Raw genomic sequence first — 113,437 nt, 5'->3', positions numbered from 1 at the left:
CGGGCGCGGCTGCCGCTTCTGCGTTCTGTCCGTGCGTGTTCTGTTCGTGCGTGTTCTGCGTGCTCTGTTCGTGCGTCTTCATAGGCACCCCTCGTCTCACAACGCCTGTCATCACGCATTTCGTTCCGGAGCGAGCGCCGTACGTCAGCCGGACCCCAGGGCCGGCGCGGGCTTGCCCGGGTAGTCCGCCGGCGGGCTCAGCCGCTGACCGGGCTGACCGCCCATCTCGTACTTCAGCAGCTTCCTGGCCTTCTCCGGGTCCGTCTCGCCCTCCCCGTACGCCGGGCACAGCGGGGCGATCGGACAGGCGCCGCAGGCAGGCTTACGGGCATGGCAGATGCGGCGGCCGTGGAAGACGACGCGGTGCGAGAGCATCGTCCACTCGCTCTTGGGGAAGATCGCGGCGATCTCGGCCTCGACCTTCTCCGGGTCCTCCTGCTCCGTCCACTTCCAGCGGCGGACCAGGCGCCCGAAATGGGTGTCGACCGTGATGCCCGGTACACCGAACGCATTCCCGAGCACGACGTTGGCGGTCTTGCGGCCGACCCCCGGAAGCGTGACGAGATCGGCGAGGCGGCCCGGCACCTCGCCGCCGAATCTGTCCCTGAGCGCCACGGAGAGGCCTATCAGCGACTTGGTCTTGGCACGGAAGAAGCCGGTCGGCCGAATGAGCTCTTCCATTTCCTCCGGGACGGCCGCGGCCATGTCCTCGGGGGTGGGATAGGCGGCGAAGAGCGCGGGAGTGGTCTGGTTGACCCTCAGATCGGTGGTCTGGGCGGAGAGGACCGTGGCGACGAGAAGCTCGAAGGGGTTCCTGAAGTCCAGCTCGGGGTGGGCGTAGGGGTAGAGCTCGGCGAGCTCACGGTTGATCCTGCGGGCACGGCGGACCATCGACAGATGCGATTCCGGCTTCGCACCGGGTTTTGCACCCGTCTTCGCTGCGGATTTCGCGGGTTTCACGGTGCCCTTCGCGGTGGACGTCGTGGTGGACTTCGGCGCGGGCTTCGCGGTGGACTTGCCTGCGGCCCGTGCGGCGGACTTCGGCGTGGGTTTCGCAGTGGACCCCGCGGACCCCGCGGACCGCTCGGTCGAGGGCTTCGTCGCGGACTTCGATGCGGGCCTCGCGGTGGTCTTCACTCCGACCCTCGGGACCTGCTCACCCACAGGGCGTTTTGTCGCTTTTTTCGGGCGACTCGCAGTCTGTTCGCCCACAGCGGAATCACGGCCTTCCGACACTCCATCAGCCCCCTTGGCCTGTGCTCTCACCGGCGATTTGGACACCCGGCCAGCCTAGGGCCACGCACTGACATCCGCCCCGGTCACCGCGTATCGACCCCCAATCGGCCCCCTGCCTCACGGTTCGGCACGACCGTGCGTCAAACTGGTTTGTGATTGATCGCACTGTTTTACCGTCCGGCATGATGGGGACCACGGTTCCCTGAACAGGCCGACAAGGAGAGAACTCGTGGACGACGTTCTGCGGCGCGCCCCGCTTTTCGCGGCGCTCGATGATGAGCAGGCCGCGGAGCTCCGCGCCTCGATGAGTGAGGTGACCCTCGCACGCGGCGACGCGCTCTTCCACGAGGGCGACCAGGGCGACCGCCTCTATGTGGTCACCGAGGGCAAGGTGAAGCTCCACCGCACCTCCCCCGACGGGCGCGAGAACATGCTCGCGGTCCTCGGCCCCGGTGAGCTGATCGGTGAGCTGTCGCTCTTCGACCCGGGCCCGCGCACCGCCACCGCGACCGCGCTGACCGAGGTCAAGCTCCTCGGCCTCGGCCACGGCGACCTCCAGCCCTGGCTGAACGCCCGCCCCGAGGTGGCCACGGCCCTGCTGCGCGCCGTCGCCCGCCGACTGCGCAAGACCAACGACCAGATGTCCGACCTGGTCTTCTCGGACGTACCGGGCCGTGTCGCCCGCGCCCTCCTCGACCTGTCGCGCCGCTTCGGCGTCCAGTCCGAGGAAGGCATCCATGTCGTCCACGACCTGACCCAGGAAGAGCTGGCCCAGCTGGTCGGCGCCTCCCGCGAGACGGTCAACAAGGCACTCGCCGACTTCGCCGGGCGCGGCTGGCTGCGCCTGGAGGCACGCGCCGTGATCCTGCTGGACGTGGAGCGCCTGGCGAAGCGGTCCCGCTAGCCGGCCATCCGGTCGGCCGGCAACCGGACGCCGCCTCTGTACGCAAGGCCCTGCCGCACGGCGGGGCCTTGCGCGTATCCGTTCTGTCCTAGATCAGCCCGTGCTCGCTCAGGTACTCCAGCTGCGCCAGCACCGAGAGTTCCGCCGCGGGCCACAGGGACCGGTCCACGTCCGCGTACACCTGCGCCACCACCTCCGACGCCGTCCGGTGCCCGGCCTCGACCGCCGTCTCCACCTGGGCCAGCCGGTGCGCGCGGTGCGCGAGGTAGAACTCGACCGCGCCCTGCGCGTCCTCCAGCACCGGTCCGTGCCCCGGCAGCACCGTGTGCACGCCGTCGTCGACGGTCAGCGAGCGCAGCCTCCGCAGCGAGTCGAGGTAGTCGCCGAGCCGCCCGTCCGGATGCGCGACGACCGTGGTGCCGCGTCCGAGGATCGTGTCCCCCGTCAGCACCGCCCGGTCGGCGGGCAGATGGAAGGAGAGCGAGTCCGCGGTGTGCCCGGGGGTCGGCACGACGTGCAGCTCCAGGCCCCCGACGGTGATCACATCGCCCGTGGTCAGGCCCTCGTCGCCGAGGCGCAGCGCCGGGTCCAGGGCGCGCACGTTCGTACGGGTCAGCTCGGCGAAGCGCGCCGCGCCCTCCGCGTGGTCCGGGTGCCCGTGGGTGAGCAGGGTGAGCGCGATCCGGCGGCCCGCCCGCTCGGCGGTGTCGATGACGGCCCGCAGATGTGTGTCGTCCAGCGGGCCCGGGTCGATGACGACCGCGAGGTCGGAGTCGGGCTCGGCGACGATCCAGGTGTTGGTGCCGTCCAGCGTCATCGGCGAGGCGTTGGGGGCGAGGACGTTGACGGTACGGGCGGTGGCGGGGCCGGACAGCACCCCGCCGCGTGGCTGCCCGGGCAGCGCGGCCGCGTCGCTCATGCGGCTTCACCCCCCGAACCACCAGCACCCTCCGCACCACTGGCACCGCCCGGCCCGCTCGGGATGTGCTTGGTGAACTCGTCGTGTCCAGGCCAGCTCAGCACCAACTCGTCACCCTCCAGCCGTGCCTGTGCCAGTACGGGGGTGAGGTCCTGGGAATCCGCCGCCTTCAGGGCCTCGGCGGCTGTCCCGTACGGCCTCAGCGCCCGCAGCGTCGACACGGTCGGCGGCATCATCAGCAGCTCGCCCCTGTCGTATCCGTCGGCGGCCTCGCCGGGCCCGATCCACACCGTGCGGTCGGCCTCCGTGGAGGCGTTGCGGGTGCGCTGGCCCTCGGGGAGCGCGGCGACGAAGAACCAGGTGTCGTAGCGGCGCGGTTCGAACGCGGGGGTGATCCAGCGCGCCCAGGCGCCCAGCAGGTCGGAGCGGAGCACCAGACCGCGCCGGTCCAGGAACTCCGCGAAGGACAGCTCCCGGGCGACCAGTGCCTCGCGGTCGGCCTCCCAGTCGGCGCCGGTGGTGTCGCTGACGACCGCGTCGGCGGTCGGACCGGCGAGGAGAACGCCCGCCTCCTCGTACGTCTCACGGACCGCCGCGCAGACGATGGCCTGCGCCTCGGCCGGTGTATCGACGCCGAGCCGCTCGGCCCAGCTCTCCAGCGCGGGTCCGGCCCAGCCGACGGGCCGGTCGTCGTCGCGCGGGTCGACTCCGCCACCCGGATAGGCGTACGCCCCGCCGGCAAAGGCCATGGAAGCGCGACGGCGCAGCATGTGGACGGCGGGGCCGCCCTCGGTGTCAGCGGCAGGATCCCGGAGCAGCATCACGGTGGCGGCCCGCTTCGGGGTCGCGGCCGTCAGCTCGCCTGCGGCGAGTGCCCGGATCCGGTCGGGCCATTCCGGTGGGTACCACTGACCATTGGACATGGCCGGAGGCTATCCGGAACCGCGACGATGTTCGAGAGGCACGTTGATCCGTACATGCCCCGTACACACATGATCCCGCCCGGTCATCACGACCGGACGGGATCAGAGATCAGGCAGCGGACTGCGGGTGGACGGCAGCGGCCGTCGAAGGCCACGGCGGACGTACGGCTCAGGTCCTGACGGACCGCAGCGGCCCCGCGGCAGCGACCGCCGACGAACGGCAGCGGACGCACGGCTCGGGCCCGGCAGACCGCCCGCAGCAGACCTACGGCTCAGGCTCAGGCCCCGACCAGCTCGACCTGGACCTCGACCTCCACCGGCGCGTCCAGCGGCAGCACCGCGACGCCCACCGCGCTGCGCGCGTGCACGCCCTTGTCACCGAGGACCGCGCCCAGCAGCTCGCTGGCGCCGTTGATCACGGCGGGCTGCCCGGTGAAGTCGGATGCCGAGGCGACGAAGCCCACGACCTTCACGACACGCGCGATCCGGTCCAGGTCGCCCGCGACGGACTTCACGGCGGCCAGCGCGTTGAGCGCGCAGGTCTTCGCCAGTTCCTTGGCCTCGTCGGGCGTGACCTCCCCACCGACCTTGCCGGTGACCGCGAGCTTGCCGTCCACCATCGGCAGCTGGCCGGAGGTGTAGACGTACACCCCCGACTGCACGGCCGGCTGGTACGAGGCCAGCGGCGGCACGACGCCCGGCAGCGTCAGCCCGAGCTCGGCGAGCTTCGCCTCGACGGCGCCCGCCATTACGCCTTCTCCCGCTTCAGGTAGGCCACGAGCTGCTCGGGGTTGTTCGGGCCGGGAACGACCTGGACCAGCTCCCAGCCGTCCTCGCCCCAGGTGTCCAGAATCTGCTTGGTCGCGTGCACGAGAAGGGGCACGGTCGCGTATTCCCACTTGGTCATGGCCCGACTGTAATGCCTGGCACGCGCAGCCTCGTGCGTAGCCCGTGGCCCGACTGGTTAGGCTCGAATACGTGAGCAGGTTCCAGGTCGTCAGCGGCAAGGGTGGTACCGGTAAGACCACGGTCGCCGCCGCCCTCGCGCTCGCCCTCGCGACCGAGGGCAGGCGCACCCTCCTCGTGGAGGTCGAGGGCAGGCAGGGCATCGCCCAGCTCTTCGAGACGGAGTCCCTTCCCTACGAGGAGCGCAAGATCGCCGTCGCGCCGGGCGGCGGCGAGGTGTACGCCCTCGCGATCGACGCCGAACGCGCCCTTCTCGACTACCTCCAGATGTTCTACAAGCTCGGCGGCGCGGGCCGGGCGCTCAAGAAGCTCGGCGCGATCGACTTCGCCACCACGATCGCGCCCGGTGTACGGGACGTGCTGCTGACCGGCAAGGCCTGCGAAGCCGTACGCCGCAAGGACAAGCAGAACCGGTACGTCTACGACTACGTGATCATGGACGCCCCGCCCACCGGGCGCATCACCCGATTCCTCAATGTGAACGACGAGGTGGCGGGGCTGGCCAGGATCGGCCCGATACACAATCAGGCGCAGGCCGTGATGCGGGTGCTGAAGTCCCCGGAAACAGCTGTCCATCTGGTGACTCTGCTTGAGGAGATGCCGGTCCAGGAGACCGCGGACGGCATCGCGGAGCTGCGGGCCGCCGAACTGCCGGTCGGCCGGGTCATCGTGAACATGGTGCGACCGCATCTGGTGGACGAGGACGCGCTGCGCACCGCGGCGGGCGGCCGCCGCAAGGAGATCGCCAAGGCGCTGACCCGGGCGGGCGTGACCGGCTCCGCGGGGCTCGTACGCCCCCTGGTCGAGCAGGCCGCCGAGCACGCCCAGCGGGTCGAGCTGGAGCGCGAGCAGCGTGCGGTGCTCGCGGGCCTGGAACTGCCGGGGTACGAACTCCCGCTGATCGGCGAGGGTATGGACCCGGCCGGGCTCTACGACCTGGCGACCGAGCTCCGCAAGCAGGGCGTGGGTGACGGGGTGGGCGAAGGGGCGGGACAAGGGGTGGGTACATGACACAGGGCACGGACGCGGACGCGGCGACAGACACGGCCACGGACTCGGCCGCGGGCAGGGCCACCGCCACGGCCACCGCACCCGCCCCCGCCCCCGCCCCCGCGCTGGACACCGACGCGCTGCTCGACGACCCCGGCATCCGGATCGTCGTGTGCTGCGGTTCGGGCGGGGTCGGCAAGACCACGACCGCCGCGGCGCTGGGCGTACGGGCGGCCGAGCGCGGCCGTAAGGTCGTCGTCCTCACCATCGACCCGGCGCGCAGGCTCGCCCAGTCCATGGGCATCGACTCGCTGGACAACATCCCCCGCCGGGTATCGGGCATCGACGGCGAGAGTGCCGGGGAACTGCACGCCATGATGCTCGACATGAAGCGGACCTTCGACGAGATCGTCGAGGCGCACGCGGACGGCGAGCGGGCCCGCGCGATCCTGGAGAACCCCTTCTACCAGTCCCTGTCGGCCGGTTTCGCGGGCACGCAGGAGTACATGGCGATGGAGAAGCTCGGGCAGCTGCGGGCGCGCAACGAGTGGGACCTGATCATCGTCGACACCCCGCCGTCGCGCTCCGCGCTGGACTTCCTGGACGCACCGAAGCGGCTCGGTTCGTTCCTGGACGGAAAGTTCATCAAGCTGCTGATGGCCCCGGCGAAGATGGGCGGCCGGGCCGGGATGAAGTTCCTCAATGTGGGCATGTCGATGATGACCGGCACCCTCGGCAAGCTGCTCGGCGGTCAGTTCCTGCGCGACGTACAGACCTTTGTGGCGGCGATGGACACCATGTTCGGCGGCTTCCGCACCCGGGCCGACGCCACGTACAAACTGCTGCAGGCGCCCGGTACGGCGTTCCTCGTCGTCGCGACACCGGAGCGGGACGCACTGCGCGAGGCGGCGTACTTCGTGGAACGGCTGGCCGCGGAGGAGATGCCGCTGGCCGGCCTGGTGCTCAACCGTGTCCACGGCAGCGACGCCGCCCGGCTCTCCGCCGAGCGCGCACTGGCGGCCGCAGAAAATCTTGACGGGGTCGGCATTGTGGATCAGACGGCCGGGAAGGCTGGACTTCGTGACCCGGACGATTGGTCGGTCGCCTCTCCCGAAGCCGAAGCCGTAACCGCAGCCGTAACCGATCCCGATCTTTCCGAGCGCGAGGACATCGAAGACCGCGAACCGGATCCCGAAGCCGCAACCGGAACGAGGACCGTGACCGAGGCCGCTTCCGTCGAGCAGCTGACCGCAGGTCTGTTGCGACTGCACGCGGAACGGATGCAGGTGGTCGCGCGCGAACAGCGCACACGCGACCGCTTCACCGCGCTGCACCCCGAGGTCGCCGTGACCCAAGTGGCCGCACTGCCCGGTGACGTACATGACCTCGCAGGGCTTCGGGCCATCGGGGACCGGCTCGCGACCGGTTCCGCCCCGGCCGGAGCTGCGTAGCCGTCCGTCCGGTCTACCCCACCGCGGCGTACCTCTCGTGCAGTTCGTCGTCGTCCAGCCCGATCGCCACGGGCAGGATGCCCGTGGACTGCTCGTACTCGCTGCGCGCGGTCTCCAGCAGCCGGCGCCAGGACGTGACGGTCGGGCGCCTGCGCAGCAGTGCGCGGCGCTCCCGCTCCGTCATTCCGCCCCACACGCCGAATTCGACGCGATTGTCCAGCGCATCGGCCAGGCACTCGGTCCGCACCGGGCATCCGGTGCACACCGCCTTGGCCCTGTTCTGCGCTGCCCCTTGTACGAACAGTTCATCCGGATCGGTAGTGCGGCAGGCTGCCTGCGCACTCCAGTCGGTTACCCAGCCCATCACGGCGCCGTCCTCTCCCGAATCGAGGCTCCCCCACGGCGGTAGCGGCATATTCACCGCTGCCAGTTGAGGACGTTACGGAAGGCAGCGACAGCACAACACCCCCTTCGGGCCCAATCTTGAATGGCCCGAACGGACTATGCGTATGCGGCAGATCACCCAGGGGAGTGAGGTGAGGACATAACTGACCATCCCGGCAGAATCGGGGCATTTCACCTGGATCACAACGGACGTTCGATGACACAGGAGGCGAATTCGGGAGTGCCTGAACTCGTGGCCGGATCGTGCACGGGGGTTGATACGCAACGGGACTGCTGTGACAGTTGAGTGCAGCTTAGGCCAAGGCATATACGTGTGTCCGGCGAATGAGAACGTAGGCTGCCCCCATGCCAAAGAAGCGCTCGGGCGGGGGTCTCTCGACGACCCAGCAGGCCGCCAAGTTCCTCGGTGTCGCCGCACTTTCCGGAGTTGTGCTCGCGGGCATCGCGCTGCCGGCCGCCGGAGCACTGGGTCTTGCCACCAAGGGGACGGTCGAGGGATTCGACGAGATCCCGGCCAATCTCCGGACTCCGCCGCTGAGCCAGCGCACCACGATCCTGGACAACAAAGGCGGAATGATCGCCTCGGTGTATTCGCGCGACCGCAAGGTGGTCGAGCTGAAGGACATCTCGCCGTACATGCAGAAGGCGATCGTGGCGATCGAGGACGCCCGCTTCTACGAGCACGGGGCGATCGACCTCAAGGGCATCCTGCGCGCGCTGAACCGCAATGTGCAGACGGGCGGGACCGCGCAGGGAGCTTCGACGCTCACGCAGCAGTATGTGAAGAACGTCTTCGTGGAGGAGGCCGGCGACGACCCGGACAAGGTCGCGGAGGCCACTCAGCAGACCATGGGCCGCAAGATCCAGGAGCTGAAGTACGCGATCCAGGTCGAGGAGAAGCTCGGCAAGAAGCGGATCCTGACGAACTACCTGAACATCACCTTCTTCGGGCAGCAGGCGTACGGCGTCGAGGCCGCCTCCCAGCGCTACTTCTCCAAGTCGGCAAAGGACCTGACGCTGGAGGAGGCCGCGCTGCTGGCCGGCATCGTGCAGTCGCCGAGCCGCTACGACCCGGTCAACGACACAGCAGAGGCGACCAAGCGCCGCAACACCGTGCTCCAGCGCATGGCCGACGTCGGTGACGTCTCGCAGGCCGAGGCCGACAAGGCGAAGGCGAACCCGATCAAGCTGAAGGTCAAGGAGCCGAAGAACGGCTGCATCACGGCCGTCAGCGGTGCCGGCTTCTTCTGTGACTACGTACGTCACGTCTTCCTCTCCGACCCGGTCTTCGGCAAGACCAAGGAGGACCGGGCCAAGATCTGGAACCAGGGCGGTCTGACGATCCGGACGACGCTCGACCCGCAGTCCCAGCAGTCGGTGCAGAGCTCGATCAAGAACCACGTCTACAAGTCGGACAAGGTCGCGACGGCCGTGACGCTGGTCCAGCCGGGCACCGGCAAGATCATGGGAATGGGCCAGTCCAAGCCGTACGGCTTCGGGTCCAACGAGACTCAGTACAACTACTCGGTCAACAAGAGCATGGGCGGCTCGAACTACGGCTTCCCGACCGGTTCGACGTTCAAGCCGTTCCTCGCCGCTGCGGCCATAGAGGGCGGCAAGCCGGCCACGCAGACCTACCCGGCCCCGTACGAGATGGACTACCCGGACACGGTGCGGTCCTGCGGGAAGCCCTGGGTCAACGACGGCGTGCCGAAGTATCACCTGGAGAACGAGAACGAGTCCGAGAAGGGGCCGTACCCGCTGAAGGTGGCGATGGAGAAGTCCGTCAACACCTACTTCGTGCAGATGCTCCAGGACATCGGCATGTGTCCGGTATCGAAGATGACCGACAAACTGGGTGTGGTGCAGGGCGACGGCACCAAGCTGCCGCAGAACCCGTCGACGCTGACCCTCGGTTCCAACGGCCTGTCGCCGCTGACGATGGCCAGTGCTTACGCCGCCTTCGCCAACCGCGGTACGTACTGCACGCCGATCGCCATCGAGTCGGTCAACACGGCGGACGGCACCTCGCTCCCCGTGCCGAAGACCACCTGCTCGCAGGCGATGTCACAGACGACGGCGGACACCGTCAACACCCTGCTGCGCGGCGTGGTCGACTCCGGTACCGGTCAGGAGGCCGGCCTCCAGAGCCGCGACAACGCGGGCAAGACCGGTACGACCGACGCCCGTAAGAACGCCTGGTTCGTCGGCTACACGCCGAACATGTCCGGCGCGGTCTGGGTCGGCAGCCCGTCCCAGAGCGTCGAGATGGAGCGCATCACCATCGGTGGCGTGTACCAGGACAAGGTGTACGGCGGGCAGGTCCCCGGACCGATATGGCGTGACGCGATGACGGGCGCCCTCAACGGCGTGCCCGCCCCCGCCTTCAACACCGTCAACATCCCGGACCCGCCGGAGCACGGCGACGAGGACGAGGACAACGCCAGGCCGGGCCCCGGAGGCAAGAAGCCCGGCAAGAAGCCCGGCAAGAAGAATCCGTTCCCCGGCATCAGCATCCCGCCGGACCTGATCGGCGGGAACACCGGCGGCCGCGGCGGCCAGACCAACGGCGGTACGCAGGGGCCCTGACCCGTACGGTTCACGCACGGTTCACGCACATGAAGGTGGGGCGCCCCGGATCGATCCCGATCCGGGGCGCCCCACTTCGTACATTCCTGTCCGTACGTCGCGCGGCCTCAGCCCGCCAGGAGCTTCTTCACCGCGGCGGCCACCCGGCCGCCGTCCGCGAGCCCCGCGACCTTCGGGTTCACGATCTTCATGACGGCGCCCATCGCCCGCGGCCCCTCGGCCCCGGCGGCCTTCGCCTCCTCGACGGCGGACGCCACGATCGCGCCCAGCTCGTCATCGCTCAGCTGCTTCGGCAGGTACGCGTCGAGCAGTTCGCCCTCGGCCTTCTCGCGCTCGGCCTGCTCGGTCCGGCCGCCCTGGGCGAAGGCCTCGGCCGCCTCGCGGCGCTTCTTCGCCTCCTTGGCGATCACCTTCTGCACCTCGTCGTCGGAGAGTTCGCGCGCCGTCTTGCCGCTGACCTCCTCCTTCGTGATGGCGGTGAGGGTCAGCCGGAGCGTGGACGAGGTCAGCTCGTCACGCGCCTTCATGGCCGTGGTGAGGTCTTCCTTGAGCTTGGACTTGAGCGTGGTCATGTGCCGATTGTGGCAGGTACGGGGCGCCCACCGCCCGCCGGTTTTCTTGACCCCGCACCGTGTCTGCGACGATGGGCACATGCGCGCACGCTACGGAGTACCCCTGAAAGTCACGGCAGTCGGCGCAGCGGTCGGCGCTGTCGGCCTCGCCTACGCCGCCGGGTTCGAGGCCCGCTCGTTCCGCCTGCGACGGGTCACCATCCCCGTACTCCCGCACGGGGCACGTCCGTTGCGCGTACTCCAGGTCTCCGACATCCACATGGTGAGCGGCCAGCGCAAGAAGCGCACCTGGCTGCAGTCGCTGGCCGGCCTGCGCCCGGACTTCGTCGTGAACACCGGCGACAACCTCTCGGACCCCGAGGCCGTGCCCGAGCTGCTGGACGCGCTCGGTCCGCTGATGCAGTTCCCGGGTGTGTACGTCTTCGGCTCCAACGACTACTACGGCCCCAAGCTCCGCAACCCTGCCCGCTACCTCTTCGAGAAGGCCCAGGGCAGGCACGGCCTCAACGGGAACACCCCCGCGGTCGGCGTCGTCCACAACCCGTGGGAGCCGATGCGCGACGCCTTCGACGAGGCGGGCTGGCTGGGCCTGTCCAACACCCGCGGCCGCCTCAAGACCGACGGCCTGGAGATCGCCTTCACCGGCCTGGACGACCCGCACATCAAGCGCGACCGCTACGCGGAGGTGGCGGGCGGCCCCGAGACGGGCGCCGACCTCTCGATCGGCGTGGTCCACGCCCCCTATCTGCGCTCCCTGGACGCCTTCACCGCGGAGGGTTACCCCCTGATCCTGGCCGGTCACACCCACGGCGGCCAGCTCTGCATCCCCTTCTACGGGGCCCTGGTCACCAACTGCGACCTGGACACGGACCGGGTCAAGGGCCTCTCCACCCACTCCGTCGAGAACCACCGCGCCTACCTCCACGTCTCCGCAGGCTGCGGCACCAACCGCTACACCCCGGTCCGCTTCGCCTGCCCGCCCGAGGCGACCCTGCTGACCCTGACGCCCCGGGACTGAGCACCCACGGCCCCCTCGCCCTCAGCGGCACATAAACCGGATTTCGTCTGCGGGCGCGGGTGGGCTAAAGTAATCGATGTCGCCGGGACATCGGTGGCGATCGGGGTGTAGCGCAGCTTGGCAGCGCGCTTCGTTCGGGACGAAGAGGTCGTGGGTTCAAATCCCGCCACCCCGACAGCTGAAATACCAGGTCAGGGGCCTGATCCACTTAGTGGATCAGGCCCCTGAGTGGTTTCCAGGGCTCTTTTGGGAGCCGTTTGGGAGCCGACTTCCTGAGCGGCTCCCCGCAGGGGGCCGCTCAGGAAGTGGCGGCCGTACGCCTGCTCCGGTCGTCGAGGACGATGACGGCGGGGCCGTTCTCCTTCTCCGCCTCGTGCGTCACCTGGTCCACCGCGAGGGCAGTCCTGCGGTAGACGGCCGCGGCCAGGGCCCAGGTCGCCGGGTCCTGGTCCTTCCCGGACGCGGCGCTCGTCTCGTGGTCACGAATCACCTGCCACATGGTGGTGAGCAGGGCGAGCAGGGACCTGCCCGATAGTGATGTCTGGATGCGCCCGTCGTCCACGTCATCGACCTGCTCCGGAAGGCGGAAGTGGGGGCGGCCGCTGGTCTGCTCGGCAATGAAGTCCCACGTCTCGCGATGGCAGACCAGCTGTGCGGAGGCGATGGACGCCGCGGACAGCAGTCGCCCCAGGTGAGCCCTGTCGTCCTCTTGGCCTGCCGCAGAAGTATCTTCGCGAGGACTCTTGGCGGGAGACTCGGGTGGCGCGGCGATCTCCCCTGCGGCGCGGGCTTGGCCGTGAGCGGTGCGGACTTCTTCAAGCGGATCCACCCGGGCTTCGTTCCTCTCGACAGGTTCGATGGCTTTGGACGGTGCCGCCGACGCTTCCGCCCCGTGCGGGTCTTCGATGGCAGCCGGCTGCTCCACCGGATCGGCGACGACGACTGGCGCCGGGAGATCCGGCGCCCGCGCCTCAGGGGGCGCCTTGGTGTTCTGCTCCATGCGCTGGCTCAGGGCCTCCAGGCTGCTTCGGGTGTCGGCCAAATCGGTGATCATCCGCTCCTGGCGCCGACGAAGCTCGCGGTTCTCCTCACGCAGCCCGAGCGTGCCCTGTGCCACAGACTCCAGGACCTTCTGGCGACTCTGGTCCAGGGTCACGTACAGCGCACTCAATCCCGTGGCCGGATCCTCAAGTGCTGTGCGTATCACTTCGAGTTGACCACGCCATGCAACTCTCCCTCTACCGACAGTGACGACCGCAGATGTCTCCCCGACTCAGGGTCGGACAATGCGATGATTTCCAGCCGAATCACTATTCCGCTTGTGCACGGATCGGCAGACCGGTACGACCATGACCATGCACCGTTGGTCGCGTCTCAACGATCGCCAGCTGACCCTGCTCACCCGCATCGGAGACGGGTCCGACCCCGTCACGGCGGACAGCCCCGAGCTCGCCGTCACCGCCCGCGCTCTCAGAGGCCGTGGTCTGATCACCATGCCGAGGCACGGTGGGAAGTGGCGGGCGGAGATCACTGATGCGGGGCGCTTCTATCTGAAGCACGGTCATCACCCGGACCGGCCGGAGCGGGCTCCGCAGAAGCAGCGGTCGGCGCCAGCTCAGGCGAAGTCACTGACTCCCCTTCCCCCTCGGCAACAGGCCGCGCCGCCAGACGAGAAGAAGCCAGCCCCGCAGCCGCCCGTGAAGCCGCCACGGCAGTCACCGGCGAAAGTCGGCACGACCTTGATCGCAGAGGTGCAGAAGGCTGGGCGCTTCCTCCGCGTCCCGGACCCGAGCGACGAGGAGCGGGCCCGCTACCGGAGAGCATTCGACGCGGCGCGGCAGTGTGCTCCTGAGGGATACCACCTGAAGTACAGCGGGCGGGCGAAGGGTGACTTCTTCCTCGGCCTGCTCAGGGTGACCGGCGAGGACGACACCGAGTGGAACCGGATCCGCCTGGCGCGCAGCCGTGTGATCACCGACGTTGACGACGTGATCGCCGCGGTGACCGCGGACCACAGCGCCTTTGAGGTCTCGGAGGAGGTCCTTCCCCGGGTGCTCTCACTGCTCCGGCTCCTCGCCGAGCAGGCCCTCGTCCTCCATGGCGAGATCGCGGTGTCCAAGAAGCGCAGGCAGCCGAGACCCCTGCTCACCATCCACGGCAGGGCGTACGAGATCAGCTTCCGCGAGCGGGAGAAGCAGGTGCGGTACGTGCCCAAGCAGCCGGGCCGGCGTACCTACGACTGGCAGCGGGTCACTCCGCCGCACCGGTTCGAGCCGTCCGGCGAGCTGGAGCTGCATTTCAGCCAGCACTCGGGCTACAGCTACGCCTCCGGCTGGAAGAAGGACTGGGCCGACACCGCCAAGAAGCCGCTGGAGGACCAGATCGGTTCGGTTTTCCGAGCGCTCAAGGCACGTGCTGAAGAGCAGGAGCGGGCTCGGCTGGAGCGGGAGGCTGAGCAGCGACGGCTGCGGGAAGAGCGGGAAGCGGAACAGCAGCGACTGCGCAAGGAGCGGGAGCGGCAGGAGGAAGAGCGCCGTCGTCGGGAAGCGGAGGAGAAGGAGCGTAGGCAGCGGGAGTGGAAGGCGGCTGTCAGCGTCGCGTCCATCAAGGCAGTGGACGCGGTGCGTGCCGAGCGCACGATCTTTCCGTTCTCGGTCTCCTCGACCGACCAGGCACTGGCGAGGCTGTCCACGATGAACAGGCCGCGCCCGCTTGCAGCCACCGTCCCTTCGTCAACAGATGAGTTCGAAGGTCGGACAGGGACGGCAGTGATGTCGGCCCCGCGGTCAACGACGCCCAACGCCGCACCGAACTCGTAGACCTCAACCCTTATGAGGACCGCACCGCTGCTGTGCTGGATGGCGTTGGCGATGAGCTCGCTGGCCACCAGCATGGCGTCGAAGAGGTGATCCTCCGCCTTGCCGTCCAGGACGTCGGCCAGGACGGTACGGGCGGCGCGCTGCGGGGCATCGAGTCCGTCGAGCACCACATCACGGTGGATCAGCAGGTCTCCGAGGCTCCGGTCATGTACCAGTTCAGCGGTTGTCGGGGGCACCCTCGTCTCCTCGCATCGGGAGGGGAGTTACGCGGTGACTGCGTCCGTGGCCTCGGTGTCGTCGTCGAAGGTCATCTCCGGTGCGGGTCGGCGGAAGCCCTTGGTCAGGACGGCCAGGTAGACGACGCCGATCGCCAGCCAGACGCCGCCGATCTGGAGTGCGACGTCATCGAGCTTCGTGAGCAGGTAGAGGGAAACGCCGGCGCCGATGACCGGCATCACCAGGTACGAGAAGAGGTTGGGAGTGCGGCCGTGTCTGCGCTCTCGGACCAGGTGGGCGATCACGCAGATGTTCACCAGGGTGAAGCCGAGGAAGGCGCCGAAGTTGATGAATGAGGTGGCTGTGGTCAGGTCGAGTTTCATGGCGATGACACCGGCGGCCGCGGTCAGCAGCAGGTTCAGGACGGGCGTGCCGGTCTTCTTCGACAGGTTGCCGAAGACGGCCTTGGGCAGTGCGCCGTCGCGTCCCATGACGTACATGAGGCGGGCGGCGGAGGCTTGCAGGGCGATACAGGAGGCGATGGATCCGGCGATGGTGACGAAGTTGATGATCTCGGCGTACGTCTCGCCACCGACCTGGACCTTCAGGTGGTAGGCGGCCGCGTCGACGTCGGCGAACTTCGCGCCGGGGTGGACCAGTTGCATCACGAAGGACAGCACGATGAAGATCGCTCCGGCGGCGATGACGCAGCCGATGATGCCGCGGCCGATCGTCCTCGCCCCGCCCCTGGCCTCTTCGCCCAGCGTGGAGACGGCGTCGAAGCCGAGGAAGGAGTACGCGGCGATGGCGGCGGCCGCCGTGACCGCGCCGATCGAAGTGCCGGAGTTCCACAGGGCGTCCGTGGCGGGGGCGGAGGAGCCGTGCTTGCCGAGGAAGACGACACATAGGGTGGCGAAGAGGACCAGCGACCCCAGAGCGATGAACATCAGGACCTTGTTGACGCGGTCCGCGAGCTTCATGCCGAAGACGTTGATGGCGGTGGTGATGCCCACCGAGACAATCAGCCAGACCCACTTGGGTATCTCGGGGAACTGGGCGTTGAAGTAGATCGCCGTGATCAGCCAGCCGACCATCGGGATGAAGAAGTAGTCGAGCAGCATCGCCCAGCCGGACAGGAAACCGATGCGGCTGTCGAGCATCTTGCGGGCGTAGGTGTAGACCGACCCCGCGCCGGGCACGGCGCGCGCCATCTTCGCGTAACTCAGCCCGGTGAGCAGCATCGCGAGGGTGGCGATGGCGAACGCGGTCGGGGCCGCGCCGCCGCTGGTGGCGGCGACCACGCCGAACATCGTGACGACGATGCCAGGGGAGATGTAGGCCAGGCCGAACAGGACGACGGAGAAGAGGCTCAGGTCGCCCTTCAGTCTCATGGTGTTCCCAGTGGTCTCGCTGGTCATCGTGGTGGCTCCTCGGTGGTGTGGGCGGGGTTCCAGGTGGCGGGGTCGATGCGGCCCCCGTACAGCGGGAGTTCGAGGGCTGGGTCGCCGGGGCGGAACTGGTCCCAGATCCGGTTGAGACCGGCGGTGCCGTAGCGGCGGACGTTGCTGACCTCGTCGAGGTCGATCACGTCGGTGAGGGTGGAGTCGCCGGCGTCGACGGTTTCGGCGCGCACCGTGCCCTGTGGATCGATGACGAGGCTGCGGCCGGTCCCTGATGGGGCAGCGGAATTGACGCTGGCGACGAAGACCTGATTGGTGATGGCGTTGGCGCGGTTGAGGACTACTTCCTGCGCGCGGTCGCTCGTCGACGTGCGGACCACGTTGACGATCAGCTCTGCGCCCATCCAGGCCAGATGGCGGGAGATCTCCGGGAACCAGGTGTCGTAGCAGATGGACAGTCCGATGCGGCCGACCCCGGCGAGGTCGACGACCTCGAACCGGTTGCCGGGTGTGGTCGTCTCGTACGGGCGCCACGGGCAGATCTTGCGGTACGCGGCGAGGCGCTCACCCTGTGGTGAATAGACCGGTGTCGTGTTGTGGACACGGTCGCCGGTGCCTCGCTCGTAGACGCTGCCGGGCACCAGCCAGATACCCAGATCCCCCGCCAGCTCGGCGAAGGCCGCATCACGTTTGCCGTCGAGCGGCTCGGCCTCCTCCTCCGGGGCGGCCGGGACGCCGGGGGCGCTCTCGCCGAGGTGCAGTTCGGGGTAGACGACGAGGGCGCCGGGTGCGCGCAGTTTCACGCGCCGCTCCACGTCGGCGGCAAAGCCTGTGAGGTCGTCGGCCGGGCGGCCGGGCGCCTGGGCGAGGATCAGGGGCAGGGGGCGGGCCATGCGGGAACCAGCCAATCGAAGGATTGTTGTACGAGGAGAAGTCGACGGAGATTCGGGCGCCGACGGCCAGAGATTCCGGACGGCGGGGCCGAGGGTGGGACAAGAATGCAGCCAGTCGGCCATAGCTTCAAATACTTGTAAGGGTTTGTTAACATGCCTTTGAGGCATGACGGTGTCATGCCTCCTCCGTCTCCCGAAGGACCACCGCCATGGAACTCCGAGTGCTGCGCTACTTCCTGACCATCGTGGAGACCGGTTCCGTCACCAAGGCTGCCGAAGCGGTCCGCGTCGCCCAGCCCTCGCTGTCGCGCCAACTGCGCGGCCTGGAAGGGACCGTGGGGATGACACTCTTCGACCGCGGCGGTAAGCAGATGGTCCTGACGGCGGCCGGCCAGCGCTTCCTTCCCCTGGCCCGCGACCTGGTCGCCCGCGCGGACACCGCCGAGGCCGCAGTCGGTGCGCTGGCTGCCGGTTGTGCCATGCGGATCACCGTGGCGGCGCCGCCCACCACCATCACCGACGTGATCGCGCCGTTCCTGGCCACCTGGGGGCCGGAGGATCCGCTCGTCACCGTGCAGGCGGAGAGTCCGGCACATGCGTACCAGGCCCTTGCGAGGGGCGCCGATGTAGCCATCTCCTCGGCACCTTCGAGGCGCCGTTTCGCCGGGCTCCCGGTGGCCCACCTGCCGCTGTGGGCCTACGTCCGTGCCGACCATGCCTGGGCGGACCGGGACCGCGTCACCATCAGGGAACTTGCCGCGGAGCCCCTCATCGTCCTCACCCCGGCGCACGGCACCCGCCGCATCCTGGACCATGCCGTGCAGGATGCGGACGCCTCGTACGACATCGTGCTCGAATGCGACACCCCGCACGTCGCACAGGCCATGGCGGCCTCGGGCCATGGTGTCGCGGTGGTCTCCGACGATCCCCGCTTCGACCTGCACCCGCTGCTGATCCTCGACAACACGGGCGAACCGCTGCAGATCCACCTGCACGCGGCGTGGGACGCCGGGCACTATGCGCTGCGCAGCATCGAGGCATTCGCGGCCGGGTTGTCACGTTTTTGTGTCGAGCGGTACGGGCCACAGGTCGCCGCCCGCCTATGAACTGCAGCGACGACTACGGACCACGGCCCTCACCACGACGCGAGGCGTGAGCGCACGCCGACCCGACGGCCGACAGGCCAAGGAGAGCTGGAGGTATGCCTGCCAGGCAGCCTGACCAGACCGGACAGGCATTGGACGGCGGCCCCGGTGCGACCCACCATGCGGCGGTATCCCGCATCAGCTGCCAACCCGAGAGGACATCGGACCATGCCGAGACCGTTCCCCACCCGACGGCTACGCCGTGCCGCTACCGTCGCCGCCGTGCTCGCGGGGCTGTTCGCCGTCCCGCCACCGACGATGGCGGCACCCGCCGCAACCGCCGCAACCGCACCCGTACCGGGTGATCCGCTCACCGGAAGCGGCGCGGTGAACCGGACCGAACTCACCGCCGGCCAACTCACCGGAGGCAGCGCCGAGGACACCGTCTCCGACAGCGCTTTCGCCCTGCCGGCGCAAGCGGCGCCTCCCACCCACAGCTTCGAAGGCACCCTCACCCTCAACGGCCTTTCCACCGCCGGCGGATTCCGCGCACTGAAAGACCCGAACGGATACGCAGACACAGCGGCGACCCGGCACCTGCCACCGGTCGACATCGCGCTCGTGCAGAACGGCAGCCACCTCGTCCCGGCGAAGCGCGGGTTGCAGTACACGGGGAACCAGGCGTGGAACCTGGCGGTGGGACCCGGCCGCGCGTGGAACGAGGACGGTGACGGCCAACGCACCCGCGCCTCCCTGCCGTTCGCGCTCGTCGAGCGCAACGCCAACTGCGTGCACAACGGCACCCTGACATTCCTCTTCGACGACACATCGGTCTCCGAAGTCCGCTACCAGATCACCGCGGAGACCTGCGAGTACTTCCAGTTCGACATGTGGGGCCAGGTACCGGCCGACTACCGGCCCGGCCCCGTCGACGGCGCCGAGAACCTGCGCGACGCATATGCCTCCGAGGTCAAGGACCGGCTCCCGACCAAGCCCATCTCGGCGCTGGCCACCGACTACCCGGACAGTGGCGTGGACGTGACGAAGTTCGGCTCCGGCATCACGCCGTCCGCGCTGAGCACCTTCGGCGTCAACTTCCACGGAGTCCACTACGTGGGCAACTGTCGCACCAGGCAAGGGGAGTACCCGTTCTGCGGCCAGATGCTTCTGCCTTCGTACTCGACCGCGAAGTCGGCGTTCGCGGGAACAGCCATGCTGCGTCTGGCGCAGCGCTACGGTCCGGCCGTGGCCCAGGAGAAGCTCTCCGACCGAATCCCTGAGACCGCCGGCAACGCTGCCTGGAGCGGCGTCACCCTCGACCACACCCTCGACATGGCCACCGGGAACTACACCTCGCCCGGCTACGAGAGGGACGAATCGGGGAGAACCATGGCGAACTTCTTCGCAGCCGAGCCCTACGCCGACAAGATGCGACCCGCTCTGTCCTTCCCGCGTCGGGCCAGCCCCGGCAGCAAGTGGGTCTACCACACCTCCGACACTTTCCTCGCCGCCCAAGCGATGAACAACTACCTGCAGGAGAAGACCGGTTCGGACGCCGACATCTTCGACATGCTCCGCGACGACGTGCTCCAACCCATCGGCATCGGGCCCGACTCCCTCGTCTCCTCCCGCACCGACAACAGCCCCGGCGGAGCCCCCTTCGGCGGCTACGGCATGTTCTGGACGCAGGACTCCATCGCCAAGTTCGCGAAATTCCTCAACAACGACCACGGCACCGTCAACGGCGAGCAGATACTCGACCCGGCACTGCTCGCGGCCACCATGCAACACACACCGGAGAACCGGGGCATGACCACCACCGGCACCAAGCCCATGAAGTACCAGAACGGCTTCTGGGGCCGAGAGTTCACCTCCGCCGATAACCCCGCCTACACCAGCCCCTTCTACGTACCCTTCATGTCGGGATACGGCGGCATCACCGTCGCGATGATGCCGAACGGCGCCACCTACTACTACTTCAGCGACAACAACGAGTTCAGCTGGAACGCCGCCGTCGCCGAAGCCAACAAGCTGGCGCCCATGCCCAGCGCGGCAGCTACTACGAGATAGACCCCATCGAACGCACCCTAGGGGCGGACAGTTCAGCCTCCTGCGTGTATTCACGCTCCTGCCCGTCGGGTACTACAACCGATGGGCAGGAGCGTGCCCGGGTGCGTCATTCGAACCCGTGCCGAGGACGGTACCGAGCCAGCAGGCATCCGCCCGAGAGGCGGCGCCGCGACCGCGGGATCGCCGAGATCGGCGCCAAGAACGAGCTGTAGCCCGACTCACTGCAGCCCTACGGGCCCAGCACGAACACACCAGGAGCACCCGGACGGGGAGCCATCTGGGAGCCGACTCGCTCCCCCAGGCCATCCGGGACAGCGCGAGACCCACCCAGCCCAACGCACCGATCTGGGCAAACAGCGAACCGGCAGGTGTCGATCTTGACCGAACCTCATTCGGGACGAAGAGGTCGTGGGTTCAAATCCCGCCACCCCGACAGCTGAAATACCAGGTCAGGGGCCTGATCCACTTAGTGGATCAGGCCCCTGAGTGGTTTCCGGAGATCATTTGGGAGAGATCCGGGAGAAGACCTTGGTCGGGGTCTCCCCGAGGACAGCCTGCGGTCGACTGCGAAGTGGGGCGTTTGGAGGCAGCGCTACGCATGCCGTCGCGAAGCCGGTTGCCGCGTTCGCCAACGGCCGAGTGTCAAGCAGGCCGGTGCGCCGTTTCGGCCTCGGTCATGGCGCGGCCACGGCAGGCCAGGTGTTGCCGTGGGTCGAGCAGGGCGTTGCCGCCCAGACCCAGGTTGATCAGCTCCACGCCGCCCCGGGCGGTGGCCAGTGCCGGCCAGATGGCAGTCGGGCTCTCCGCATTGGAGCCGTGGCTGATCGAGCTGCCGTGGTGCAGCCACACCCTGCGGCCACGGTCCGGCGCGGCCTCGACCGGGGCGTCGGTGCGCAGGGCGATCAGCTCGGTGATCTCGTTGTACGGCAGCCAGATCTCGATGTCCTTCACCCCGGCAGGCAGTTCGGTGAACCGGACGGTGCCGGTCGGGCCGGGACTGGTGACCGCGGACGGGGTGGCCATGTCGATGGTGAGGACGTTGCCGCCGGACGCGGTGGACCGGCCGGTGAGACGGCCGTCGACGAGCAGGTCGTACACGCCGCCGGGAAGGGGCGGGGCGCCCTTGTAGACCGTCTTCGTGGGGAGCACGTCCAGCTCGACGGCGGTGGCCCGGGTACGGAAGCCGGCCGCACACCGGAGGGCTTGGCCTCGGTCATGGCCAGGTTTTCATCGGGGAACTGCTTGTGCGCCCAGGCGGGCAGCCGGTGCGGCAGTACGCGGTGTGCGGTGCGTTCCGCATCGAGGGCGCCGCGCAGGATGCCCGGTTCGACAGGCGTGGTGATCCAGTCGGTCACGTCGGCTTACTTACGGGGTGACGGGCTGTGCCCTTCAGGGCTCACGCCGCGGTGACCTTGGCCGCGAAGGCATCCAGATTGCCCGACATGCGCGCGAGCCGCTCGTCCAGCGTCAAGGACTCCTCGTACTGCCCGGTACGCAGCTTCGGCTGCCGCCTGCCACGCAGATACAGGGAGCAGGCGAGGTCCGCGCAGATGTAGATACCGACCGTGTTGCCCTCGCGGCCCCGGGCGCCCGCCAGAGGGGCAGCGAGCAGGGTGACCCCGGAGGAGGCGTGACCTGTCAGGCAGATCTGGCACATGCTGGACTTCACGGCGCTGGTACGCCTCACGGAGGGTATACGCAGAGATACCCCCAGTGGGCCCTGCGCCCGGGGCACCACGAGGTGCGCCCGCAGCGGCGCTCCCGGATCCACCCAACCCAAGAAGTCCAGGTCCTCCCAGGGCAGTTCGCCGAAGTCGAGCGGCAGCCGAAGCCGCGCCGCTTCGCCCTTGGTGCAGTTCACGAAGGATGAGCGGATCTTTTTCTCGCTGAGCGGTTCCACGGGCATCGACACTATGTCCGCCCCGGCCGGCCCGCATCTCAATATTCGCGTGATTCGCCGGGCAGGCCCTGGAGCCCCACCACGCTCGGCGCGCGGCGGGCCCGCTCGGTCCGGACCGCCGCGGCATCACGCACGTACGGCCGGTAGAAGAGCGAGATGAGCAGGCCGTTGCCCAGGGTCAGGAGCACCAGCAGCCACAGGAACGCGGTCCGCAGGCCGACCACGTCGCCGAGGTAGCCGACGCCCAGCGTGGTGAGCGCCCAGCCGACCGATTCGGCGGAGAGCATCAACGCAAAGCCGGCGCCGCGCAGTTCGGGCGGTGTCACGGCGCTGAGGAGAGGACGGTTGATGCCGGGGTTGAAGCCCTGGATGAACGCCATCAGGGCGAAGAACCAGGCAAAGACGACGATGGATCCCCAGTCGAACTGGGTGCCGAAGAAGGCGATCACCGCATAGCTGATCATGCCGGTCTGGAACACGGCGATCCGGCCCGCGTTCGGGTGCCGCCGGTGAATGCGGTCGGTGAGCATCCCGCCGACGACCGTACCGACGAAGAACGCGAGCGCGGTGGGCAGGACGGTGAGGGACGCCTGCGCGTTGCTGAAGCCGTAGACGTCGGTCAGGAACACCACACCGAAGCTGAGCAGCACGAACTGCCCCGTCGTCAGTCGCTGGAGCAGGATCAGGACGAAGGTCCGGATGGCGAGCAGCTCCCGGATCCGGCCCCAGGTCAGCGGAGTCTGCTGTCGCTCGCTCGCCGCTGCCCGGTCGAGCTCTGGTTCGGACGCCCCCACGCCGGGGTCGCGGAGAAACAGCAGGATCAGGATCCCGAAGAGGATCTGCAGGGCGCCGCCTGCGAAGAAGCCGTAGCGCCACCCGTCCTCGAAGCGGGAGAGCTGGCCGAGCAGCGGGCCCAGGACCGCGGTGAACAGGGCGATGCAGCCGTAGAGGTAGCCTGCCGCGCGGCCGCGGGAGGCGTCGTCGTAGAGGTCGGAGAGAATCACGTTGACCAGCGGCCCGCCACCGGCCACCCCCGCGGCGGCGATGGTGCACATGATGACGAGCTGCGTGTAGTCCTGGACGAAGCCCGTCCCGATGGTCCACACCCCCCACAGGCCGGCACAGCCCGCGAGCACCTTCTTGCGGCCGTGGCGCTGGGCCACGACCACCCACAGCGGACCGCAGACCACGCCGACCAGCTTGGCGAGCGCCACCAGCCAGCCGAGTGCGGCGAGCGGGAGCCCGAGGGCACTGCGCAGTGCCGGGAACATCACCGAGGTCACGCTCATCTCGGTGTTGTCCATGCTGGTGATCCCGACGAGCAGCCCGAGCTGCCGCGCACGGCCGGAATCCTTCCTGTCGGCCGGGGCTCTCTTCACGACCGCTCCCCCTTCTTCTGGTGGAGCGCACCCCAGCGACGCATCAGTTCGGCGGTACGGGGTGGGTGCGGGGCGTGCCAGGGCACCGGCACGTTGAGGGTGGCAAGCCGTTCTTCCAGGTCCGCCGCGAGACGGTCCCGGCCGGTGTCCCGCAGGTGCTGTGCGTAGCGGATGGGATCGCTGTAGTAGACGGGCCCGGTCTGGAGGTTGCTCTGCATCGGGTCCGGCAGACAGCCAGGCCGTCCCGCGTACTCGTGCCACCACTCGGCGAGGTGCGCGCGCATGCGCGCCGTCAGCTCGGGTTCCTCGTCGAGGAGATCGTGGGTGAGGTGGGGATCCTCGGTCACATGGAAGAGATGCTCCCACTCGGCGCGGAAGCTGCCCGGGTGGTACGTCCGCATGTAGAGGTGGTCGCGGGTGCGGACGGCCCGTTGGTAGGTGTGGGCGCCGTGGCCGAGGACCAGATATTCGCGCGAGGTGACCGGTTCGCCGCGCAGTGCCGCCGCGAAGGATTCGCCCTGCCAGCCGACGGGCTTGTCCAGGCCGATCAGCTCGCAGAGGGTGGGCGCGAGGTCGATGTTGTAGAGGAGGGCGTCGTTGCGGCGGGCCTCGTCCGGGAGGTCGTCGGTGAGGCCGGGCCAGTGGACGACGAGCGGGAGCCGGTGGACGGGTTCGCTCGCCATGCCGTGCTCGGCGTACATGCCCAGCTCGCCGAAGGACTCGCCGTGGTCGGCGCTGACGATCACGGCCGTTTCGCCGGCGATCCCCAACTCCTCCAGCGTCGCCATGAGTTGGCCGAAGTAGTGGTCCCAGTAGCTGATGGCACCGTCGAAACCGTTGATCAGGTGCTCGAAGTCGGCGCGGGAGGTGATCGCGTCGGGCATGTTGTGCGGGACGGGCGATGCGCCTGTGCCGCCCATGGGTGAGGGGTGCAGGTCGAGGGCGCTGCGGGGCCCGTATATCTCGGCGTGCGCGGTGATGGTCTCCTCGTCGGGCCATTCCTGGACGGGGCCCGAGGCCGCCATGCGCTCGGTCCACTCGGCGGGCTGGGTGTAGTTCGTGTGCGGTTCCCAGTACGTCAGGTGGAGATACCAGTCCTCTTCGTCCGCGTGCCGGTGCAGCCAGTCGATCGCCGCCTTGTTGATGTCCTGGGCCTCTTCGTCGCCCCAGTTGCCGGTGGCGCGGATCGACTCGCGGAAGTTGCCGTGGAAGAAGTACGCGCGGTGCCGCTCGGCGAAGACGGATATCGCCGCCGTGTAGTGGCCGCCCCAGCCCAGCCACTGGCCGAGCAGCGGCCGGTCGGGCTCGGGCGCGTGCCCGGATTCCAGCCGGAACTGGGCGTCGGCGCCGTAGTGGCCGATCACCCCGTTGGTGATGCCGAACTGCCCGCTCGTCAGGGCGGTACGGGAGGGAAGACACGGGGAGTCGGAGCAGTAGTAGCGGTCGAAGACCACCGACTTGTCGGCCAGCTTCTGGAGGTTCGGTGTGGTGGGGCGGTGATAGCCGTACGGGGTGGTGTGGTCGGCGCGGAGGGTGTCCACGTCGACGTAGATGATGCGCAAGAGGAACTCCTCGCGGAGGGGCACGTGCCGGGCGGGTGGCGGGTGTCGGGGTGCGGGGTGCGGGTGGGGCGGGAGATTTCATCGGCCGGACTCCAGGCGCTGGAGGGTGAGCTGGAGCCAGACGATGTACGAACGCGAGGAGGCGTAGCCGTCCTCATGGGCCAGGAGGTGGACCTCGCGGGCCCAGGCCGGGTCGATTTCGGGGATCTGCGCCTCGTAGTCGGGCAGCTCCAGCGCGCCGTTCTTGCCGGCTGTCTGCCTCAGCCGGTAGTCCAACTCGGTCCTGACCAGATCGATGGCGATCTCGCGGTCGAGCTGTCCGGCGAAGATGAAGCGGATCTTGAAGTCGGGGTCGTGCGGGCGTGTAGACGGCTCGTAGGGGGAGCGGGCCCAGTCGAGCAGGGCCGCTCGGCCGTCCTCGGTGAGCCGGTAGACCTTGGCGTCGGGGGCTCCGTCGCGCGGGTCGATGTCGTACTCGGCCCAGCCGCGCTCCACCAGTTTGGCCAGGCGACGGTAGATCTGCGGCAGCTGGACGCCGTATCCGAGGTACTGCCCCTTGCCGTCCATCCACCGGCGCAGGTCATACCCGGAGAAGCGTCGCAGGGCCAGAAGCCCCAGGATCACGAAATCGAGCTGCATGGGGCTTCCTATGTTCATTGGTATCTAGGCGGTGGTGTCAGGCTGAGGTCACGCGGAGCCGATGTCAAGGTCTCGCGCGCAGCGGAATCCCGCGTTGCCCCCGGAGCCGTCGGCCGTGTTCGCCGTGCGGGCGGCGACACGGTACCGGTTGCAGTACGAGACATGGCACAGGTACGAACCACCCCGGATCACCCGCGACGGGTCGCCCGGGGAGTCCGTCCACCGGTCGGCGCACCACTCCCAGACGTTGCCGGACATGTTGTGCAAGCCGAAACCGTTGGGCGGGAAGGCGTCGACCGGGCAGGTGGCCCGGTATCCGTCGGCGGCGGTGTTGCGCGCGGGGAACCGTCCGCGCCAGATGTTGCAGCGGTACTCGCCGTCGGGGTCGAGCTCGTCGCCCCACGGGTAGCGGCGCTGTTCGAGGCCGCCGCGGGCCGCGTACTCCCATTCCGCCTCGGTCGGCAGCCGGGATCCCGCCCAACGGCAGTACGCCTGGGCATCGTTCCAGGACACGTGCACCACGGGGTGGTCCGCGCGGGCCCCCAGGTCACTGCCGGGACCCTCCGGGCTGCGCCAGTCGGCGCCCGTCACGCCGCACCACCAGGGGGTCCGTTCCGGACGGGGCGAGATCCGGCGCAGTGCGGCGGGCAGGAAGCCGGCGAACACGTACGACCAGCCGATGCGTTCGGCGTCCGTGCGATATCCGGTGGCCGCAGTGAAGGCGGCGAACCGGTCGTTGCTCACCGCGTGCGCGTCGAGAAGGTACGGCCGGACGTGAACCTCGCGCACCGGGCCCTCACCGTCCCCGGGGAACCCCTCGGCGTCGTCCGTGCCCATCAGGAACGTGCCGCCGGGCAGCCGGACCATCTTCTCCGGGTCTTTGCCCGCGTACGCCACGGGAGCCGGAGCGGGAACGGATGCCGGCGCCTGCGAGGGTTCCAGGCCCCTCGGGGTGCCCGTGGGCATGCAGCAGGACCGGGGCGACGAACCGGAAGCGGGAGAGGGAGAGGGAGAGGGAGAGGCGGCGGAAGGGGTAGCTGAAGCGGTCATGGATTCCTCCTGAACCAGTGGTAGCCGTCCGCGACTCTATGTTCTAACGTACATAGCCACCAGACCCCCGAGGCCCATGGAGAGCTCCAATGAAGGCCATCATGGTGATGTTCGACAGCCTCAACCGGCGCTTCCTGCCGCCCTACGGAGCGGACTGGACCCACGCCCCGAACTTCACCCGTCTCGCCGAGCGCACCGTCACCTTCGACAACTGCTACGCCGGCTCCATGCCCTGCATGCCGGCCCGCCGCGAACTCCACACCGGCCGCCACAACTTCCTCCACCGCGGCTGGGGACCTCTCGAACCGTTCGACGACTCGATGCCCGAGCTCCTCACCGACCACGGCGTGTACACCCATCTCGTCACCGACCACCAGCACTACTGGGAGGACGGCGGCGCCACCTACCACGGCCGCTACCGCACCTTCGAGTTCTTCCGCGGCCAGGAGGGCGACGCCTGGAAGGGACACGTCGCCGATCCCGAGATCCCGGAGAGCATCCGGGTCAGGCGCGGCGAAGCCTGGCGCCAGGACTGGATCAACCGCGGTTATCTGACCGACGAGGCGGACCACCCGCAGACCCGCACCTTCGACGCCGGACTGCACTTCGTGCGCACCAACCACCGCGAGGACAACTGGTTCCTGCAGATCGAGACCTTCGACCCGCACGAACCCTTCTTCAGCCACGCCCGCCACAAGGAGCACTACCCGCACGACTACACCGGGGCGCACTTCGACTGGCCCGACTACAAGCAGGTCCTGGAGACCGAGGAGGAAGTCGCCCACGCCCGCTACGAGTACGCGGCCCTGCTCTCCATGTGCGACAACTCCCTCGGCCGCGTCCTGGACACCATGGACGAACTCGCCCTGTGGGACGACACGTTGCTGATCGTCTGCACCGACCACGGACTGCTTCTCGGCGAGCACGGCTGGTGGGGCAAGAACGTCCAGCCCTGGTACGACGAGACCATCCGCACCCCGCTCTTCGTCTGGGACCCGCGCAGCCGCGCCTGCGGCGAACGCCGCCGCTCGCTCGTCCAGACGATCGACCTGGCCCCCACCCTCCTCGACCACTTCGGCCTGTCCCCCACCCCCGGCATGCTCGGCCGCCCTCTGGCCGCGACGGTCACGTCCGACACCCCTGTGCGCGAGGCGGGGATCTTCGGCTCCTTCGGCGGCCATGTCAGCGTCACGGACGGCCGGTACGTCTACATGCGGGCCTGCGCCGACCCGTCGAACCAGCCTCTTCACGAGTACACCCTCATGCCCACCCACATGCGCGGCCGCTTCACCCCCGGCGAGCTGCGCGACGCCGAACTCACCGGGCCCTTCCCCTTCACCAAGGACGTACCGCTGCTCAAGGTGCGCGGCTCCGCGATGTCCAATCCGTACGCCTTCGGCACGCTGCTCTTCGACCTGGCCGACGATCCGGGACAGGAGCGTCCACTCGTCGACGACGCCCTCGAACTGCGGATGGCCGGGCTCCTCACCGACCGGCTGCGGGCGGCGGACGCGCCCGCGGATCAGTACCGGCGGCTCGGCCTGCCCGAGACCGGGCCGGTCACCGGGGAACATCTCCTCGCCCGCGCCCAGTACGACCAGACCCGGTCCTCCCGCCGGCTGCCGCCCGACCCCGCCGACTACCCGGCCGGCTTCTGCAGCGTCCACACACCGATACGGGACCTTCTCAAGGACCCGCAGGCGGAGGAGGTGCTGCGCGGGCACTTCGGCCCTCTGCTCGACGGACCGTTCGCCAGGGTCGTAGGAGAACTCTCCCTCATCCAGGTCGCCGCCTTCTCCGTCGGCGTGCTCGGCCACGAGACGCTCGACTCCCTCGCGGCACAGCTCGCCGCCACCGGCTCCGATCACTGATCACTGCTCCCTGATCCCCCTGCTCCCTGATCACTGCTCCCCCTGCTCCCTGATCGCTGATCGCTGATCGCTGTGCATTGATCGCTGACCGCTGACCGCTGAGCAAGAAGGGCTCGTCATGACCGTGCTGTCCTACACGTCGCCCGGCGGGGACCAGCTGCCCCTGCACGTGCACGCCCCCGAGGCCGGGCCGCCCCGCGCCGCCCTGATCCTCTTCCACGGGGGCGGCTGGGTCGGCGGATCCCCTGGCCAGTTCACCCCGCAGTGCCGGGACCTCGCCGCCCGGGGCATCCTCGCGGCGACCGCCGGATACCGGCTGCTGGGTTCCGGCGCCCGGAGCCTGGACGACTGCGTCGACGACGCGACGGCGGCGATCGGCCGGTTCCGTACCGTCGCCGCCGAACACGGCCTCGCCCCGGACGTGGTCGCGGCGGGCGGCGGCTCGGCCGGCGGGCATCTCGCCCTCACCGCCGCACTGACCGGTGGAGCCGACCTGCGCGCGCTCGTACTCTTCAACCCGGCCGTCGACCTCCTCGGAGCACCCGGCGGACCCGAGCAGAACCTGCGCGAGGCCCTCTCCATCACCGACGCCACCGCGGAACGCCTGTCCCCGATCCGGCTGGTACGCCCCGGGGCGCCGCCCACCCTCGTCATGCACGGCACCGAGGACCGCGTCGTACCCATCGACGGGGTACGCCGCTTCCGCGACCGGATGACCACCGAGGGCAACCACTGCCGCCTCGTGGAGTACCCGGGGGCGGGTCACGGCTTCTTCAACTCCGGCATGAACGACTGTTACGACGCAACGGTCCGGGAAGCGGCCGGCTTTCTCCTGTCCCTACCGGACGGTGTCCCGCCGACGTAAGCGCACCCGGACACAGAAGCCCGAAATGCACCCTTCGTACTCACATGCGAATCTGGAAGTGGCCCATCGTCCGAGATCCGCTATCAGGAGGCACGATCGTGGGCAAGAAGCAGAGTCGGCAGAACCGAGGTGCCCGCACCGGCGGCCATGAACGCAGCGCTGCTCCGGAGACGAAGGAACAGACGCCGCAGCCAACGGCGGCCCAGGACACGGTGCACTCGATCTCAGAACAGGTCTCTCACCGGAAGCAGCGGAGGTTCGGCCACAACTGACCCTCGTAGATCTACGACAACCGCCCTCTGTGGTGGCATCCCCGTATCGGGGCGCCACCACAGAGGGCGGTTTTTTTGTGCCCTGCGGCTTGACCAGGTGAAGATCCTCCCCCTGCGACCTCGGCGAGCGCGGACCGCGTCTCGGTGAACAGGCCGCCGAATACTTCGAGTTGATCTCCGGCCCCCGCATCGCGGGGGCCGTACCGCGGGGCCCACTGCTGCCCGAACGAGCAGGTTCCGCACGCGGATCCAGGCACGCCGAGAGGTTTATCTACGCGCGGAGCTATCGCGACCGAACGATCATTCGGGCATATCAGACCAGTTCTTACGCAGCTATTACCGGCGAGTACCAGCAGCTGCTAGAAACGTGGCGCTCAATCAACCCCCCACCCACCCCCCACATTTCGGAGGGCTGACAGCCATGTCAGTACGGAGATTCTGGGCGTCCGCATCCACTCTGGTCCTCGCCGCCGTGGCCGCTCTGGGCATCGCCCAGCCGGCCTCGGCATCCTCCGCCGCCGCCGGCGGGTACGTCGCTCTCGGCGACTCGTACTCGTCCGGCGTCGGCGCGGGGAGCTATCTCTCCGACAGCGGCGACTGCCGACGCAGCACCAACGCCTACCCCTACCTCTGGGCAGCTGCGAACTCACCTTCCTCTTTCGCCTTCGTCGCCTGTTCGGGCGCTACGACGAGTTCGGTGGCCGGCAGCCAGCTGGGCGCGCTGAGCTCGTCCACCGGCCTGGTCAGCGTCACGGCGGGCGGCAATGACGTGGGCTTCGCCGATGTCATGCAGGACTGCGTGCTGTCCAGCGAGGCCACCTGCCTGAGCAGCTTGAGTTCGGCCGTGTCGCAGATGCAGAACTCGCTTCCGTCCGGCCTCAGTTCGCTCTACGGCTCCATCCGGTCGCGGGCCCCGCAGGCACATGTCGTGGTGCTGGGATACCCCCGCTTCTACCAGCTGAGCGGCAGTTGCATCGCCGGGCTCTCGGAAAAGGAGCGGTCGGCCATCAACAACGCGTCCGACGTCCTGAACGGTGTCATCGCCAAGCAGGCGGCCGACGCCGGGTTCACGTTCTCCAGCGTGGTGGACGAGTTCACCGGACATGAGCTGTGCTCCGGTGACGCATGGCTCAACAGTGTGACGATCCCGGTCTACAACTCGTACCACCCCAAGGCCGCCGGACAGTCGGGCGGCTATCTTCCGGCCTTCCGCTCGGCCGCGTAGGACGCGGACGACGGAGGTACAGAGGTGCGGCGGGCTGCCGGGGGTGCTTCCGGCCGCCCGCCGCACTTCTGTTGCGTTCAGGCGCGGGTGTATTGCTTGATTGCTTCAGGCGCGGGCGTGTTGCTTCAGGCGCGGGCAGCGGTGTCCCGCCGGTGCAGGGCGAGGGCGGTCGCAGCGGCGAGTACGGCGGTGGCCGCGGCCGCCCACCAGCCGTGCCGGAATGCGTCGAGCGCCTCGGCCGGCCCGTCCGGGGCGCCGAGCAGCGTGACCATCAGGGCGACACCCAGCACCGAACCGGTCTGGCGGGCCATCGTGGTGACGGCTGATCCGGTGGCGAAACGGGTCGGCGGGAGGGCCGCGGCGGCCGCGCCGACCAGGGTGGGGAGGGCGAACCCGACGCCGATACCGGTGATCATCATGCCGGGGAGGAATCCGCTCGCGTAGTGCGGAGCCGTATCGAGTGCGACGGCCCACCAGGCCAGCCCTGCGGCGAACAGCAGGCAGCCGAGTGCGGCGGTGCGGCCGGCACCGATGCGGCTGACGACCGGACCCGAGAGGACGGCGAGCGCGGGTACGACCAACGGCCCGGGGGCGATGGCGAGTCCGGTACCGATCGCCGAGTACCCCCACACCTGCTGGCACCAGAGCACCGACGTCAGCAGCATCGCCGCGAACGCGACGGTGAAGAGCAGAGCCGCGAGGGTGGCCGTCGCGAAGGCGCGGGTACGCAGCATCGGCAGTTCGACGACCGGGGCCGGGTGCCGGGCGGAGCGCAGCCAGAAGCCCGCGGCGAGGACGGCTGTCGCGGCCAGCGGGCCGAGGACTCCGGGCGAACTCCAGCCCCAGACATCGGCCTTGACCAGGGCGAGCGCCAGTGCGCCGATCGCGAGGGTGAGCAGAACGGCACCGAAGAGGTCCGGGAAGGGCCCCTCGCGGTGCGGCCGGGCATCGGGCAGCAGCCGGGCGCCCGCGACCAGACCGATCACGCCGACCGGCACATTGACGAGGAAGACCCAGCGCCAGTCCGCTTCCACGAGCACGCCGCCGACCACCGGACCGAGACCGGCCGCGATGCCGCCGATCGCCGCCCAGCTGCGGATGGCCCGGGGGCGACGCTCCGCCGGGGTGTTGACGAGCAGGAGGGCGAGCGACGTCGGCATGAGGGCGGCGGCTCCGACGGCCTGCAGGACGCGGGCGGCCACCAGCCAGCCGACGCCGGGGGCGACGGCACAGAGCGCGGAGGCGACGGTGAAGACCGCAAGGCCGAGGAGGAAGCCTCGACGGTGTCCGTACCGGTCGGCGAGCCGGCCCGCGACGACGAGCAGGGCGGCGAAGACGATCGCGTACGCGTTGAGCACCCAGGACAGCGAGGCGAGCGAGCTGCCGCCGAAGGCGTCACCGAGGGCGGGGACCGCGACATTGACGATGAACAGGTCGAGATTCACGACGAAGACACCGGCCGAAATGATCCAGACGGTGGCACGGGAGGAGGCCGGGGCAGCCGCATGGTCAGCCGCGGAGGCAACTCTGGGGGCAACCGCGGAGGGAGGTGAGTTTGATTCTCCAACTGTCATGGCGGCAAGGTAGCGCCAGTGAGTTTGAGATGGCAACCTTGTAGTGATGAGTGCTGCACAGGAACCCCATGCCCCCACCGCCACCGCCCCGGCGTTCTCGCTCCCCGGCCGGCCGTGCTCGGCCGCCGCCGCGCTGCATGTCGTGGGTGAAAAATGGGCGCTGCTCGCGGTGCGCGAGATCTTTTTCGGCAACCACCGGTTCGAGGCGATCGCCCGCAACACCGGCGCGCCCCGCGACCGTCTCGCGGCCCGACTGCGCTCACTGGAGCAGGCAGGGGTGGTCGAACGGCGGCCCTACAACGAACGGCCGCCGCGCTACGAGTACCACCTGACCGAGTCCGGGCGCGATCTCGCACCGGTGATCCGGGCCCTGCTGGACTGGGGCGACCGGTGGGTGCTGGAGGACAAGCCGGTGGTCATGATCCATGAACCGGCGGCGTCCGCCGGTGGCGAGGACGCGCACGCGCACTCACACGCGCATTCGCACGATCTCGATGCGGCGTGGATCTGCCGCACGTGCGGCGAAGAGGTCGTGATGAACACGCTGACGGTCGATGTCCGTGCCCCGGGGTGGGACCGCGCGGGACCCAAGGAATCAAGTCCGTCCGGCAGTTGAGGGCGTCCCCGACTCCCGTGATCCCGCCCCCGCCCCTGCCCCCGTCCAATCGGTCTCAGTACCGCTCGACGAGGTGCTCCCGGCCCGCCGGGGGCTCGTACGGCTCGGGCCAGAAGTCGGTGATCTCGCTGATCCGCCCCTCCGCGTCGAACGTGAAGAAGTGGATGGCGTGCAGCTCCTGCGGGCCGACCGTGAAAAGCGTCCGGACAGCGACCTGCTGCCCCTCCCGGTCGGCCACAACCCGTTCGACACGGACGTGCCAGTCCCCCGGGTAATCCCGGTTGAACTGCACGTACCGCTCCTTCCCGCGGATGCGTTCGCGGGTCTGCGGCAGGTCGTACAGCACCTCGTCGGCGAGCGTCGTGGCGAAGGTGTCCCAGTCGCGGTTGTCGGCCGCGGTCCAGTACGTCTCCACCGCGGTGCGCAGATCAGCAGTCGTGGTCATGGTCCGAGTCTGAACCCCACCACTGACAATGGGCCTTGAGTGTCGGACCTCGGTCAGGAGCCGGCCGGCCGGGACGCCTTGATCGAGTACATCAGCGGGATGCGCGGCCGGTCGGCGGGGAAGCGGTAGAAGCCGTCGCCCTGCCGCTCCAGCGTCGGGAAGCGGGCGAAGAGTGAGACGTCGTGCTCGTGCAGGAACTCGATCCGCAGCCCGGCGGCGGCCAGCGCCGACACCACGTCGCCGATCGGGTGCTGCCATTCGACGCTGCGGTTGTGGACGGTCGGTGCGTCGAAGTCCGCGTACGTGCCCGGCGTCTCGTCCACCCATGCGTCGCGGCTGAAGTAGTCGTGGACGACCTTCGCGCCGGTCGAGTCGTCGAGGCAGTCCGTGAGCGGATGGAACTCCGCGAGATAGAGGAAACCGCCGGGCGCCACGAGGGAAGCTGCCGTCTCGGCCCAGCGCCGGGTGTCGGGCAGCCAGTTCAGCGCGCCGACGCCGGTGTAGACGATGTCGTACGACGAGTCCGGGACGGCCTCCGCGGCGTCATGGACGTCGGCGGCGACGAACGCCGCCCGGTCCTGGGTGAATCCGAGCTCGCGGGCCAGGCCGCGCGCGGTCTCCACGGCCGGTTCGGAGAAGTCCAGACCGACGACGTGCGCGGCGCCGTGCCGTGCCCAGGAGAGCGTGTCGACGCCGATGTGGCACTGCAGATGCAGCAGCGACTTGCCCGTGACGTCCCCGACCTCGGCGAGTTCGAAGTCGCGCAGGGCGTCCGTGCCGGCGCGGAAGGAGTCGAGGTCGTAGAAGTCGCTCGCAGTGTGGATCGGGACCCGCTCGTCCCAGAGCGCCCGGTTGGCCGCGTGCCAGTCGGCGGGGGTCGATGCATGCATGTCCAGGAGGTTATCCACAGGCTGCGGACGATGCGAACGAATTGTCGGCGTTCCGGCGCAGAATGGGGGACATGACTGAGATCACTGGCTCGACGGCCCCCACCGCACCGGCGACCGCTCCCGCGACCGCTTCCGTACCGGCGACCGCTTCCGTACCGGAGTGGGAGCAGCGTTTCCGGGCGCCGCGGGTGTCGTTGCCCGACTGGGCGGAGGATGCGCCCGACCGCGCGCTGTTCGTCTCCAATGCCACGGGGACGTTCGAGCTGTACGCATGGGACCGCGCGACCGGCGAGCAGCGCCAGGTGACCGACCGGCCGAACGGGACGACGGACGGCGTGCTGACACCGGACGGCGAGTCGATCTGGTGGTTCAGCGACACCGATGGGGACGAGTTCGGGGTGTGGATGCGCCGGCCGTTCCACGGCGGCGAGGGCGAGGGGGCGGTGGACGAGCCGGCGGCACCGGTCTCGGTGCCTCGTACCCGGCCGGGCTCGCGATCGGGCGTGACGGTACGGCGGTGGTCGGCCGTTCGACCGACGAGGACGGGACGACGATCCATGTCGTACGGCCCGGAGCCGCGCCCGTCGAGATCTACCGCCACCGCGAGTCGGCGGGCGTCGGTGACCTCTCCTACGACGGGACGCTGATCGCCCTGGAGCACACCGAGCACGGCGATGCGATGCACTCCGCGCTGCGCGTGGTGCGGCCCGACGGGTCGACGGTCGCCGAGCTGGACGACACCGAGGGCGGTACGAAGGAGCTGGGCCTGTCCGTGCTGGGCTTCGCCCCCGTCGCCGGGGACACGAGGCTGCTGGTCGGGCATCAGCGGCGGGGCCGCTGGGAGCCGATGATCTGGGATCCGATGACGGGCACGGAGACGGACCTCGCGATCGACCTGCCCGGTGATGTGGGCGCCGAGTGGTATCCGGACGCCTCCGCGCTGCTGATCGTGCACGGCTTCGAGGCCCGCAGCGACCTGTGGCGGTACGAGCCGGGGGCCGGCAGCGCTCCCGTCCGGGTGGAGACGCCCCCGGGTTCGGTGTCGGGTGCCACGGCCCGGCCGGACGGCACGGTGGAGTACCTGTGGTCGTCGGCCGCGCAGCCGCCCGTCATCCGGTCCACCTCGGGTGCGGTGGTGCTCGATCCGCCCGGCCTGAAGGCTCCGGCGTCCGTGCCGGTGGAGGACGTGTGGGTGGACGGGCCCGGGGGCCGTGTCCACGCCCTCGTGCAGCGGCCTGCCGCCCCGGCGGAGGGCCCGTTTCCCACCGTCTTCGAGATCCACGGAGGCCCGACCTGGCACGACAGCGACACCTTCGCCTCCGGCCCCGCCGCCTGGGTGGACCACGGCTACGCGGTCGTCCGGGTCAACTACCGCGGCTCCACCGGATACGGCCGCGCCTGGACGGACGCACTCAAGCACCGGGTCGGCCTGATCGAGCTGGAGGACATCGCCGCGGTTCGGGAGTGGGCGGTGAAGTCCGGGCTCGCGGACCCGGCGAAGCTGGTCCTGGCCGGTGGCTCCTGGGGCGGCTATCTGACCCTGCTCGGCCTCGGTACGCAGCCGGACGACTGGGCCCTGGGCCTGGCGGCGGTCCCGGTCGCCGACTACGTCACGGCGTATCACGACGAGATGGAGGACCTGAAGGCGATGGACCGCACGCTGCTGGGCGGCACACCGGAGGAGGTTCCCGAGCGCTTCGAGGCCTCGTCCCCGCTGACGTACGTCGACGCCGTCCGGGCGCCGGTCTACATCTCGGCGGGCGTCAACGACCCGCGCTGCCCGATCCGCCAGGTCGAGAACTACGTGGACCGGCTGAAGGGCCGTGCCGCGGTGCACGAGGTCTACCGGTACGACGCGGGACACGGTTCGCTCGTCGTGGAGGAGCGGATCAAGCAGTTCCGGCTGGAACTCGACTTCGCCCAGCGCCACCTGGCCCCGCAGTCGGGCCCGTCCGGCGAGTAGGGGCGCCTGTTCCGTCCCGTACGGACCACCGCCACCGGCCACCGGTTGGCACCCCGCTCCGGGCGACCGGAGCGGGGACCGTACCGTGGAGGGGTGTACCGGTTCCTGCTGACCCCGCGATGGTGGGGGATCAACCTCTTCGTCGTGCTGGCCATCCCGTTCTGCATCTTCATGGGCACCTGGCAGCTCGGCCGCTTCGAGGACCGCGTGCAGACGCACGACGCCGCCGAGAAGCAGCCCGCCCCGGGCACGAGGGCCGCCAAGCCGATCGACGATCTCCTGCCCGTCGACACGGTGACCTCCGGCCGCCCCGCCACCGCCACCGGCCGGTACGTCGACCAGTTCCTGGTGCCCGGCCGGGAGTTGGACGACAAGAGCGGCTTCTATGTCCTGAACATGCTCCGTACGGACAGTGGCAAGGCCCTGCCGGTGGTACGCGGCTGGCTGCCCGGCAAGCCCGGCCACACCGCCGTGCCCGCCGCACCGACCGGCGAGGTCACGGTGACCGGCGACCTCCAGGCGTCCGAGAACGCCGGCACGACGGGCGTCGACGCGGCGGGTGGGCTCCCGGACGGCCAGCTCGGCATGATCAGCGCCGCGTCCCTGGTCAACCTCGTCCCGTACGACGTCTACGACGCATGGGTGACGCTCCAGGACACCGGCTCCACCGGCGCGCTGCGTCCCGTACCGGCCGCCGTACCGCAGGGCACCGGGCTCGATCTGAAGGCCTTCCAGAACCTCGGCTACACCGGCGAGTGGTTCGTCTTCGCCGGGTTCGTGCTCTTCATGTGGTTCCGGCTGGTCCGCCGCGAGGCCGAAGCGGCACGGGACCTGAAGCTGGGCCTCGTCGACGACACGGACACCGGTCCTGCCGGCCCCACCGGCCCCACCGGTCCTGCCGATTCCGCCGGCCCCGCCGGCCCCAATGTGAGCGCCGGCGCGGTCTGAGACAGACCTACGTGAGGGGGCCCGCCGAATCGACAATCGACCGGCGGGCCCCCTCACGTATGCGTCGTACTCGTCGTACGTCGTCGCCCCTGCGTCACGTCGCGGGGGCCAGCACCCCGGTCCGGTAGATCGTGCCCGCGCAGGCGTTGGCGATCTTCGTCTCCGCGACCGGTGACCCCGCCTCCGGCGTGTGCGTCACGGCAACGCTGCCGTCCAGCGCCCCGCCGCCGTCCTCGCTGCCGAGCTGCGCAGCCGTGTCCGTGGTCCCGTCAGTGGTACCCGTACCGGTTCCGGCGGCGTCGGCACCGCCTGCGGCGTCCGTGCCGCCCGTCGGCGTCGGGCTCGGTGAACCTCCGGAGGTCGGACATGTGTCCTTCGGTACCCAGGCGAACTTCACCTCGTACGACATGGCCGGCTTCAGCAGTACCGTCCCCTGCTCCTGCGAGGGGTCGGGCAGCCCGGCCGCCGCGTCACCCGCGGTGTGCTCGACGACCGCGATCTTGGCCGGGTCGGCCGCGCCCATCGCCTGGAAGCCCACGCTGCCGCTGCTGCTCACCGAACAGTCCGTGCCCGAGACATTGGCGATCCGGAAAGTGCCGTACACCGTGCCGTCGGCACCCGCCGCGCCCGTCTCGGCCGAGGCGACACCGAGCTGCCCCGGGTCGCAGGTCGGCATGGCGGCCGCCGCGGAGCCGGCCGGGTCGGCGACCCCGCCGGCCGTGTTGCCGTCGGCGCCCTGGCCACGGCTGTCGGACGGACTGCTCGTGCTCGCCGGCTGGTTCCGGCCTCCGCCGGACTGCCCGTCGGTGCTGCCGCCACTGCCCTTCCCGCCGGCTTCCGAACCGTTGTCGGTGCCGCTGCCGCCCTGCGCCTGCTCGCCGTGTCCGGCTATCGCGGGGTTGGCGGCGTTCGAACCGTCGGAGTTCGCGACATGGACGAAGGCGGGGACCGCGGTGCCGATGAGCAGCGCCGCCGCCGCCATGCCGACGACGGCCTGCCGCCGCCTGGCGCGCCGGGCGGGCACCGCGCGGTGCAGATGGTCGAGGGTGCCGTCGCTGGGTTCGATGTGCTCGACGGCCCCGCGCAGCATGCGGCGCAGCACGACCTCGTCCATGTCCGGGCCGCCACCGCCCCCCGAGCCGGAACCCACGCCCGAGCCCGGGCCCGGGCCGAAGAGGCTGCCCAGCCCCCCGAGCTCGGCCGTCTCAGCGGTACCGGCGGCTGCGTCGCCCCCGCAGAGGCCACCCGCATCCGCACCTGTACCCGTATCCGAGTTCGCGTCCGGGTTCACATGCGAGGCGCTCTCCGGCCCGTCGTTCACAGTTCCGTTTCCAGTCCGGTCAATCCGATGCTCACGCTCGTGGCTGTTCTCGTTCCTGCGGTGGCGCCGACTCATGCCTGCGCCTCCATCACGACGCGCAGCGCCGCGATCCCACGGGAGCCGTATGCCTTGACCGAGCCCAGGGATATGCCCAGCGTCTCGGCCACCTGGGCCTCCGTCATGTCCGCGAAGTAACGCAGCACCAGCACCTCCCGCTGGCGCCGTTGCAGCCCCCGCATCGCTTTGATCAGCGCGTCCCGCTCCAGTTGGTCGTACGCGCCCTCCTCCGCGCTCGCCATGTCGGGCATGGGCTTGGAGAGCAGCTTCAGCCCGAGGATGCGGCGGCGCAGCGCGGAGCGCGAAAGGTTGACGACGGTCTGGCGTAGATACGCGAGTGTCTTCTCGGGGTCCCGTACCCGGTTGCGCGCCGAGTGCACGCGGATGAACGCCTCCTGCACGACGTCCTCACACGAGGCGGTGTCGTCCAGGAGCAGAGCCGCGAGGCCGAGCAGCGAACGGTAGTGGGCCCGATAGGTCTCGGTGAGATGGTCGACCGTGGTTCCGGCAGCCACGCTCTCCTCAGCGCCCTGGCGCTGCGACGGCAGCCGTGCAGGACGCGCAGCGGGCATGGGCGCAATCACCGGCATACCGCCGGGTGCGCGGGGCCGTCTGAGCGGTCGCACCGAAGCGCCGCGCAGGGGGCCCACCACTGTGATATCGAGAACCTCTGCCACGCCAGTTGGACACGTTTCCCCCCGTCAGGGTTGTACGCGCGCGGCACCGCGTTTGGCGCAGTGCGACATGCCCTCATACGTACCTGCTCTTCCCCAAATGCCCCGAATATGCGCCCCGCCGCGCAAGAAGTGACCACCAAGAAGTGACCGCATAGACGCGAGCTCCCCGGCCGACGGTTGCAGCAGGCCGGAAGGTCATCGTCGGATACCCCGACACCCCAGCTCAAGAGGTTCAGACCTTCAACTTGCTCACAGGGCATTCACAGAGCGTACAAAACAGGTTCGATCAGACCCGGGGGAATTCGGCCGCCACCGATTCGGCGATCTGTGCCACGTTCAACGCCGCTCCCTTGCGGAGGTTGTCGCCGCAGACGAACAGTTCCAGACCCCGGGGATCGTCCAGTGACCTGCGCACCCGTCCGACCCAGGTCGGATCGGTGCCGACGACATCGGACGGTGTCGGGAAGTCTCCCGCCGCCGGGTTGTCGTACAGCACCACGCCCGGTGCCGTCGCCAGGATCTCGTGGGCCCGGTCGACCGCGATCTCGTTCTCGAACCGTGCGTGCACGGACATCGAGTGCGTCGCGATGACGGGGACGTACACACAGGTCGCCGCCACCCGCAGGCCCGGCAGGTCCAGGACCTTGCGGCACTCCTCGCGGATCGCCAGCTCCTCCGACGACCAGCCGTCCCCGGCCTCGGTCCCGGCCCAGGGCACCACATTGAGGGCCACCGGTGCGGCAAAGGGGCTGCCTTCGGTGTCCCCCACGGCACGGCGTACGTCCCCGGGCTTCGTACCCAGTTCCGTACCGGCCACCATCGACAGCTGTTCGCGCAGCGCCGCGACACCGTCGCGCCCCGCCCCGCTCACCGCCTGGTACGAGGAGACGACCAGTTCCCGTACTCCGAATTCGGCGTGCAGCGCACCGACCGCGACGATCAGCGAGAGCGTCGTGCAGTTCGGGCTCGCGACGATGCCGCGCGGCCTGATCCGTACGGCATGCGGATTGATCTCGGGCACGACCAGCGGAACGTCCGGGTCCAGCCGGAACGCGGCGGAGTCGTCGATGACGACCGTGCCCTTGGCAGCGGCGATCGGCGCCCACTGCGCGGAGACGGCGTCGGGCACCAGGAACAGCGCCACGTCGACGCCGTCGAAGACGTCCTCGGTGAGTTCGAGGACTTCGCTCTCCTCGCCGCGTACGACCAGCTTGCGGCCGGCCGAACGCGACGAGGCGATCAGCTTCACCTCGCCCCAGACATCCGCGTGCTGCGAAAGGATCTGGAGCATGACGCCGCCGATCGCCCCGGTCGCTCCGACGACCGCGAGCGAAGGACGGCGGGCGGTCATCGGCCGGTGCCCCCGTAGACGACGGCCTCGTCGGAATCGCTGTCGAGACCGAAGGCGGTGTGCACGGCGCGCACGGCCTCGATGACGTCGTCGGCGCGGGTGACCACCGAGATGCGGATCTCTGACGTCGAGATCAGCTCGATGTTCACACCGGCGTCGGACAGCGCCTCGAAGAAGGCCGCGGTGACCCCGGGGTTCGTCTTCATCCCGGCGCCGACCAGGGAGATCTTCGCGATCTGGTCGTCGTAGCGCAGCGACTCGAAGCCGATGGTGCCCCGGTTGCGCTCCAGGGCGTCGATGGCCTTGCGGCCCTCGGCCTTCGGCAGCGTGAACGAGATGTCGGTCAGACCGGTCGACGCGGCGGAGACGTTCTGCACCACCATGTCGATGTTGACTTCCGCGTTCGCGATGGTGCGGAAGATCGCGGCGGCCTCGCCCGGCTTGTCGGGCACGCCGACGACGGTGATCTTGGCCTCGGAGACGTCATGGGCGACTCCGGAGATGATCGCGTGCTCCACCTTCTGGTCCCCTTGCGGCTCGTTGCTGACCCAGGTTCCGCGCAGTCCGGAGAAGGACGAACGGACGTGGATCGGAATGTTGTAGCGGCGTGCGTACTCCACGCACCGGTGCAGCAGCACCTTGGAGCCGGACGCGGCCAGCTCCAGCATGTCCTCGAAGGAGATCCAGTCGATCTTCCGGGCCTTCTTCACGACCCGCGGGTCGGCGGTGAAGACACCGTCCACATCGGTGTAGATCTCACAGACCTCGGCATCCAGCGCGGCCGCGAGCGCGACCGCGGTGGTGTCGGACCCGCCGCGGCCGAGGGTGGTGATGTCCTTCTTGTCCTGGGACACACCCTGGAACCCCGCGACGATCGCGATGTTCCCCTCGTCCAGCGCCGTACGGATACGGCCCGGCGTCACATCGATGATGCGCGCTTTGTTGTGGACCGAGTCGGTGATGACGCCCGCCTGGCTACCGGTGAACGACTGGGCCTCGTGGCCCAGGTTTTTGATCGCCATCGCCAGCAGGGCCATGGAGATCCGCTCTCCGGCGGTCAGCAGCATGTCGAACTCACGCCCGGCAGGGATCGGGGATACCTGCTCGGCGAGATCGATCAACTCGTCCGTCGTGTCGCCCATCGCTGACACCACGACAACCACCTGGTTGCCGTTCTTCTTGGCATCGACGATTCGCTTGGCGACGCGCTTGATGCCTTCGGCATCGGCTACGGAGGAGCCTCCGTACTTCTGCACGACAAGGCCCACGTGCGCTCCTCGCTCAGTCCATTACTGCGGTCGGCTCAGTTTAACGAGCAGTCCGGAAACGCCCCGCCGATATCACATGGTGAGATGTCCCGCTCAATACGTGATCATCGGCGCACCGTCCCGAACTGCTCGTACGGGGCTGCTGCCCATCGATCGTGCCCTTACTCCCGTATGTGGGCCGGCCCACACGCACGGCGGGCCGGGTCCATGATTCACGAGCCGCCCACCTCCAGCGTGGACCGGAACCGCACGGTCCGCCCTTCGGAGGCCCCCGCCGGGGCGCGGACAGGCTGCGCCGCGCGCCGCCGGCGTCCCTGCGATAAGCGGTCGACGCCTCAACCCCCCGTCCCTAGGCTCGCGTTCATGTCAATCACGTTGAACGACGCAGTGCGCAATCTCCTGGACGAACCCGTACCCGCCGTCCTCGCCACCGTGAACCCCGACGGCAGTCCGCAGACGTCCGTGGTCTGGGTCGCCAGGGACGACAACGACGATCTGCTCATCTCGACCGCCGACGGCCGGCGGAAGGTGCGGAATCTGCGCCGTGACCCCCGGGCCAGCCTGACCGTGTACGACCCGAAGGACCCGCTGCAGTACGTCGAGCTGCGCGGCGTGGCCACGATTGCCGAGGATCCCGGGCGCGAGCTGGCCGTCCGGCTGGCGGTGGAGTACGAGGGGGCGGAGGCCGCCGAGGAGTTCCGGCTGCTTCCGCCGGAGGTCGTGCGGGTGGTCGTCCGGATCACACCCGAGCACGCGGTGGGCACTGCCACCGAGCAGACAACGTGACACCGGGACGTCGAGTGTCACGTTGCCGCGCGGGGTGAGCGGGCGCCCTGCAACCGGCGCGGGGCGCTACTGCACCGGCCGCAGGCCCAGCGGTCCCGCGATCTCCTCGGCCATCACCCGGCCCGCCTCCTCGGCCAGCTCGTCGTCGACGGTCTCCGAGTCCGTGTCCAGGCCGTCCAGCTCCTGGAGGGGCTGGTTGAGGCGGATGTGGGCGATCAGGGACTGCAGAGCGCGCAGCGTGGCGGAGGCGGTGGAACCCCAGTTGGAGAAGTAGGAGAACTGCCACCACCACAGGGCCTCGGTCGTGCGGTCCTCTTCGTAGTGGGCCAGGCCGTGGCGCAGGTCGGTGACCAGGTCGGCCAGGTCGTCGGAGATACGGGCCGGGACCGGGGCCTTGCGGGGCTCGTACGGGTCGAAGACCTCGGAGTAGACGTCGATCGGCTCCAGCAGGGCGGCGAACCGCTCGCGCAGGCCGTCGGCGTCCGGTTCCGCGCCCAGATCGGGCTCGTAGCGCTCGTCGGGGACGATGTCCTCGTACGCGCCGAGCCTGCCGCCCGCCAGCAGCAGCTGGGAGATCTGGAGCAGCAGTACGGGGACGGCCTCCTCCGGCTCCTCGACCTTGGACACCTCGGTGACCGCGACGATGAACGTCTTGATCTGGTCGGCGATCTGGACGGCGAAATCGTCCGGGTCCTGCTTGACGGAGTTCAGCGTGGCGTCAGACATCGAGGGGACCTCCCGTGGGCACGGTCGCGAACGGTGAGTAGAACATAGCGTCGCTGAACGTAAAGCCTTCGTGAGTCGCGCGTACAGTCACCGCGAGAACATCGGGCGACGTAAAAACAGACGTAGAACCAGACGCGAAAACATCAGACATCGAGCAGGCGCCTCCCCTCGAAGGCGCGGCCCAGGGTGACCTCGTCCGCGTACTCCAGGTCGCCGCCCACCGGCAGGCCGCTGGCCAGTCTGGTGACCCGCAGGCCCATCGGCTTGATCATCCGCGCCAGGTACGTCGCGGTGGCCTCGCCCTCCAGGTTGGGGTCGGTCGCCAGGATCAGCTCCGTGATCGACCCGTCGGCGAGACGGGCGAGCAGCTCACGGATGCGCAGATCGTCGGGGCCGACGCCCTCGATCGGGCTGATCGCGCCGCCGAGCACGTGGTAGCGGCCCCGGAACTCACGGGTCCGCTCGACCGCGACGACATCCTTCGGCTCCTCGACCACACAGATGACCGTCTGGTCGCGGCGCGCGTCCCGGCAGATGTTGCACTGCTCCTGCTGGGCTACATTGCCGCAGACCGAGCAGAACCGGACCTTGTCCTTGACCTCCAGGAGGGCATGGGCAAGGCGGCGCACATCGGTCGGCTCGGCCTGCAGGATGTGGAAAGCGATCCGCTGCGCGCTCTTGGGACCGACGCCGGGCAGCCTGCCCAACTCGTCGATGAGGTCCTGAACCACGCCTTCGTACAACGGAACGCCTTCCTGGATGAGCTATGAATCCAACTTACGAGTTCGGATCGCCGGGCAGAAGAGCCGGACGGGATCAGCAGGCTCAGAAGGGGAGGCCGGGCATGCCGCCCAGGCCCTGGGCCAGCGGGCCCAGCTTCTGCTGCTGAAGCTGCTGCGCGTTCTCGTTCGCTGCCTGGACTGCGGCGACGACGAGGTCCGCGAGCGTCTCGGTGTCCTCCGGGTCGACGGCCTTGGGGTCGATCACCAGAGCACGGAGCTCTCCGGAGCCGGTCACGGTCGCCTTCACCAGACCGCCACCCGCCTGACCCTCGACCTCGGTCCTGGCCAATTCCTCCTGGGCCGCGGCGAGATCCTGCTGCATCTTCTGGGCCTGCTGCAGCAGCTGCTGCATATTGGGCTGACCACCACCGGGAATCACGGTCACTCCTGGCAATTCGACGACAAAAAGCTTCGGTACGCCGAGCCTACGTGGTCACCGCGCAGCGCGCCCCACCCACTGGCGAGCAACTCTTTCGAGTGAGTTTCTGTCAGCGTCGGCGAGAGTCCTATACCTGATCACAGGCCCTGCGCACCCGGGAATACCGCGATATCGACCCCACGGCCCACCATTCGGCGGTAGGAAGGGCATGCGCGTCAGGACACACAGGCGCACCGCTCGTCACGCAAGGTTATGTACGCGGGACAGTCGGCCACGCCGGAGAGCAGTGATCAGCCCACCGTCGAACACACCGCCACACATCAGGCGTCGCTACGCAGAATGCAGAGGAGTACCCCGGTGAGTCAGCCGGAGATGCAGCCCGAAGGGTCGCCCCGCAACGAGCCCGGTTCGGCCGGCTCGGCCGGTCCCTCCGGTTCGGGCTCCGGCGCACGCGGCCGGGATGCGCGGGGCCGGGATCTGACCGGTACGCCGTTCCCGCTCGGCGACTGGGGCGAACCCGCCGAACGCCTCGACGAGCTGTACCGCTGGGTCGAGGCCGATGCGCTGCACACCGCCGACTGGTATCTGCGCGACCGGGTGTGGAAGCGGCGCGGGGCCAGGTCGCTGCGGATCGGTACGGCGGCCGGGGCGGTCGCGGGCGCCGCGCTGCCGTTGCTCGATCTCACCGGGGCGCTGGGCGGGGCGGCAGGCTGGGGTTATCTGTCGCTGCTGCTGGGCGCCGCGTGCATGGCGTGCGACCGGTACTTCGGCCTGACCTCGGGCTGGATAAGAAACCTCGCCACCGCCCAGGCCGTGCAGCGGCGCCTTCAGGTGCTGCAGTTCGACTGGGCGTCGGAGTGCGTACGGGAAGTGCTCGGCCCGACCGAGGGCACGGCCAGCGAGGCCGCCGAGCGGTGTCTGGGGGTGCTGCGGCGGTTCTCGGAGGACATCACGGAGCTCGTACGGACCGAGACCGCGGACTGGATGGTGGAGTTCCGGGCCGGGCCCGCGCCGATGGGGATGCAGGCGCTGTCGTCGGGCAGCGGGGGCGGCGGGCGTACGGACCAGGGGGCGTCGCCGGGACGGTTCCCGATGCAGACGATGGCCCGGCCGAACATGCCGCGGCAGCGGCCCCCGGAGTCCCCCCGGTGATCCCACCGCGGTGACACCGGAGGCACCCGACCGCCCCGGTACCGGTACGCGCACCCGGTGCGCATACCGGTATCTGCTTCAGCTGAAGATGATCATGGAGCCTTGGGCGAGGCTGCGGGTGGCCGCCGCGTGCAGGCCCAGCCAGACGTGCCGCTCACGGGCGAACGGACTGTCGTCGTACGGAATCGGGCCCGCCGGTTCCTCCAGGGAGGTCGGTGCGGCGGGGGGCAGCGGGGCGGCCGGCGGGTTCGCCGGGTCGATGCCGATGGACGGGGCGACGAACTCCAGCTCCCGCAGCAGCCCGTGCGCGGAGCCGAGCGGGCCGCCGCCCTCCAGCAGGTCGTCGTTGGAGAGCGGGGCGGCGAAGTCCAGCGGGACGTACGCCCCCGCGTGGTCGTAGTGCCAGACCAGGTGGGACTGCTGGGCCGTCGCCTCGAACATCTCCAGCAGCTGCTCGTAGTCCCCGCCCAGTTCGTCGACGGGCGTGACGGCGAGGCCGCTGAGCTGGAGCAGATAGGCGCGGCGCAGGAAGTGCAGGGCGTCGTAGTCGAAGCCCGCGACCGGGGCGACGTCGCCGGTCAGGCCCGGCATGTAGGCGTACACGGGGACGGGCGGCAGTCCGGCCTGTCCCAGCGCCGCGTCGTAGACGGCTATCTCTTCGGCGAACGGGTTGTCGGGGCTGTGGCACAGCACATCGACGAGGGGGACCAGCCACAGGTCACAGGCCACGAAGTCTCGCTCTCCCACGGGTGCACATCGGAATATTCACAACGGTCGGGACAGCGTAATGCGGTGGGCTCGTTGCGCACAGTGGCCGACGGTTACGGGTATACGGGCAGGGGTCGCCGGCCTTGGCCGGTGACCTCGGTCAGCGCTTCGGGGGCTGTGGCTCCGACGGCGCTGCGGGGGCCTGGGCCTGCCCGGCCGGCTGTGGGCCGTGGCCCGGGTGCGCGGGGTTTCCGGCCGCGAGCCGGTCCGCCCAGTTCAGCGCGTGTGCGTTGTAGTCGTCCATCACCGCGCGCACCGCGTCGTGGTCGCCGAGCGAGATCGCCGCGACCAGTTCCGGATGGCCGTGCCAGAGCCATTCCCGGGCGCCCACGTCATGGCGCAGATACGGCACCGCGAACACCCAGGCCTGAACGCGCAGCCGGTGCAGGAAATCGTTGATGTACGTATTGGCCACGAGCACGCCCAGTTCACGCCAGAAACGCAGGTCGTAGCCGATGAGGATGTCGAGGTCACCGCCCTGCGCCGCCCGTGCGGCCTCCTGGGCTCTGCGGCGTACGGAGACCAGGCAGTCCCGGTACGCCACCTTCTGCGCGGACGACAGCGTGGGCCCGCAGAACATGCCACGGATGACTCCGTCGATGACCAGGGTGCGGGCCTCGACCATCGACCGGTAGTCGGCGACGGTGAACTCACGTACCCGGAAACCGCGATGCTGATCCGATTCGAGCAGGCCCTGCGCGGAGAGATCGAAGAGCGCCTCGCGTACCGGCGTCGCCGAGACACCGTACTGCTCGGCGATCTGCTTGACCGTGAACTCCAGTCCCGGTTGCAGACGTCCGGCAAGCACTTCGTCACGCAGCGCGTCCGCGATCTGCTGCCGCAGCGTACTGCGGGTCACAGCTCCGCTCGCGCGCATGGCGCCCCTTCCCTTTTTCGGCTTGGGTCACCTTAAGCCAGGGGCGCCGTGCCCGGATCCGGGCAGGGGAGGGGCGCCGTGCTGCTGCCCGTACTGATGGGCCGCGCGGGTGCGCGCTACGCGGTGTACTCGTCCGCGACCGACAGTGCCACGTCGAGCGCCGCGAGGCCCTCCTTGGCCTCGGCCTCGGTGACGTTGCAGGCCGGAACGGCGTGGGTGCGGTTCATGTTGATGAAGGGCCACAGGCCGTTCTTCTTCGCCGCCGCGCCGAAGGCCGCCATGGCCGCGTTGGCCTCGCCCGCCGCGTTGTACGGGACCAGCGGCTCGCGGGTCTCCTTGTTGCGGACCAGGTCCAGCGCCCAGAACGCGCCGAGGCCACGGACCTCGCCGACCGACGGGTGGCGCTCGGCAAGCTCGCGCAGGCCGGGGCCGAGGACCGTCTCGCCGATGTGGGCGGCGTTCTCGATGACCTTCTCGTCCTCCATCACATGAACGGTGGCGACAGCGGCCGCGCAGGCCAGCGGGTGACCGGAGTACGTCAGTCCGCCCGGGTAGGCGCGGGTCTCGAAGGTGGCGGCGATCTCGGCGGAGATGGCGACACCGCCGAGCGGTACGTAACCGGAGTTGACGCCCTTGGCGAAGGTCATCAGGTCCGGCACCACGTCGAAGTGGTCGGCGGCGAACCACTTGCCGGTGCGCCCGAAGCCGGCCATCACCTCGTCGAGGATGAAGACGATGCCGTACCGGTCGCAGATCTCGCGTACGCCCGCGAGATAGCCGGGCGGCGGCGTCATGATGCCCGCCGTGCCGGGGATCGTCTCCAGGATGATCGCGGCGATGGTGGCGGGGCCCTCGAAGGCGAGGGTGTCCTCCAGGTGCTGGAGCGCGCGGGCGCACTCCTCGGCCTCGGTCTCGGCGTGGAACGGCGAGCGGTAGAGGAACGGTGCCCAGAACCGGACGACGCCCGCCGAACCGTTGTCGGACGGCCAGCGGCGCGGGTCGCCGGTCAGGTTGATCGCGGTGGAGGTGGCGCCGTGGTAAGAGCGGTAGGCGGAGAGCACCTTCGTACGGCCGGTGTGCAGCCGGGCCATCCGGACGGCGTTCTCGACGGCCTCCGCGCCGCCGTTGGTGAAGAAGATCTTGTCCAGGTCACCGGGGGTGCGCTCGGCGATGAGGCGTGCGGCCTCGGAGCGTGCCTCGATCGCGAACGCGGGGGCGAAGGTGGCGAGCTTGCCCGCCTGCTCCTGGATCGCGGCGACGACGGTGGGGTGCTGGTAGCCGATGTTGGTGTAGACGAGACCGCTGGTGAAGTCCAGGTAGCGGTTGCCGTCGTAGTCCCAGAAGTACGCCCCCTCGGCGCCGGCGACGGCGAGCGGGTCGATCAGGCCCTGGGCGGACCAGGAGTGGAACACGTGCGCGCGGTCGGCGGCCTTCACGGCCGCACCGGCAGCGGGGTCGACATGCGGGGCATGAGGGGCATGAGGGGTCATGCGGTGAGCGTAGGTCGCACCGGGAGCGGCCCGACATGGCCACCTTGTATGGCGTGGGGCGCTTTGGTGGGCAGGGTGTCGGGTCGGGAACCGGGGCCGTCCGGTGGCCGTCTCTGTCCTCAAGCGCCGGGCGGCCCGGATTTGGCGCCCGGCCGGGCATTTCCAGCCTGTCCGGGGTTTGAGGACGGAACCGGAAGTGGAAGCGCCGGGCACCCCACGGACGAGCGTGAGATAACCAGCCCGTCCGGCGATTGAGGACAGAGCCGGAGGTGGGACCGGGACGCCCCACGGACGGGCCCGAAAACCCGACCCCGCCGGGGCCCGCCGCTATTCTCGACGCGTTCCGGCGTATCGCCGCACGGGGGAGGACGCATCACCATGGAAAAGCTCGGGCCCACCGACCCACAACGCATCGGCGCCTACCGCCTGCTGGGCCGGCTCGGCGCAGGCGGCATGGGCCAGGTCTATCTGGCCCGCTCCGACCGCGGCCGCACCGTGGCGATCAAGCTGGTACGCGGCGAGCTCGCCGAACAGCAGGAGTTCCGCGACCGCTTCCGCCAGGAGGTGCGCGCCGCCCGCCAGGTCGGCTCCGCCTGGACCGCCCCCGTGCTGGACGCCGACACGGAGGCCGCCGTGCCCTGGGTCGCGACCGGATACGTCGCCGGGCCCTCCCTCCAGGCCACCGTCTCCGGCCGCGCGGGCGCCCCCGTGGGTCCGGCCTCCGGTGCGTACGGCCCGCTGCCCGAGCGTTCGGTTCACATCCTGGGCGCCGGTCTCACCCACGCCCTCCAGGCCATCCACGCCGCCGGGCTCATCCATCGCGACCTCAAGCCCTCCAACATCCTGCTGACGATCGACGGACCGCGCGTCATCGACTTCGGTATAGCCCGGGCACTCGACACCGTCGCCGAAGGCGGCGGTCTCACCCGCACCGGAGCCCTCGTCGGTTCGCCCGGCTTCATGGCGCCCGAGCAGGTGCGGGGCGAGCGGGTCACCACGGCGTGCGACGTGTTCTGTCTCGGCTCGGTGCTGGCGTACGCGTCGACCGGCCGGCTTCCGTTCGGGGCGTCCGACAGCGGTGTGCATGCGCAGATGTTCCGGATCGCGCAGGAGGACCCGGACCTGACCGGCGTCCCGGTGGACCTCGTCGAACTGATCAGGGACTGCCTGCACAAGGACCCGGCCGCCCGTCCGACGACGGACGCGATCCTGGAGCGCCTGGCCGACGGCGACACGACGGAGCCCTGGCTCCCGGGCGCACTCATCGCCCAACTCGGCCGCCACGCCGTGGAACTGCTGGACTCCGAGGACCCGGAGGAGGCCGCCAAGCCGGAGCCCGTCGCCCAGAAGGAACCCGCAGCCCCCGCGGCACCCACCGACCGGCCCGCCCCCGAGGCGCCCGGCGCCGTCCATGCGCTCCCCACGACGGCCGGCATCCCGACGACACCCGCCCCCGCACCCGCACCGCCCCACGGGCCGCCCGCACCCGCACCCGCACCGCCCCACGGGCCGCCCTCCCCCGCGTACGCACCACCCCACGGGCCGCCCTCCCCCGCGTACGGCTATCCGCAGCTGCCCGCCCAGCCGCACCCCGGCCAGGCCTTCGGCCCCCAGCAGAACTACGCCGGGTACGGATATCCGCAGCAGCAGCCACACCAGCAACAGCCCGGCTTCGGCGCCACACCCCCGTACGGCCCCCTCTACCCCGCCGCCCCGCACCCCGAGCCCGAACCCGCCCGCCGCGGAAAGGGTTCGACCATCGCCCTCGTCGCGATCGCCGTGCTCGTCGCCATCGGCGCGGGCGGCTCCGTCTACGCCCTCATGAGCGGCAGCGGGCCGGCGCCCAACCCGTCCCCCACCGTCTCGCCGTCCCCGTCCCCCACGGACTCCCCCGTCACCGACGATCCGTCGTCCCCGGACCCGGCCCCCTCCCCCTCCGACGAACAGAAGAACAGCGACGGCCCCGTACCCGCCGACTACCTCGGCACCTGGTCGGGCTCCATCGACAACGCCTCAGGCCACTCCACCCGGGAACTCGCCATCCAGCAGGGCACGGTCGGCCAGACCGTCCTCACCCTCACCGCGGACGGCCCGCTCGACGGCGGCGGCTCCTACCACTGCGTCTTCCAGGCGGACCTGACCGCGGAGCCGTCCCCGACCGGCCCAGTGGAGGTCGGCCCCTCCACGGTCGTCGTCGGTGAACCCATGTCGTCCTGCACCGCGGGCAAGGCCACCACGCTCACCCTGCTCCCGGACGGCTCCCTGCGCCGCGAGAACACGGACAGCGGCGAGCAGCTCACGTACACCAAGGCCGACTGATCAGCACAGCAGCGCGGACGCCGCGTTCAGCAGCAACAGGGTGTGGACGAACCTGTCGGGTGCCGTCGGCGGAAAGTGCCATTCCAGCGGCCATGTACGGCCGGCCAGGGCGGGGATCGGTACGTAACTGATCCGGCCCACCGCCGCGTTCAGCGGAGTCGCCGCCGCCGGCCAGGACTTGCGTACGGTGCTTCCGGCCGGGACCAGGAAGTACACCGCCCGCCGCCCGTTCGCCTCGGTGACGACGGGCCCCGGCTCGCCGCCGGTGATCGCCTCCATCAGGAGGGCGAGCTGCCGCCCTTCGTCACCGTCCACGCGGACGGCGTCGAATTGGACGCCTGCTTTGCGGAGTTGAAATCCCGAAGCCGGAATCCACTCAAGGTTCAGTTCACTTTTCGGCGCATTCACGGGACCAGTCTGGCCCCGGTTGGCTAGCGTTTCCCTTGACTGACGAGGGGCGTCGCACACCCGTTGACCTGCGCGAACTCCCCTGAACCTCAGTTGAGTTCGGCGGGGCCGGGTAGTGACCGGTTGAGACCGGTTGAGTCGAAAAGGGATCGCAATGGCGCGAGCGGAAAACAAGGAAACGGCGAGTCCGACGGCAAAGCTGGTGGCCGACGTCGCCAAAAAGGCCCGCATCCGGAAGAAGTTGACCCAGGAGCAGCTCGGCAAGGAAATCGGGTTCTCTGCGGCGGCCGTGAGCGCTATGGAGACGTGCGCGCAGCCCGCCAGCGACGAAATGCTGGTGGGGCTGGAACGGGTACTCGGGGACGGCATGGGCTTGTTCGAGCAGGCGAGGATCTACATGCGGATGGAGGCGTATCCGCCGCAGTTCAAGCCCCACGTTCCTCTTGAGCAGGCGGCACTGAGCCTCCATCTGTACTCGATGCCGATTGTGCATGGCCTCTTCCAGACGGAGGACTACGCGCGGGCTCTGATCAGCGGCAGCTACCCTCCGCTGTCGGAACAGCGAGTGGAACAACTGGTGGAAGGTCGCATGGTTCGCAAGGTGCTGTTCGACCGGGAGCCGCTGCCCATGATCGAGTTGATCCTCGAAGAGTCGGTGCTCACCCGGGTCATCGGCAATGCGTCCACCATGCGGGCACAGATGCGGTACCTCGCGGAGTGTGCCCGCCGCCGCAATGTCACGCTCAACGTGCTGACTCTGGACTGCGGAAAGTTCGGAGAGTACGCAGGTGATCGTGGCGGAATGACCCTGGTGGAAACTCCGGAACACGAGCACCTCGTCTACCTGGAGCCCCAGGACGAGAGTCTGCTGATCAGCGACCCGGGGAAGGTCAGTACATATGCCCAGCGCTATGCGAAGATCCGGTCACAGGCCATGGGTCCTCATGAATCACTGGACCTCATCGAGCAGTTGGCAGGAGTAGAGGAATGAGCAACACCCTGCGGTGGTTCAAGTCCAGCTACAGCAACGCCAGCGGCGGCGACTGCATCGAGGTCGCCTTCGACTGGCGCAAGTCCTCGTACAGCAGCGGCAGCGGCGGCGAGTGCATCGAGGTCGCCGCCTGCCGCCACGCCGTCCACGTCCGTGACTCCAAGGTGCCCGAGGGGCCCACCTTCGCGGTCGCCCCCGACGCCTGGTCGACGTTCCTCACCTGGGCGAACTGACGATTGGCGGGGTCGGGGACGTCCCGGCCCCGCAAATGTGTACGAGATGTGGACGTCATGCCATACCCTGCGATCCGGGCCGCACCCCTCTCTCATCTCCGGGTGCCACGCGGCCCTCTCTTACCGTGGGGGTAGACATCATTTTGCGTACGCGCAGAATCTCGACCGCGACCTCGGTCGCGGTCCTCTTCAGCTCAGTGGTTCTGGTCGGCGGTGCGGCCAATCCGGCCGCTGCCGACTCCAGCAAGATCCTTCCCGCCGCGTCCGTCGGCGACATCGTCGCGGACGGTGTGCACCAGCGGGTCTTCATCAGTGACCCGACCGGCGGCAAGGTCCTCGTCACCGACTACAGCGGTGCGGTCGTCGCCACGATCCCGTCGCTGCCGGGCGTGACCGGCCTCGAACTGTCCGCCGACTCCGGCACGCTGTACGCCGGTGTGCGCGAGGCCGACGCCATCGCGGCGATCGACACCTCCGCCCTGGTGGAGTCCGCCCGGTACGCGACCGGCACGGGCACCCACCCCGCCTATCCGGCGCTGGCCGGCGGCAAGCTCTGGTTCGGCTACGGGGCCGCGGCCGAGGGCAACATCGGCTCGCTCGACCTGTCGGGCGCCGAGCCGGCCGTCACCCTGGACCAGGAACCGAACCGCACCTGGTACGCGGCACCGACCCTGGCCTCGACACCCGGTGCGCCGGGCACACTGGCGGCCGGTATCGAGGGCCAGAGTCCGGCGACCGTGGCCGTGTACGACGTGGCCTCGGGTACGGCCACGCGGACCGCGGCCGTGTCCACCGACGGCAGCAACCTGAACGACCTCGCGCTGAGCCCGGACGGCAAGCAGCTCGTGGTGGCCAGTGGGTATCCCTACCACCACCAGGTCTACCGGACCTCGGACCTCACCGAGGACACCAACTACCCTTCCGGCTCGTACCCGGACGCCGTGGACATCGCGCCGGACGGCACGGTCGCCGCGGGCATCGACGGCTCCTACACCCCGGACGTGTACGTCTACCGGCAGGGCACCACCAAGCCGATCCGGACGTACGACTTCCCCAACACCGGGAACAGCAGCGGCTCGGACCTCCTGGTGCCCGCCGGCCTGGCCTGGGCACCGGACACCAGCCGGCTCTTCGCGGTCACCGAGAACAGCAACGGCGTCCGCTCGCTGCGGGTGCTCACCGACGCCGTCAAGTCCGCGACCACGGTCACGGTCAGCGCCCCGGCGAAGTCGGCGCTCGGCAAGAAGCTCACCGTCACCGGCAGGGTGAAGTCCGAGGGTGCGTTCCCGGCGGGCGCCAGGGCCACGGTGACGCGCACCGACATCGAGTCGCCCAAGGGCAAGACGCTTCCCGCGGTGACGCTGAAGTCGGACGGCAGCTTCTCCTTCGCCGACACCCCGACCGCGGGCGGCCAGGTCACCTACAAGGTGTCGTACGCGGGCGACGCCGCCCACTCCGCGGCGTCGGGTTCCGACAAGGTCGCCGTCCCCCGGACGGTCCCCTCGCTGACGCTGAACCACAACAAGGCGCTGTACTCCTACGGCACCGACGTCTCGTTCACCGCGCACCTCGGCAAGACGTACAAGAACCGCACCGTCGAGCTGTGGGTGGACCCGTTCGGTGCGGACAAGCCGAAGAAGCTGGTGAAGACCGGCAAGGTCAACTCCAAGGGCAATCTGTCCACCACGGTCGACATGACCCGGGACACCACCGTCACCGCCGTCTTCAAGGGCGACGGCCGGTACGCGTCGAAGACGGTCACGTCCACGGCGTACGCCAAGGTGAAGGTCTCGACCTCCGTCTCCAAGCAGTACAAGACGGCCAAGATCGGCTCCACGTCGTACGCGTACTTCCACAAGAAGACCAACCCGGTCTTCAGCACGACGATGAGCTACTACAAGAACCGGTCCCACAAGCTGTCCCTGCAGTTCTACTACCAGGGCAAGTGGTACGACGCGGGCTCGCAGTACTTCAAGCTCGGCACCAACGGCAAGTCCATCGTGACGCTCACCGGCACCCATGACACGGGCTACCGCATGCGCATCCGTGCCTCGTACGTGAACGACACGTCGGGCGACACCGTGAACTCGACCACCAGCGGCGCCTGGAAGTACTTCATCTTCACGAAGTAACCGGGCGGGCAGGCAGACGAGCGAGCAGGACAGATGCGGGGCCGGGCAGATGCCCGGCCCCGCACCTCTGCCCTCACCCTCCGCCCGCCCGCACGGTCGGCCCGACAACTCACGCAGCCGGCCCGCCTGCCGTTCAGCCGTAGCGCGCGGGTTCCTGCGGTGCTCCGGGTCCTCGAACGAGAGGATGCGATCCTCCCGAGCGGGGCGGGTACGGGCCCAGCCGCCTCAGACCAGCGGCCTGGCCGACATCAGCAGATGCTGGTGAGCGGGGTGCGATGCATCCTCCGCCCCGTCCTCCCCCGACGCCCGCCCGGTGACCATCGCGCGCCGGCCCGGGCCCATCAGGTCGAACCGGACCACGGGTGCGTCGAACGAGGCCAGGGCGTCCATGAGGTACGTGGGGTTGAAGGCGACCGTCAGCTCATCGGTGCCGTCGAGCACGGCAGGCAGACGCTGGGAGGCGACATCGTCCTCGTAACCCGCCTGCAGAAGCACCGAGTCACCGGAGAACGTCAGCTGGAGCGGGCTGCCGCCCTCCGCGACCACGGCGACGCGCTTGACGGCCTCGACCAGGGGCGCCAGGTCCGTGACCGCAGAGACGGGGTCCACCATCGAGAACAGCTTGTCGTGGCGGGGCAGCCGGCCGTCGAGCAGACGCACCGTGGTGCGCATCCCGGCCAGTTCGAAACCGACCGAACCGCCGTCCAGCGCGAGTTGGACCATTTCGGCCCGGCCGAAGGAGCGGGCGATCTCGGCCAGCCTGCGGGCGGAGACCACGACATCGGCCGAGACACCGTCCTTCCCGGGCTTCCACGGGAGCTTGCGTACGGCGAACCGGTAGCGGTCCGTGGCGGCGAGCGTCATCGTGTCGCCGTCGAGCGCCAGCCGGATACCGGTCAGGGTCGGCAGCGTGTCGTCCCGGCCCGCCGCCACCGTCACATGGGCGACGGCTGCGGCGAACTCCTCCGCGTCCACCGCACCGAGCACCTCCGGCAGCGACGGCAACGCCGGATAGTCGTCGAACGGCAGCACCGAGAGCCCGAACCGGGCACTGTCACTCGCCAGCGAGAACCGTGAGCCCTCGACCGCGCACTCCACCGCCCCCTCGGGCAGCACCCGGCAGACATCGAGCAGCCGGCGGCCCATGACCAGCGCTTTCCCGGCCCGTACGGTCTCCGCCTCCACCTCGATGCACGCGGACGCCTCGTAGTCGAGGCCCGAGGTACGCAGCCGGCCGTCGGCCGCCTCCAACAACAGCCCGCCCAGCACGGGAACGGGCGACCGCGTGGGCAGCACCCGGGCCGCCCAGGCCACGGCGTCGGTCAGTGCGCTGCGCTCAATGCGGAACTCCATGGCGGCGGCCTCTCCCGGTCGTCTCTGATCGCGGTCGTGATCGTGAGCCGACACTAGGGGCCACCACTGACAACGGGGGCAAAGAAAGACGGTCGCGGGCCGACGACAGCGGCCACCCCCGTGCGCCGCGGCCGTCGTCCCCGTGCCCCTCCCCCGAAGGGCCCCGCAACCGTGTTCGGACTCTAGGACTTCGGGGTACGCGACAGAAAGATTCAGTTCGCACTGTGTGGGCCGTCAGGGGTATCAGTCCGCACAGCCAGACCGGTACGCTGCACTCCGGTTTTTTTGGCAGGTGCGCAGGGGTGCAGCGGCGTGGAAGCGGAGGATGCGTGCACGCGCGGGAACGGGCCGACGACGTACTGCGGATGTACCGGCTGGCCCGATCCGGCGGATCGCAGGAGCTCCTGCGCTGGGTGTCCGGCCGGGCGGCGGGCTGGGCCGGACTGCTCGACGGTGACGGCACCGTACTGCACGGCGTGGCACGGCCCCCGGACCGTACGGGCTCGGACGCCGCTGCGCTGGCCACCGAGGGCGTGAAGGAACTGGCGTCACTGGGCGCACACTCCTTCTCTTTCGACAGGGGGCCGCACACCGTGCTGCTGTTCCCGCTGGACGGCCCGCCGAACGTCTCTCCCCCGGTCCTGGCCGTCGTCGCCCCGCGCCCCCTGCCGGACGGACTCGTCACGCTTCTGTCCGACGTGGCGATGCCTCTCACCATGTGCTGGGCCGCGGAGACCGTGGAGCGCAAGCGACGCCGCGTGGACCTCGCCGAGTCCCGCGGCCGGGAAGCGGTGCTGCATCTGCTCATGACCGGCCAGCTGTCCATCGCGCATCAGGTGGCCGGTGCGCTGAAGCCCACGCTCCCCGACCCCGTCCGGGTGTACGTCGTGGAGTGCGCGGGCGGCCGCCGGGACGAGGTGGCGCGGATCTGCGCGGAGCTCTCCGGCGGCCGGTCCTGGATCGTGCGGTGCCCGGTGTACGCGCGCCATCTGATCCTCGTCGTGCCGGCGGATCCGGACGCGGCCGGACAGCAGCTCGGCCTGCGGGTCGCCGACGTGGTCGACGAGTGTGTCGTGGGGGCGAGCGAGGACGTACCGCTGTCCGACACGGCGACCGGGTACCGCCAGGCGTTCCACGCCCTGGCCGTGGCCCGCGGACTGCCCGCCCGGCATGCCTGCTTCGGCTCGGCGCCGGAGGCCGCCCTGGTCGTCGGTGCGGCCGGCGCGCAGTGGGCGGATGCGCTGCTGAACCCGTTGCTCACACATCTGCCGCGACGCAGCCATGACCCGGGCAGCCAGGAACTCGCGGCGACCCTCGCCTCCTGGCTCGCGTTCTCCTCGCATGCGACCCAGCATCTGAAGATCCACCGGAACACCCTGACGGCACGGCTCCGGCTGATCGGCGAACTGCTCGGCCTCGACCTGAACCGGGTCGCCGACCAGGCCGCCCTCGACCTGGCCCTGCGCATCCGTGCCACGCCCACCGTGCCCCGGACGGTCCGCCCGGACGGGGCGACGCCAGCGCCGCCCCACCGGCTGGACGACATCCTGCGCGGCCCGGCCGTCCGGGAATGGGCGGCCCAGCAGCTGCGCCCGCTCACCGCGTCCGGCGCTTCCCGGACCGCCGCCGACCCGCGGACAACTCTCCGTATCTGGCTGGAGCGCGAGGCACAACTGGGACCGACGGCTGCCGCGTTGGGCATTTCGGTGCCGGGGGCCCGCAAACGCCTCACGCGACTTGAGTCGATTTTTCAGCGTTCGCTGCTGCGGACGCCGAGTGCTCGTTACGACCTGTGGCTGGCCTTCCGGGCCCTGGACGTCGCGGGATGAAACCGGAACGGGGGCGTGTCCGGCCGGGGCCGGGCACGCCCCCGTCGGGTGGGGGGAGCTGCTGATCTGGGGAGCTGCTGATCTACGGACTGCGGGTCAGCAGCTCAGGTTGGAGCCGGGGGTGGTGCCGAGGATCTGGACGAACGCCTGGTAGCGGTCGATACGGCTCTGGACCTGGGCGGGGTTGCCGCCGTTGCACTCCAGGGAACCGTTGATGGAGCGGATCGTCTCGCCGAATCCGGCACCGTTCACCATGGCGTTGTGGGCGGTCATGGTGCCGGGTCCGTTCTGGGTGTTCCAGTACCAGAGGCCGGTCTTCCAGGCGACCGAGGCATCCTGCTCGACCAGGTACGGGTTGCCCAGCAGGTCGATGCCGAGGGCGTCACCGGCTGCCTTGTAGTTGAAGTTCCAGCTGAGCTGGATCGGACCGCGGCCGTAGTACGCGGACTGGCCGGCCGGGCAGCCGTAGGGCTGGCTGCTGTCGCAGTAGTGCGGGTAGTTGGCCGTGTTCTGCTCGACCACGTACACCAGACCGCCCGTCTCGTGGCTGACGTTGGCGAGGAACGCCGCCGCCTCCTGGCGCTTGACCGTGTCGCTGCCGGTGTTGGCGAAACCGGGGTACGCGCTCAGGGCCGCGGTCAGCCCGCTGTACGTGTAGAAGGAGTTCCGGCTCGGGAACATCTGGTTGAACTGCGCCTCGCTGACGACGAAGCCGGACGGGGTGCCCGGGTCCGTACCGCCGCCACCGCCACAACTGCCCTGGTCCGCCCAGACGTCGGAGCTGCCGGGAGTCTCGTTCTGGGTCCACCACTTGGCGGTCCAGTTGTGCCCGTTGTAGGAGGCCGATCCGCCGCCGGTGTAGACGGACGAGGAGTTCCAGGGTGCCGCGCAGTCGGCTGCCGCGGCGGTGGTGGCGGGGAGAACGACGACCATCGCGACGACCGCGCCGAGCGCGGCCAGCAGGCCCATGATGCGTCTGATCATGTGATCACTCCTTCGGTGCGGCGCACCGGGCTGGACGGTGCGCCGCCATGGGGGGTTGACGGTCACTCAAGCGCCGCTGGTCTGTACCTGTCAAGGTCTAGACCAACGTTGCGGACCCTTCCCGAAGGAACACTCACGGGCAAGGCCGCAGCGCTTCCGTACCGCCGGACCCGCTCCCAACAGGGGTAATTCCGGCGGGAGTTCATCCGGATCATGGGCCGCAAAACGGAGCGGGCCCGAAGGTAAAACCTTCGGGCCCGTCCAGCATGCGGAACGTCGGACTGGTCGGCCGGTCAGCCGTGGCATCCACCGCACGTCCGCATGGCGGTGCGTCAGCAAGTGGGCCGGGAGCCCGGCGCCGCACCGAGGACGCCGGTGATCCGCCCGGACGCGGACGGCTGAACGCGAAGAGGACCGGGACTCGCCGTCCCGGCCCTCTTCGCGCGTTCGCCGCTCCTGCAGAAACTCCTACAGGAAGGAGTTGATCTCGATGGTCTCGGTGCGGCCGGGGCCGACACCGATCGCGGAGATCGGGGCGCCGGACATGTCCTCCAGCGCCTTCACGTACGCCTGCGCGTTCTTCGGCAGATCAGCGAAGGTCTTGGCCTTCGTGATGTCCTCGGACCAGCCCGGCAGCATCTCGTAGACCGGCTTCGCGTGGTGGAAGTCGGTCTGACTGTACGGGAGCTCCTCGACGCGCTTGCCGTCGATCTCGTACGCGACACACACCGGGATCTGCTCCCAGCCGGTCAGCACGTCCAGCTTGGTGAGGAAGAAGTCGGTGAGACCGTTGACCCGGGTCGCGTACCGCGCGATCACCGCGTCGAACCAGCCGCAGCGACGGTCGCGGCCGGTGGTGACACCGCGCTCGCCACCGATCCGGCGCAGCGCCTCGCCGTCCTCGTCGAGCAGCTCCGTCGGGAACGGACCGGCGCCGACGCGGGTGGTGTACGCCTTGAGGATGCCGATGACCCGGCTGATCTTCGTCGGGCCCACGCCGGAACCGGTGCAGGCGCCGCCCGCGGTCGGGTTCGACGAGGTGACGAAGGGGTACGTGCCGTGGTCGACGTCGAGCAGCGTGCCCTGACCACCCTCGAAGAGGACGACCTTGCCCGCATCGATGGCGTTGTTCAGGATCAGCGTCGTGTCGGCGACGTACGGCTTGATCTGCTCCGCGTACTGGAGCATTTCTTCGACGATCTTGCCGGACTCGATGGCGCGGCGGTTGAAGACCTTGGCGAGGAGCTGGTTCTTCTGCTCCAGGGCCGCCTCGACCTTCTGCTCCAGGATCGACTCGTCGTAGAGGTCCTGGACACGGATACCCACACGGTTGATCTTGTCGGCGTACGTCGGGCCGATGCCGCGGCCGGTCGTGCCGATCTTGCGCTTGCCGAGGAACCGTTCCGTCACCTTGTCGACCGTGACGTTGTACGGGGTGATCAAATGGGCATTACCGCTGATCAGCAGCTTGGACGTGTCCACGCCGCGGTCGTTCAGCCCACTCAGCTCGGAGAGCAGGACGGCCGGGTCGACGACGACACCGTTTCCGATGACCGGGGTACACCCCGGCGAAAGGATTCCGGAGGGGAGGAGATGAAGTGCGTACTTCTGGTCACCGACGACCACCGTGTGGCCGGCATTGTTGCCGCCTTGGTAGCGCACCACATAGTCCACGGATCCACCGAGGAGGTCGGTGGCCTTTCCCTTGCCCTCGTCACCCCACTGAGCACCGAGCAGCACAAGTGCGGGCACAGGCGTACACCCCTTCCGGGCGGGGCATGTCCAAGGTCAGGGGGCGTACGTAAACGTCGTACATGCCGTACGACGATGTACGACAAGGCCTGAACCGTCGAACCGGGTGCCCCGGAATAGACGAAGCCCCTGGCGCAATAGCGCAAGGGGCTCTTGCACCAAGATGCTACCCGAGGAAGGACCGAGGTGTCGGCTGCCCAGCCCCCCGGCGACGGAGCGCACCAGCTGCTGGTGGTCATCGACCCGGTAGCCCGCCGGACCGACGGCGAGTCCGTCCGTATCGCGAAGGACGTGCTGAGCGCCGGTTCGCACGCCAAGATCTGCCTGCCCGACGGGCCCGAGGAGTTCGCGCGGGCCTTGTCCCGCCGGGGCAGCCGACGGCCGGTGGTGGTCGGCGACGACCGGGCGCTGCGGCGGGCGGTGGCCCTGCTGCACCGGGAGCGGGAGCCGGCCGAGACCGCGCTCTCGCTGATCCCGGTCGGCGCCGCGGCCGCGCTGGAACTCGCCCATTCGCTCGGCGTGCCCCTGGGCGCGGTGGCGGCGGCGCGCACCGCGCTGGACGGTGCCGTGCGCAGGCTCGACCTGCTGGTCGACGACAGCGACGGCATCGTCCTGGGCGCGCTGCACATCCCGGCCCTGAGCGCGCTGCCGGGCGCGGTGGCCGACCGTACGGGGGTCACGGCGGTCTGGGACACCTGCCGCACCCTGGTCCGCACCCTGGTGCGGACCACCCCGCCGATGCCCCCTGCCCCGCCGCGCACGCACCGGCTGCGGGTCGAGGCGGACGGCGTCCTGCTGAACGATCTGGACCGCCCGGTCGAGTCGGTGACGGTGACCTCGCAGGGCGGCGACGGGGGCCTCGCGGAGGTGGTGATCCGCACTCCGGCGTCCGAACCGGTCACGGCGGAGGCGAAGGCCGTCACGGTCTCCGGAGCGGACTTCCGCTACCGCGCGGACATACAGGTCGGCGGCCCGGTCCGGACGCGGACATGGACGGTGCGGGCGGGGGCCTGGGGACTGATGCTGCCGGTGACCGAGGGAGGTAGCCTCCGGCACGGGTAACCTCTGGCGCGGACACCCTCCGGCGCGGACACCCTCCGGCGCGGACACCCTCCGGCGCGGACACCCTCCGGCGCGGACACCCTCCGGCGCGGACACCCTCCGGCGCAGGTAGCCTCCGGCGCGTGGCGAAAGGGTGTGGGCGGAGTATGTCGGACGGTGCGGACAGACCGGGAGCGGGCGCCGGTGCGGGAGCGGTGGCGCCTGCGTCGGGGGCCGTGGGGGCGACGCCGGTCGCGCTCGATCTGCCGGAAACGGCGGAGGCACTGGAGCGGTACCGAGGCTCGGTCCGACGCTGGTTCGGTGGCGGCGCGGCGGGTGTGTGCGCGGCCGTGTTCATCGCGGTGTTCGTCAGCGGGGGGTCCCTGTTTCCGACGCTCGGCGGATTCGGCGGGGCGCTGCTGCTGGGCGGGGCCATCGTGAGGTCCCGGGCCCGGCGGATGCGCCGGGTGCTCAGTGCCGGGCCGTGGGTGGCCCACACCTCGGTCACGCAGCAGAGCGGGACGAGCGGAGCCGTCGTGGTGCTGAGCGGGCCCGGACCTGGTGAGCTGCTGGCGCTGACACCGTTCACGACGCAGTGGCGTCTGCATCTGCTGAGCAGTCCCGCCGGGGTGCTGTGGTGGTGCGGCGATCCCCGTACGGGGGGTGTGCTGGCGCCGCCCGGCGGCACGGAACTGATCTGGGCCAGGCCGGTACGGAGCCGCCGGGCACGCTCGGTCGCGGCGCGTCCGCAGGTCGTCGGCCTGCGGACACGCCCGGCCCCGCGCCAACCGCAGATCACCGTGCACGGCGCGAACGGCGAGAGCGCGGATCCGGCAGCCCCTGCGACGGAAAGCGAGGTACGGACGCGGCGCCCCTGGTGGCGGGGCGTCTTTCGCTGGGTGCTCGTCGTCGGCTGCCTCCTGGTGGCGCTCGCCACCGGCTGGTCCGAGGCGTCCGATCACGATCCGCAGGTCGACCTGACGGTGATCGCTGAGCGCAGTGACGGCCGCTGTGCGGTCCGGTGGACCGATCCGTTCGGCGGGCAGAAACGCACGGGGCTGTTCCACTGCCACCAGTACCGGGGCCCGCTCGAAGGCTGGGAGACCGGCTTCGTCGTCTCGTACCCACCCTTCAAGGGCGATCTGTACGACTCCGAGCTGCGCGGCACCTCGGCCTTCACCGCCACGGACATCGTCGGGGTCGGCGGACTGGCGCTGGTCGCGGCCGGGGCCGTCGGCGGTGCGGTGCGGTTTGTCGTGCGGGCCAGGAGACGGCGGGCGGAGCGGGTGCCGCGGCACCCGCTGCCGGACCGTCCGTCGACAGCAGCGGGGCGTGACGGGCGGCCGGACGGGGAGCCCTCGGCAGGCACCTACGTCGCGTACACCGCCGTGGCGGAACGGCAGGCCCGGCTGCGCGGCCCGGACCCCGTGAAACCGCGGACGGTCGGCGACGTGCGGGTGGGGCAGGAGGTGCGCTGGTGGCGGGTGCCCGCGCTGCGGCACATCGCCGGAGTCGGGGCGCCTGTGTTCTCGCTGGGCTATTCGGGTGTCATCGCTGTGCTGTCCTGGGTTCCGGACTCCGACGAGGTCCCGGTGATGATGCAGGGGGCCGCCGTGCTGAGTGCGGTCTTCGGGCTGTTCATGGCCTGGCAGACGATCCGCTCGGGCGTCCCGGTCGCGCGCCGGCTGGCCCGCGCCGTGGTCGCTCCGGAACCCCGGATCCGGCGGTATGCCCTGCTGTACGCCGGGTCCGGTGCGGGTGATGGGCCGCTGCTCGTGCTCTTCCCGGCCGAGGGAACTGCCGAGGGAGTCGGTGCGGGGACGGGCGAAGCGTTCGGCGAGAAGCGGACCGCGGGATCCGGCGAAATGCCCGGCGAGGGCGGCGAGGCCGGGGAGGGCGGACAGGACGCTCGGCCGGAGGGCCTGCTGCGACTCCTGCCGCCGGGGCCGGACAAGTGCCCCTGGGCAGGACTGCCCGCACCTGCCGGCACCGTCGAACTGCGGGGGTGGCTCGACGGGAAGCCGGTGGTCGTCGCGTGGATCGAAGGCCGCCCGTACTGGCCGGCGGACCTGTACCAGAACGTCGATCCGTCCGACCCCGGCGCCCTGGAAACCCTGGCGGACATGGTCCCCGGGCCGGTGTGACGGGCGCCGTGCCGGGCCGTCAGGCGCGGCCGTCGGCCACCGGGAGGTCGAGTGTTTTGCGGTGCTCGCGCCAGCGGTCCATCATGCCGGCCAGCTCCGACTGCGCGAACTCGAAGAACGCCGCGGTCTCGGCGAGCCGGGCGCCGGCCGGGGTGTGCTCGCCCAGGGTGCGGGCGCCGTCCTTGAGGGTGTTCTCCCAGCGGGTGATCACCCGGTCGCGCTGGGCGAAGGTGGTGTACCAGACCTCGTTGTGCAGGCGGTAGCGGTCACGGCGCGAGCCCGGTTCGCGTTCACGGCCGACCATGCTGACCTGCGTGAGGTAATTGACCGCGCCGGACACGGCCGCCGGACTGATCTGCAACGCCATGGCGAGCTCGGCGGAGGTCATCGACCCGTCGTCGTCCGCGAGGAGCGCGGCGAAGACACGGGACGCCATCCGCTGCATCCCCGCCTCGGTCATGTCGGACGCGAACCGCTCCACGAACCGCGACACGGCCTCCGCGTCCCGCTCGTCGCGCATGGTCTGTTCGGTTTCGCTGCTCATGACCCGATCGTCTCCCCTGATTCCCCGGCCCCCGCCGTGCCCCCAACTTTATACGCTTCCTTAACTTCACAAATTTATGAAAGTAGCGTAGCTTCAGAAACATGACGAAGGCAATCACGGTGGCCGGACTGCACAAGTCGTTCGGCCGGACGCACGCGCTGGACGGCCTCGACCTCGCGGTCGAGACCGGTGAGGTCCATGGCTTCCTCGGGCCCAACGGGTCCGGGAAGTCCACCACCATCCGGGTGCTGCTGGGTCTGCTGCGGGCCGACTCCGGCGCCGCCCAACTGCTCGGCCGCGACCCGTGGAACGACGCGGTGGAGCTCCACCGCCGGGTGGCGTACGTCCCGGGTGACGTCACGCTGTGGCGCAACCTCTCCGGCGGCGAGGTGATCGATCTGTACGGGCGGCTGCGCGGCGGCCTCGACCGGACCCGGCGGGCCGACCTCGTCGAACGGTTCGAGCTCGACCCGACGAAGAAGGGGCGTACGTACTCCAAGGGAAACCGGCAGAAGGTCGCCCTCGTCGCCGCGTTCGCCTCCGATGTGGATCTGCTGATCCTGGACGAGCCGACGAGCGGGCTCGATCCGCTGATGGAGGAGGTCTTCCAGGACTGCGTCGCCGAGGAGCGTGCGCGCGGGCGGACGATCCTGCTGTCCAGCCACATCCTCAGCGAGGTCGAATCGCTCTGCGACCGGGTCAGCATCATCCGCCAGGGGCAGACGGTGGAGACGGGTTCGCTGGCGGACATGCGCCATCTGACGCGTACGAACATCAGCGCCGAGCTGGTCGGCGCTCCCAACGGGCTCGCGCATCTGCCCGGCGTCCATGACCTCGACGTCCAGGGCCTGCGGGTGACACTCCAGGTCGACACGGACAAGCTGGACGCCGTCCTCAAGTCGCTCTCCGCATCGGGGGTACGGACGCTGACCAGCACCCCGCCCACGCTGGAGGAGCTCTTCCTGCGTCACTACGCGGCCGACGCGAGGGGCACAACCGGCGCGGCGGACAGCGGCGAGGGTGTGGGGGTGGCGGCGCGATGACTGCCGTGACCATGACCGCACCGGCCGGTGCGGGACGCCGGACCGGGGCCGGTACCGGACAGCTCGCCGGCACCTGGCCCCTGCTGAGGCTCGCGCTGCGGCGCGACCGGATCATGATGCCGATCTGGGTCATCGTGCTCGGCGCTTCCTTCTCCTCCGTCGGGAAGTCCTTCGCCTCGCTGTACGACACCGCCGCCCGGCGCGCCGAGCTCGCCGCGACGATGAACGCCAACAGCTCGCTCCGGGCGATGTACGGACCGGTCTTCAACGACTCCGTCGGCGGGCTCGTCAGCTGGCGGATGGTCGGCTTCGGCGGAGCACTGGCCGCCGTGATGAGCCTGATCGTCGTCATCCGGCACACCAGGGAGGAAGAGGAGACCGGTCGTCAGGAGATGCTCTCCTCCGCCATGGTGGGCCGCCGCGCCCCACTGACCGCCGCACTCCTCGCCGCGCTGGTCGCCAACGCCGCGCTGGCGCTGATGATCACGGCCGGTATGGCCGGGTCCGGGGCGGGCGGCGCCGGGGCGGTGGCGCTCGCGCTGGCGATCGCCGGGGTCGGCATGCTGTTCGCCTGCACCGCCGCGATCGCCGCGCAGTTCACCGAGAGCGCACGGCTCGCGAAGGGGCTCACGGCGGCGGTGATCGGTGCCGCGTTCGTACTGAAGGCGGCGGGCGACTCGGCGACGGAGGACGGCTCGTCCGTGCTGACCTGGCTCTCCCCCATCGGCTGGGCGGAGAACGTGCGCGCGTACGCGGACGAGCGCTGGTGGGTGCTGCTCGTCATCGCGGCGGCCGTCGCGGTCCAGGCCGCCCTCGCGTACACCCTGGCGGGGCGGCGTGATGTCGGCATGAGCTTCCTGGCGACCCGGCCCGGACCCGCGCAGGGGCGGATCTCCACGGCGTTCGGTCTTGCGCTGCGGCTCCAGCGCGGTTCGCTGATCGGGTGGACGCTGTCCTTCGCGGCGGTCGGTGTCGTCTTCGGCGGGCTGACCGGCGGGGCGGCGGATCTCGTCGGCGACAACGCGAAGACGCAGGAGATCTTCGAGCGGATGGGCGGACAGTCCGGGCTGACCGACGCGTTCCTCGCGGCAATGGTCTCCATGCTCGGGATGGTCGCGGCGCTGTACATCGTCGCGACGGTGCTGCGGCTGCACGGCGAGGAGACCGCCGGGCGCGCCGAACCGGTGCTGGCGGGCGGGGTGAGCCGGATCGGGTGGGCGGCCGGTCATCTGGCCATCGCCTTCGGCGGCGCCGCCCTGATCATGGCGGTCGGCGGCCTCGGCCTGGCAGCCGGTTACGGCCACGAACTCCCGGCCGTGCTGGGTGCGTCGCTGGTGCAGCTTCCGGCGATCTGGCTGCTGGGCGGGGTGACGGTCCTGCTGTACGGGGCGCTCCCGAAGGCGGCGGTGGCGTCCTGGGGCGTGGCCGGGATCTGCCTGGCGCTGGGGTGGATCGGGCCCGCCATCGATCTGCCGCAGCCGGTGATGGACGTATCACCGTTCACGCATCTGCCGAAGCTGCCGGGGGGCGCGGGGATGGAGTGGGGCCCGGTGCTGGCGCTCACCGCGGCCGCGGTGGTGCTGGTGGGGACCGGGATGGCGGCGTTGCGGCGACGCGATGTCCTGACGTGACGGTGACGGTGGCGCGGTGGCGGTGGCGGTGGCGGTGGGGCGGGGAGGCCCTGGGTGCAACCTCCCCGTGGTGCACCAGCGTCACCCAGATCATGGAGAACCGAAGCGAAGCCATCCGCGGGGTCGCCGGATGCATGGTCGCCGCCGCAGGCGGGGCCGCCGGGATGCTTGCCTGGGCCCCCTACGGCCGGCGCGGCATCTTCGGCGGCTTCGAGGGCGAGTCGGAGTGGAACGTGCTCTGGCTCGGGCTGCCGGTCATGACTCTCGGCGGCATCGCGGCCGGGATCACGCTCTTCGCCCTCGTACAGCGGAAGTGGCGGCGGGCACTCGGGGCGGCGGTGCTCCTCACGGCCCTTGCGGGCTTCGGGGTGGCGTTCGACGTACTGGAAGGCCCGCCACGGAGCTGCGGGCCGAGGTGCTGAATCCCGGCCCGCAGCTCAGTTGGCAGGCCCGCACCATGGCCAGGCCCACACCACGCCAGGCCTACACCGCGCCAGGGGCCCACACCATGCCCGGCCCACACCGCGCCGGGCCCGCACCGTGCGCGGCCCGTCCCCCCGCTCACCCCGTCACAGCTCGACGCGGAGTTCCTTCAGGCCCCTGATCACATAGCCCGGGTTCCACTCCGGCTCGGCCACCAGCCGCATGTTCGGGGCGCGGCGCAGCAACTCACCGAAGGAAGCGGCCAGTTCGACCCGGGCCAGCGGGGCGCCCAGGCAGAAGTGGATGCCCGCACCGAAGGTGACGTGCGGGTTCTCCCGGCGGGCCAGGTCCAGAATGTCCGGGGCCGGGAAGCGGGCCGGGTCGCGGTTGGCGGAGCCGAAGAGCAGGGCCACTTCGGAGCCGCGCGGAATGACCGTGCCGTCGATCTCGATGTCGTCGAGGACCCAGCGCTCGAACATCTGCAGCGGAGTGTCGTACCGCATCAGTTCCTCGACCGCCGTCGGCAGCAGCCCGTGGTCGGCGCGCAGGGCGGCCAGTTGCTCGGGGTGGCGCAGCAGCGTCCACCAGCCGTTCACCGTGGTGTTGACGGTCGCCTCGTGGCCCGCGTTGAGCAGCAGCACACAGGTCGAAATCATCTCCTGCTCACTCAGCCGCTCCCCCTCGTCGTGGGCGGCGATGAGCGCGGAGATCAGATCCGTACCGGGGTTCTTGCGCCTCTCCTTGATCAGCTCGCGCAGATACGCGGAGAAGTCGAGCGAGGCGCGGACGGCGGCGCGGGCGGTTTCCTCGGACGGGTTCAGTTCGAACATTCCGCAGATCGCCGCCGACCAGGGCCGCAGCGGTGCGCGGTCGGACTCCGGGATGCCGAGCATCTCGGCGATGACGGCCACGGGCAGCGGTTCGGCGACGGCCGTCAGCAGATCGCCGCCGCCCGCCTCGACGAACGAGTCGACCAGCCCGGCGGCCAGCCGCCGCACGGTCGGGACGAGCTGCTCGACCGTACGCGGAGTGAACGCCTTGGAGACCAGACGCCGGATCCGGGTGTGGTCGGGGGCCTCCAGGTCGAGGAGCCCCTGCCCGTTGAGGGTGTGGAAGGGCTCGTGCTCGGCGGGCGGCGGCGTGCGGCCGAACTCCTCGTGGGTGAAGCGGTGCAGATACGTACGGCCCAGGCGACGGTCGCGCAGCAGTGCGGACACATCGGCGTGGTGCGGTACGAGCCACTGGTCGGTCGGCTCGAAGTAGTGCACCCGGCCGGTGGCACGCAGCGCGGCGTAGGCCGGGTACGGGTCGGCGACGAACGCCGGGGACCAGGGGTCGAAGAGGGCGAAGGGGGCGTCGGCCGCGGAGCGTGAGGACGGGTGCATACACGGACGCTAACCGGACCCGACGGCCGCCGACCACCCACCCCGGGCCCCGCCGCCGACCACCGGTCCGGGGGCCCAGGCCCCCGGGCCCCCCGGACTTCTCAGGAAGGCGTGACCAGCCGGGCCTCGTACGCGAAGACGGCCGCCTGCGTACGGTCGCGCAGCCCCAGCTTCACCAGGATGCGGCTCACATGCGTCTTGATGGTGGACTCGGCGACCACCAGATGCGAGGCGATCTCGGCGTTCGACCGGCCCTGCGCGATGAGGACGAGCACCTCCGTCTCGCGCTCCGTGAGGTCGCCGACCCGGGCGAGGGCCGGCGGGCGCGGGGCCTCGGCGAGCTTCGAGAACTCGTTGATCAGCCGCTTGGTGACGGTCGGGGCGAGCAACGCCTCACCGGCGGCCACCACCCGTACCCCGTCGGCGAGTTGACGAGCGGAGGCGTCCTTGAGGAGGAAGCCGGACGCCCCGGCGCGCAGCGCCTGGTACACGTACTCGTCGAGGTCGAAGGTGGTCAGTACCAGCACCTTGGCGTCCGCGTCGGCGGCGACGATCTCGCGGGTGGCCTCGATGCCGTTGAGCTCCGGCATCCGGATGTCCATCAGCACCACATCGGGGCGCAGCGCCGCGACCTGCGCGATGGCTTGCCGGCCGTCGACGGCCTCGCCGACGACCTCGATCCCCGGCATGGCGTTGAGCAGCACCGAGAAGCCCTCGCGGACCATCATCTGGTCGTCGACGATCAGTACCCGGATGGCCGGGGCGGTGGGAATGGTCATGCCTTTTCCGCCTGTTCCGCCGGTGCCTTGTGCGACTCGCGCGACTCATGCGTCTCGTCCGTATCGCAGGTGGACTGGACGGGGATGAACGCGGCGATCTCGTAACCGCCCTCCTCCGTCGCCTCGGCCGTCATGTCGCCGTTCAGCATCGCGACCCGCTCCCGCATCCCGGTGATCCCGTGGCCGGCCCCCGGCGAGGGCTTCACCGGACCGGTCGGCGGCCCGTTGACGACACGCAGGCCGAGTCCGCCCAGCACATAGCCGATCTCCACCTTGGCGGTGGCGCCCGGTGCGTGCCGCAGCGTGTTGCTGAGGGCTTCCTGAATGATCCGGTACGCCGACAGCTCGACGCCCTGCGGCAGTTCACGTACCGCGCCGGTGACCGTCTTCTCCGTCTCCAGGCCGGCCTCGCGCACGTTGGCGAGGAGCCCGTCGAGCCGGGCGAGGGTGGGCTGCGGGGCGTCCGGCGCCTGGTAGTCCTCGGCCCGTACGACGCCGAGGACCCGGCGCAGTTCGGTGAGGGCGGCGACCGCGTTCTCCCGGATCGTGACGAAGGCCTGCTCCAGCTCGGGCGGCGGATTCTCCACCCGGTACGGAGCGGCCTCGGCCTGGATCGCGACGACCGACATGTGGTGGGCGACCACATCGTGCAGCTCACGGGCGATGGTGGTGCGCTCCTCAAGCAGTGTGCGCCGGTCGCGTTCGACGGCGGTCACGCTGCGCTGCACGGTCACCTCGCGCTCCGCGTCACGACGGATCTGCACCACGGCCACCACCAGCAGCGCGAACGCGGAGGCCAGGGCAAAGGCGGAGGTGGTCGAGGTGGAGTGCCAGCCGCCGAAGTTCTCCAGCACGGTGCCGAACACCACGGTGAAGCCCCACATCCAGGCGGCGGTACGGGGCCGGGTCCGGGCCGCGACCACGACCAGCACCGTCAGGTGCGAGAGGAAGGTGCTCGGCGTCCATGGCCAGTAGCCACCGCTGGCGACCGCCGCGAACGGGGTGAGCGCCATCGAAATCCAGAACGCGCCGGCTGGCCTGACCAGCGTCATCAGTACGCAGACCACAGGGAGCAGCACGACCAGGACGAGGTCGACCACGGAACGCAGACCGAAGGAGTCCGCCGAGACGAGGCCCGCGAAAGCCGTGAGCAGTGCGGCGGCCCCGACCAGCGCGTGGGGTGTCCAGGCGGCACGCTCACGCATCCGCTCCGGCAGCTGTCGCAGCAGTGGCCCGTCGGTCCGTATCCGCTCCAGCGGACGGTACTCGAAGGCGTTGCGGAAGAGGTCTTGCCGCAGGCCGCCCAACGCCCCTGCGGCCAGTCGGAACTCGGGGCTTCTGCTCTTGGTCTCGGTCACGTTTCCAAAGGTAGGGGCCGGATTGGCCCGGGTCGTCAGCAGTGATACGGATCCTGCGCCGTCCGTCGCAAGTACTACGGGGCCGCACCGGCGCCGGACCCCCCGCTCACCAGGCGAGCTGGGCGAGCTCCTCCGCCACCACCGCGCACGCGTCGGCCGCCGGGTCGATCAGCGGGAAGTGGCCGACGCCGGGCAGCAGGGTCAGGCCCACCGTCTCCCCCGCCTTCGCCGCCGCGTCGACGAACGCCTCCGAGACGGCCTGCGGCACATCGACGTCGGTGGTGCCCTGCACCACGGTGGTCGCGATGCCGGTGGGCAGCAGCACGGCCGGGTCGGCGTGCGGGGCCCGTGCCCCGAAGTCCTCCTCGCGGCCGAGGAATTGACCGACCGCCCCCGAGCACACGTTCAGCTCGACGGCCGTGGTGAAGTCCCCGATCGGCGCGAGAGCGACGACGCCCCGCAGCGGCGGCGGTGCGGGCAGCCGCCACGGCGAGCCTTCGGGCAGTACGTGCCGGGCGGCGGCCCACAGAGCGAGCTGCCCGCCGGCGGAGTGCCCGGTGACGACGATCCGCCGGGCGTCGGCCTGCGGAAGTTCCCGGGCCAGCAGGGCCGGCAGCGCGTCCATCGCCGCGGCGACATCGTCGAAGGTCTCCGGCCAACGGCCCGCGACCGGACCGGAACCCCGCTGCTGCGGGATCTCGCTGCCGCGCCGGTACTCGACACTGGCGACGGCGAAACCGCGCCGGGCCAGGAAGTCCGCGAACGGCGACACATGCTGCCGGTCGTACGGCGCCCGCCACGCCCCGCCGTGCAGGACGACCACGACCGGCGCACCGGTCCGGCCGTCGCGCGGGGCGTAGAAGTCGATCAGCTGGTCGGGGTGGGTGCCGTAGGCGGCGGATGAATCGGGGGCGACCGGTGGATACGAGAGTGCCGACTCGGCCTCGGCTGCGTCACGATCACGCGCGGCAGAATCCGACATGCTGCTCCAACCCGTCCTGTATCTGAGCCCAACAGCCCAACCGGCCAACTGGCCTGACCTGCGGGGACGGTACCAGTATCGAAGGTTCCCGTCCCCGCCGACAGATCATGGCAGGAGCTCGCCCCTACCTCTCCCCCAGCACCTCACCCAGTACCTGAGCCGCCCGCTCCACGTCCGCGAACCCCACGTACAGCGGAGTGAACCCGAACCGCAGCACGTCCGGCCGCCGCAGATCCCCGAGGACGCCCCGTGCGATGAGCGCGCTCATCACCGGTTCCGCGTCCTCGCACCGCAGCGCGACCTGACTGCCGCGCTCCGCGTGCGCGGCCGGGGTGAGGGAAGTGACCCGGCCCTCGGGCACATACGCGGCGACGCACTCCAGGAAGAAATCCGTCAGCGCCAGGGACTTGGCCCGGACCGCCTCGATGGACACCCCGTTCCACACGTCCAGCGACGCTTCGAGCGCCAGCATGGAGAGGATGTCGGGGGTGCCGACCCGGCCCCGTACGGCCCCGTCCGCCGGGGCGTACCCGGGGGTCATGCCGAACGGGTCGGCGTGCGACGTCCACCCCGGCAGGGGCGAGTCGAAGGCCGACTGGTGGCGCTCGGCGACGTACAGGTAGGCGGGCGAACCGGGGCCGCCGTTCAGGTACTTGTACGTGCAGCCGACCGCGAGGTCCACGCCGTGCGCGTCGAGCCCGACGGGCAGTGCGCCCGCGCTGTGGCACAGGTCCCAGACGGCGAGGCCGCCCGCCGCGTGCACGGCGGCGGTGAGTCCGGGCAGGTCGTGGAGCCTGCCGGAGCGGTAGTCGACATGGTTGAGCAGGACGGCCGCGGTACGGGGGCCCAGCGCGTCCGGCACCTCGGCCGGGGCGACCGGGACGAGCCGGTGGCCGGTCAACCGGGCCGCGGATGCGGCCATGTACCCGTCCGTGGGAAACGTCGTCGCGTCGACCAGGATCTCGTCGCGTCCCTCCGGAGCCAGCCGGCTCGCGGCGACGACGGCCTTGAAGACGTTCACGCTGGTCGAGTCGCCGACGACGATCTGTCCGGCGGCGGCACCGACGAGCGGGGCGATCCGGTCGCCGATCCGCTCCGGCGCGCTCCACCAGCCGCTCTCCTCCCAGGACCGGATGCGCAGCTCGCCCCACTCACGGGTGAGGACCTCCTGCACCCGGGCGGGTACGTGAACGGGCAGCGCTCCGAGCGAGTTGCCGTCGAGGTAGACGGTGTCATCCAGGGTGAACAGCTTGCGCAGATCGGCGAGACCGTCGGCGGCGTCGAGTGCCGCAGCCCGCGCGGCGAAGGTCTCAGACATGGCTGCGCGCCGTCCACAGCTCGGGGAACACGTTCTTCGTGGCCCGTTTCTCCAGCCAGGCGACCCCGGCGGATCCGCCGGTCCCGGTCTTAGAGCCCATCGCACGCCGGGTGGCGACGAGATGGTCGTTGCGCCAGCGCCACACCAGTTCACCGACGTCGGTGAGCGCCTCGCCGAGCCGGACCAGCTCGTCGTGCCGGTCGGGGTCGGCGTAGATCTCCGCCCAGACGGCCTCGACCTCGGGGGACGGCTCGTACTTCTGCGTCAGGTCCCGGCCGAGCACGGCCTGCGGTATGGCGTGGCCGCGCCGGGCGAGCAGGGCGAGCGTCTCGTCGTACAGACTCGGTTCGCCGAGCGCCTTCTCCAGCTCGGCGTGGACGCGGGGCGCACCCCGGTGCGGCACGAGCATGGACGCGGACTTGTCACCGAGCAGGAACTCCATCCGCCGGTACATCGCCGACTGGAAGCCGGAGCCCTCACCGAGAGCGGCGCGGTAGGAGTTGAACTGGGCGGGGGTGAGCTGGGCGAGCGGCGTCCAGGAGGCGTTGAGCGCCTCCAGTTCCCGCACCGACCGCTTGAGCGCGTCGCGTGCGACGGGCAGCCGGTCCTCGCGCAGGGCGTGCGCGGCGGTCTCCCACTCGTGGACGATGACGGTGAACCACAGTTCCATGACCTGGGTGGTGACCAGGAAGACCATTTCGCCCGGGTCGTCGGAGCGAAGGTGCTGGAGATGGGTCAGGACATCCGCCTGGACATAGTCCTCGTACGGAGTCGTTCCCGCGAAGTCGAGGTGCGGGGTCTGCGCACCGGTGGCTTCGGGGTCGGGGTGGATCGTCGACATTGCTGTCTCCTCGACACGAGCTTCCGGGTAGCGGTCCGCCCCTTCCGTGAGGTGGTGGAGCTCCGGTCCCCTGCCCGCATCCTAAACGGAGCCCGCGGGAGCGCGCAGACCCCGCAGATACCGGTACATCTGCGGGGTCCGGAACGTCACAGGGTGTACGTGTACGTCTGGCCGAGGGTCTCGGTCACCCCCGGCCGAGGGGCTGGGCCGCCTCTAGCCGAGGGTCTCGGCGGCGGTCGGCGAGGAGTCGCGCAGGAACGTCGAGCAGCGCTCGTACTCCTCCTGCTCACCGATCGACTGCGCGGCCCGGGCGAGGGCGTGCAGGGCGCGCAGGAAGCCGCGGTTCGGCTCGTGCTCGAACGGTACGGGGCCGTGGCCCTTCCAGCCGGCCCTGCGCAGCGCGTCGAGGCCGCGGTGGTAGCCGGTGCGGGCGTAGGCGTACGACTCGATGACGCGGCCGCCCTCGAACGCCTCGTCGGCGAGCTGTGCCCAGGCCAGGGAGGAGGTCGGGTACTTCGCGGCGACGTCGGCGGGGGCCGTGCCGTTCGCGAGCAGCTCGCGCGGCTCGGGGTCGTCGGGCAGGTGGGTCGGGGGAGGCCCCCCGAGCAGGTTCTCGTGGATCGACATGGGTTCAAGTGTGCCTGGCACCTGCACGCCGGGGGTACCCGGGCGCTGTGCGGTGGATCAGTTCGCGCCGGGGTACCCGGGCGCTGTGCGGTGGATCAGTTGGCGCCGGGGGTACCCGGGCGCCCCGGGAAGGGGCGGTTCGCGCCCGGCTTCCCCGCCGCCTCGTGCGTGGGTTCGAGGGGCGGGGAGACGACGCCGCAGTGCACCGTGCACTCGGGGCGTGCCTTCTCCTTCTCGTCCGCCGTGACGAGAGGCTTCCGTACGGTCGCCCAGGCGATCAGCGAGCCCAGCACGAGCAGCCCGGCACACATCGGCATGGCCCGCCGGAACGTCGCGGCGAACTCGTCGGCGTTCCGGTAGGCCTCCGGGCCCATCCCGGCGAGCAGCGGCAGCGCGGCCACCGCGATCAGCCCGGCGGCGCGGGCGGCCGCATTGTTGATCCCACTGGCGAGGCCGGCCCGTGCGGTGTCCACGGAGGCCAGGACGGTCGCGGTGAGCGGTGCCACCAGGGTGACGAGTCCGACGCCGAGCACACCGACCGCGGGAAGGACATCGGTGAGGTAGGCGGAGACGGAGTTCGACCCCGGCCCGACCCGCAGCATCAGCAGCATTCCGGTGGCGGCGACCAGTGGGCCGACGGTGAGCGGGATGCGGGGTCCGATGCGCTGCCCCAGTTCGCCCGCGGAGGCGGAGAAAAGCAGCATCAGCACGGTTGTCGGCAGCAGGGCCGTACCGGCGCCGAGGGCCGAGTACCCGGCCACGACCTGGAGCTGGATCGCGGAGAGGAAGAAGTAGCCGCCGAGCGCCGCGTACACACAGAGGGTGATGATGTTGACGACGGTGAACTGCCGGGACGCGAACACCGACGGCGGCAGCATCGGCTCCGGCCGCCGCCGCTCCACCTGCACGAACACCGCACCGAGCACGATCCCGCCGACAGCCGACCCGATCACCACCGCGGACGCCCCCCGTCCCGGTGCCTCGATCAGCGCGTAGGTCACCAGGGCGAGGGCGAGCGCGCCGAGCACGGCGCCCAGCACGTCGAAGCGCCCGCGTGCATGGGGGTCACGCGATTCCGGTACGTGGCGCAGCGCCACCGGCAGGCAGACCGCGGCGAGCGGCACGTTGAGCAGGAACACCCACCGCCAGCCGGGCCCGTCGACGAGCCACCCGCCGACGAACGGTCCGATGGCGGCGCCGACCCCGCCGAGCCCCGACCACAGCCCGACCGCGCGGGCCCGGTCGTCCGGATGGAAACTCGCCTGGATCAGCGCCAGCGAACCGGGGGTGAGGAGCGCCCCACCGATGCCCTGGAGGGCGCGGGCGGCGATCAGGACGGCGGCGTTCGGCGCGATGCCGCACAGCACGGACGCGGCGGCGAACCAGACGACTCCGACGACGAAGACCCGCCGCCGCCCGTACCGGTCGCCGAGGGCGCCGCCGAGGAGGATCAGCCCGGCGAGGGTCAGCATGTAGGCGTTGACGGTCCACTGGAGGGCGGCCAGGTCGGTGCCGAGGTCCTTGCCGATACGGGGCAGGGCGACGTTGACGACGGTGGAGTCCAGCATGGCCATGCTGGAGCCGAGGACGGTGGTGAGGATGACCCAGCGTCCGGTGGGGGAGGCGACGCGGATGGCTCCCGTCTCTGCGTCAGGCATACGAGCAGCATCCCCGCTCCCCGCCGTGAGGGCCATCGGGCGGGGATGGCTCGGCAGCGCGGCGGCGTCGCCGCTGCGGGCAGCTTCGAACACATCCATCAGCTGCTACGGACCCACGGACAGGCCCACGCCCCGGGCAGAGCACCCGCGGGTGGCCACGGTCCGCACCCGACCCCTACGGCGCGCCTTGCGCCACCGCCCGTACGCCCCGGATCAGCGCCTCCACGCCCGCCTCCGCCTTGGACCGCGGACACCCCACGTTCAGCCGCACGAAGCCCTCCGCCCCGTACACCGCCCCGGGCATCACCGCGACCTTCTCGCGCTCGATCAGCACCCGCTGCAACGCCTCGTCGTCGCCGACACCCGCCGGTCGCAGATCGATCCACGCCAGATAGCCGGCCTGTGGCGGCTGCCATCCCAGTTCCGGGAACGCCTCGTTCAGCCGTTCCGCGACCAGCGCCAGATTCCCGGCGACATACGCGCGGACCTCGTCCAGCCACGCCCCGGCCTCCCGGTACGCGGCGATGTGCGCGGTCAGTGACAGCACCGCCGGGGAGGCGAGCCCCTCCGCCGTCTCCATCCGGCGCAGGAACTCCGTCCGGTCGGCCGGATCGCCGATCAGCCCGTACGAGCCGGTCAGCGCCGGGAAGTTGAACGCCTTCGACGCGGAGGAGATCACCGCCCAGCGCCCCTCGCCCCCGACCCGCGTCCACGGCACATGCACATGCCCCTCGTGCACGAAGTCCGCATGGATCTCGTCGCTGATCACCGCGACCCCGTGCCGCGCGGCGAGCGCCGACATCTCGCCCAGTTCGGCCTCCGTCCACACCCGGCCCGTCGGGTTGTGCGGCGAGCACACGAGAAGGACCTTGCTGTCGGGGCGGGCGAGCTCCCGTTCCAGCGCGGCCGTGTCCCCCACCGGCACGCCCCGCAGCTCGCGCCCGAGCCCGGTGATCGCCTTGCGGAAACCGTCGTACGTCGGAGTGTGGACGACCACGCCCTCGCCCTCGGCCGTCCACATCTGCAGGAGCTGCGAGAGCTGGCTGAGCACGGACGGCCCGTACACCAGCTGCCCGGTGTCGATCCGTGTCCCGTACCGGGTCGCGTACCAGTGGGCTATCGCCGAGCGGAAGTCGTCCTGCTGCCAGGCCGTGTAGCCGAACACCCCGTGGTCGAGACGGGCCCGCAGCGCGCTCAGCACCTCCGGTGCGGTCTCGAAGTCCATGTCGGAGATGGTGAACGGCAGCAGCCCGTCCACGCCGAACCGGTCCGCGACCCCGTCCCACTGGACGCACCAGGTGCCCCGGCGGTCGATGACGGTGTCGAAGTCATAGCGGGCACTGGAACTCACAGGGATCCCTCACATCTTCTCTTCTGCATGCCGTGGGCCCGGCTCTCGGACATGCCGTGGGCCCGGCACCCCAAGGAGTACCGGGCCCACGGCCACACTTCGCGCCGGCTGCTACTTCAGCTTGGTGCCGGTGGAACGCAGGTTGGCGCAGGCCTCCGTGACGCGCTCGGCCATGCCCGCCTCGGCGGACTTGCCCCAGCTGCGCGGGTCGTAGACCTTCTTGTTGCCGACCTCGCCGTCGACCTTCAGCACACCGTCGTAGTTGCGGAACATGTGGTCCACGATCGGGCGGGTGAAGGCGTACTGGGTGTCGGTGTCGAGGTTCATCTTCACGACGCCGTTCTCCAGCGCGGTGGCGATCTCCTGCGCGGTGGAGCCGGAGCCGCCGTGGAAGACGAAGTCGAAGGGGGACGACTTGCCGTACTTGGCGGCGACGCCCTCCTGGAGGTCCTTCAGCAGCTCGGGACGGAGCACGACGTTGCCCGGCTTGTAGACGCCGTGGACGTTGCCGAAGGAGGCGGCCAGCAGGTAGCGGCCCTTCTCGCCCAGGCCGAGCGCCTCGGCGGTACGCAGCGCGTCGTCGACGGTCGTGTACAGCTCGTCGTTGATCTCGTGCGTGACGCCGTCCTCCTCGCCACCGGTCGGGGTGATCTCGACCTCAAGAATGATCTTGGCGGCGGCGGCCTTGGCGAGCAGCTCCTGACCGATGGCCAGGTTGTCGGCGAGGGTCTCGGCCGAGCCGTCCCACATGTGGGACTGGAACAGCGGGTTCTGGCCCTTGGCGACGCGCTCGGCGGAGATGTCGAGCAGCGGACGCACGTAACCGTCCAGCTTGTCCTTGGGGCAGTGGTCGGTGTGCAGCGCGACCGTGATGTCGTACTTGGCGGCGACGATGTGCGCGAACTCGGCAAGGGCGACGGCGCCCGTGACCATGTCCTTGTTGTACTGGCCGCCCAGGAACTCCGCCCCACCGGTGGAGATCTGGACGATGCCGTCGCTCTCCGCCTCCGCGAAGCCGCGCAGTGCAGCGTGCAGGGTCTGGGTCGACGTCACATTGATGGCCGGGTAGGCGAACTTGCCTGCCTTCGCCCGGTCGAGCATCTCGGCGTAGACCTCGGGGGTTGCGATGGGCATCTGTCCGCTCCTTGGGATGTGCGGGTGTGCGTTGCTGGTTCCCTGACCTGGGGGCGACGTCATCGTCGCCCCCATCTTCCCAGACTCTCGCTCCGGCTCCACCCGGCCTGCTCCCTCCATACTCGGGCGGGCGGTTCGCGGGCATACGTCAAGGGCGGGCCGTTTCACGTGAAACAGCCCGCCCTTGACGAAAACCGCAGGTCAACCCTTGCGTCAGGCCAGATCGAGGTCCGCCACCGTGTAAGCGTGGACGTACGGGAGACCGGCCTCCGCAATGGCCGGCGCCGCACCCCGCTCCACGATCGTGGCGACGGCGACGACCTCGCCACCGGCCTCGCGCACCGCCTCGACGGCCGTCAGCGGCGAACCGCCGGTCGTCGAGGTGTCCTCGACGACCAGGCAGCGGCGGCCCTTCACATCCGTGCCCTCGATGCGGCGCTGCATCCCGTGCGCCTTCTGTGCCTTGCGGACGACGAACGCGTCCAGCTCCTGCCCGCGCGCGGCGGAGGCGTGCAGCATCGAGGTGGCGACCGGGTCGGCGCCCAGCGTCAGCCCGCCCACGCAGTCGTAGTCCAGCTCGGCGGTGGCGTCGAGCATGACCTGACCGACCATCGGAGCGGCCTTGCCGTCCAGCGTGATGCGGCGCAGGTCGATGTACCAGTCAGCCTCAAGACCGGAGGAGAGGGTCACCTTGCCGTGTACCACGGCCTTGTCCTTGATCTGCTGGAGCAGCTCAGCACGTACGTCAGTCATGGCTACGAGCTTAGACCGACCGGCACATGGGGGTGGGAGAAGGAGCGGCGCTGGGTGCGTGCAGCTGCAAGGCGGAGGATTGAGGCAGATGGGGTCTCCCCTGCTTGAGCGCAGCCGAGAGCTTGGGGAAGGAGCCATGGTGATTGACGACAACGCGGGAAAGGTCCCCCTGGCCCTTAATGCCTTGGGGGAGGGCGTGCCCAGCCCCGCGACGCCGCCCCCATGTGCCGGCCGGTCTTGAGGCGCCCGCCTCACGGCCCGCGCCCGCACGGTCAGAGCCTGCGCCAGCTCCAGGTCGTCGCGATCTCCAGCGGCTCGATCGGGGTGACATACCGGGGCGCGGTGTTCAGCCCGTTCGGCGGACCGGACTGCGGCTCCACGCAGACCGCCTCGGCCTGCTCGTCGTAGATCACGACCCACTCGGCCCGGCTCTTCACGATCAGTTCCAGCTGCTCCGGCCAGGTGAGCGTCACGTCGACACCGTCCGGCATCCCGAAGCAGTCGTCCCACGGACCGGGCAGGGGCGGGATGCGGCGGCCGGTCGGCAGATGGTTCTCGCCACGCTCCTCCTGCCAGGCCGCGTCGAAGGCGATCTCCACGTTCTTGCCGTCCTTGCCGCCGTCGAGATTCCGCAGGAACCAGGGGTGCCAGCCGGCCTGAGCCGGGAACGAATCCCCGTACGTCTCGATGCCGAACGCGAGCGTCAGCGAGTCCTCGGACAGCTCGAAGGTCTGGGTCACCCGGCCCTGATACGGCCAGGGGTCGGCCAGGTCGTAATAGAACGCGGCCTCCTGCTCGCCCACCCGGGCGGTGCGCCAGGCGGTGTCCCTGCCGGTGCCGTGGATGGCGTGCGGCGGGGAGTTCACCGGCAACCGGTGCGGGACGTCGCCGTTGTGGAAGAGCCCGTTCTCGGTGCGCCCGCACCACGGCACCATCGGGAAGCAGCCGTACCGCTCCCCCTGCCGCAGCAGCTCGGTGCCACCGATCCGCAGACTGCCGATGCGACAGCCGTTGGCGGGGTTCACGGTCAACTCTGCGTCGCCGACGGACAGCCGGACGTCCTTCTCGCTGCTACTCACCCGACCGACATTACTGGCGCGACTACCTCCGCCGCCTCAGCGCCCGGCTCACCACGACGGCGGACGCGAGCGCGAGCGCTGCGGCGGGGGCGACCCAGCGGAGAGTGGCGCCCGCAGTGGTCGAGTCGGTTGACGGTACGGGGGCGTACCTGCCACGCGGCGGCGCGTGGTCGACCTCCTCGGCGCTGCGGCCGATCATGGTGCGCCTGGCGTGCGCGGCCTCGGCCGGGGGGCCGTCGGGGACGGTGAACTCCACCTCTGCCACGGGGTCGAGCGACGGCGGCGGCACGGGGGCGTCGAAGACGGCGCCCGTGCCCGGGGGTTTCTCGGTGGAGGGCGCCTCGTCCGCGGCGGCGTCATGCGTGGGCGGGGCGCCGTCGTCGGTGTCGGTGTCGTCGGCCTCCGGGGCAGCACTCCGGGCGGTGTCCGCGCCGGTCGCGTCGGCCTCCTCGGCCGCCTCCTCGATGGCCTGTTCCACGGCTTCCCCGACGGACCGCTCGGCCTCGCCGAGGGCCTCACCCGGCGCGTCCCCGCCCGCCAGCGTCTCCGTCACCAGCTGCTGCGCGAAGCGGTCCAGCAGGCGGTGGGCCGTCGCGAGCGCCGCCGCCGCGTCCAGTTCCAGGAACCGGCCGTCGCCGCTCGCCGTACCCGCGAACCCGATCGCCGTACCGCCGTCCTGCTCCGCCAGGCTGATCGTCAGAGCCAGCTTCGCCGAGCCGGTCCCCCGGGCCTCGACACCCTCGCCCGCCACCAGGAACCCGTCGTCGCCGTCCGGACCGTCCTGCGGGGAAACGGTGAGCCGCAGGGCACCGCGGTACGTGATCGTGTGGCCGTCGACCCGGACCTTGAGCCGGCCGGACAGCGGGCCCGCGGACGCGTCGGCGTCCTGCTGGAGCCCCGGTACACAGCGCGCGACGCGGGCGGGATCGCCCAGCGTCCGCCGAAGGGACGGGACCGGAACCGGAACGAACACCTCATGCTCCATGGAAACCGAGCCTACTCAGCCCCGGCCATCACGTCAGCGGTTCCGCGTCGCAAAGCCGCCGGGCGTACGGCGTACGGCGTCCGGCTCACCGGTCCTCCCAGTACCGCGGATGCACCAGCGTCGAAGGCGGCAGCCCGCGCAGCCGTCCGCTCTCCGCGTCCCGCCCCGCGCGCATCAGCGAGGGCTGCGTCAGCGACCGCAGCTCCGGCGCCCGAGGGGCGAGGCGGAGCGCCGGCGCCCTGACCGGCCCCGCGAGGACGAAGCCCCAGCCGTGCTCGGCCTGTGCCCGGTGCATGGCCCGGTCGGGGCCGGCCGCGAAATCGGAGAGCCGGCCGCTGATCCGGTACGGGCGGGTGTGCAGACCCGCCGCCCTCATCGACGCCTCCACCGTCCAGTACGTACGCGGCCGGGTCATCGGCGGGCCCCCGTGCACCACCAGCCGGCCGCCCGGTGCGAGGGCCTCGGCGACCAGGCCGTAGAACTCCGCCGAGTAGAGCTTCGTGCTGGCGGAGATCCCAGGGTCGGGCAGATCGGAGATCACCACGTCGTAGCTGCCGTGCGCCGCCCGCAGCCAGTTGAAGGCGTCCGCGTTGACGGCCGTCAGCCGCGGATCGCGGTACGCGTGGGCGTTCAGCGCCGAGAGCGCACGGTCGGTACGGGCCAACCGGGTGACGCCGGGGTCGAGCTCGACCAGGGTGACGCTGCGTACGTCCGGGTAGCGCAGCACCTCACGGGCGGCGAGACCGTCGCCGCCGCCCAGGATCAGGACCCGGGCGTGCGGCCCGTTCATCGCCGGGTGCACCAGCGCCTCGTGGTAGCGGTACTCGTCGCGGGCGCTGACCCGCAGCCGCCCGTCCAGATACAGATCCAGGGAGCTGCGGCCCGCCCCCGTCAGCACGACCTCCTGGACCCCGGTCTGCACCGCGACCCGCACCCCGTCCCCGTACACCGCACGCCGCGCCGCCCGCTCGAAGTCGTCGACCAGCGCGGTGGCGGTGGCGAGCACGGCGATCACGGCCACGTTGACGAGGATCAGCAGCCACCGGGAGCGCGGGGTGAGGTCCCGCCGGAACACCCACAGCACCAGCGCCCCGCCCGCCGCCGCGTTGACCGCGCCGGTGAACAGCGCCCCGGTGAGCTGTCCCAGCACCGGCAGCAGCAGAAAGGGGAACGCGAGCCCGCCGACCAGCGCACCCACATAGTCGGCGGCGAACAGATCCGCGACGGTCCCGCCCGCGTCCTGCCGGTCGACGCGCTGGATCAGCGTCATCAGCAGCGGGATCTCCGCTCCGATCAGGACGCCGATCGTGAACGAGAACCCGACCAGGGCGTACCGCGACTCCCCGATCCAGGCGAACGACGCGTACAGCACGACCGCCGAGGAGCCGCCGACGAGGGCGAGCGCCGCCTCGATCAGCCCGAAACCGACTGCCGCACGGCTGCGTAAACGTTTCGCGACAAGCGAGCCGACGCCCATCGCGAACACCATCACGGAGAGCACGACCGACGCCTGGGTGACGGTGTCGCCGATCAAGTAGGAGGCGAGCGCCACCAGTTCGAGCTCGTAGACCAGACCGCAGGCAGCACAGATGAAGACAGCGGCCAGCACGAGACACCGACCGGTCCTCGGTCGCACGGGAAGACACGCCGCGCCCCCTCGCAGCGACACCTGCTGGTCGATCATGATGCGAACGCTACGTCACGAAGCGGTGGCCGCCTGTCACCCACAAGGGTGCAAGTGGCGTGCCCACAACGGAGTTGGGCCGCGCCGGAGCGCTGCCGCCGGCATCAGAGTGCTGCCGTCGGCATCCGCACTCCCACTCGGGTGCGCGTCACCACCAGCTGCCCCTCCTGCGGGTACGCATGCCAGGTGCGCCACTGCACCTGGCCCTCGGTCCGCTGGGCGAGCATGGCGGTGAAGGCGTGCGGGCTGCCGGGGAACGTCCCCGCGAGACCGTGGGGATGGTCGGCCACGAGCGCGAGGAGCTCCTGCGCGCGCCCCGCGAACGAGCCCGCCGAGAGCGTCTCGACGCGCGCCGCGAATTCGTACTCCCACTCCCCGAGCCGCTTGGCGACACCGAGCGGCAGCGGTGTGCTGCTGCCGGGGATACACGCGACGGTTTCGGAACAGGTGCCCCGGTCCTCCTCCAGGAGCACCTGGTGGGAGGCGCCGAGGAGGCGCATCTGGATTCGGGCACCCGCGAGATCGAGGTCGAGCACGGCCAGGGCGGGGAGGGGTTCGCGCCCCAGCGCCCAGGCCAGGTCGGCAGCACGGGTGTCGGAATAGGCCGTCTGGAGGGTCGTGAGCATGGGTCGGCTCCGCAAACAAGCGTGGACACATGGACAGGGGACGCCCCCGACGTGATGCACGTGGGAGGTGGGAAGCGCCCGATCAGGTCCAACTCGGGTCCGAGGGCTGAATGTTCTCTCAACCGAGGGAATCACGAAGTAAGCCGCATCCACAGCGTTTTTGCCCAACTTGCCGTGGTTTCCATCCCCTCGGGGGCCTCTCGGTTCATCTGTTCACCGGTGTCTCGCGAAAATCCCCAACAAAAGCCCCACCCGAAGCCCGAACCAGAGCCCTGACCGAAGCCCCAACAAAAAGGTGTCCGGCGGGAGTTCACCCGCCGGACACCTGTCGGGCACCGGAGCCGCACGGGCCCGGCACCGGGCATATGGCCCCTGCCCGGTCGCGGATCAGCTGCCCCGTGTCAGCTGCCTCCGCCGCATCCGCCCCCGCCGCCGCACGAGGAGCCGCCGCCGCACGAGGAGCCACCGCCGCCGCACGAATGACCGCCGGAGTGACCGCCGGAGTGACCGCTGCTGCTTCCGCAGGACGAGCCACCGCCGCCGTCACCTCCCGCCCACCAGCTGCCACCCGCGGCGCTGCCGCCGCCCGCACCCCGGCGCACGCCCCGCGCGCGCGACTTCGCCCTGTTCCCGGCCCTCACCAGGATCGAGACGAACAGCACGATCACAGCGACCGTGAACACCACTCCGAAAAAGACTCCCACCGACCTCACGTCCTTCTGTCCCCCGAAGCGAGGTCCCCCCGCTTCCATGCGCTTCTTCCTGCGTGAGTGGGGGATGCCCCCGGCCCCGTACAGCCAAAGCAGACTTGAGCAACTCCAGAGCTTCCGCGCAGGATGGTGGCCATGACACAGGAACGACCGCTGCTCAACCGCCGCCTCGCCGAGTTCGGCACGACGATCTTCGCGGAGATGTCGGCGCTTGCCGTACGGACCGGCTCCATCAACCTCGGCCAGGGTTTCCCCGACACCGACGGCCCCGAAGAGATCAGGGAGGCCGCGGTCCGGGCACTGCGCGCCGGTCACGGCAATCAGTACCCACCGGGCCCCGGCGTCCCCGAACTGCGCACCGCGATCGCCGACCACCAGCAACGGCGCTACGGACTCACCTACGACCCCGACACCGAGGTCCTGGTCACCGCGGGCGCCACGGAGGCCATCGCCGCGGCCCTGCTGGCGCTGCTGGAACCCGGCGACGAGGTCATCGCCCTGGAGCCGTACTACGACTCCTACGCCGCCTGCATCGCCATGGCGGGCGGCGTACGCGTCCCGCTGACCCTTCGTGCCCCGGATTTCCGCCCCGACCTCGACGCCCTCCGGGACGCGATCACGCCCCGCACCCGGCTGCTGCTGCTGAACAGCCCCCACAACCCGACGGGCATGGTCCTCACCCGCGAGGAACTGACCACGATCGCCGAACTGGCGGTGGAACACGACCTCCTCGTGGTCACCGACGAGGTCTACGAACACCTGGTCTTCGAGGGCGAACACATCCCGCTGATCTCACTGCCCGGCATGCGCGACCGCACGGTCTCGATCTCGTCCGCCGGCAAGACCTTCTCGTACACGGGCTGGAAGGTCGGCTGGGTCATGGCGGACGCCCCGCTCATCGCCGCCGTCCGAACGGCCAAGCAGTACCTGACCTACGTCAGCTCGGGCCCGTTCCAGTACGCGATCGCCGAAGCGCTGCGCCTGCCGGACTCGTATTTCGACAGCTTCCGTGCCGACCTGCGGCGCAAGCGCGACCTGCTCGGCGACGGCCTGCGCGCAGCCGGGTTCGAGGTCTACCAGCCCCAGGGCACGTACTTCATCACCACCGACATCACCCCCTTCGGCGAGAAGGACGCCTACGCCTTCTGCCGCACGCTCCCCGAACGCTGCGGCGTCGTCGCCATCCCCAACTCCGTCTTCTACGACGACCTCGATGCCGGCCGCAGCCAGGTCCGCTTCACCTTCTGCAAACGCGACGACGTTCTCCACGAGGCGGTCGGCCGCCTGCAACACCTGGCGCCCTGAACCCCCACCCCTTCGTCGAGGTCACTCGCCGATGGACCGGCTACCCACTGGCCTTCGCCCTCACCGCTGCGCTGATGCTCACCGCCCTCGCCCCGGCCTGGCTCGACCGCCCGGCCACCGGCTCCCGCCCCTGACCGACACAGCCGCACACAGCCGCACACAGCCGCACACAGCCGAGCCCAACGCCCCAGCACCAGCAGCACGCGATCCGGACGAGGGTGATCGAATACAGCAACGAGACCGCGCATCCGGTACAGGTCTCCGAAGAACAGGAGCGCACATGACCACGACCCCCATGACGGTGGCCATCCTCGGACCGGGCGGTGTCGGCGGCCTGATCGGCGCGCTGCTCGCCCGCGACGGACACCGCGTCATCTGCCTGGCCGGCGAGGAGACCACCGCTGTCCTGCGCCGCGAAGGCCTGCACGTCCAGAGCGCCCGGTACGGCGCCTTCACCACCCCGGTCGAGGCCGACACCGAGCTGCACGAGCCGGTCGACGCCACCTTCGTGACCGTCAAGCAGACCTCCCTGCCCGCCGCCCTCGACCGCGTTCCGCCACAGGTCCTCGGCGACGGGATCGTGGTACCGCTGCTCAACGGCCTCGACCACCTCGCACCGCTGCGCCGACGCTATCCGGCAGGCCAGGTCGTGGCCGGAACCATCCGGGTCGAGGCCACCCGCACCTCGCCCGGGCGCATCGCGCACACCAGCCCCTTCGCCGCCCTCGAACTGGCCGCCCCGCTCGACGACTTCGCATCCCGCCTACGGCACGCGGACCTCGACGTGACCCTGCGCACCGACGAGTCCGCGATGCTCTGGGACAAGCTCTCCTTCCTCGCCCCGTTCGCCCTGCTGACCACTCGCTATCAGACCGCCGTCGGCACCATCCGCGACGAACGGCGGCCCGAACTGCTCGCCGTACTGGACGAAATCACCGCCGTGGCCCGCGCCGCAGGCGCAGCGGTGACCACCGAGACGGTGCTCTCCTTCTTCGACCGCGCCCCCGAGACGATGAAGTCCTCAATGCAGCGCGACGCGGAGGCGGGCCACCCGATCGAGCTCGACGCCATCGGCGGCGCTGTCCTACGGGCCGCAGCCACCCACAGGATCGAGACACCGGCCACCGCACGCCTGGTCGCAGAACTGGCCCCCACAGCAAGCCGGTAACCGCACCGGCGGCCGGTCCCGACAACGGCGGGGCACCGTCACGGAGGTCCGACCGGACATCCGCGAAGCCGCAGGAACACTGAGCGCGGCTCCGCCGTCGCGGCCGATCGCCACTCGTCCTGCATGCCGGGGAAACGAGCCCATGCCGGAGCCGCCCCGTCAGGTGCCGGCCGACCGCAGCCGTACCCCACACCCTGGCGTGATCGCCATCCGAGTTCAGGAGGCATGATGCAGCACTTCGTCCGACCCGACGGCACCCCGCCGGTCAACGGCTACAGCCACGCGGTGGCGTTCACCGGGCCCATGGTCGCGGTCTCCGGGCAGGTCCCGGTGGACGCCCAGGGGCGAGTGGTGGGCACGGGGGACGCCGAGGCCCAGATACGGCAGGTCTTCGCGAACCTGGCCACCGCGTTGGAGGCGGCGGGTGCCGGGATGGAGCACGCGGTCAAACTGACGGTGTATCTGACCGACCTGGCCGATCTGGACACCTTCCGCCAGGTGCGCGACGAGTACCTGGACACGGCCCGCCCGCCGGCCTGCTCACTGGTCAAGGTCGCCGGGCTGGTCCATCCCGCCTTCCGGGTCGAGATCGACGCACTCGCGGTGCTGCCCGCTGCGGTGTGAGCTCAGCGAAGACACGAGTCGACCACCGGGACACCGTGGTGCAGCGTCTCCTGCGCCCAGCCCGGCTCGGAGCCGTCCCCGGATATGCGCTCTCGCGACCGGCTGTCGCTCCCGGCAGAAGGCGAAGCCGTCGCTCTCGCCGAGCCGGGAGCAGGTCGCGCCGTTCGTACGGTTCGCCTTCCGCAAGCGTGACGACGTGCCGGCCGAGGCGGTGTCCCGGCTGAAGCAGCTGAAGCGGCTGTAGCGGGGGCGTACCGCTGCCGTGAAAAAGCCCGGCCCGGGGCCGACGGTCATGGAGACCACCGCCCCGGGCCGGGCTGTCACTGCCGTGCGGGACTCAGGCGTCCGGAGCGGACTGCTCCGTGCCGTCCGTCTTCTCCTCGGCCGGCGTCAGGCCCAGACGCTCCTGCAGCCACTTGTCGAACTCGATCGAGGCGCGCACCCAGCTGACCGTCGACGAGACGAAGTGCTCCAGGCTGACGCCCGTACCGATGAGCATCTGCGCCTCACCGATCAGACGGACCGAGACCTCGGTCTCCTCCGAGCCCTCCTCGGGCTCGTGGCTGTGCGTGTAGACCTTGGGCCACAGGGTGCGGCGGTTCCAGTCGTCGATGGCGTCGAGGAGGACGGGACGCTGGTCCGCGGCGTGCGGGCGGTCGTAGAACGTACGGACCGAGAAGACCTGCTGCTCGTCCTCGCCGCGGAACATGAAGTACGTGCGGAAGTCCTCCCACGGCGCCGCGAGGTCGCCCTCGTCGTCGACGACGTACTTCAGCTCCATCTGTTCGAGGAGCTGCTTGACGAGGTCCTGGTCAGGGACGACGGGGCCCTCCGGTCCTGCGGCCTGCGGTTCGGGCTGGCCCCCGAAATTCGGAATCGAGGACGGATCGATGCTCACCGTGTTTTTCCCTTCGTGCGGTTGCCGCCATCCTCTCCCATGGCGGGCGGGGGATGGCAAGCCCCGACGGGCCCGATCCGCCACAAGCTGACACGCAGCCGGTACGGACCGGGCCCGCCGGGGCCCCGTACGGGGTGATTACGACGCGGGTCCGACGAGCAGGCCGTCCCCGACCCGGTCCACCCGGACGGTGTCCCCGTCCGTGACCTCGCCCGCGAGGATCTCCTTCGCGAGCCGGTCGCCGATCGCCGTCTGGATGAGGCGGCGCAGCGGCCGTGCTCCGTACGCCGGGTCGTTGCCCTCCTCCGCCAGCCAGGCCAGGGCGGCCGGGGTGACGTCGAGGGTGAGCCTGCGGTCGGCCATGCGCTTGGCGAGCCGGTCGATCTGGAGCTTCGCGATGTGCGAGAGCTCGTCGCCGGACAGTGCGGAGAAGACCACCAGGTCGTCGAGCCGGTTGAGGAACTCCGGCTTGAACGAGGCCCGTACGACCTCCAGGACCTGCTCCTTCTTCACCTCGGGTTTGGTCAGCGGGTCGACCAGGAACTGGCTGCCGAGGTTGGAGGTCAGGATCAGGATGGTGTTGCGGAAGTCCACCGTCCGGCCCTGTCCGTCGGTGAGCCGGCCGTCGTCGAGGACCTGGAGCAGGATGTCGAAGACCTCGGGGTGGGCCTTCTCGACCTCGTCCAGCAGGACGACGCTGTACGGGCGGCGGCGGACCGCCTCCGTGAGCTGGCCGCCCTCCTCGTAGCCGACGTAGCCGGGCGGGGCGCCGACGAGCCGCGCGACGCTGTGCTTCTCGCTGTACTCGCTCATGTCGATGCGGACCATGGCCCGCTCGTCGTCGAACAGGAAGTCGGCGAGGGCCTTCGCGAGCTCCGTCTTGCCGACACCGGTCGGGCCGAGGAAGAGGAACGATCCGGTGGGCCGGTCGGGGTCGGCGATTCCGGCGCGGGTACGGCGTACCGCGTCCGACACCGCCTGCACGGCCTCGGTCTGCCCGATGAGGCGCTTGCCCAGCTCCTCCTCCATGCGCAGCAGCTTCTGGGTCTCGCCCTCCAGCAGGCGTCCGGCCGGGATGCCGGTCCAGGAGCCGACGACGTCGGCGATGTCGTCCGGACCGACCTCGTCCTTCACCATGGTGTCCTTGGCGGCCTCCTGCTCGGCCTCGGACGCCTCCGCCAGCTCCCGCTCCAGGCCGGGGATCTCCCCGTACAGCAGCTTGGAGGCGGTGTCGAAGTCGCCGTCGCGCTGGGCGCGTTCGGCCTGGCCGTGCAGTTCGTCGAGGCGTTCCTTCAGTTCACCGACGCGGTTGAGGCCCTGCTTCTCCTTCTCCCAGCGGGCGTTGAGGCCGCGCAGCTCCTCCTCCTTGTCGGCGAGGTCGCGGCGGAGCTTCTCCAGGCGCTGCTTGGAGCCGGGGTCGGTCTCGTTCTTGAGGGCCAGCTCCTCCATGCGGAGGCGGTCGACGGCGCGCTGGAGCTCGTCGATCTCGACGGGCGAGGAGTCGATCTCCATACGCAGCCGGGACGCCGCCTCGTCGACCAGGTCGATGGCCTTGTCGGGGAGGAAGCGGGAGGTGATGTAGCGGTCGGACAGGGTCGCGGCGGCCACAAGTGCGGAGTCCGCGATGGAGACCTTGTGGTGGGCCTCGTAGCGGCCCTTGAGACCACGCAGGATCGCGATGGTGTCCTCGACGCTCGGCTCCGCCACCAGCACCTGCTGGAAGCGGCGCTCCAGGGCGGGGTCCTTCTCGATCCGCTCGCGGTACTCGTCGAGCGTCGTCGCGCCGACCATGCGGAGCTCGCCGCGGGCCAGCATCGGCTTGAGCATGTTGCCCGCGTCCATGGCGGAGTCGCCGCCGGCGCCCGCGCCGACGACGGTGTGCAGCTCGTCGATGAAGGTGATGATCTGCCCGTCGCTCTCCTTGATCTCGGAGAGGACGGTCTTCAGCCGTTCCTCGAACTCACCGCGGTACTTGGCGCCCGCGACCATCGCGCCGAGGTCGAGCGAGACGAGCCGCTTGTTCTTCAGGGACTCGGGGACGTCCCCCTTGACGATGCGCTGGGCGAGCCCTTCGACGACGGCCGTCTTGCCGACGCCGGGCTCACCGATGAGCACGGGGTTGTTCTTCGTACGCCGCGAGAGCACCTGGACGACGCGCCGGATCTCCTGGTCGCGCCCGATGACGGGGTCGAGCTTGCCTTCCCTGGCGGCGGCCGTGAAGTCCGTACCGAACTTCTCCAGGGCCTTGTACTGGCCCTCCGGGTCGGGTGTGGTCACCCGGCGCCCTCCCCTGCTCTTCTCGAATGCGTCCAGCAGCCTCTTCGCACTGGCCCCCTGACCGCTCAGGATCTCACCGGCGCGGCCGCCCTCGGCGGCGATACCGATCAGCAGGTGCTCGGTGGAGATGTAGTCGTCGCCGAGCTCCTTCGCGCGCTGCGCGGCATCCGCGATGACGGCGAGCAGCTCGCGGTTGGGCTGCGGCGGGGCGACGGTCGACCCGGTGACGCTGGGCTGCGCGCCCAGGAGCCGCTCGGTCTCGGTGCGTACGGCGATCTGGTCGGCCTCGACGGCGGCGAGCAGATCGATGACGTTCTCGTTGTCCTCGCCCGCGAGCAGCGCGAGCAACAGATGCCCGGGGGTCAGATCCGGATGCCCGTCCTTCACGGCCCTGCTGGTGGCCGCGTTGATGGCATCCCGGCTCTTGTTGGTCAGCTCGGCGTCCACGTGCGCTTTCTCCTCCTTGCGGTGACTGGTCTCTCCACAACACTGACTGGATCAACGTACACAAAGTTGAGTCTATTCCACTCAATCTTATTCCGAGGCCGGTCCGCGGGCTCGCGTTCTCCTGTTCCGAGTGAACCGGCCGGAGTGGACCTCCGCCACCGCAGGGGGGCGCGGGTCCATGCCGCCTACGCTGTCCGCATGGCAGTCGACGTGACGAACCCCAGCCCCGAGTACCTCGCGTTCTGGCGCGAGTACCACCTGTGCACCCTGACCACTCCCCGCCCCGACGGCACGCCGCACGTGACGCCGGTGGGCGTGACGTACGACCCCGAGGCCGGACTCGCCCGCATCATCACCAGCAAGACCAGGCAGAAGGTCGCCAACATCCTGGCCGCGGGCCCGGACGGTGCCCGGGTCGCGGTCTGCCAGGTCGACCGGCGCCGCTGGGCGACGCTGGAGGGCCGCGCGACGGTACGCACGGAGCCGGACGTGATCGCCGACGCGGTGAGCCGCTACGCGCAGCGCTACGAACGCACGCCGGCACCCAATCCGGACCGCGTCGTCATCGAGATCGCCCTGGACCGGGCGCTCGGCAGGGCGTGAGCGGAGCGGCGGCCGACACAGCGCGCCAGTGCGCGAGACTGGCCCGCGCCGCCCCCAGGTCGGCGTCGCCCTCGGGCAGCGCGGCCGACATCTGCGCGACGATCCCGTCGAGCAGCCCGGCGGCCGCCTGCGGGTCACCGGCCGCTCCCGTCCATGCCGCCTGCGCCCGTCCGTAGCGGAAGGACTCGCGCCCCGGGCGCAGCACCTCGGCCGCGTCCTGCGCGATCAGACCGAAGAGCCCGGCGGCCCGTCGCGCATGCCCGGCCAGGCCGGCCCTCTCCGCGAGACGGGCACGCCCGGCGAGACCCTGAGCGGTACGGCCGCTTCCGTACGCCGGATTACGCGCGAGCGCCAGATCCGCGCTCAGATTCACCGCCCGCTGGAGGGGGCGCGGCGCTGCAAGTGGTGAACGCCCCGGCAGCATCTCCACCAGGCCCCGGTACAGATCGCCCAGGACGAGATGGGAGGGCCCGTCCGGATCGCCTTCCGCAAGCCGGAACAGCAACTCCGCGGTGAAGTCGGTGTTGCCCTCGCCCGAAGGGCCGGTGCGGGCCCTGCTCGTACGGTCACAGGCCAGCAGCAGGTGGATGTCGGCCGCCGCCGGAACGTCCAGGGCACGGCCCGCGAAGCAGCAGTCGAGGATCACGACGCGGTGACGGGCCCGCGCCCCGCGTATCGCCGCGAAGACATCATCGACGGGCAGCGACGTACGCCGCGCCGCGTGCGGCAGGTCGACAGTGCCGGGCAGGGCGAGGCAGAGCCGGTTCCCCTCCGCGTTCACGCCGTGTCCCGCGTAGTAGAAGAGCAGCAGGTCGAGCGGGGCGGCGAGGTCCGCGTACGAGGCCAGGGGGCCGAGCACGTGCCCGGCGTCCACGGGGTCGGTGAGGGAGACCACCGCGGACGGGTCGAAGAGACCGCCCGCACCGGTCAGCGCCTGCGCCAGATCCCTTACGTCGGCCGCCGCCGCGGGCAACGGCGGCATGCCCCGTACAAAGGTCGACGAACCGACCAGCACCAGGCGCGAGTTCATCCGGTCAGGCACCATCGGCTCGGGCGCCACATGACTCATTCGCCCGGTTCGCCCCCGGTCACCCCGAGCGCGCTCTGCACCGCGTCGAGCAGCCGCACGGCGTCGTCCGCGTCGCCCGCCTCGATCTCCTGTTCCGTGCCGTCGGGCCGCACCACCCGAACCGTGACGCGGTCGGCCTTGCGCCGTTCGACGAGCCAGTTGAAGAACGGCACGTACAACGGTGCTGCGGCCGCCATCACCACCACCGCGTCGGCCGCACCGCCCTGTTCGCCGGGCTGCGGCGGCACCATCCGGACCCGGGCGGAGCCCCGCAGTTCCTCGCTGTCGTCCAGCCAGCCGGCCAGGTCGCGGGCGTGCGCGTCGGCCTCGGCACGGCTCCCGGGGAACGCGATGACATATTCCTGCACGAACAGCCTTCTCTCTTGCGGGCCGCTGTTTCAGCGGTCGAATCGCGGTGCGCCCGGGTCGTCGCCGGGCGGTACGGTGCGCCTGCCCTGCGACGGCGCCTGCTCCGACGACCGCGGCCGCGGTACACGCTCCGGCGTCGCGAACAGCGGGTGGTGTCCGGGCACTTCGTAGGGCAGCCGGAACGCGGTGGCCGCCTCCGACGTGTCCAGCAGGTCGGCCAGCAGCCGCTCCACCGGATTGAGCGACTGCGCGGGTGCGCCCTGCCGGTAGGTCGCGTCCAGCCAGTTCCGGTTGAGGCCCGCCACATTGGCCCACGCCGCGCCGAGCTCACCGGCGGGCGGCCGGCACACGACCGCCCCGCCCGCCGCGGCGGCGAACTGTTCGGCGAGACCGGGCGGCAGGGCCTGGGCGCAGGCCAGGGAGATCCGGGACCGGTACGCCCGCGCGGTGTAGCGGCTCACCGCGTCCTGGTAGACCGGGACCGCCCTGCCCGCGAAGACATCGGGCGGCGAGGGCGCGTTCCAGGTGGGCCGCACCGGGCCCGGTGCGGCGAGATAGGCGTACTCCTCGGCCAGCATGCGGATCGCTGCCCGGACGTCCTCACCCATCGCGTACGGCTCCAGGCAGACCCCGAGAACGGCCGGGTACGGCAGTCGGCCGAGCTCGGCCCAGAGCGGCTCCCAGGACCGCGTCCCCGCCCGCAACGGTGACACCGCGAAGGAGACGGTGCGTCCGGTTTCGCGCCGGGCACACGGCGCATGGGCCAGCGGCTTGCGCAGCTCCGCGAGACCGTCGTGGTGCGGGGTGAGCGGGGCCAGCCATTGCCGTACCTCATCGGTGTCCTCCTCCGCCCGTGCGCGTACGTGGCGCGGGGTGGCCGCAAGCCGATCGCGCAGCGCGAGGGCCGCCCGTACCGCGGAGCCGTGGTCGGCGGCCCGGACCTGGCCGAGGAGCGCACCGTGCAGCAACCGCGAGGGCGGATCGTTGCGCAGCCTCAGCTCGAAGCGGACGCCCGCGCCGGGCGTCAGCAGCGCCTCCAGCCAGGCCCGCTCCTGGTACGCGGTCTCCGTCCTGCGCTGCTCCTCGGGAACGTCCGTGTATCCCCGGTGCTCGTCGAGCGCGGCGGCGGGCGCGAGCCGCACCGCGACCCACGCCCAGACCCCCTGCTGCGAGGGCGCGGTCAGCACCCCCGCGGGCGCGCCCGGTGCTGTCAACGGCCGCCCTCCGTCCAGGGCTGCTGCGGCGGCACGGGAGGCGGCATCGGCGCCTGCGCCGGCCCCGGGACAGGCGGCATCGGCGCCTGCACCGGGACGGGAGCCGCGACGTCCTCCTCGATGTGCGGCAGGCCGTACGGAAAGGCCAGCGCCGGAGAGACCGTACGGCCCTCGACGGCCACGTGTAGCCCCTCACGGGCGGCGGCATGCAGCGCCTCGCGCATCGCACGCGGCGTCTCGGTCCGCATCATGACCTTCTCCATGTCGGTGCCGCCGCTGAAGCCCCTGCCGAGATCGACGAGGAACTGCCCGAGCAGCGCCGTGCCCCGGCGATTGCGCCACATCACCCAGCCCATGTAGAGGCTGGTGCCGTAGGCGAAGACGGAGAGGTACGCGACGTAGCTGCCGTCCCGGAGCACCATCCGGTGGGTCACATGTGAGTACTGGCCACCGGTACGAATGCGGCGGAACACCGGCATGATCGGCAGCCGGCGTTCCTGGACCACCCGGGCGATCTCGGCGTACGCGGACTCGGTGTGCTGCCACTGGTCCGCGAGCAGTACCCGCCACTCCCCGATCGGCTCGGTGATCTTCGAGACCAGGAAGACGACCCAGAAGACGGCGAAGGAGATCGGTACACCCATCCCCATGATCCCGAATCCGCTCTCCAGATCACCGCTCGCGCCCACGAGTCCGATGAAGCCGAAGAAGAGGAACACCGTGAAGGACACCGCCGCGGCTCGTGCCCAGATCGTGAACAACGCCTTCCAGTTCACGGTGTCGTCGAAGGAGAGCTCGACCTCGTGATGGCGCAGCGTCTTGTCGAGGTAGGCGGCATTGCCGTCACCTCCCCGCCAGCCGGGCAGGCTCTCGACTTCGTGTCCGCTCATGGGTGGCCCCCGAATGTGGAGAAGAAAGGATGCGAAGGAGATGTGACCTTGCCCACGCCATCGGGGAATGTCAACTCGGCGCCCACATAGCGGTGTTGCACAGCCATTGGCCGAAAATGCACAACGGCGCCATCGTGTTCAGGTCACGATGGCGCCGTTGTGTGGGGGAGTGACTGAGCGACATATGACGACGGGGGATCGCTCAGGCACTGCGGGGGGTGGCGGAAATAGTCTCTGGCTCGAACAGCTGGTGGTCCCGCCGGTCGAGGTTCACGAAAATCATGTCGTACCGAATCGCGCAGCGGACGGGCTGCGGGGCTCCACGCGGCTTGCGGAGGCACCGGTAGGCACGTACTTCGTCGTCTTCTTCACGTGCGACAACGATCGGGTCGCCGAACAGAGTGACCATCAGCGAGTCGCCACAGCGGGGGATGGCAGTGACGAGATCGATGAAATGCCAGCCTGATCGGTAGGCCGTGGCCATTTCCCGCCGGAAGGTCCGGTCGTCCGGCGGGATGGTCATGCGCCCGGGTTGGTCGGTTCGGACCAGGCGATGTCACCGGGCTCGGCTGCCGCCTCGACGTTCCATGCGATGTCGCCCGGCACAGCGGTCCCGGTGAGCCACGCGATGTCACTGCCGGCCGGTGCCGATGCCTGAGTGGACCAGGCGATGTCACCCGACGGGGACGTCTGGGTGAACCATGCAATGTCACCCGGCGTCGACGCCTGAGTGGACCAGGCAATGTCACCCGGCGAGGATGCTGCCCCGCTGCTCCAGGCGATGTCGCTGCCGCTCAGTACCCCGAGTCCCAGGGCCGCGACGAACGAGGCGGCAAGCGCCGAGCGAAGCATTCGCTTATACATAGTCGGCTTCGTCCTCACTTGTGGATTCTTCTCCCCCGCACCTAAGACGATGTCTCACCTGGGCACACGAACACCACTGAGTCGATGCATCATGTTCCTGCATGTTCAGGAACCTGGGGGGTGGAGAATATGGTCACAAGCGATACAAAGCCGACACATCCTCATGGGATCACCGAACTATGCGAAGCGGGAGGCCGTCTGTACGCCAGCGCTTTGCGCTCGGGACGCATTGCCCGAAGTGAGGTGGAACCGGCTCCCTGCCTCATGGACTTCGCCCTGCTGCACCCCGACCCCGACGACCCCGACTGGCTGCGGCCGGTCCCGCCGTCCGCCGCTCTGGCAAAGCGTCTGCACCCCATAGAGCGCGAGATCCAGGAGCGCCGACGGCATTCGGTCCTGCTTGCCGAGTCCTTCGAGCCGTTCATGGACATCAGCGCCCAGGACCCGCCGACCACCCACGCCATCACCGTGCTGGAGGGCGTCAACCGGATCAACGCGGCACTCGATCTCGCCACGGCGGAGTGCCGCTCGGAAGTCCTCACCGTCCAGCCCGGCGGCGGCCGTAGCGAAGATCGCCTCAGCGAAGCCCTGGAACGGGGCCTCTCCGTGGTGGATCGCGGTGTCAGCATTCGCACCCTCTACCAGCACACCGTACGGCACAGCCCCGGCACCTTGGCCTACGCCGAGCGGATGGCCGACGACAACGTGGAGATCCGCACGCTCGAGGAGCTCATCGAGCGGCTCATCATCTTCGACCGCACAGTCGCGTTCATCCCCGCCCAGGACGACCGCCAAGTCGCCCTGGAGCTGCGCCATCCCGGGCTGGTCGAATATCTCGTCAAGGTATTCGAGCAGCTCTGGACCCGTGCGGCTCCGCTCCTGGAAGAGGTCAAGTACAACCCGACACCCGAGGGAATCAGCGGCGTCCAGCGCTCCATCGCCCAACTCCTCGTAGAGGGACATGTCGACGACTCGATCGCCCGCCGTCTCGGCATGAACGTCCGCACCTGCCGCGCGCACGTCGCCAAGCTGTCCGCCGTCCTCGGCAGCAACAGCCGGGCCCAGCTCGGCTACCTGATAGCCCGGTCAGGGATTCTGGAACAGGATCCGGGCTGAAGGGGCCGCAATCGCAAAAGAACAGGGGAGAGCGACCGCGGCCCCGCGCCGGTGTGTGGGTGAACCGGAACAGCACGAGCCTCCCGCGCCGACTGGGCTTTCACCACCGTCATCTTGCTGCACTGCCAGAAGCGGGGGCCCGGATGGGCGAGATGGGGACGAATTCGCGCACTCGGACAGGGACGGCGAGTCGTGTGAGGCAGCACTCCGGCTCCACGCCGAGGCGCTGCGCTCCGGACGGATCGCGCGGACGGCCCTCGAACTGGCGCCTTGCCTCATCGAGTTGGCGCTGGTCCACCCCGATCCCCTGGAGTGTCGGGGACGGTCGAGGAGATGCCCCGACAGCGACGTACAACCAACCCCAGCCCCGGCTCGTCCAACTCCCGGACGCGAACCGCATCGCAGGGAGAAACCCGACATCATGCAGGCAATTCAGGACCACCGGCCCCCATCCCCCACCCGCATACGACCGGGGCGCCGGCTCCACATCCCGGTCGCGCTCGTGGCCGGGGCGGTGCTCGCGCTCGGCTCCGTCGCACCCGCCAGTGCCGACGAGCCGGAGACGGACCAGCTCTGGATCGCGGCGCCGTACGACCTCGTCCTGCCGACCGCGGACGCCGACGGCTCAGCGACCGCCAACACCGTCGACGTACAGCTCGGGCACGACAACACGCACAACTCCGTGACCGGCGGCCGTCTCACGGTCGACGCGTCCGAGCTCGCGGGTGTGGCCGAGGTCAGCTGGCCCTCGACCTGCGCGCCGGCCTCCGACGCCCTCACCGCGATCTGCGACTTCGGGTCCCTGGACGGCGCCCCATACGTCTCCGTCGCCCGAATCGGGCTGCGCGCCACGGCCGGCGCACCCGCCGACGCCACCGGCACCCTGCACTTCACCGCGGCGGCGGACAGCTCCTTCGGCCCCCTCACCGGGTATCCGACGGACACCCAGATCCGCCTCGGCGACGGCCCCGACCTCGGCGTGAGCCAGCTTCCGTACCGCACCGACGTCAAGCCCGGCACCGACCTCGCACAGCCGATCCGCCTGACCAACCACGGCAACCGCACCGCCGACCGCACCCTGTTGACCCTTTTCGCCTCGCACGGCCTGGAGTTCTCGCAGCGCTTCGGCAACTGCACGTACCTGGACGGGGACCCCGTCACCAACAAGAGCGGCGCCACGGCCGTCTGTGTCCTCGACGAGCCCGTCGCCCCGGGGCAGGTGTACGACCTGTCGGCGGCCGGCGCGGTCCGGGCGACGAATGCGGCGCTGTACGAACGGTTCGACTACTCGGTCGACCAGTTCTCCGAGGAGGCGTACGAGCAGGCCCTCTCGGGGCGGCCGTTCGTCCAGGGGACCGGTTCCGACCTCACCGCCACGCCCGTCCCCGCGGCCACCGAGCGGACCGCCGCAGTCGCCGAGCCCGACCTGAACCTCGGCGACAACTACCGCTCCACGCAGATCACGGCCACCAACAAGGCCGATCTGATCGCCCTCGCGAGCGACATCACGTCCGCCGCACCCGGTGACACGGTCACCGCCCGGATCGGCGTGAAGAACCGCGGCCCGGCCTGGGTCGCCTCCCTCGGCGCGGGCGCCTCCGTCGCGACGCTCGACGTCCGCATCCCGGAGGGCGCCACCGTCACCGGCAAGCCCAGCGCCTGCTACGAGACGGGTACGAACCGCTACACCTGCCGGACCCCGATCCTCCTCTGGGAGCAGGCCCGCTCCACGTTCGACTTCACCCTGCATGTCGACCGTCTCGTCGAGGGCGGAGCGCAGGGCTCGGTCGCCACGCTCAACGACGACCCGGAGCTGCGTATCTCGGCATTCGACCCCGAACTGGACAACAACACGGCCGAGTTCACCGTCACCGGCAGCTGATACGCCGTGGGGTGCGGGCGCCGGCCGGCCGATCAGCGCCCGGGCCGTCGAGGCGTCCCGCCCCACGCCGCCAGCAGCTCCTCCCGCTCCGCACGCTTGGGGGTGCGGCCCTGTTGCGTACGCCCCCAGTCGAGCAGCGCGGCAGGCGTGGCCCGGCCGTCAACATACGCATCGAGCAGGTCCTGCGACAGCCGGCACTCTGCGGGGCCGTAGAAGGCGGTGGGCGCGTACACGGTCAATTCCACTTCCTCCGTGGGGGTTTCGACGCGTACGAACATGGCGGGGCCGTCGTCGACCCCGCCGAACGCCGCTGTGATCACGGTGTCCAACAGAAGCCCGGCCGCCCTGCCCACCGAGGACCGGACGGGCGCGCCGACCACCGATACGCGCCGGATGCCGTCCCACGTCCACCGGCCGCCCTGGTCCGCCCCGAGCCCCGTCAGACCCTCCTCGGTGAGCAGCACGCCGGGGCCGGGTTCGTTCGGCGGGGCGCCTATGTGGGCCGCTGTGCCGGTGATCCAGAAGAGGCCGACCATGGACATGCGTGACTCCTGACTGTGCCACCGGGCGGCTCGCCCCGGCCCGGTGCGGTGCGGTGCGGTGGTGAATGAGCGGGGCCGGTGGCAGGCCCCCGCCCGATTGTCGCGAGCCCTGATCGGACGTGGGTCGGGTTTCGGCCGGGGCCCGGGGGCGTGCGCAGGACGGCGGGCGCACGGCGAAGGGCCGGGGAGCCGACCCGTAGGTCGGCTCCCCGGCCCTCAACGAAGCCAATCGTGAGCGAATCGCCCGGCCCCGCGGCCGAACTCGCTCAGTCCTTCGGCCGCTTCGGCCGCCAGACCACCAACGCGCTGGTCTGCTGCACATCCTGATACGGCACCAGATCGCGCCGGTACGAGGCATGCACCTGGGCCTCGCGCTGCTGCATCGCCGCCGCCGCGCCGTCCACGGCCGCCGAGAGTTCGGCGACGCGCTGCTGGAGGGCGGCGACCTGGTTCTCCAGTTCGATGATGCGCTTGATGCCGGCGAGATTGATGCCCTCGTCCTGCGACAGCTGCTGCACGGTACGCAGCAGCTCGATGTCGCGGGCCGAGTAGCGCCTGCCGCGCCCGGCCGTGCGGTCGGGGGAGACCAGGCCGAGGCGGTCGTACTGGCGCAGTGTCTGCGGATGGAGTCCCGAGAGCTGGGCCGCGATCGAGATCACGTACACCGGTGATTCATCGGTCAGTTCGTACGGATTGCGTCGTCGGCCGTCCACCTCAAGCTCCCTTCGCAGCCTGGAACAGCTCCGCCCGCGGATCGTGGCCCGCGGTCGCCTTCCGGTAGGCCTCCAGCGCGTCCCTGGCCTCGGTGCTCAGTTCCCCGGGCACCGTCACCTCGACGGTGACCAGCAGGTCGCCCCGGGTGCCGTCCTTGCGTACGGCGCCCTTGCCGCGGGCGCGCATCGTACGCCCGTTGGGGGTGCCGGCCGGCAGTTTCAGGGTGACCGGCGGACCGCCGAGCGTGGGCACCTTCACCTCGCCGCCGAGCGCCGCCTCCGTGAAGTCGACGGGCACGGTGACCGTGAGGTTGTCGCCCCTGCGGCCGAAGACCGGGTGGGCGTCGACATGGACCACGACGTACAGATCGCCGGCCGGTCCGCCGCGCTCGCCCGGGCCGCCCTTGCCGCGCAGCCGGATCCGCTGGCTGTCCGAGACGCCCGCCGGAATCCTGACCTGCATGGTCCGGGAGGACTTCGCCCGGCCGCTGCCCTTGCAGACATCGCAGGGGTCCTGGGCGATGAGGCCCCGGCCCTTGCAGTCCACGCAGGGGTCGGTGAGCGAGAAGCCGCCGCCGGTGCCGCGCGACACCTGGCCGGTGCCGAGACAGGTCGGGCAGACCCTGGGGGTGCCGTTCTTGTCACCGGTGCCGGAACACGCCTTGCAGGGCGCCTGGCTGGACATCCGCAACGGGACCGTGGCCCCCTCGACCGCCTCGGTGAAGCTGAGCGTCACCTCGGACTCGATGTCCTGGCCGCGGCGCGGCTGCACCCGCGTCCCCGTACCACCGCGGTTGAACAGGCCGCCGAAGACGTCGCCCAGACCGCCGCCGCCGCCGAAACCGCCGGCTCCGCCGCCCTGGCCCCCGCCCTGGGTGCCTCCGAAGAGGTCGCCCAGGTCGAAGTTGAAGTTGCCTCCGGCGCCTCCGGGTCCGGCCCTGAAGCCGCCGTTGCCGAAGAGGGCGCGCGCCTCGTCGTACTCCTTGCGCTTCTTGGAGTCGCCGAGGATGTCATTGGCCTCGGAGATCTCCTTGAAGCGCTCCTCCGCCTTGTCGTCGCCCTTGTTGGCGTCCGGGTGGAACTCACGGGCGAGCTTGCGGTACGCCTTCTTGATCTCGGCGTCGGTGGCGTCCTTGGGGACGCCGAGGACCTTGTAGTAGTCCTTCTCGACGAAGTCCTTCGTGCTCATCGACGTCCCTCCTTCCGGACGATCGGCCATGCGACCGGCCCGCTGGCCGGTCGCATGGCCGGGCGGTGGGCCGCGAGGTGGTCGGACGGAATGTCAGACCTCCTCGGTGCCACCGCTCTCCTCGTCGGTTGCCTTCTCTTCCTTGCCTGCGGCCGGCGCCGCACCCGGCTGGGGTTCGGCCACCGCCACCCGCGCGGGGCGGATGGTGCGCTCGCCGATCCGATACCCCGGCTGCAGGATCGCCACGCAGGTCGTCTCGGTGACATCCGGCGCGTACGAGTGCATCAGGGCTTCATGGATCGTCGGGTCGAAGGGCTCGCCCTCCTTGCCGAACTGCTGCAGGCCCAGCTTGGCAACGACCGTCTCCATTGATTCGGCCACCGACTTGAACCCGCCCACGAGCTCGCCGTGCTCACGGGCCCGGCCGATGTCGTCGAGCACGGGCAGGAGCTCGGACAGGAGACCCGCTACTGCGATCTCCTTGACCGTGGCCCGGTCCCGCTCGACGCGGCGACGGTAGTTCTGGTACTCGGCCTGGAGCCGCTGGAGGTCGCCCGTGCGCTCGTTGAGCGCGGTGCGGACCTGGTCCAGCTGGGCCGTCAGGCCGACTGTCTGTACTGAGTCCCCGGCCGGGGACGCCTCCTCCTCGGAAGAGGAAGGGGCGTCCTTCGGCTCAGCTCCGTCGGGGGTGACGCCGGAGGGGACGTCGGGCTTCTCCTCGAAGCCCGGAGTCTCCTCGGTCACACCGCACCGCCCTTCGCGTCCTTCTCGTCGTCCACGATCTCGGCGTCGACGACGTCGTCGTCGGCCTTGGCCTGCTGGGCGCCCGGCTGCGGGTCACCCTGCGGGCCTCCCTCGGCCTGGGCGTTGGCGTACATCGCCTGGCCCAGCTTCTGGGAGACGGCCGCGACCTTCTCGGTGGCGGTACGGATCTCGGCGGTGTCCTCGCCCTTGAGCTTCTCCTTCAGCTCGGTGAGCGCGGCCTCCACCTCCGTCTTCACGTCACCGGGGACCTTGTCCTCGTTGTCCTTGAGGAACTTCTCCGTCTGGTAGACGAGCTGCTCGCCCTGGTTGCGGGACTCGGCGGCCTCGCGGCGGCGGTGGTCCTCCTCCGCGTACTGCTCGGCCTCCTCACGCATCCGGTTGACCTCGTCCTTCGGCAGCGAGGAGCCGCCGGTGACGGTCATCTTCTGCTCCTTGCCGGTGCCGAGGTCCTTGGCGGCGACGTGCATGATGCCGTTCGCGTCGATGTCGAACGCGACCTCGATCTGCGGGACGCCACGCGGGGCCGGCGGCAGGCCGGTCAGCTCGAACATTCCGAGCTTCTTGTTGTACGCCGCGATCTCGCGCTCGCCCTGGTAGACCTGGATCTGCACGGACGGCTGGTTGTCCTCGGCCGTCGTGAAGATCTCCGAGCGCTTGGTCGGGATCGTGGTGTTGCGCTCGATGAGCTTCGTCATGATGCCGCCCTTGGTCTCGATACCGAGGGACAGCGGGGTGACGTCGAGCAGCAGGACGTCCTTGACCTCGCCCTTGAGGACGCCGGCCTGGAGCGAGGCGCCGATGGCGACGACCTCGTCCGGGTTCACACCCTTGTTGGCGTCCTGGCCACCGGTCAGCTCCTTGACGAGCTCGGCGACGGCCGGCATACGGGTGGAGCCACCGACGAGAACGACGTGGTCGATCTCGGAGAGCTGGATGCCCGCGTCCTTGATGACGTTGTGGAACGGGCTCTTGCAGCGGTCCAGGAGGTCAGCGGTGAGCTGCTGGAACTGCGAGCGCGTGAGCTTCTCGTCCAGGTGCAGCGGACCCTCGGCGGACGCCGTGATGTAGGGCAGGTTGATCGTGGTCTCGGTCGAGGACGAGAGCTCGATCTTCGCCTTCTCCGCGGCCTCGCGCAGACGCTGGAGAGCCATCTTGTCCTTGGACAGGTCCACACCGTGCCCGTTGGCGAACTGCTTCACCAGGTAGTCGACGACGCGCTGGTCCCAGTCGTCACCACCGAGGTGGTTGTCACCGTTGGTGGCCTTCACCTCGACGACGCCGTCGCCGATCTCCAGCAGCGACACGTCGAAGGTGCCGCCACCGAGGTCGAAGACGAGGATCGTCTGGTCGTCCTTGTCGAGGCCGTACGCCAGCGCGGCGGCCGTCGGCTCGTTGACGATACGCAGGACGTTCAGGCCCGCGATCTCGCCGGCCTCCTTCGTCGCCTGACGCTCGGAGTCGTTGAAGTACGCGGGGACGGTGATGACCGCGTCGGTCACCTTCTCGCCCAGGTACGACTCGGCGTCCCGCTTCAGCTTCTGCAGGATGAAGGCGCTCATCTGCTGCGGGTTGAAGCTCTTGCCGTCCAGGTCGATCTTCCAGTCAGTGCCCATGTGGCGCTTGACGGAGCGGATGGTCCTGTCGACGTTGGTCACTGCCTGGCGCTTGGCGACCTCGCCGACCAGCACCTCGCCGTTCTTCGCGAAGGCGACGACGGACGGCGTGGTCCTGGCGCCCTCTGCGTTGGTGATGACGGTGGGCTCGCCGCCTTCGAGAACGCTGACGACGGAGTTAGTCGTGCCCAGGTCGATGCCGACCGCACGTGCCATTTCAATTCCTCCAGCTTGACTACTTGAGTGGAACTGACTCAAGGATGCATGACACCCGTCCCAGTGTCAACAGAGTTGAGTCGAGCAGACTCAACTATCGTGCACGCACCTCGCTTATCGTGCACACACCTCGCTCGCACAAGGAGATCGGGGGCGACACCCGCCCGCCCTGCGGGCCGCGCACCCCGTCCCCATCATCGCGCCATGGGATCGTTCTGTCACAAAATGCCGTGAGCCACGCAAAACCGGCACTCGATCCGCCCGATCCCCAGGCAGGTGCGAACGATGCAGACACAGAGGCCGAGACGGAGACAGGGGCGGAGGCCGGTCCGCATGCCGGTCCGTGTGCGGGCACAGCCTTGGGAGTGGACATGGGAGCGGCTGCGGGAATGGAGGCGGGCGTGGCCGTCGGCCAAGCGCGTACTGGACCTGACCCTCGGCTCGGTCCTGCTGGCCCTGGCCGCCCCCCTGCTCGCCGTGGGCGCCCTCGCCCTCGCGGCGCAGCGGCTCCCCGGCGGCGTACTGACCCGCTCGCCCCGGATCGGTCTGGGCGGCCGCCTCTTCGTACTGCACTCGCTGCGCACCCGGCGGCTGCGGCTGGATCTGCTCTCCCGGCTGCCGCACGTCGTACGGGGGGAGCTCTCCCTGGTCGGTCCGGAGCCCCTGACGCCGGACGACGAGCGGGCCCGGACCCCCGGAGTCTCCGGAGCTGTTGCCGGTACCCCCGGAACCTCCGGCTCCGCCGCCGCGAGACACTGGCGGCAGGAACTGAAACCGGGCCTCACCGGCCTGGCGCAGGTACGCTCCCGCTCCGGAATGCCGTGGGACGAGCCGGCCCTGCTCGACCAGCATTACGCCGAGCACCTCTGGGTGGGACTCGACCTGGCCATCCTGGCGAGAGCCGTACACGCTCCGCTGCGCAGGGCGATCCGCGGACTCACCCGGCGCGGCAAGGCACACCTGAGCGACACAGATCACCGCCGGTGCGGCTACAGCGCGGCGGAATAAGTGGATAGTGTCAGCACAGACTGATTAAGTTACTGCTTAGTAATCGCCAGTATTCGCATGTAGACGCTGGATCCCACCCTCGCAGGCCCGAGGAGCCCCCAAATGCAACTCGCCGCGATCATCGTGTCGCTGGTGCTGACCGTGGTCGGCGTTGCGCTCATCGCCCGAGCTGTCGCGCAGATCTACCGGTTCGTCAAGCTCGGACAGCCGGTCCCGGCAGGCAGCCGCACCGACAACATCAAGCAGCGCACGATCACCCTGGCCAAGGAGTTCCTCGGCCACACCCGGATGAACCGGTGGGGGATCGTCGGCTTCGCGCACTGGTTCGTCGCCATCGGCTTCCTGACGCTGCCGCCGACGCTGCTCCAGGCGTACGGACAGCTCTTCAAAGCCGACTGGGTGCTGCCGATCATCGGTGAATGGCTGCCGTTCGAGATGTACATCGAGTTCATCGGTCTGATGACGACGGTCGGCATCCTCGTGCTGATCGCCATCCGGCTGCTGAACCTGCCCTCCCGGGCCGGCCGCAAGTCGCGTTTCGCGGGCTCCAAGGCCTGGCAGGCGTACTTCGTCGAGTACGTCATCCTCGTCATCGGCCTGGCGATCCTGACCCTGCGCGGCCTTGAGGGCGCGATCCACCACGTCGAGGGCTACGAGGCCGCGTACTTCGTCTCGTACCCCCTGGTCCTGGCGTTCAAGGGTCTCGCGCTCGGCACGCTGCAGAATCTCATCTACTTCACCGCGATGATCAAGATCGGCACCTCGCTGATCTGGATGATCACGGTCTCGCTCAACACCAACATGGGTGTCGCCTGGCACCGCTTCCTCGCCTTCCCGAACATCTGGTTCAAGCGGAACGCGGACGGCGCGGTCGCGCTCGGCGCGCTGCAGCCGATGGCGTCGGGCGGCAAGGAGATCGACTTCGAGGACCCGGGCGAGGACGACATCTTCGGTGTCTCCCAGGTCGAGCAGTTCTCCTGGAAGGGCATCCTCGACTTCTCCACGTGTACGGAGTGCGGTCGCTGCCAGTCGCAGTGCCCGGCCTGGAACACGGGCAAGCCGCTCTCCCCGAAGCTCCTGATCATGTCGCTGCGCGACCACGCGCACGCCAAGGCCCCGTACCTGCTGGCCGGTGGCGGCAAGGACATGGAGGGCAACGAGAGGGCGTCCGAGGAGCAGCTGAAGGACGTCCCGGCCGCGGCTCTGGCGGAGGCCGAGCGCCCGCTCATCGGCACGGTCGAGGAGAACGGCGTCATCGACCCGGACGTGCTGTGGTCCTGCACCACCTGCGGTGCGTGCGTGGAGCAGTGCCCGGTCGACATCGAGCACATCGACCACATCGTCGACATGCGCCGCTACCAGGTGATGATCGAGTCCGCGTTCCCGTCCGAGGCGGGCACGATGCTCAAGAACCTGGAGAAGAAGGGCAACCCCTGGGGGCTTGCCAAGAAGCAGCGCGTCGAGTGGACCAAGGAGGTCGACTTCGAGGTCCCGATCGTCGGCAAGGACGTCGAGGACCTGTCCGAGATCGACTACCTGTACTGGGTCGGCTGCGCCGGCGCTCTCGAAGACCGGGCCAAGAAGACCACCAAGGCCTTCGCGGAACTCCTCCACATCGCGGGCGTCAAGTTCGCGATCATGGGCGGCGACGAGAAGTGCACCGGTGACTCGGCCCGCCGCCTGGGCAACGAGCCGCTGTTCCAGCAGCTCGGCCAGGAGAACGTCGCGATGCTGAACATGGCGTTCGGCGAGGACGACGACGACCCGGAGACGAAGAAGCCGAAGTCGTCGAAGAAGATCGTCGCGACCTGTCCGCACTGCTTCAACACCATCGCGAACGAGTACCCACAGCTCGGCGGCGAGTACGAGGTCATCCACCACACCCAGCTGCTCCAGCACCTCATCGACGAGGGCAAGCTGATCCCGGTGACCCCGGTCGAGGGCCTGATCACGTACCACGACCCGTGCTACCTGGGCCGTCACAACAAGATCTACACCCCGCCGCGCGAGATCATGTCCGCCGTCCCGGGCCTGCGCCAGCAGGAGATGCACCGCCACAAGGAGCGCGGCTTCTGCTGCGGCGCCGGTGGTGCCCGGATGTGGATGGAGGAGCGGATCGGCAAGCGCATCAACAACGAGCGCGTCGACGAAGCTCTGTCGTTGAACCCCGACATCGTCTCCACCGCCTGCCCGTTCTGCCTCGTCATGCTGACCGACTCGGTCAACGGCAAGAAGAACGACGGCAAGGCGAAGGAGTCGGTCCAGGTGGTCGACGTATCGCAGCTGCTGCTGGACTCCGTGAAGACCCCGGCCGACCCGGCCGGCGAGGCGGAGCCGGCGGACGCACCGGAGCCCGAGCCGGTGAAGTAGCTCAGGCTGTCGTGCGACAGAAGCGGCCGGACCTGCCTCGGGGGCAGGACCGGCCGCTTCTGCTTTCCCGTGCGGATACGCATGGGACCAACCCCCCAGGGTTCCCCTAGGGGATGTCACAGCTCGGCCGCAATGGCGGGCAGGTTCCCCAGGCCCTCTCACCGCACCCGCGCGGACCAGGTACGTTCGACGACGTGGCTGGATTCAGGATCGGACGCGGCCGGGACAACCGCACCCCGCAGCAAGCGCAACAGCAACCGCGGCAGCAGCCGTACGGCACACAGGCACCACCGCCGTACGCCCAGCAGCCATGGCCGCCGACGGGAGGCAACGGCGCCCCGCCCCCGTACAACAACGGCAGGCCCAACAGCGGCAGGCCCGACAACGGCAGACACGACGGCGGCTACGGCAACGGCTACAACGGCGGCGGGCACGGCGAGCCGGAGTACTTCGGCGACCCGTACCAGCAGCCCCACCACCCCCACGGGTCTCCCCAGCAAGGCGACCCGTACGCCAACTCCCCCGGCCACACCCAGGCGTTCAGCATCGGCGAGGACCCGTACGGCGACGGCAACACCTACCGCGCCGGCCAGGCCCCCGCCCAGCCCGCAGGTCCGCGGCTGCCGTGGAAGGACCTGCTCACCGGCATCGTGCTGCGCCCGGGACCGACGTTCTGGCAGATGCGCGACTACCCGGTCTGGGGCCCGGCGCTCATCATCACGTTCCTGTACGGCCTGCTCGCCCTCTTCGGCTTCGACCAGGCCCGGGACGACGCGATCCACGCGACGATCTCCACAGCGGTCCCCTACGTCGTCATCACGGGCATCGGCTTCGTCATCGGCGGCCTGGTCCTGGGCGCGGTCACGCACACGCTCGCCCGCCAGCTCGGCGGCGACGGCTCCTGGCAGCCGACCGTGGGCCTCTCCATGCTGATCATGTCGATCACGGACGCACCCCGCCTGATATTCGCGCTCTTCCTCGGCGGCGAGAACTCCCTGGTCCAGGTCCTCGGCTGGATCACCTGGCTGGCCTCGGCCGCGCTCTTCACCTCGATGGTGAGCAAGTCGCACGACCTGCCGTGGCCGAAGGCACTGGGCGCATCCGCGATCCAGCTGATCGCGCTGCTGTCGATCATCAAGCTGGGCACGATCTGACGCTCCTGCCCGCACAGACACAACGGAACCCCTGGGGCACAGACCCCAGGGGTTCTTCCGTCTCTTCGGGCGTCACGCACCACGCACCACGCGTCACGCGTCACGCGTCACGCGTCACGCGTCACGCGTCGAGAACCTGCCCGCTGCGCTGCACGACGGGCTTGTCCACGCTCCACGGGAAGTTGATCCAGCGATCGGTCTTCTTCCACACGTACTCGCACTTCACGAGCGAATGCGACTTCTCGTAGATGACCGCGCTGCGCACCTCGGCAACATGATCGATACAGAAATCGCGCACGAGCTTCAGCGTCTTCCCGGTATCGGCGACGTCGTCGGCGATCAGGACCTTCTTGTCCGAGAAGTCGATGGCATTCGGAACGGGCGCCAGCATGACCGGCATTTCCAGGGTGGTGCCCACCCCGGTATAGAACTCCACGTTCACCAGATGAATGTTCTTGCAGTCCAGGGCATAAGCGAGCCCGCCCGCGACGAATACCCCGCCCCGCGCGATGCTCAGCACGACATCGGGCTCGAATCCGTCGTCGGCCACGGTCTGCGCCAGCTCACGCACGGCATGACCGAACCCCTCGTACGTCAGGTTCTCCCGCACATCATCGTTCATCCGGCATCACACCTGGGTCCGGTGGAAATTCAGGAACGAACGCGACGCGGTCGGCCCGCGCTGGCCCTGGTACCGCGATCCGTACCGCTCGGAGCCGTACGGGAACTCCGAAGGCGAGCTCAGCCGGAACATGCACAGCTGCCCGATCTTCATCCCCGGCCACAGCTTTATCGGCAACGTCGCGAGATTCGACAGCTCCAGGGTCACGTGCCCGGAGAAACCGGGGTCGATGAACCCGGCGGTCGAATGCGTCACAAGACCGAGCCGCCCCAGCGAACTCTTGCCCTCCAGCCGCGACGCAAGATCGTCGGGCAGCGAGATGACCTCGTACGTCGAAGCGAGCACGAACTCACCGGGGTGCAGGATGAACGCCTCGTCCCCGTCCGGCTCGACCATGCGCGTCAGATCGGCCTGCTCGACGGCTGGATCAATATGTGGATAGCGGTGGTTCTCGAACACCCGGAAGTAGCGGTCGAGCCGCACATCGATGCTCGAGGGCTGCACCATCGACACATCGAACGGATCAATGCGTACACGTCCGGCGTCGATCTCGGCCCGGATGTCCTTATCTGAGAGAAGCACGCCCCGAGGATACGCAGAACGCGCGGGCCCGCCCCAATCCGGGACCGCCCCGCGCGCCTGTCACCGCTCCTACCGCTCCTCGAACACCACAGGCACGGCATGCCGCAGCCGCGCACAACGAGGACAGCGAATGAGCCGCCCGGGACCGATCCGCCCGGACCCGAGCTGCTGCATCGGGAACGAAGCGGTAGCGAAAACGTGCCCTTCGGCACAGCGGACGACGGTGCGCTCCACGGAGTCCATCAAGTCCCTTCCCCAACAAGCCTTGGACGAGAAAGCCACATTAGGGGATGAACAGGACGCCACTCCAGGCGGCACTCCGACCACCCACGCTACGCCCTCAACTCCCTCCCATGGCACCCGCATCCACCCTCCCCCACAACAGAAAGGCCCACGGCTCAAACGCCGGGGACCTGGCATGGGGTACAGTGTGGGACGATGCACCGCCGATCAACGGCGCGCTTCGCGGGTGTAGTTTAATGGTAGAACATGAGCTTCCCAAGCTCAGAGCGCGAGTTCGATTCTCGTCACCCGCTCTGCAATGAAGGCCCTGGTCAGCGACCGGGGCCTTGCTTGTTGTCTAGACCATTTAGAGGGCTCCGTGCCCTCCGCGTGCCCTAAGTTGCCCGAAAGCGCTGGTTCGCGAGCCGTTCACGACCCGCCCCAGAGAACACTTGTCCAGATATCTCGAATCACGAGACTGAAGTTCCCGCTTGATCTTGGACAGCGGTTGTTTACGCTGCGGGGGTGAATTCGTGCTGCAGCCTGGCTCGGGTTTCGAGTGGGGTGAGGTACCCGAACTCGGGGTGCTTGCGGAGCCTGGTGCGGTTGTACTCGACCTCGATGAAGCGGAAGACGTCGGCGCGGGCCGCCTCACGGCTCTCCCAGACGGCGGTGCCGATCTCCGCTTTCAGTAGACCGAAGAAGCTCTCGGCTGCGGCGTTATCGTAGCATATGCCGGTTCGTCCCATACTTTGTTTCAGGTTCAACTCCCGTAGCTCGCGGCGGAATTCGCCACTCGTGTATTCGCTTCCGCGGTCGGTGTGCATGATGCAGCCGCCCTGAAGGTCGCCGCGGCCGGCAGCCATCCGCAGCGCGTCGGTGACCAGCTCGGCACGGTGGTGTTCGGCCATCGCGTACCCGATCACCTCGCGCGTCGCCAGGTCCATGACGGTCGCGAGATACCACCAGCCCTCGATCGTCGGCAGATAGGTGATGTCGCCGACGAGCTTCGTGCCGGACCGGGTAGCGGTGAAGTCGCGGCCAACCAGGTCCGGAGCCGGTGCGGCCTTGGTGTCCTGCTGCGTCAGGTGGCGGCGTCTGCGGCGGGTGACGCCGCGGATGTCGCGCTCGCGCATGATCCGCTCGACCTTCTTCCGGTTGATCGCATGGCCCTTGCGCCGCAGCGCGGCGTGCACGCGCGGGGCGCCGTAGGCACCCCGGGAGGAGGCGTGGATCTCGCGGATCTCCTCGGTCAACTCGTCCTCGGCACACTGCCGTTCGGCCGCTGTCGGCCGGGCCGCCAGCCAGGAGTAGTAGGTGGAGCGGTTGATCCCCGTGACGCGGCACAGCAAAGCCACGCTGTAGCCGTCGGGGTTGGCCTCGGCGGCCTTCTCCGCGTCGACGAAACGGCACAGAGTGCTTACTTCATCGTTTCCCTCGCGAAGAAGGCCGCGGTGAGGTCAATGGGTCGGTGCAACATCCCAGGTAGAACGGTTACTGGAGGTGTTGCTGGGTGGCGAGGATCGGGCGTCCGGGGTTGTCGGACGAGCAGAAGCGTGAAGTGTGGCGGCGATGGCGGGACGGGCAGTCGCTGAGCGAGATCGGGCGTGCGCTGGGCAAGGTGCCCGGGTCAATCCACGGGGTGGTCGCGGCGAACGGCGGTTTTGTCCCGGCGGCCAGGACCCGATCGGCCGGGGTGCTGTCGCTGGCGGAGCGGGAGGAGATCTCCCGGGGCTTGGCCGCTGCTGACTCCTTCCGGGCGATCGCGGGTCGGCTGGGGCGGGCGCCGTCCACGGTCAGCCGTGAGGTGGGGCGTCACGGCGGGCGTGAGAAGTACCGGGCCGCTCGCGCGGACGAGGGCGCCTGGGGCAATGCCCGGCGCCCGAAGTCCTGTCTGCTGCAACAGAGTCCAGCCTTGCGGGACACGGTCGCGGGCAAGCTGAAGGAGGACTGGTCGCCGCGTCAGATCGCAGGCTGGCTCGCCCGCACCTTCGCGCCCGAGGACGGTATGTACGTGTCTCACGAGACGATCTACAAGAGCCTGTTCATCCAGGCCCGAGGCGTACTGAAGAAGGAGCTTGTCTCCCATCTGCGCCGCCGACGCACGATGCGCCGCTCGAAGAACGCCTCCACCGCAGGTCAGCAGCGCGGCTGCATCCGCGACGCGGTCTCCATCCGCGAGCGTCCGGCCGAGGCCGAGGACCGGGCTGTTCCCGGCCACTGGGAAGGCGACCGTGCGACACGAAGTTGCACGAATTTGAGTGGACTGGCCGATTGGAGAGGCAGTTGATGAAGCTGTAGGTGCAGTCACGGGTCTGTGTCCATAAGA

101 protein-coding genes, 2 tRNA genes and 2 pseudogenes (1 of these 105 cut by a window edge) are annotated in these 113,437 nt (G+C 69.9%); 37 read left to right on the top strand and 68 right to left on the bottom strand.

Going from position 1 to position 113,437, the window contains the following annotated elements; genetic code table 11:
• Together ACGFU7_RS31125 and nth are read right to left on the bottom strand one after the other, a co-directional pair.
• A protein-coding gene (locus ACGFU7_RS31125; protein WP_393700183.1) for an NUDIX hydrolase crosses the window boundary here: on the bottom strand, window positions 1-82 show its start. 749 nt of this gene lie to the left of the window's left edge; 82 of the gene's 831 nt are visible here — the first part of the coding sequence; the start codon lies at window positions 80-82; its stop codon lies beyond the left edge, outside the window.
• 62 nt (window positions 83-144) lie between these two features.
• Window positions 145-960 carry an endonuclease III gene (gene nth / locus ACGFU7_RS31120; RefSeq protein ID WP_393700234.1) on the bottom strand — a complete coding sequence of 272 codons (816 nt, stop codon included), beginning with the start codon at window positions 958-960 and terminating at the stop codon, window positions 145-147.
• A gap of 505 nt (window positions 961-1,465) precedes the next feature.
• Here nth and ACGFU7_RS31115 point away from each other — a divergent pair.
• Window positions 1,466-2,140 carry a Crp/Fnr family transcriptional regulator gene (locus ACGFU7_RS31115; protein WP_030925113.1) on the top strand — a complete coding sequence of 225 codons (675 nt, stop codon included), beginning with the start codon at window positions 1,466-1,468 and terminating at the stop codon, window positions 2,138-2,140.
• Window positions 2,141-2,228: 88 nt separating this feature from the next.
• On the opposite strand, the gene ACGFU7_RS31110 is transcribed toward ACGFU7_RS31115, so the two are convergent.
• The 4 genes from ACGFU7_RS31110 to ACGFU7_RS31095 form a co-directional block, all read right to left on the bottom strand.
• Window positions 2,229-3,059, bottom strand: coding sequence for an MBL fold metallo-hydrolase (locus tag ACGFU7_RS31110; protein WP_393700181.1), 831 nt, complete (start codon window positions 3,057-3,059; stop codon window positions 2,229-2,231).
• Complete coding sequence (locus ACGFU7_RS31105) at window positions 3,056-3,982, bottom strand: NUDIX hydrolase (RefSeq protein WP_393700180.1); 927 nt, start codon at window positions 3,980-3,982, stop codon at window positions 3,056-3,058. The genes ACGFU7_RS31110 and ACGFU7_RS31105 overlap by 4 nt, the downstream gene beginning before the upstream one ends.
• A 278-nt stretch (window positions 3,983-4,260) precedes the next feature.
• Window positions 4,261-4,731 (bottom strand): RidA family protein, encoded by a 471-nt coding sequence (locus ACGFU7_RS31100; protein WP_393700179.1) that lies wholly within the window; start codon window positions 4,729-4,731, stop codon window positions 4,261-4,263.
• On the bottom strand, window positions 4,731-4,889 hold the full coding sequence (locus ACGFU7_RS31095; RefSeq protein ID WP_003967454.1) for a DUF4177 domain-containing protein: 159 nt from the start codon (window positions 4,887-4,889) through the stop codon (window positions 4,731-4,733). The genes ACGFU7_RS31100 and ACGFU7_RS31095 overlap by 1 nt, the downstream gene beginning before the upstream one ends.
• A gap of 71 nt (window positions 4,890-4,960) precedes the next feature.
• Between ACGFU7_RS31095 and ACGFU7_RS31090 the strand changes: the two genes are divergently transcribed.
• Together ACGFU7_RS31090 and ACGFU7_RS31085 are read left to right on the top strand one after the other, a co-directional pair.
• A complete protein-coding gene (locus tag ACGFU7_RS31090) occupies window positions 4,961-5,959 on the top strand; it encodes an ArsA family ATPase (protein WP_393700178.1) in 999 nt (332 codons plus the stop codon).
• On the top strand, window positions 5,956-7,389 hold the full coding sequence (locus tag ACGFU7_RS31085; protein ID WP_393700176.1) for an ArsA family ATPase: 1,434 nt from the start codon (window positions 5,956-5,958) through the stop codon (window positions 7,387-7,389). Before ACGFU7_RS31090 ends, ACGFU7_RS31085 begins: the two co-directional genes overlap by 4 nt.
• Before the next feature lie 13 nt (window positions 7,390-7,402).
• Here ACGFU7_RS31085 and ACGFU7_RS31080 read toward each other — a convergent pair whose 3' ends face one another.
• Entirely contained in the window at window positions 7,403-7,753 is a 351-nt protein-coding gene (locus ACGFU7_RS31080; RefSeq protein WP_176740522.1) for a WhiB family transcriptional regulator, read from the bottom strand.
• Between the two features lie 386 nt (window positions 7,754-8,139).
• Here ACGFU7_RS31080 and ACGFU7_RS31075 point away from each other — a divergent pair, with 386 nt between their 5' ends.
• Window positions 8,140-10,383, top strand: coding sequence for a transglycosylase domain-containing protein (locus ACGFU7_RS31075; protein ID WP_393700174.1), 2,244 nt, complete (start codon window positions 8,140-8,142; stop codon window positions 10,381-10,383).
• 107 nt (window positions 10,384-10,490) lie between these two features.
• Here ACGFU7_RS31075 and ACGFU7_RS31070 read toward each other — a convergent pair whose 3' ends face one another.
• Window positions 10,491-10,955 (bottom strand): GatB/YqeY domain-containing protein, encoded by a 465-nt coding sequence (locus ACGFU7_RS31070; protein ID WP_327274430.1) that lies wholly within the window; start codon window positions 10,953-10,955, stop codon window positions 10,491-10,493.
• A gap of 79 nt (window positions 10,956-11,034) precedes the next feature.
• Between ACGFU7_RS31070 and ACGFU7_RS31065 the strand changes: the two genes are divergently transcribed.
• Complete coding sequence (locus tag ACGFU7_RS31065; protein WP_393700172.1) at window positions 11,035-11,973, top strand: metallophosphoesterase; 939 nt, start codon at window positions 11,035-11,037, stop codon at window positions 11,971-11,973.
• 101 nt (window positions 11,974-12,074) lie between these two features.
• A tRNA-Pro gene (locus tag ACGFU7_RS31060) sits at window positions 12,075-12,148 on the top strand.
• A gap of 123 nt (window positions 12,149-12,271) precedes the next feature.
• Here the strand turns inward: ACGFU7_RS31060 and ACGFU7_RS31055 are convergent.
• From ACGFU7_RS31055 to ACGFU7_RS31035, 5 genes are all read right to left on the bottom strand, one after another.
• The gene (locus tag ACGFU7_RS31055) at window positions 12,272-13,144 is read right to left on the bottom strand and encodes a hypothetical protein (protein WP_393700170.1); all 873 of its coding nucleotides are present in this window, start codon (window positions 13,142-13,144) and stop codon (window positions 12,272-12,274) included.
• 886 nt (window positions 13,145-14,030) lie between these two features.
• Window positions 14,031-14,270, bottom strand: coding sequence for a hypothetical protein (locus ACGFU7_RS31050; RefSeq protein ID WP_393700168.1), 240 nt, complete (start codon window positions 14,268-14,270; stop codon window positions 14,031-14,033).
• 23 nt (window positions 14,271-14,293) lie between these two features.
• A complete protein-coding gene (locus tag ACGFU7_RS31045) occupies window positions 14,294-14,959 on the bottom strand; it encodes an ATP-binding protein (protein WP_393700167.1) in 666 nt (221 codons plus the stop codon).
• 96 nt (window positions 14,960-15,055) lie between these two features.
• Complete coding sequence (locus ACGFU7_RS31040) at window positions 15,056-16,426, bottom strand: APC family permease (RefSeq protein ID WP_393700165.1); 1,371 nt, start codon at window positions 16,424-16,426, stop codon at window positions 15,056-15,058.
• Window positions 16,423-17,301, bottom strand: coding sequence for a carbon-nitrogen hydrolase family protein (locus tag ACGFU7_RS31035; protein ID WP_383977327.1), 879 nt, complete (start codon window positions 17,299-17,301; stop codon window positions 16,423-16,425). Before ACGFU7_RS31035 ends, ACGFU7_RS31040 begins: the two co-directional genes overlap by 4 nt.
• 209 nt (window positions 17,302-17,510) lie before the next feature.
• Here ACGFU7_RS31035 and ACGFU7_RS31030 point away from each other — a divergent pair, with 209 nt between their 5' ends.
• Entirely contained in the window at window positions 17,511-18,407 is an 897-nt protein-coding gene (locus ACGFU7_RS31030) for a LysR family transcriptional regulator (RefSeq protein WP_393700163.1), read from the top strand.
• A gap of 207 nt (window positions 18,408-18,614) precedes the next feature.
• Window positions 18,615-20,456 (top strand): hypothetical protein, encoded by a 1,842-nt coding sequence (locus ACGFU7_RS31025; protein ID WP_393700161.1) that lies wholly within the window; start codon window positions 18,615-18,617, stop codon window positions 20,454-20,456.
• Between the two features lie 708 nt (window positions 20,457-21,164).
• On the opposite strand, the pseudogene ACGFU7_RS31020 reads toward ACGFU7_RS31025, so the two are convergent.
• From ACGFU7_RS31020 to ACGFU7_RS30995, 6 genes and pseudogenes are all read right to left on the bottom strand, one after another.
• A pseudogene (locus tag ACGFU7_RS31020) lies at window positions 21,165-21,811 on the bottom strand (lipase); the annotation flags it as partial.
• Window positions 21,812-21,852: 41 nt separating this feature from the next.
• Complete coding sequence (locus tag ACGFU7_RS31015; protein ID WP_393700232.1) at window positions 21,853-22,356, bottom strand: FBP domain-containing protein; 504 nt, start codon at window positions 22,354-22,356, stop codon at window positions 21,853-21,855.
• Window positions 22,357-22,394: 38 nt separating this feature from the next.
• Window positions 22,395-23,735, bottom strand: coding sequence for an MFS transporter (locus tag ACGFU7_RS31010; RefSeq protein ID WP_393700160.1), 1,341 nt, complete (start codon window positions 23,733-23,735; stop codon window positions 22,395-22,397).
• Window positions 23,732-25,297, bottom strand: coding sequence for a sulfatase (locus ACGFU7_RS31005; RefSeq protein ID WP_393700158.1), 1,566 nt, complete (start codon window positions 25,295-25,297; stop codon window positions 23,732-23,734). The genes ACGFU7_RS31010 and ACGFU7_RS31005 overlap by 4 nt, the downstream gene beginning before the upstream one ends.
• Before the next feature lie 78 nt (window positions 25,298-25,375).
• Window positions 25,376-25,936, bottom strand: coding sequence for a PadR family transcriptional regulator (locus ACGFU7_RS31000; RefSeq protein ID WP_393700156.1), 561 nt, complete (start codon window positions 25,934-25,936; stop codon window positions 25,376-25,378).
• 48 nt (window positions 25,937-25,984) lie between these two features.
• Window positions 25,985-26,902 carry a formylglycine-generating enzyme family protein gene (locus ACGFU7_RS30995; RefSeq protein WP_393700155.1) on the bottom strand — a complete coding sequence of 306 codons (918 nt, stop codon included), beginning with the start codon at window positions 26,900-26,902 and terminating at the stop codon, window positions 25,985-25,987.
• Between the two features lie 173 nt (window positions 26,903-27,075).
• On the opposite strand from ACGFU7_RS30995, the gene ACGFU7_RS30990 reads away from it, so the two are divergent.
• The 3 genes from ACGFU7_RS30990 (at window position 27,076) to ACGFU7_RS30980 (ending at window position 31,219) form a co-directional block, all read left to right on the top strand.
• Window positions 27,076-28,857: a sulfatase gene (locus ACGFU7_RS30990; protein WP_393700153.1), complete on the top strand. Its 1,782-nt coding sequence runs from the start codon at window positions 27,076-27,078 to the stop codon at window positions 28,855-28,857.
• 118 nt (window positions 28,858-28,975) lie between these two features.
• Complete coding sequence (locus tag ACGFU7_RS30985) at window positions 28,976-29,722, top strand: alpha/beta hydrolase (protein WP_393700152.1); 747 nt, start codon at window positions 28,976-28,978, stop codon at window positions 29,720-29,722.
• A 693-nt stretch (window positions 29,723-30,415) separates the two neighbouring features.
• Complete coding sequence (locus ACGFU7_RS30980; protein ID WP_393700150.1) at window positions 30,416-31,219, top strand: SGNH/GDSL hydrolase family protein; 804 nt, start codon at window positions 30,416-30,418, stop codon at window positions 31,217-31,219.
• A gap of 125 nt (window positions 31,220-31,344) precedes the next feature.
• Here the strand turns inward: ACGFU7_RS30980 and ACGFU7_RS30975 are convergent, their stop codons facing one another.
• Window positions 31,345-32,685 (bottom strand): MFS transporter, encoded by a 1,341-nt coding sequence (locus tag ACGFU7_RS30975; RefSeq protein WP_393700231.1) that lies wholly within the window; start codon window positions 32,683-32,685, stop codon window positions 31,345-31,347.
• Between the two features lie 154 nt (window positions 32,686-32,839).
• Here ACGFU7_RS30975 and ACGFU7_RS30970 point away from each other — a divergent pair, with 154 nt between their 5' ends.
• Window positions 32,840-33,409 (top strand): winged helix-turn-helix transcriptional regulator, encoded by a 570-nt coding sequence (locus tag ACGFU7_RS30970; RefSeq protein WP_393700149.1) that lies wholly within the window; start codon window positions 32,840-32,842, stop codon window positions 33,407-33,409.
• Between the two features lie 55 nt (window positions 33,410-33,464).
• On the opposite strand, the gene ACGFU7_RS30965 is transcribed toward ACGFU7_RS30970, so the two are convergent.
• The gene (locus ACGFU7_RS30965; protein ID WP_393700147.1) at window positions 33,465-33,854 is read right to left on the bottom strand and encodes a nuclear transport factor 2 family protein; all 390 of its coding nucleotides are present in this window, start codon (window positions 33,852-33,854) and stop codon (window positions 33,465-33,467) included.
• Window positions 33,855-33,907: 53 nt separating this feature from the next.
• Window positions 33,908-34,744, bottom strand: coding sequence for a class I SAM-dependent methyltransferase (locus tag ACGFU7_RS30960; RefSeq protein WP_393700145.1), 837 nt, complete (start codon window positions 34,742-34,744; stop codon window positions 33,908-33,910).
• A gap of 71 nt (window positions 34,745-34,815) precedes the next feature.
• Between ACGFU7_RS30960 and ACGFU7_RS30955 the strand changes: the two are divergent.
• Window positions 34,816-36,707, top strand: a pseudogene (locus ACGFU7_RS30955) (S9 family peptidase).
• 93 nt (window positions 36,708-36,800) lie between these two features.
• Window positions 36,801-37,655, top strand: coding sequence for an SURF1 family protein (locus tag ACGFU7_RS30950; RefSeq protein WP_393700143.1), 855 nt, complete (start codon window positions 36,801-36,803; stop codon window positions 37,653-37,655).
• Window positions 37,656-37,749: 94 nt separating this feature from the next.
• Here the strand turns inward: ACGFU7_RS30950 and ACGFU7_RS30945 are convergent, their stop codons facing one another.
• From ACGFU7_RS30945 to ACGFU7_RS30930, 4 genes are all read right to left on the bottom strand, one after another.
• Window positions 37,750-38,976 (bottom strand): hypothetical protein, encoded by a 1,227-nt coding sequence (locus ACGFU7_RS30945; RefSeq protein ID WP_393700141.1) that lies wholly within the window; start codon window positions 38,974-38,976, stop codon window positions 37,750-37,752.
• 71 nt (window positions 38,977-39,047) lie between these two features.
• Window positions 39,048-39,623 carry a SigE family RNA polymerase sigma factor gene (locus tag ACGFU7_RS30940; protein ID WP_393700139.1) on the bottom strand — a complete coding sequence of 192 codons (576 nt, stop codon included), beginning with the start codon at window positions 39,621-39,623 and terminating at the stop codon, window positions 39,048-39,050.
• Between the two features lie 373 nt (window positions 39,624-39,996).
• Window positions 39,997-41,061: an aspartate-semialdehyde dehydrogenase gene (locus ACGFU7_RS30935; RefSeq protein ID WP_393700138.1), complete on the bottom strand. Its 1,065-nt coding sequence runs from the start codon at window positions 41,059-41,061 to the stop codon at window positions 39,997-39,999.
• A complete protein-coding gene (locus tag ACGFU7_RS30930; RefSeq protein WP_393700136.1) occupies window positions 41,058-42,329 on the bottom strand; it encodes an aspartate kinase in 1,272 nt (423 codons plus the stop codon). The genes ACGFU7_RS30935 and ACGFU7_RS30930 overlap by 4 nt, the downstream gene beginning before the upstream one ends.
• Before the next feature lie 363 nt (window positions 42,330-42,692).
• Between ACGFU7_RS30930 and ACGFU7_RS30925 the strand changes: the two genes are divergently transcribed.
• Entirely contained in the window at window positions 42,693-43,115 is a 423-nt protein-coding gene (locus ACGFU7_RS30925; RefSeq protein ID WP_393700134.1) for a PPOX class F420-dependent oxidoreductase, read from the top strand.
• 66 nt (window positions 43,116-43,181) lie between these two features.
• Here ACGFU7_RS30925 and ACGFU7_RS30920 read toward each other — a convergent pair whose 3' ends face one another.
• The 3 genes from ACGFU7_RS30920 to ACGFU7_RS30910 form a co-directional block, all read right to left on the bottom strand.
• Window positions 43,182-43,841 (bottom strand): DUF5063 domain-containing protein, encoded by a 660-nt coding sequence (locus ACGFU7_RS30920; RefSeq protein ID WP_393700132.1) that lies wholly within the window; start codon window positions 43,839-43,841, stop codon window positions 43,182-43,184.
• Between the two features lie 143 nt (window positions 43,842-43,984).
• Window positions 43,985-44,584 carry a recombination mediator RecR gene (gene recR / locus ACGFU7_RS30915; protein ID WP_266747096.1) on the bottom strand — a complete coding sequence of 200 codons (600 nt, stop codon included), beginning with the start codon at window positions 44,582-44,584 and terminating at the stop codon, window positions 43,985-43,987.
• A gap of 82 nt (window positions 44,585-44,666) precedes the next feature.
• Entirely contained in the window at window positions 44,667-45,002 is a 336-nt protein-coding gene (locus tag ACGFU7_RS30910) for a YbaB/EbfC family nucleoid-associated protein (RefSeq protein WP_266365457.1), read from the bottom strand.
• 357 nt (window positions 45,003-45,359) lie between these two features.
• On the opposite strand from ACGFU7_RS30910, the gene ACGFU7_RS30905 reads away from it, so the two are divergent.
• Window positions 45,360-46,154, top strand: coding sequence for an SLATT domain-containing protein (locus ACGFU7_RS30905; RefSeq protein WP_393700130.1), 795 nt, complete (start codon window positions 45,360-45,362; stop codon window positions 46,152-46,154).
• Between the two features lie 78 nt (window positions 46,155-46,232).
• Here the strand turns inward: ACGFU7_RS30905 and ACGFU7_RS30900 are convergent, their stop codons facing one another.
• The 3 genes from ACGFU7_RS30900 to ACGFU7_RS30890 all read right to left on the bottom strand — a co-directional run bounded on the left by ACGFU7_RS30900 (window position 46,233) and on the right by ACGFU7_RS30890 (window position 49,289).
• Window positions 46,233-46,883, bottom strand: a complete 651-nt coding sequence (locus ACGFU7_RS30900) for a hypothetical protein (protein WP_393700229.1) — start codon at window positions 46,881-46,883, stop codon at window positions 46,233-46,235.
• Window positions 46,884-47,022: 139 nt separating this feature from the next.
• Window positions 47,023-47,799, bottom strand: coding sequence for a GntR family transcriptional regulator (locus ACGFU7_RS30895; protein ID WP_393700128.1), 777 nt, complete (start codon window positions 47,797-47,799; stop codon window positions 47,023-47,025).
• Window positions 47,800-47,915: 116 nt separating this feature from the next.
• The gene (locus tag ACGFU7_RS30890; RefSeq protein ID WP_393700127.1) at window positions 47,916-49,289 is read right to left on the bottom strand and encodes an aspartate aminotransferase family protein; all 1,374 of its coding nucleotides are present in this window, start codon (window positions 49,287-49,289) and stop codon (window positions 47,916-47,918) included.
• A gap of 378 nt (window positions 49,290-49,667) precedes the next feature.
• Between ACGFU7_RS30890 and ACGFU7_RS30885 the strand changes: the two genes are divergently transcribed.
• The gene (locus tag ACGFU7_RS30885; RefSeq protein ID WP_393700125.1) at window positions 49,668-51,608 is read left to right on the top strand and encodes a serine/threonine-protein kinase; all 1,941 of its coding nucleotides are present in this window, start codon (window positions 49,668-49,670) and stop codon (window positions 51,606-51,608) included.
• On the opposite strand, the gene ACGFU7_RS30880 is transcribed toward ACGFU7_RS30885, so the two are convergent.
• A complete protein-coding gene (locus ACGFU7_RS30880; RefSeq protein WP_393700227.1) occupies window positions 51,609-51,995 on the bottom strand; it encodes a hypothetical protein in 387 nt (128 codons plus the stop codon).
• 175 nt (window positions 51,996-52,170) lie between these two features.
• Here ACGFU7_RS30880 and ACGFU7_RS30875 point away from each other — a divergent pair, with 175 nt between their 5' ends.
• From ACGFU7_RS30875 to ACGFU7_RS30865, 3 genes are all read left to right on the top strand, one after another.
• On the top strand, window positions 52,171-53,007 hold the full coding sequence (locus ACGFU7_RS30875) for a Scr1 family TA system antitoxin-like transcriptional regulator (RefSeq protein ID WP_393700123.1): 837 nt from the start codon (window positions 52,171-52,173) through the stop codon (window positions 53,005-53,007).
• Entirely contained in the window at window positions 53,004-53,240 is a 237-nt protein-coding gene (locus tag ACGFU7_RS30870; protein ID WP_393700122.1) for a DUF397 domain-containing protein, read from the top strand. The genes ACGFU7_RS30875 and ACGFU7_RS30870 overlap by 4 nt, the downstream gene beginning before the upstream one ends.
• A 143-nt stretch (window positions 53,241-53,383) precedes the next feature.
• On the top strand, window positions 53,384-55,372 hold the full coding sequence (locus ACGFU7_RS30865; protein WP_393700120.1) for a YncE family protein: 1,989 nt from the start codon (window positions 53,384-53,386) through the stop codon (window positions 55,370-55,372).
• 225 nt (window positions 55,373-55,597) lie between these two features.
• Here the strand turns inward: ACGFU7_RS30865 and dnaN are convergent, their stop codons facing one another.
• A complete protein-coding gene (gene dnaN / locus ACGFU7_RS30860; protein WP_393700119.1) occupies window positions 55,598-56,725 on the bottom strand; it encodes a DNA polymerase III subunit beta in 1,128 nt (375 codons plus the stop codon).
• Between the two features lie 365 nt (window positions 56,726-57,090).
• Between dnaN and ACGFU7_RS30855 the strand changes: the two genes are divergently transcribed.
• A complete protein-coding gene (locus ACGFU7_RS30855; protein WP_393700226.1) occupies window positions 57,091-58,554 on the top strand; it encodes a helix-turn-helix domain-containing protein in 1,464 nt (487 codons plus the stop codon).
• A gap of 96 nt (window positions 58,555-58,650) precedes the next feature.
• Here ACGFU7_RS30855 and ACGFU7_RS30850 read toward each other — a convergent pair whose 3' ends face one another.
• Window positions 58,651-59,538, bottom strand: coding sequence for a glycoside hydrolase family 19 protein (locus tag ACGFU7_RS30850; RefSeq protein WP_393700117.1), 888 nt, complete (start codon window positions 59,536-59,538; stop codon window positions 58,651-58,653).
• A 468-nt stretch (window positions 59,539-60,006) separates the two neighbouring features.
• Complete coding sequence (locus tag ACGFU7_RS30845; protein ID WP_393700116.1) at window positions 60,007-61,290, bottom strand: adenylosuccinate synthase; 1,284 nt, start codon at window positions 61,288-61,290, stop codon at window positions 60,007-60,009.
• Window positions 61,291-61,476: 186 nt separating this feature from the next.
• On the opposite strand from ACGFU7_RS30845, the gene ACGFU7_RS30840 reads away from it, so the two are divergent.
• Window positions 61,477-62,352: a diacylglycerol kinase gene (locus ACGFU7_RS30840; RefSeq protein ID WP_393700115.1), complete on the top strand. Its 876-nt coding sequence runs from the start codon at window positions 61,477-61,479 to the stop codon at window positions 62,350-62,352.
• 146 nt (window positions 62,353-62,498) lie between these two features.
• On the top strand, window positions 62,499-64,475 hold the full coding sequence (locus ACGFU7_RS30835) for a hypothetical protein (protein ID WP_393700113.1): 1,977 nt from the start codon (window positions 62,499-62,501) through the stop codon (window positions 64,473-64,475).
• Window positions 64,476-64,494: 19 nt separating this feature from the next.
• On the opposite strand, the gene ACGFU7_RS30830 is transcribed toward ACGFU7_RS30835, so the two are convergent.
• Window positions 64,495-65,019: a GbsR/MarR family transcriptional regulator gene (locus tag ACGFU7_RS30830; RefSeq protein WP_393700111.1), complete on the bottom strand. Its 525-nt coding sequence runs from the start codon at window positions 65,017-65,019 to the stop codon at window positions 64,495-64,497.
• Window positions 65,020-65,120: 101 nt separating this feature from the next.
• Between ACGFU7_RS30830 and ACGFU7_RS30825 the strand changes: the two genes are divergently transcribed.
• The 3 genes from ACGFU7_RS30825 to ACGFU7_RS30815 all read left to right on the top strand — a co-directional run bounded on the left by ACGFU7_RS30825 (window position 65,121) and on the right by ACGFU7_RS30815 (window position 68,115).
• Window positions 65,121-66,062, top strand: coding sequence for an ATP-binding cassette domain-containing protein (locus ACGFU7_RS30825; protein ID WP_393700109.1), 942 nt, complete (start codon window positions 65,121-65,123; stop codon window positions 66,060-66,062).
• Window positions 66,059-67,693, top strand: a complete 1,635-nt coding sequence (locus tag ACGFU7_RS30820; RefSeq protein WP_393700107.1) for an ABC transporter permease — start codon at window positions 66,059-66,061, stop codon at window positions 67,691-67,693. The genes ACGFU7_RS30825 and ACGFU7_RS30820 overlap by 4 nt, the downstream gene beginning before the upstream one ends.
• Before the next feature lie 92 nt (window positions 67,694-67,785).
• Window positions 67,786-68,115, top strand: a complete 330-nt coding sequence (locus ACGFU7_RS30815; protein WP_393700105.1) for a hypothetical protein — start codon at window positions 67,786-67,788, stop codon at window positions 68,113-68,115.
• Between the two features lie 147 nt (window positions 68,116-68,262).
• Here ACGFU7_RS30815 and ACGFU7_RS30810 read toward each other — a convergent pair whose 3' ends face one another.
• The 15 genes from ACGFU7_RS30810 to ACGFU7_RS30740 all read right to left on the bottom strand — a co-directional run bounded on the left by ACGFU7_RS30810 (window position 68,263) and on the right by ACGFU7_RS30740 (window position 84,676).
• Window positions 68,263-69,501, bottom strand: a complete 1,239-nt coding sequence (locus ACGFU7_RS30810) for a cytochrome P450 (protein ID WP_393700103.1) — start codon at window positions 69,499-69,501, stop codon at window positions 68,263-68,265.
• A gap of 101 nt (window positions 69,502-69,602) precedes the next feature.
• Window positions 69,603-70,280 carry a response regulator gene (locus ACGFU7_RS30805; RefSeq protein WP_393700101.1) on the bottom strand — a complete coding sequence of 226 codons (678 nt, stop codon included), beginning with the start codon at window positions 70,278-70,280 and terminating at the stop codon, window positions 69,603-69,605.
• Window positions 70,277-71,638, bottom strand: coding sequence for a sensor histidine kinase (locus tag ACGFU7_RS30800; RefSeq protein WP_393700100.1), 1,362 nt, complete (start codon window positions 71,636-71,638; stop codon window positions 70,277-70,279). The genes ACGFU7_RS30805 and ACGFU7_RS30800 overlap by 4 nt, the downstream gene beginning before the upstream one ends.
• A 106-nt stretch (window positions 71,639-71,744) precedes the next feature.
• The gene (locus ACGFU7_RS30795) at window positions 71,745-72,620 is read right to left on the bottom strand and encodes an alpha/beta hydrolase (RefSeq protein ID WP_393700098.1); all 876 of its coding nucleotides are present in this window, start codon (window positions 72,618-72,620) and stop codon (window positions 71,745-71,747) included.
• A 124-nt stretch (window positions 72,621-72,744) separates the two neighbouring features.
• Window positions 72,745-73,938, bottom strand: coding sequence for a kynureninase (gene kynU, locus ACGFU7_RS30790; RefSeq protein ID WP_393700096.1), 1,194 nt, complete (start codon window positions 73,936-73,938; stop codon window positions 72,745-72,747).
• The gene (locus tag ACGFU7_RS30785) at window positions 73,931-74,779 is read right to left on the bottom strand and encodes a tryptophan 2,3-dioxygenase family protein (RefSeq protein ID WP_393700094.1); all 849 of its coding nucleotides are present in this window, start codon (window positions 74,777-74,779) and stop codon (window positions 73,931-73,933) included. Before ACGFU7_RS30785 ends, kynU begins: the two co-directional genes overlap by 8 nt.
• Window positions 74,780-74,992: 213 nt before the next feature.
• The gene (locus ACGFU7_RS30780; protein WP_393700092.1) at window positions 74,993-75,406 is read right to left on the bottom strand and encodes a DUF3151 domain-containing protein; all 414 of its coding nucleotides are present in this window, start codon (window positions 75,404-75,406) and stop codon (window positions 74,993-74,995) included.
• Between the two features lie 95 nt (window positions 75,407-75,501).
• Window positions 75,502-77,064: an MFS transporter gene (locus tag ACGFU7_RS30775; RefSeq protein WP_393700090.1), complete on the bottom strand. Its 1,563-nt coding sequence runs from the start codon at window positions 77,062-77,064 to the stop codon at window positions 75,502-75,504.
• A gap of 175 nt (window positions 77,065-77,239) precedes the next feature.
• Window positions 77,240-78,415 (bottom strand): MalY/PatB family protein, encoded by a 1,176-nt coding sequence (locus tag ACGFU7_RS30770; protein ID WP_393700088.1) that lies wholly within the window; start codon window positions 78,413-78,415, stop codon window positions 77,240-77,242.
• Between the two features lie 111 nt (window positions 78,416-78,526).
• On the bottom strand, window positions 78,527-79,549 hold the full coding sequence (gene fbaA, locus ACGFU7_RS30765) for a class II fructose-bisphosphate aldolase (RefSeq protein ID WP_393700086.1): 1,023 nt from the start codon (window positions 79,547-79,549) through the stop codon (window positions 78,527-78,529).
• A gap of 213 nt (window positions 79,550-79,762) precedes the next feature.
• On the bottom strand, window positions 79,763-80,302 hold the full coding sequence (gene pyrE / locus ACGFU7_RS30760) for an orotate phosphoribosyltransferase (RefSeq protein WP_266747121.1): 540 nt from the start codon (window positions 80,300-80,302) through the stop codon (window positions 79,763-79,765).
• 272 nt (window positions 80,303-80,574) lie between these two features.
• Window positions 80,575-81,381, bottom strand: coding sequence for an aldose 1-epimerase (locus ACGFU7_RS30755; RefSeq protein ID WP_393700084.1), 807 nt, complete (start codon window positions 81,379-81,381; stop codon window positions 80,575-80,577).
• A 22-nt stretch (window positions 81,382-81,403) separates the two neighbouring features.
• Window positions 81,404-82,366, bottom strand: a complete 963-nt coding sequence (locus ACGFU7_RS30750) for a carbon monoxide dehydrogenase (RefSeq protein WP_393700082.1) — start codon at window positions 82,364-82,366, stop codon at window positions 81,404-81,406.
• 85 nt (window positions 82,367-82,451) lie between these two features.
• Window positions 82,452-84,050, bottom strand: coding sequence for a polyamine aminopropyltransferase (locus ACGFU7_RS30745; protein WP_393700080.1), 1,599 nt, complete (start codon window positions 84,048-84,050; stop codon window positions 82,452-82,454).
• A gap of 104 nt (window positions 84,051-84,154) precedes the next feature.
• Window positions 84,155-84,676, bottom strand: a complete 522-nt coding sequence (locus ACGFU7_RS30740) for a DUF2617 family protein (protein ID WP_393700078.1) — start codon at window positions 84,674-84,676, stop codon at window positions 84,155-84,157.
• Window positions 84,677-85,521: 845 nt separating this feature from the next.
• Here ACGFU7_RS30740 and ACGFU7_RS30735 point away from each other — a divergent pair.
• The 3 genes from ACGFU7_RS30735 to ACGFU7_RS30725 all read left to right on the top strand — a co-directional run bounded on the left by ACGFU7_RS30735 (window position 85,522) and on the right by ACGFU7_RS30725 (window position 88,483).
• The gene (locus tag ACGFU7_RS30735) at window positions 85,522-86,691 is read left to right on the top strand and encodes a pyridoxal phosphate-dependent aminotransferase (RefSeq protein ID WP_393700076.1); all 1,170 of its coding nucleotides are present in this window, start codon (window positions 85,522-85,524) and stop codon (window positions 86,689-86,691) included.
• Window positions 86,692-86,971: 280 nt separating this feature from the next.
• Window positions 86,972-87,859, top strand: a complete 888-nt coding sequence (locus ACGFU7_RS30730) for a ketopantoate reductase family protein (protein WP_393700074.1) — start codon at window positions 86,972-86,974, stop codon at window positions 87,857-87,859.
• 225 nt (window positions 87,860-88,084) lie between these two features.
• Entirely contained in the window at window positions 88,085-88,483 is a 399-nt protein-coding gene (locus ACGFU7_RS30725) for a RidA family protein (RefSeq protein ID WP_393700072.1), read from the top strand.
• A gap of 337 nt (window positions 88,484-88,820) precedes the next feature.
• On the opposite strand, the gene ACGFU7_RS30720 is transcribed toward ACGFU7_RS30725, so the two are convergent.
• On the bottom strand, window positions 88,821-89,381 hold the full coding sequence (locus ACGFU7_RS30720) for a YbjN domain-containing protein (RefSeq protein WP_393700070.1): 561 nt from the start codon (window positions 89,379-89,381) through the stop codon (window positions 88,821-88,823).
• 138 nt (window positions 89,382-89,519) lie between these two features.
• Entirely contained in the window at window positions 89,520-92,105 is a 2,586-nt protein-coding gene (gene clpB, locus ACGFU7_RS30715; RefSeq protein WP_393700069.1) for an ATP-dependent chaperone ClpB, read from the bottom strand.
• Between the two features lie 198 nt (window positions 92,106-92,303).
• Here clpB and ACGFU7_RS30710 point away from each other — a divergent pair, with 198 nt between their 5' ends.
• Window positions 92,304-92,708 (top strand): pyridoxamine 5'-phosphate oxidase family protein, encoded by a 405-nt coding sequence (locus tag ACGFU7_RS30710; RefSeq protein WP_393700067.1) that lies wholly within the window; start codon window positions 92,304-92,306, stop codon window positions 92,706-92,708.
• On the opposite strand, the gene ACGFU7_RS30705 is transcribed toward ACGFU7_RS30710, so the two are convergent.
• The 6 genes from ACGFU7_RS30705 to ACGFU7_RS30680 form a co-directional block, all read right to left on the bottom strand.
• Window positions 92,668-93,738, bottom strand: a complete 1,071-nt coding sequence (locus ACGFU7_RS30705) for a caspase family protein (protein ID WP_393700065.1) — start codon at window positions 93,736-93,738, stop codon at window positions 92,668-92,670. The two genes, ACGFU7_RS30710 and ACGFU7_RS30705, sit on opposite strands and share 41 nt — an antisense overlap.
• A 35-nt stretch (window positions 93,739-93,773) precedes the next feature.
• Window positions 93,774-94,145 (bottom strand): hypothetical protein, encoded by a 372-nt coding sequence (locus tag ACGFU7_RS30700; protein WP_393700063.1) that lies wholly within the window; start codon window positions 94,143-94,145, stop codon window positions 93,774-93,776.
• 30 nt (window positions 94,146-94,175) lie between these two features.
• Window positions 94,176-95,360 carry a hypothetical protein gene (locus tag ACGFU7_RS30695; protein WP_393700061.1) on the bottom strand — a complete coding sequence of 395 codons (1,185 nt, stop codon included), beginning with the start codon at window positions 95,358-95,360 and terminating at the stop codon, window positions 94,176-94,178.
• Window positions 95,357-96,250, bottom strand: coding sequence for a hypothetical protein (locus ACGFU7_RS30690; RefSeq protein ID WP_393700060.1), 894 nt, complete (start codon window positions 96,248-96,250; stop codon window positions 95,357-95,359). Before ACGFU7_RS30690 ends, ACGFU7_RS30695 begins: the two co-directional genes overlap by 4 nt.
• A gap of 202 nt (window positions 96,251-96,452) precedes the next feature.
• A complete protein-coding gene (locus ACGFU7_RS30685) occupies window positions 96,453-96,773 on the bottom strand; it encodes a (2Fe-2S)-binding protein (protein ID WP_093899390.1) in 321 nt (106 codons plus the stop codon).
• Window positions 96,770-97,102 carry a hypothetical protein gene (locus ACGFU7_RS30680; protein WP_393700058.1) on the bottom strand — a complete coding sequence of 111 codons (333 nt, stop codon included), beginning with the start codon at window positions 97,100-97,102 and terminating at the stop codon, window positions 96,770-96,772. The genes ACGFU7_RS30685 and ACGFU7_RS30680 overlap by 4 nt, the downstream gene beginning before the upstream one ends.
• Before the next feature lie 141 nt (window positions 97,103-97,243).
• Between ACGFU7_RS30680 and ACGFU7_RS30675 the strand changes: the two genes are divergently transcribed.
• Both ACGFU7_RS30675 and ACGFU7_RS30670 read left to right on the top strand, forming a co-directional pair.
• On the top strand, window positions 97,244-98,230 hold the full coding sequence (locus tag ACGFU7_RS30675; RefSeq protein ID WP_393700057.1) for a helix-turn-helix transcriptional regulator: 987 nt from the start codon (window positions 97,244-97,246) through the stop codon (window positions 98,228-98,230).
• Between the two features lie 421 nt (window positions 98,231-98,651).
• Window positions 98,652-100,112, top strand: a complete 1,461-nt coding sequence (locus ACGFU7_RS30670) for a hypothetical protein (protein ID WP_393700056.1) — start codon at window positions 98,652-98,654, stop codon at window positions 100,110-100,112.
• Between the two features lie 32 nt (window positions 100,113-100,144).
• Here ACGFU7_RS30670 and ACGFU7_RS30665 read toward each other — a convergent pair whose 3' ends face one another.
• From ACGFU7_RS30665 to dnaK, 5 genes are all read right to left on the bottom strand, one after another.
• Complete coding sequence (locus ACGFU7_RS30665; protein WP_393700055.1) at window positions 100,145-100,654, bottom strand: hypothetical protein; 510 nt, start codon at window positions 100,652-100,654, stop codon at window positions 100,145-100,147.
• A gap of 266 nt (window positions 100,655-100,920) precedes the next feature.
• Window positions 100,921-101,367 carry a heat shock protein transcriptional repressor HspR gene (locus ACGFU7_RS30660; RefSeq protein WP_018522258.1) on the bottom strand — a complete coding sequence of 149 codons (447 nt, stop codon included), beginning with the start codon at window positions 101,365-101,367 and terminating at the stop codon, window positions 100,921-100,923.
• Window position 101,368: 1 nt separating this feature from the next.
• Window positions 101,369-102,556, bottom strand: coding sequence for a molecular chaperone DnaJ (gene dnaJ / locus ACGFU7_RS30655; RefSeq protein WP_393700053.1), 1,188 nt, complete (start codon window positions 102,554-102,556; stop codon window positions 101,369-101,371).
• 93 nt (window positions 102,557-102,649) lie between these two features.
• Entirely contained in the window at window positions 102,650-103,300 is a 651-nt protein-coding gene (grpE, locus tag ACGFU7_RS30650; RefSeq protein ID WP_393700051.1) for a nucleotide exchange factor GrpE, read from the bottom strand.
• Window positions 103,297-105,150, bottom strand: coding sequence for a molecular chaperone DnaK (gene dnaK / locus ACGFU7_RS30645; protein WP_393700049.1), 1,854 nt, complete (start codon window positions 105,148-105,150; stop codon window positions 103,297-103,299). The genes grpE and dnaK overlap by 4 nt, the downstream gene beginning before the upstream one ends.
• A 333-nt stretch (window positions 105,151-105,483) precedes the next feature.
• On the opposite strand from dnaK, the gene ACGFU7_RS30640 reads away from it, so the two are divergent.
• From ACGFU7_RS30640 to ACGFU7_RS30630, 3 genes are all read left to right on the top strand, one after another.
• Window positions 105,484-106,158, top strand: coding sequence for a sugar transferase (locus tag ACGFU7_RS30640; protein WP_393700047.1), 675 nt, complete (start codon window positions 105,484-105,486; stop codon window positions 106,156-106,158).
• Between the two features lie 102 nt (window positions 106,159-106,260).
• Window positions 106,261-108,528, top strand: coding sequence for a (Fe-S)-binding protein (locus tag ACGFU7_RS30635; protein ID WP_393700045.1), 2,268 nt, complete (start codon window positions 106,261-106,263; stop codon window positions 108,526-108,528).
• Window positions 108,529-108,722: 194 nt separating this feature from the next.
• On the top strand, window positions 108,723-109,682 hold the full coding sequence (locus tag ACGFU7_RS30630) for a YIP1 family protein (RefSeq protein ID WP_393700043.1): 960 nt from the start codon (window positions 108,723-108,725) through the stop codon (window positions 109,680-109,682).
• 121 nt (window positions 109,683-109,803) lie between these two features.
• Here ACGFU7_RS30630 and ACGFU7_RS30625 read toward each other — a convergent pair whose 3' ends face one another.
• Window positions 109,804-110,304 carry a phosphoribosyltransferase gene (locus tag ACGFU7_RS30625; protein ID WP_393700042.1) on the bottom strand — a complete coding sequence of 167 codons (501 nt, stop codon included), beginning with the start codon at window positions 110,302-110,304 and terminating at the stop codon, window positions 109,804-109,806.
• 6 nt (window positions 110,305-110,310) lie between these two features.
• Window positions 110,311-110,886 (bottom strand): dCTP deaminase, encoded by a 576-nt coding sequence (dcd, locus tag ACGFU7_RS30620; RefSeq protein WP_393700040.1) that lies wholly within the window; start codon window positions 110,884-110,886, stop codon window positions 110,311-110,313.
• 465 nt (window positions 110,887-111,351) lie between these two features.
• On the opposite strand from dcd, the gene ACGFU7_RS30615 reads away from it, so the two are divergent.
• Window positions 111,352-111,422: transfer RNA gene (locus ACGFU7_RS30615), tRNA-Gly, on the top strand.
• A gap of 198 nt (window positions 111,423-111,620) precedes the next feature.
• Here ACGFU7_RS30615 and ACGFU7_RS30610 read toward each other — a convergent pair.
• Window positions 111,621-112,523, bottom strand: coding sequence for an IS3 family transposase (locus ACGFU7_RS30610; RefSeq protein ID WP_393700224.1), 903 nt, complete (start codon window positions 112,521-112,523; stop codon window positions 111,621-111,623).
• 98 nt (window positions 112,524-112,621) lie between these two features.
• Between ACGFU7_RS30610 and ACGFU7_RS30605 the strand changes: the two genes are divergently transcribed.
• Window positions 112,622-113,398, top strand: coding sequence for an IS30 family transposase (locus ACGFU7_RS30605; protein WP_393700038.1), 777 nt, complete (start codon window positions 112,622-112,624; stop codon window positions 113,396-113,398).
• Window positions 113,399-113,437: the final 39 nt, after the last annotated feature.

This window comes from Streptomyces sp. NPDC048473 (genome assembly GCF_043200155.1).
Classification (GTDB): domain Bacteria; phylum Actinomycetota; class Actinomycetes; order Streptomycetales; family Streptomycetaceae; genus Streptomyces.
Note: the sequence above shows the minus strand (reverse complement) of the source record. Positions and strands in the feature narration are given on the sequence as shown.

What these genes read in the sequence shown, in the direction of transcription:
- ACGFU7_RS31105 (WP_393700180.1), bottom strand. Translation starts at nt 3,982, where the DNA reads ATGTCCAATGGTCAGTGGTACCCACCGGAATGGCCCGACCGGATCCGG.
- ACGFU7_RS30795 (WP_393700098.1), bottom strand. Translation starts at nt 72,620, where the DNA reads ATGTCGGATTCTGCCGCGCGTGATCGTGACGCAGCCGAGGCCGAGTCG.
- ACGFU7_RS30920 (WP_393700132.1), bottom strand. Translation starts at nt 43,841, where the DNA reads ATGTCTGACGCCACGCTGAACTCCGTCAAGCAGGACCCGGACGATTTC.
- ACGFU7_RS30965 (WP_393700147.1), bottom strand. Translation starts at nt 33,854, where the DNA reads ATGACCACGACTGCTGATCTGCGCACCGCGGTGGAGACGTACTGGACC.
- ACGFU7_RS31070 (WP_327274430.1), bottom strand. Translation starts at nt 10,955, where the DNA reads ATGACCACGCTCAAGTCCAAGCTCAAGGAAGACCTCACCACGGCCATG.
- ACGFU7_RS31000 (WP_393700156.1), bottom strand. Translation starts at nt 25,936, where the DNA reads ATGCAGCTCGATTTCGTGATCCTGGGGCTTCTGGCCCTGCGACGCTTC.
- ACGFU7_RS31085 (WP_393700176.1), top strand. Translation starts at nt 5,956, where the DNA reads ATGACACAGGGCACGGACGCGGACGCGGCGACAGACACGGCCACGGAC.
- ACGFU7_RS30855 (WP_393700226.1), top strand. Translation starts at nt 57,091, where the DNA reads ATGTACCGGCTGGCCCGATCCGGCGGATCGCAGGAGCTCCTGCGCTGG.
- ACGFU7_RS30820 (WP_393700107.1), top strand. Translation starts at nt 66,059, where the DNA reads ATGACTGCCGTGACCATGACCGCACCGGCCGGTGCGGGACGCCGGACC.
- ACGFU7_RS30785 (WP_393700094.1), bottom strand. Translation starts at nt 74,779, where the DNA reads ATGTCGACGATCCACCCCGACCCCGAAGCCACCGGTGCGCAGACCCCG.
- ACGFU7_RS30875 (WP_393700123.1), top strand. Translation starts at nt 52,171, where the DNA reads ATGGCGCGAGCGGAAAACAAGGAAACGGCGAGTCCGACGGCAAAGCTG.
- ACGFU7_RS31040 (WP_393700165.1), bottom strand. Translation starts at nt 16,426, where the DNA reads ATGACCAGCGAGACCACTGGGAACACCATGAGACTGAAGGGCGACCTG.
- ACGFU7_RS30735 (WP_393700076.1), top strand. Translation starts at nt 85,522, where the DNA reads ATGACACAGGAACGACCGCTGCTCAACCGCCGCCTCGCCGAGTTCGGC.
- dnaN (WP_393700119.1), bottom strand. Translation starts at nt 56,725, where the DNA reads ATGGAGTTCCGCATTGAGCGCAGCGCACTGACCGACGCCGTGGCCTGG.
- ACGFU7_RS30895 (WP_393700128.1), bottom strand. Translation starts at nt 47,799, where the DNA reads ATGCGCGCGAGCGGAGCTGTGACCCGCAGTACGCTGCGGCAGCAGATC.
- ACGFU7_RS30685 (WP_093899390.1), bottom strand. Translation starts at nt 96,773, where the DNA reads ATGACCATCCCGCCGGACGACCGGACCTTCCGGCGGGAAATGGCCACG.
- ACGFU7_RS30670 (WP_393700056.1), top strand. Translation starts at nt 98,652, where the DNA reads ATGCAGGCAATTCAGGACCACCGGCCCCCATCCCCCACCCGCATACGA.
- dnaK (WP_393700049.1), bottom strand. Translation starts at nt 105,150, where the DNA reads ATGGCACGTGCGGTCGGCATCGACCTGGGCACGACTAACTCCGTCGTC.
- ACGFU7_RS30810 (WP_393700103.1), bottom strand. Translation starts at nt 69,501, where the DNA reads ATGCACCCGTCCTCACGCTCCGCGGCCGACGCCCCCTTCGCCCTCTTC.
- ACGFU7_RS30830 (WP_393700111.1), bottom strand. Translation starts at nt 65,019, where the DNA reads ATGAGCAGCGAAACCGAACAGACCATGCGCGACGAGCGGGACGCGGAG.
- ACGFU7_RS31110 (WP_393700181.1), bottom strand. Translation starts at nt 3,059, where the DNA reads ATGAGCGACGCGGCCGCGCTGCCCGGGCAGCCACGCGGCGGGGTGCTG.
- ACGFU7_RS30680 (WP_393700058.1), bottom strand. Translation starts at nt 97,102, where the DNA reads ATGCTTCGCTCGGCGCTTGCCGCCTCGTTCGTCGCGGCCCTGGGACTC.
- ACGFU7_RS30705 (WP_393700065.1), bottom strand. Translation starts at nt 93,738, where the DNA reads ATGAACTCGCGCCTGGTGCTGGTCGGTTCGTCGACCTTTGTACGGGGC.
- pyrE (WP_266747121.1), bottom strand. Translation starts at nt 80,302, where the DNA reads ATGACTGACGTACGTGCTGAGCTGCTCCAGCAGATCAAGGACAAGGCC.
- ACGFU7_RS30990 (WP_393700153.1), top strand. Translation starts at nt 27,076, where the DNA reads ATGAAGGCCATCATGGTGATGTTCGACAGCCTCAACCGGCGCTTCCTG.
- ACGFU7_RS30850 (WP_393700117.1), bottom strand. Translation starts at nt 59,538, where the DNA reads ATGATCAGACGCATCATGGGCCTGCTGGCCGCGCTCGGCGCGGTCGTC.
- ACGFU7_RS30690 (WP_393700060.1), bottom strand. Translation starts at nt 96,250, where the DNA reads ATGAGCGGACACGAAGTCGAGAGCCTGCCCGGCTGGCGGGGAGGTGAC.
- ACGFU7_RS30870 (WP_393700122.1), top strand. Translation starts at nt 53,004, where the DNA reads ATGAGCAACACCCTGCGGTGGTTCAAGTCCAGCTACAGCAACGCCAGC.
- ACGFU7_RS30665 (WP_393700055.1), bottom strand. Translation starts at nt 100,654, where the DNA reads ATGTCCATGGTCGGCCTCTTCTGGATCACCGGCACAGCGGCCCACATA.
- ACGFU7_RS30725 (WP_393700072.1), top strand. Translation starts at nt 88,085, where the DNA reads ATGATGCAGCACTTCGTCCGACCCGACGGCACCCCGCCGGTCAACGGC.
- ACGFU7_RS30940 (WP_393700139.1), bottom strand. Translation starts at nt 39,623, where the DNA reads ATGCCGGTGATTGCGCCCATGCCCGCTGCGCGTCCTGCACGGCTGCCG.
- ACGFU7_RS31035 (WP_383977327.1), bottom strand. Translation starts at nt 17,301, where the DNA reads ATGGCCCGCCCCCTGCCCCTGATCCTCGCCCAGGCGCCCGGCCGCCCG.
- dnaJ (WP_393700053.1), bottom strand. Translation starts at nt 102,556, where the DNA reads ATGAGCACGAAGGACTTCGTCGAGAAGGACTACTACAAGGTCCTCGGC.
- ACGFU7_RS30775 (WP_393700090.1), bottom strand. Translation starts at nt 77,064, where the DNA reads ATGCCTGACGCAGAGACGGGAGCCATCCGCGTCGCCTCCCCCACCGGA.
- ACGFU7_RS30640 (WP_393700047.1), top strand. Translation starts at nt 105,484, where the DNA reads ATGCCGGTCCGTGTGCGGGCACAGCCTTGGGAGTGGACATGGGAGCGG.
- kynU (WP_393700096.1), bottom strand. Translation starts at nt 73,938, where the DNA reads ATGTCTGAGACCTTCGCCGCGCGGGCTGCGGCACTCGACGCCGCCGAC.
- ACGFU7_RS30750 (WP_393700082.1), bottom strand. Translation starts at nt 82,366, where the DNA reads ATGGAGCATGAGGTGTTCGTTCCGGTTCCGGTCCCGTCCCTTCGGCGG.
- ACGFU7_RS30960 (WP_393700145.1), bottom strand. Translation starts at nt 34,744, where the DNA reads ATGCATGCATCGACCCCCGCCGACTGGCACGCGGCCAACCGGGCGCTC.
- ACGFU7_RS31100 (WP_393700179.1), bottom strand. Translation starts at nt 4,731, where the DNA reads ATGGCGGGCGCCGTCGAGGCGAAGCTCGCCGAGCTCGGGCTGACGCTG.
- ACGFU7_RS31095 (WP_003967454.1), bottom strand. Translation starts at nt 4,889, where the DNA reads ATGACCAAGTGGGAATACGCGACCGTGCCCCTTCTCGTGCACGCGACC.
- ACGFU7_RS30625 (WP_393700042.1), bottom strand. Translation starts at nt 110,304, where the DNA reads ATGAACGATGATGTGCGGGAGAACCTGACGTACGAGGGGTTCGGTCAT.
- ACGFU7_RS30885 (WP_393700125.1), top strand. Translation starts at nt 49,668, where the DNA reads ATGGAAAAGCTCGGGCCCACCGACCCACAACGCATCGGCGCCTACCGC.
- ACGFU7_RS30970 (WP_393700149.1), top strand. Translation starts at nt 32,840, where the DNA reads ATGAGTGCTGCACAGGAACCCCATGCCCCCACCGCCACCGCCCCGGCG.
- ACGFU7_RS30835 (WP_393700113.1), top strand. Translation starts at nt 62,499, where the DNA reads ATGTCGGACGGTGCGGACAGACCGGGAGCGGGCGCCGGTGCGGGAGCG.
- ACGFU7_RS31075 (WP_393700174.1), top strand. Translation starts at nt 8,140, where the DNA reads ATGCCAAAGAAGCGCTCGGGCGGGGGTCTCTCGACGACCCAGCAGGCC.
- ACGFU7_RS31065 (WP_393700172.1), top strand. Translation starts at nt 11,035, where the DNA reads ATGCGCGCACGCTACGGAGTACCCCTGAAAGTCACGGCAGTCGGCGCA.
- ACGFU7_RS30890 (WP_393700127.1), bottom strand. Translation starts at nt 49,289, where the DNA reads ATGACCCCTCATGCCCCTCATGCCCCGCATGTCGACCCCGCTGCCGGT.
- ACGFU7_RS30815 (WP_393700105.1), top strand. Translation starts at nt 67,786, where the DNA reads ATGGAGAACCGAAGCGAAGCCATCCGCGGGGTCGCCGGATGCATGGTC.
- ACGFU7_RS30730 (WP_393700074.1), top strand. Translation starts at nt 86,972, where the DNA reads ATGACCACGACCCCCATGACGGTGGCCATCCTCGGACCGGGCGGTGTC.
- ACGFU7_RS31050 (WP_393700168.1), bottom strand. Translation starts at nt 14,270, where the DNA reads ATGCAGCTCCAGCTCGCCGGACGGCTCGAACCGGTGCGGCGGAGTGAC.
- ACGFU7_RS31030 (WP_393700163.1), top strand. Translation starts at nt 17,511, where the DNA reads ATGGAACTCCGAGTGCTGCGCTACTTCCTGACCATCGTGGAGACCGGT.
- ACGFU7_RS30805 (WP_393700101.1), bottom strand. Translation starts at nt 70,280, where the DNA reads ATGACCATTCCCACCGCCCCGGCCATCCGGGTACTGATCGTCGACGAC.
- ACGFU7_RS30825 (WP_393700109.1), top strand. Translation starts at nt 65,121, where the DNA reads ATGACGAAGGCAATCACGGTGGCCGGACTGCACAAGTCGTTCGGCCGG.
- ACGFU7_RS30710 (WP_393700067.1), top strand. Translation starts at nt 92,304, where the DNA reads ATGGCAGTCGACGTGACGAACCCCAGCCCCGAGTACCTCGCGTTCTGG.
- ACGFU7_RS30635 (WP_393700045.1), top strand. Translation starts at nt 106,261, where the DNA reads ATGCAACTCGCCGCGATCATCGTGTCGCTGGTGCTGACCGTGGTCGGC.
- ACGFU7_RS31025 (WP_393700161.1), top strand. Translation starts at nt 18,615, where the DNA reads ATGCCGAGACCGTTCCCCACCCGACGGCTACGCCGTGCCGCTACCGTC.
- ACGFU7_RS30935 (WP_393700138.1), bottom strand. Translation starts at nt 41,061, where the DNA reads ATGACCGCCCGCCGTCCTTCGCTCGCGGTCGTCGGAGCGACCGGGGCG.
- ACGFU7_RS30985 (WP_393700152.1), top strand. Translation starts at nt 28,976, where the DNA reads ATGACCGTGCTGTCCTACACGTCGCCCGGCGGGGACCAGCTGCCCCTG.
- ACGFU7_RS30995 (WP_393700155.1), bottom strand. Translation starts at nt 26,902, where the DNA reads ATGCCCACGGGCACCCCGAGGGGCCTGGAACCCTCGCAGGCGCCGGCA.
- ACGFU7_RS31080 (WP_176740522.1), bottom strand. Translation starts at nt 7,753, where the DNA reads ATGGGCTGGGTAACCGACTGGAGTGCGCAGGCAGCCTGCCGCACTACC.
- ACGFU7_RS30740 (WP_393700078.1), bottom strand. Translation starts at nt 84,676, where the DNA reads ATGCTCACGACCCTCCAGACGGCCTATTCCGACACCCGTGCTGCCGAC.
- ACGFU7_RS30780 (WP_393700092.1), bottom strand. Translation starts at nt 75,406, where the DNA reads ATGTCGATCCACGAGAACCTGCTCGGGGGGCCTCCCCCGACCCACCTG.
- ACGFU7_RS30675 (WP_393700057.1), top strand. Translation starts at nt 97,244, where the DNA reads ATGGTCACAAGCGATACAAAGCCGACACATCCTCATGGGATCACCGAA.
- ACGFU7_RS30745 (WP_393700080.1), bottom strand. Translation starts at nt 84,050, where the DNA reads ATGATCGACCAGCAGGTGTCGCTGCGAGGGGGCGCGGCGTGTCTTCCC.
- ACGFU7_RS30980 (WP_393700150.1), top strand. Translation starts at nt 30,416, where the DNA reads ATGTCAGTACGGAGATTCTGGGCGTCCGCATCCACTCTGGTCCTCGCC.
- ACGFU7_RS30925 (WP_393700134.1), top strand. Translation starts at nt 42,693, where the DNA reads ATGTCAATCACGTTGAACGACGCAGTGCGCAATCTCCTGGACGAACCC.
- fbaA (WP_393700086.1), bottom strand. Translation starts at nt 79,549, where the DNA reads ATGCCCATCGCAACCCCCGAGGTCTACGCCGAGATGCTCGACCGGGCG.